A 111,880-nucleotide genomic window follows, 5' to 3' on the forward strand; every position below is an offset into this window, starting at 1 on the left:
ACGGCCCATTGCTCATCACATAGATCCCCACGCCCCACAGCAAAGATCATTGCGGCAGTAGGGCGCGGAGATCACCCGTTCTAAAACACGGCCTAACCGCCGTGTTGGAGCACTCGGTTCCTGATGGAACGGTCGCCGAGCGTGAGATGACAATCAAGCTTGACCCGCGCAACCGGCCGGAGCCTGACGTGGTGGTAGCCACCGCGGCGTACGACCCGGACCGGACCTGGTACGCCCCCGCTGACGTGGTGCTCGTCGTGGAGGTCGTCTCCCCTGAGTCCGCCCATCGCGACCGCACTGTAAAGGTCCGCAAGTACGCCGAAGCGGGTATCCCGCACTACTGGATCGTCGAGGAGGAGGACGGCTTGCCGGTCGTGCACGTCTATGAATTGGACGTCCCGACCTCCACGTACGTGGCTGCCGGGATCTTCCGGGGCACGCTGGAACGGCCGGTGCCGTTCCCCGTCGCCGTCGATCTCGCTGGGCTTGTGCCCCGGTCGAAGCGAGCGGGGGATTGAGGGTTCGGTGTAAGGACCTGCGAGACTGCGAGGCATGTCGGATGCACGGGTCGTCGTCGTCGGTGGTGGGATCGCGGGGCTGGCTGCGGCCGCTTTTCTGAGCGGAGCGGCCGGGGGTGCGCCGCGGGCGCGGGTGACGGTGCTGGAGGCGTCGGGGCGGGTCGGCGGGAAGCTGTGGGGCGGGGAGGTCGGCGGGGTCCGGGTGGACCTCGGGGCCGAGTCGGTGCTGGCCCGGCGGCCGGAGGCGGTGGAGCTGGCGCGGGCGGTCGGGCTGGGGGAGGAGCTGGAGCCGCCGACCACCGCGAAGGCGGCGATCTGGACGCGCGGGGCGCTGCGGCCGCTGCCGGGCGGGCAGGTGATGGGGGTGCCGGGCGACCTGGAGGCGCTGGCGGCGTCCGGGGTGCTCACCGCGGAGGGGCTGGAGCGGGCCCGGCACGAGGAGCCGACCGAGGTGGGGGAGGACGTCGCGATCGGCCGCTACGTCGCCGACCGGCTGGGCCGGGAGGTGGTGGACCGGCTGGTCGAGCCGCTGCTGGGCGGCGTCTACGCCGGTCGCGCCGACGAGATCTCGCTGCGCGCCGCCGTACCGCAGCTGCTGGCGATCGCCCGGGGCGGTGGTTCGCTGGTCGAGGGGGTGCACGAGCTGGCGTCCCGGCCGCAGGTGGTCGGTAGCCCGGTGTTCAACGGTCTGCGCGGGGGCCTCGGCACCCTGCCGGAGGCGGTCGCCGCGGCCTGCGTCAAGGCGGGTGTGGACCTGCGCACGGACGCCCCGGTGGACGAGCTGCGCCGCACCCCCGACGGCTGGCGGGTGGTGACCGGCGGCGAGGTGCTGCACGCGGACGCCGTGGTGCTGGCGGTCCCGGCCCCGGCCGCGGCCCGGCTGCTGCGCGCGGACGCCCCGGCGGCCGCCGTCGAGCTGGACACCGTCGAGTACGCGGGCATGGCGCTGGTGACGCTGGCGTTCCGGCGTTCCGATCTGGCCGAACTCCCCAGCGGCAGCGGGTTCCTGGTGCCGCCGGTGGACGGGCGGCGGATCAAGGCGTCGACCTTCTCCTCCAACAAGTGGGGCTGGCTGGAGCGCTCCGCGCCGGACGCGTTCCTGCTGCGCACCTCGCTGGGCCGGCACCGCGAGGAGGAGGCGCTGGGCCTGCCGGACGAGGAGCTGGTGGCCCGCTCGCTGGCGGACCTGCGGGAGGCGATCGGGCTGACCGCCCGGCCGTACGACACCTTCGTCTCACGCTTCACGGCCGGCCTGCCGCAGTACCCGGTGGGTCACCCGGACCGGGTGGCCAGGGTCCGGGCGGCGGCCGAGCGGGTGGGCGCGCTGGCGCTGTGCGGCGCCGCGTACGACGGGGTGGGCATTCCGGCGTGCATCGGATCGGCGGCCGCCGCGGTGGCCGCCGTCGACAGACTGTTGACCCCGGCGACCGGGGAAGGTTCCACGGAGAGGACAATGGGCGCATGACTGAGAGCGTTGAGCGGGAGCCGGAGCAGCGGCCCGAGAAGAAGAAGGCGCGCGACCTGAACCAGGTCATCCGCTACACGATGTGGTCGGTGTTCAAGCTCAAGGGCGCCCTGCCCGAGGACCGCGCCGCCCTGGCCGCCGAGGTGGACGAGCTGTTCGAGCAGCTGGCCGCGAAGGACGTGACCGTGCGCGGCACGTACGACGTCTCCGCTCTGCGCGCGGACGCCGACATCATGGTCTGGTGGCACGCCGAGGACTCGGACGACCTCCAGGAGGCGTACAACCGCTTCCGTCGCACCGGCCTGGGCCGCCACCTGGAGCCGGTCTGGTCGAACATGGCGCTGCACCGCCCGGCCGAGTTCAACAAGTCGCACATCCCGGCCTTCCTGGCCGACGAGCGCGCGCGCGACTACGTCTGCGTGTACCCGTTCGTGCGCTCCTACGAGTGGTACCTGCTGCCGGACGAGGAGCGGCGCGCGATGCTCGCCGAGCACGGCAAGATGGCGCGCGGCTACCCGGACGTGCGGGCCAACACGGTCGCCTCGTTCGCGCTCGGCGACTACGAGTGGCTGCTCGCCTTCGAGGCGGACGAGCTGCACCGGATCGTCGACCTGATGCGCGACCTGCGCCCGTCCCGGGCCCGGCTGCACGTCCGCGAGGAGGTGCCGTTCTTCACCGGCCGCCGCAAGCCGGTCAGCGAGCTGCTGAACGGCCTGGTCTGAGCGACCGCGGTTCCTTCGGAGGCCGGTTCCCCTACGTACGGGGAACCGGCCTCCGCCGTTGTGACGCCCGTTGTGACGCGCCGTGGTGACGCCCGGGCGGGCCCGGGCGGCGGGCTCAGGTGCGGTGGGGGCGCAGGGCGGCGCGCAGGCGGGCGTCGGGGAGGACGGCCGGGCCGTTCATGGCGACGGCGGTGAGCAGTTCGCGCTCCTCGTCGTCGGCGAGGCCGCGCTGGCGGGCCGGGCGGACCTCGCGCAGCACCTCCTGGCCGATCGGGGAGGCCCAGCGGGTGTAGGGGTAGACGTCGACCCGGGCCATCAGCAGGGTGCCCGAGGTGAGCACCAGCGGCAGCGAGAACCAGGCGAGCGGGGCGAGGGTGTCACCGCCGGTGAAGCCGCTGACGGCCAGCGAGACGGCCAGCAGGAGCAGCGACAGCAGCAGCGCGTGCCGGACCTGCCGGACCACCACGACGGTGTTGCGCTGCACCAGGGCCGGGGTGGCCAGGCCGGCCAGCGAGAGCCGGGCGCCGATCTCCAGCACGGTGGGGTGCTCGGCCATCGCCCGGCGCAGCTCGTCCGTGCGGCACTGGCCCTCGGGGCCGACGGTGGCGATGACGGCCCGTTCCAGGCGGCTGCGGCCCCTGGGGTCGACCACGGTGGTCCAGCCGGTGTGCGCCAGGTGCAGCCGGCCCCGGCCGGCCATCAGGACGAGGGCCAGTTCGACCACCCGGTCCGGGCCGCCGGCCAGGTAGGCGGTCTCGTAGAGCCCGATGCCGACGGCTTCCGGTGGGCGCAGCCCGTCCTGTTCGGCCAGGGCGTCGGCGGTGGCGGTCATTCGGACCAGCCGGAGGCAGGAGAGCACCGCCGCGACACAGGCCGGTATCAGGAACAGCAACCACATGGCCTTGTTCTATGCCTGGCCCGATGGTGCGGGGAACGCCTTCCCGGTCCGCGATACCGAACTGTGACGTCGGCCGTGGGACGAACCGCGACGGTACGACGAGCCGAAACCGTGCGATTTCCCCTCGGCGCGGGCCGGGCGGGCGTCAGGAGCCGCCGCAGCCGCCGCCGCAGCTCGAGCCGCAGCTGGATCCGCAGCTGGAGGACGAGGAGCCGCAGCTGGACGACGACCCGCAGCTGCTGGAGCCGGAGCTGCAGCTGGACGAGCCGCAGCTGGACGACCCGGAGCCGGAGGAACCACACCAGGAGCTCGAGGAGCACGAGGTGGAGGACGACGAACACGAGGAGGAGGACGAGGACGACGAGGCGAACCAGGACGAGCTCGCGGAAGCCTGCCGCATCGCCTCCTCCTCGGCTGTCGCGGCCAGCATCGCGGCCTCCAGCTCCTGGTTCTCCAGCCCGGCGGCGGCCAGCCCGCCCAGCGCGAGCGCGCCCAGCAGCGCGCCGCCCACCAGCTTGGGCGACACACCGGAGCTGGGCGTCCACGGCGAGCCGTCCATCAGGGTCAGCTGGCGCGTCCCGGCCGGGGTGATCCGGCCCTTGACCGGCCTCGTGGCGAGTAGCGAGACGGCGCCCGCGAACAGCAGGAAGCCCGGGATCCAGAGGTTGGGGTGGACAGGCCCGTAGACGCCGTCGATCAGCTCGGAGGCCACGGCGAAGGCCACGACGACGAGCATCGCGAGCCAGAGCAGCCGACGGGCGGTCCGGGCCCGGTGCATCCGTTCGGGGCGGCGCATCAACCCGCGGTCGGCGAGCCGGTCGCCGATCTCCTGGACGGCCGCGGAGCGCATCACCATGCGGCGCAGCGGGGCGAGTTCACGGCTGCCGGTGGGCCCGGCGGCCTCCTGGATCGCCTGGTCGACGGCGTCGTACGGCTTGCCGCCGGTGAGCGTGACCAGGCCGGAGCGGCTGATCACGACCTGTTCGCCCAGGTGCATCCGGACGAGGGCGGTGTCGAAGACCCGGCCCGGTCCGCCGGACAGGAACGCGGTGTCGAGCAGCGGCAGACCGCGGCCGGGCAGGCCCTTGGCGTACGGGACGTGGCCGATCCGCTGCCGGGTGTGGGCGGCGTACAGGGCGGCGGCCACCAGCAGGGCGGCCGGGATGATGAAGTAACTGTCGTGCCACATGGGCGGTTCCCCCGGAATGACGATGGGTCGCTAGCCGTGCAGGGCCCGGCGCAGACGCGCGAGCGGGCCGGACGGCCGTACGGGTGCCGGGTGGAGCCACTGCTCCAGGGCCCGGCGGTGGTCGGTGGCGGGCTGGCCGCCGTCGGTGAGCACCCACTGGGCGAAGGCCCGGGCGTCGGCGCGGTAGCCGCCGTTCTGCGGGTGGGTGCGGGCGTAGCGGAGGAAGAGCGGCCCGTACTGCTCCCCGAGCAGGCGGGGCAGCTCCGGGGCCACCTTGGCGGTGGTGTCGCGCCGCTTGGCGGCGAGGCCGGTGGCCTGGGCGCCGACCTGGGCCGGGTCGAAGCCGGGCGGGACGGGCCCGCCGGCCACCAGGGCGGCCAGCAGCTCCTCCTGGCGCCGGGCCAGGCGCTCCCGGGCGGCGGTGGCGTCCCGGGGCGCGGTCGGGCCGGCCGTCGTGGTCGGATCGGTCGCCCCGGTGGGGCCGGTGGCCGTGGTGAGGTTGCCCATCCGCCGGGTGCTCCCCTCCAGCACCCGGCGGATGGCGTCCAGTTCACCGGCCAGCTCGCTGGGCGGCGGGAAGTTGGCGTCCCGCTCCAGCAGGACGCCGGGCGGTGCGATCCGGGCGCAGAGCTCGGCCAGCACCTCCAGCACGGGTTCGGTGACGGGGTGGGCGTGCGTGTCGTGCCAGATCCCGTCGACCAGGGTGCCGCCCGCGACGTGGACGTAGGCGAGCGCCTCCAGCGGCAGGCGGTCGAGTTCTGCGGCCGGGTCGACGCCGAGGTTGACCCGGTTGGTGTGCAGGTTGGCGACGTCGATCAGCAGCCGGACGCCGGTGCGCTCGACCAGCTCGGCGAGGAACTGACCCTCGGTGAACTCGTCGTCCGGCCAGGCGAGCTGGGCGGCTATGTTCTCCAGGGCGAGCGGCACCGGGAGCTGGTCCTGGGCGATCCGGACGTTCTCGGCGATCACCCGCAGCGAGTCCCGGGTCCGGGGTACGGGCAGCAGGTGGCCGGCCTCCAGGCCGCCGGCCCGGACGAAGGCCAGGTGCTCGGTGACCAGCGGGGAGCCGAGTGCCAGGGCGGTGTCGGCGAGTTGGGCGAGGCGGCCGGGATCGGGCAGGTCGGCGCCGCCGAGGCCGAGGCCGACGCCGTGCGGGACGACGGTGACGCCGCGTTCGCGCAGCACCGTCAGCGAGTGGGGCAGGTGGTCGGCGCAGATGTTCTCGGCGACCACCTCGACCCAGTCCAGGCCGGGTTGGCGCTCGACCACGGTGTCGATCTCGCCGCGCCAGCCGAGGCCGACGCCCAGGCGGGTGGGGGCGGAGGGGTCGCCGGTGGTCCGTACGGGCAGGGCCAGGGCAGGGGAAGTCATCGGTTCGCCCCCTTCTGAGGGCCGGGGTGGGAAGGGCCGTCGGGTGGTGCGGGCGTCGTCGGCAGGACCACGCGGCCGTTGTTGCTGAGGATGTCCCCGAGCGGGGTGGCTGCCAAGCCTCACCCGGTCTTCTCAGAGCATTATTTGAGCTTGCCGTTCTGATGATAATGGACTTCGATCCCCGGCCGAGGCCGTCCCCGCAGGTGAGGCGCCGTTCCGGCGGTAAATCGGAGGCGGTGCGGGGGCGTGCCCGGCTAGCGTGGGAACCCATGATTTCTTTGACTTCTTCGACTTCCCTGACCATCCGTGAATTCCGCCCCGAAGACGCCGATGCGGTGGCGGCCGCCCACCGGGCCGGGCGCGAGCACCTGGTGATGTCCGCCGAGGCCCTGCTCTGGCTGAACGACCAGCCCAACCCCGACGAGCACTTCCGCACCTTCGTCGCCGAGTGCGACGGCCGGGTGGTCGGCGCGGTGCGCTGCGCGCTGGTGCTCGGGACGACGGCCGCCGGCGTCGGGTACGCCAACGGCAGTGTGCTGCCGGAGTTCCGGCGGCGCGGCGCGGCCACCGCGCTGCTGGCCGCGGCCGAACGGCACCTGGCCGAGCACGGGGTGACCGAACTGCACACCTGGCTGGACGACGAGCCCGCCTCGCTGGCCTTCGGCGCAGCCCGGGGCTACGAGATCGGGCGCGCGGCCCAGTTCGGCGGGCGGGACCTGGCGCTGCCGCTGCCGCAGGCGCCCGTACGGCCGGCCGGCGTCGAGCTGCGCCCGGCCACCGACTGGGCGGACGACCCGCGCCCGCTGTTCCTGGTCGATGCGGACGCCCTCCGGGACGAGCCCGGCGAGGTGCCGATGGACGCCCTGGAGTACGAGGACTGGCTGCGCAGCTTCTGGGCCCGACCGGACCTGGACCGGGCGCTGACCGTCGTCGCCGTGATGGACGGCGAACCGGCCGCGTTCACCATGGCGCAGACCGACGGCGTGGACCGCTACTGGTCCGCGTTCAGCGCCAGCCGCCGGGCCTTCCGCGGGCGCGGCCTGGTCAAGCTGGCCAAGCTGGAGTCGCTGCGCCTGGCGGCCGCGGCGGGCTACCGGCGCGCGTACACCTCCAACGACGAGACCAACGCGCCGATGCTCGCGATCAACGCATGGCTCGGGTACGAGCGCTGCGCGGGGGAGCGCAAGGGCATCAAGCGCCTGAAGTGACCCTCGGTGCGGTGATTCTGACGCTCGGAATTGCCGCGAGGGGGTATTTCGGCCACGGGCGGGGACTTAACCAGGGCACACAGTTCGTGGTCGAGTCTTCCTCCGAGGGGATGATATGGACCTTCTGCTCCAGGTGTTGGTCGCATCGGTTCCGGCCGTGATCGGCTTCCTCGCGGCCCACTCCCTCGCCCGGACCAGACTGTTCCTGCGCTACGGCTTCCTGCGGGCGCTGCTGGCGCCGTACAGCCGGGTGCAGATCATCACGCCGAGCATCGAGGTCGCGGAGTTCGCCTTCACCACGGACGGCTGCCAGCTGACCAGCCGCGGGCCTAAGAACGTGCTGTTCATGCCGATGGCCGAGGCGAGGGCCATAGCGGAACTCACCGACCTGCTGCGCAAGGTCAACCGGAAGGCGACGATCGAGCTGGTGGTGGCGGGCGCGCAGGACCCGCGGATGCCGACCTTCTCGATCGGTGGCCCGAGCGTCAACGCCTACTCCGGCGGCGTGCTGGACGCGGTGTTCCCCGACTTCGCGATCGAGTACCCGGAGGCGGCCCGCGCCCGGTGGGGCGGAATGACCTTCGAGGCGCTGTTCAACCCGACCGGGGAGCTGATCCGCGACCACGGCTTCATCTTCGTGACCCGCACGCCCCGGCACGCGCCCTGCGTGGTGCTCTGCGGGGTGTTCGCGTTCGGCTCGGCGATGGCGGTGGAGGCGCTGACCACGGCGAGCCGGACCTCCCCGCTGGCGGCGCTCTTCCGCTCGGGGGAGAAAGGATTCGTCGCGGTGGAGGGCCGGGTGATCGGGCTGGACACCGTGGACGTCACGGTCGAGGTCTGCCGCGTCCTGCCCGCGCCCCGGTCGGAGGTCCCGTCGGGCTTCCGGGGCGAGGTGCCCGTCAGTCGTCCCGAACAGTGAGATAATTGGTCTCGACCACGTGGTGCGAATCCGGACAGCACGGGCGAGACCGGGTCATGAACTCCTGGTGGACGTACAGGTTTTGCCCCACTCCTGGCGCATCATGGGCATAATCGCGCACATGACGATCAACCGTGCGAACGTGAGCGCGATTGCCGAGGACCTGTACGTGTGGCTCCCCCCGAAGCGGGGCTGGGGCCTGGCCAACTGCGGCCTGCTGGCCTCCGAGACGACCGCGCTCTGGATCGACACCCCCTACGACCCCTCGATGGCCGGGGAGTTCCTCGCCGCGAGCCGCCGGCTGCTGCCGGCCGGGGTCGAGGTCGACCGGGTGGTCGTCACCCACGCCAACGGCGACCACCTGTGGGGCGCCGGGGTGCTACCGGACGCCGAGGTGATCGCCACCCGCGAGGCGCTGGAGCACATCCACTGGGAGCCCACCCCGCAGCAGCAGCACGCCCTCGTCACCAACAGCGACCCGGACTCCCTGCTCGGCGGCTACCTCAGGGAGCACTTCGGGCGGTTCGACTGGTCCGGCACCGACCCGGTGCACCCGGACACCGTCTTCACCGGCGAGCTGGAGCTGCGGGTCGGCCGCTACCCCGTGCAGATCACCAGCCTGCCCGCCGCCCACACCGGCGGCGACCTGATGGTCCACCTCCCGCACCAGCGCGCGGTGTTCACCGGCGACGTGATCTTCGCCTCGACGCCCGAGCAGCCCGGCGACCACCCCTCGCACTGGGCCGGCCCACTGGAGAACATCGTCGGCGCCTGCGAGCAGGCCCTGGCCACCGGCGCGGAGATCTTCGTCCCCGGCCACGGCCCGGTGCTCGACCGCGAGGGCGTCCGGGAGCACATCGGCTACCTCGCGTACGTCCGCGAGCGCGCCCACACCCTGCACGCCGCCGGCATACCCGCGCTGGACGCCGCCCGGCGGGTGATCGCCGAGCAGCGCCACCCCGAACTCGGCCTGCCCGAGCGGCTGGTGCTCACCGTCGCGGCCGAGTACCGGCACCTGGACGGCTCGGCGGCGCCGGGCGCGCTGGACGCCATGGGACAGGTCGCCCTGGTCGCCCGGGAGCTGGCCGAGGACGCCGTCGCCCGGATCTCGCGCCCGCGCTCCGACCGGGGCTGAGCCCCCCGCCCGCCCAAGTCCGGCCCCGCCCCGTCCGGCCCGACCCGCAAGCACCCCCGAGGACTCCGATGACGCAGATCGCGCTGATCGCCCTGGCGCTGGTCGCCGCCGTGGCCGCGGCCGTGCTCGCCCGCGGCCGGGCCGGGGCCGTCGCCCGCGCGGCGGCCGCCGAGACCGCGCTCACCCGGGCCGAGGAGCGCGCCCGCGTCGCCGAGGGCCGGCTCGCCCGCGCCGAGCAGCAACTGCGCGAGGCGCAGGACACCGCCCGGCGCGCCACCGAGGAGGCCCGGCGGGCGGAGGGCCGCACCCGCGCCGCCGAGGACGCCGTCCACGAGGCGCAGGACACGGCCCGGGAAGCGCAGGAAGCCGTCCGGGACGCCGCCCAGCAGGGCGCCGCCGCGACCACCCGCGCCGAGGAGGCCGACCACCGCCGCGCCGCCGCCGAGGCCCGCGCCGCCGCGCTGCTCGCCGAGATCGGCCACCTCGCCCGCGAACGGGTCGCCGCCACCGCCGTACGGCTCACCCACGCCAACGCCCCGCTGGTCGGCCCGCTGGACCCGCAGGCCGCCGGCCCGGAGGCCGTCCGGGCCCTGCAGTCCGTCCTGGACGCCACCGCCGCCGCCCTCGCCGACGAGCGCGAACGGGTGGACGCCGCCGCCCGCGCCGCCATGCGCGGCGCCACCTCCCGGATCCAGACCCTGCTCTACCAGATCCAGAGCCTGGTCCAGCACCTCCAGCACGACAACGACGACCCCCGGCTGCTGGAGGTCGACTTCCGCAACGAGATCGCGCTGCGCCGGATCCAGACCGTCGGCGTGCTCTGCGAGGCCTGGCCGGGCCTGGCCCGCACCGACTCGCCGCTCGCCGAGGTCGTCGTCGGCGCGCTCTCCCGGGTGCCCGGCTACGGCCGGATCAAGGTCGCCAACCACCTGCGGGAGCACCGGCTCGCGGTGGTCGCCCGGGCCGCCGAGCCGATCGCCGTCACCATCGCCGAACTGCTCGCCAACGCCACCGCCTACTCCCACCCGGAGACCGACGTCCCGGTCACCGTCCAGCAGGTCGGCCGCGGCGCGCTGGTGATCATCGACGACAGCGGCATCGGCATGGACGAGGACCAGCTGCACCGCGCCCGCCGACTGCTCGCCGGCCCGCCGGACCTCCTGCTCACCGAACTCGGCAACCCGCCCAAGACCGGCTTCGCGGTGATCGGCAAACTGGCCCGCCAGTACGGCTTCTCCTGCCACATCGAGCCCTCGCCGTACGGCGGCATGCGGACCATCCTGCGCATCCCGGCCGGGCTGGTGACCGTCGTCGACGACGGGCGGCCGCTGTCGGTGCTCACCCCGCTGCCGCTGCGGGCCGGCGCCGGGCCCGCCCCCGCGCCCACCGTCGCCGCCGTCCCGCCGATGCGCGCCGCCGACGAGCAGGACGGCCCGCAGCTCGCCGACCGCCACCACCAGCCCGGGCCGCACCCGGCACCGGCCATCCACGTGGTACCCGACCCGGGCGCGAACGGCCCGGTGGCCGGCCCGGCTGCGGACGCGCCGGCTGCGGACTCCGGGGCCTCCCAGGGCTCTCCGGCCTCCCAGGGCTCTCCGGCCGCTCCGGAGTTCCCGACTTCTCCGGACTCTCCGGCCGCTCCGGAGTTCCCGACTTCTCCGGACTCTCCGGCCGATGACGGCACCGGCCTGCCCACCCGGCGCCGCCGCCGTCCGCTGGCCGCCGAGGAGGCCGGTACGCCCACCGCCACCGCCACCGCCACCGCCGCCCCCGGCCGGTCCCCCGAGCAGGCCGCCGCCCACTGGCAGGCGCTGCAGCAGGGCACCGACTCCGGCCGCGCCGCCGTGGCGCAGGCCGCCCGCGAGAGCGCCGCAGGGGAGCGTGCCGCCCGTGAGAGCGCCGCCCGCGAGAGCGCGCCGACCGAGGACAGCACGAGCACCGCCGGCAACCCCGCCACCCCCGGCGACCCCGTCGCCGCCCGCCCCACCGGTGACCACACCACCGGCCCGACGACCTTAGAAGGAGCCGAGCAGTGAGCAGCTCGCCGAGCCCGACCGCCACCGACGAGATCTCGTGGGTGCTGACCCCGCTGCTGGAGCTGCCGGGTGTGCTGCACGCGGTCATCGCCACCGGGGACGGCCTGGTCGAAGGCGCCTCGGGCGGCCTGGGGCGGGCCTCCGCCGAGCGGGTCGCCGCGATGACCGCCACGGTGCACGCCGCCGCCCGCGCGTTCACCACCGCGTTCACCGACACCGAGCGGCCGCGACTGGCCCAGACCGTGGTGGAGTCCGACCTCGGCTACGCCATCGTCGTCCCGGCCGGGGAGAACACCTCGCTCGCCGTGTTCACCGCCCCGGACGCTCAACTCGGCAACGTGTCATACCAGATGCAGGTGCAGGTCGCCGCCCTGGGCCGCGCGCTCGCGAGCCCGCCCCGGCGGCAGGACGACACCGCCCGGTCATGACCGCCGCCCCCCGCAGGCGGATGGTGCCCGCCTACCTGGCCACCGGCGGCCGCAGCCGTCCCGGCACCGAGGGCTTCGAGCGGCTCACCGTCCTGTTCGCCGACCGTGCCGACCCGCCGACCGGGCTCGAACCCGAACACCGCCGGCTCTGGGAACTGCTGCGCCCCGGCGCGCTGACCGTGGTGGAGGCCGCCGCGCACCTGCGCCTGCCGGTCAGCGCCACCGTCTTCCTCGCGGCCGATCTGGTCGCGGCGGGCTGTCTGCACGCCCGCGCGCCGATCCCGCGCGCCCAGCAGACCGACCGCTCCATCGTCGAGAGGCTCCTCGTTGGACTCCGTGCGCTCCGGTGACCGGGCCGGTGATTGGGCCGGTGACCCCGTAGGCCGGGCCGTCGGTGACCCGGTCGGGCAGCCGGCCGGTCGGCCGGCCGGGGTGGGCTACCTGCCCGACCGGGACCAGACGCTGATGAAGCTGGTGGTCGCCGGCCCGTTCGGGGTCGGCAAGACCACCCTCATCCGCACCCTCTCCGAGATCGCCACCCTGCACACCGAGGAGGCGATGACGGAGACCGGACGGCCGGTGGACGACCTGGCCGGCCTGCCCGAGAAGACCACCACCACCGTCGCCGTGGACTTCGGCCGGCTCACCCTGCCCGGCAACGTCGTGCTCTACATGTTCGGCACCCCCGGCCAGCGCCGCTTCTTCCCGCTCTGGCAGGACATCGCCCGCGGCGCCCTGGGCGCCCTGGTGCTCGCCGACACCCGTCGGCTGTCCGACTCCTTCGAGATCATGGACATGGTCGAGGAGCAGGGCCTGCCGTACGCCGTCGCCGTCAACTGCTTCCCGGACGCGCCGGTCCACCCGGTCGCGGTGCTCCGCGCCCACCTGGACCTGCACCCCGCCACCCCGCTGCTGCTCTGCGACGCCCGCGAGCGCGAGGCCAGCCTGGACGCGCTGATCGCGCTGGCCGAGCACGTGCTCGAGGCCCTGCCAGCCGCCTCCACCGCCTCCCAGGAGCGCCCGTGACCGTCGAGACCCGCCCGACCCCGATCCACGGCCCGGTCTTCGCCGCCGACCCCCAACTCGTGTACGAGCGGCTGCGCCGGCACGGCCCGGTCGCCCCGGTGGAGATCGCGCCCGGCGTGGAGGCCCTGCTGGTCACCGACTACCAGGCCGCCCTGGACCTGCTGCGCGACTCCGACACCTTCTCCAAGGACTCCCGCGCCTGGCAGCAGACCGTCCCGCCGGACTCCCCGCTGCTGCCGGTCCTCGGCTACCGCCCGACCGCCCTGTTCACCGACGGCGAGACGCACGCGCGCTACCGCGCGGCGATCACCGACGCCCTCGCGCTGTTCGAACCGCACCGGCTGCAGCGCCAGGTCGCCGAGACCGCCCACCGGCTGATCGACCGCTTCGCCGCGGTCGGCCGCGCCGACCTGATCGCCGAGTACGCCCGCCAGCTGCCCGCCTTCGTGCTCACCACCTGGTTCGGGGTGCCCGAGGAGCAGCACGCCGAGGTGGTCGCCGCGATCACCGGACTGATCGAGTCCACCGCGCAGGCCGGCGCCGCGTACGGGAAGCTCCTCGCGGTGGTCACCGCCATGGTCGCCGAGCGCCGCGAACGCCCCCGGCACGACCTCACCTCCTGGTTCGTCACCCACCCGGTCGGGCTGGACGACGACGAGGCGATCCGGCAGATCAGCCTGACCATGATCGCCGGGCACGAGCCGACCACCAACCTGATCGGCAACGCCCTGCTGCGCCTGCTCACCGACGCCCGCTACGCCGGCTCGCTGTTCGGCGGCGCGATGACCGCCTACCAGGCGATCGACGAGGTGCTCTGGCACGAACCGCCGCTGGCCAACCTCTCGGCCCACTACCCGCGCTACGACATCGTCTTCCACGGCCGCGAGATCAAGGCCGGCACCCTCCTGCTGGTCTCCTACGCGGCCGCCAACTCCCAGGCCGCGCCGCCCACCGACGGCGGCGAACTGCGCAGCGGTGAGAGCGCCCACCTGGCCTGGGCGGCCGGCCCGCACGCCTGCCCGGCCCGCGATCCGGCCCTGCTGATCGCGATCACCGCGATCGAGCAGCTGGGCAGCCGCCTCAGCGACCTCGAACTGGCCACCCCGGCCGAGGAGTTGCTTTGGCGCCCGGGCCCGTTCCACCGCGCCCTGGTGCACCTCCCGGTCCGCTTCGAGCCGACGGCGGGGTAGCGCCCGGACGGCACGAAAGCCGGGACGGCACGAAAGCCGGGACGGCACGGACCCGGACAGCACGGAGGCCCGGACACCGTGCGGTGTCCGGGCCTCCTGCCGCCCGTCCTACTCGGCGGGCCTGAGCGTCAGCGAGATGCTGTTGATGCAGTACCGCTGGTCCGTCGGCGTGCCGTAGCCCTCGCCGTCGAAGACGTGCCCAAGGTGCCCGCCGCAGCGCGCGCACCGCACCTCGACCCGGCGCATGCCGAGCGTGGTGTCCTCGATGTACTGGACCCGGTCCTCCGCCAGCGGCGCGTAGTACGACGGCCAGCCGCAGTGGCTGTCGAACTTGGTCTCGGAGCTGAACAGCTCCGCGCCGCAGGCCCGGCAGCCGTACACGCCGACCGTCTTGGTGTCGGTGTACTCACCGGCGAACGGGCGCTCGGTGCCCGCCTCGCGGAGCACGTGGTACTCCTCCGGGCTGAGCTGGGCGCGCCACTCGGCCTCGGACTTCTCGATCTCGTAGCTCATCACGGCTCCCGGTCGCGGTGGACGTACGTCAGACGTTGGAAGCAACGTTCGCGAGCTGCTCCAGAATTTCCGGCCCGAGGTTGGTGACGTCGCCCGCGCCCATGGTGAGCAGCAGGTCGCCGGGGCGGGCGAGGCCGGCCAGCAGGGCGGGGGCGGCGGCGAAGGAGTGCTCGGCGGTCACCTCGGCGCCGGCCCGGTGGGCCGCGTCGATGATCAGCTCGCTGGTCACGCCCGGGATCGGGTCCTCGCGGGCCGGGTAGATGTCCAGCACCACGGAGGCGTCGGCCAGCGCCAGGGCCTGGCCCATCTCCTCGGCGAGCTGCTGGGTGCGGCTGAACAGGTGCGGCTGGAAGACCACCAGCACCCGGCCCGCGCCGTCCAGGCCCTCGCGGATCGCCTCCAGGTCGGCGGCCATCTCGGTGGGGTGGTGGGCGTAGGAGTCGATCACCTGGACGCCGGCGGCCTCGCCCTTGAGCTGCAGGCGGCGGCGCACGCCGGTGTAGGCGCCGAGCGCCTTGGCCAGGTCGGCGGCCGGGACGCCCAGCGCGACGCCGGCGGCGAGCGCGGCGACGGCGTTGTGGGCGTAGTGGCGGCCGGGCACCGAGACGGTGAAGGTCAGCTCGGTGCCGTCCAGGACGACGGTGACCTCGCTGGTCATGCCGTGGGCGACCACCGAGAGGACCCGGACGTCGGCGTCCTCGGCGGCGCCGACGGTGACCACGTTCAGGCCCTCGCGGCCGGCCACCCGGGAGGTCAGCTCGCGGGCGCCGTCGTGGTCGGCCGAGACCACCAGGGTGCCGCCGGGGACGATCCGGCCGACGAAGGTCTCGAAGGACTCGTAGATCTCGTCGATCGAGGCGTAGTTGGCGTGGTGGTCCAGCTCCACGTTGAGCACGATCGCCACCTCGGGCGCGTACTTGTGGAAGCTGCGGTCGCTCTCGTCGGCCTCGGCGACGAAGATCTCGCCGGTGCCGTGGTGGGCGTTGGAGCCGGGCGCGTCGAGGTCGCCGCCGATCGCGTAGGACGGGTCGACGCCCAGCTCGCCGAGGGCGACGGCGAGCATGCTGGTGGTGGTGGTCTTGCCGTGGGTGCCGGCCACCGCGAGCGCGCGGCGGCCGCCCATCAGCGCGGCCAGCGCGTCGGAGCGGTGCACCACCGGGATGCCGCGCTCGCGGGCGGCGGCCAGCTCCGGGTTGTCGGTGCGGATCGCGCTGGAGACGACCACGCTGCTGGTGCCGTCCGGCACGTGCTCGGCGGCGTGGCCGACGTGCACGGTGGCACCGAGGGCGCGCAGCGCGAGGACGGTCTCGGACTCCTTGGAGTCGCTGCCGGAGACGCTGGCACCGCGCACTGCGAGGATCTTCGCCAGGCCGGACATCCCGGCGCCGCCGATGCCGATGAAGTGCGGGGCGTGCAGGTCGTGCGCGGCGTCGTTCAAGGCGTGGCTCCGTACGGGCGGGGGCAGACAGGTCAAGCGGACGGGTCGGTGCGTATCGACGTCACCCACGTCACCGACGTCGGAAACATCGGAAACGTCGGAAACGTCGCGGACGTCACAGGCGCCGGAACCGTCCTCGCGGGCGGACCGCAAGGACGATTCTGCACCACCGGCGCGCGGAGTCAGGAGTCGCTGGCGAACAGCCTCAGCACCGGCACCCCCACCTTGTGCCGGGCCTGGGAGGCCCAGTCGCGGTGGAAGAACTCCTCCACGAAGTGCGGGGAGGTGAGCACCACCACCTCGTCCGCCCGGTGCGCCTCGACGACCGCGCGCAGCCGTTCCAGGGGTTTCTCCTCGACCAGCTCGCCCACCGCCTCGGCTCCGGCCGAGCGCAGGTGGCGCAGGCTGTGCTCCAGCGACTCGGTGGCCACGGTGGGCCCGCTCTCGGACTCGTCGTGCTCGCGCACCACCTTGTCGAGGTGGCCGAGGGCGACGTCGTCCAGCGCCCGCAGCAGTTCGTCCTGCTTGCCGCGCGGCTGCATCAGGACGACGAAGGAGACCTTCTCGTCGCTGTGGAGCGTGGTGACGAGCTCCACGTCCGCGGCGGAGAGAGCCTTTTCGATCATCAGTACCGTCTTGAACACGTGAGTCCCTTCCAGTGGCCGGCCCCCGGGCCCCGGCATCGCATAACGGGATCACGATCGGGGGGTCACGGGGTCATTCCGAACCCAGGTGACGCAGGTAACGGGTGAAGAGGAATCCTTTCTGCTCGATCAATGAGACCAGCCGCATCCGCTGCACGTCAGGCATTTCCGCATCGTGGAGGATGCGCGGCGCGTCGCCGCCGGTGAGCAGCGGGGCCAGCGACAGGCACAGTTCGTCCACCAGGTCCGCCGCCGCGAGCTGCCCCAGCAGGCGCGGGCCGCCCTCGGCCAGCAGCCGGGTCCAGCCCCGCTCGGCCAGCGCCGCGACGCCCGCCCGCAGGTCCACCGAACCGGTGCCGGCGAGCACCAGGTCGGCCACCTCGGCGACCGCCCGGCGACGCTCCGCGGAGGCGTCCTCGGTGGTGATCACCACCGTTCTGACCAGCGGTTCCGTGAACAGTGGCGCGGTCAGGTCCAGCTGCAGCGAGCGGGTCACGACCGCGATCACCGGGGCCGGCGCCTGCCCCGCCGCGGTCCGGGCCGCCGCGAACTCCTTGCGGGCCCGGGCCGGCCGGTAGCCCTCGGCGCGGACCGTCTCCGCGCCCACCAGCACCACGTCCGACAGCGCCCGCAGCACCCCGAAGATCCGCTTGTCGGCGTCGCCGGAGAGCCCCTCGGACAGGCCGTCGAGCCGTGCCCCGCCGTCCAGGCCGGCCACCATGTTGGCGCGCAGCCAGGGGCGACCCCGATTCACCTGTTCGGGGTACGCGTACACGGCGGCGAGCGACTCCAGAGCGGCCGGATCGGCGACCGGCCGACCCAGCGGGCTGATCAACTGTTGCATGTCCTCAGTGTTCCACCGCAGGCCGTCCCCGGGCGGTTCGGAGGCGGCCGGGACCAGGCGTACCCTCTACTACCGTGCCCGCAGCCTCCCGCCCCGACACCGCGACCGAGTCCATAGCCACCGCGAGCGCGGCCGGCTCCCCGATCGCGCTCACCGACCGCCGCCCCGTCGTGCCCGCCGAGCGGCTGGTCGCCGAGATGGTTCCGCCGCCCCGGTTCGCCGGCGTGAGCTTCGGGTCGTACATCCCGGACCAGAGCCAGCCGAGCCAGTACGAGGCCGTCCAGGTCCTGGAGCAGTTCGCGGCCACCCTCGCGGGAGGAAACGGTTCCGCGCCCAAGCGCAGCTGGTTCCGCCGCTCCGCCCCCGCGCCCACCGGCCCGGCCGGGGTCTACCTCGACGGCGGCTACGGCGTCGGCAAGACCCACCTGCTCGCCTCGCTGTGGCACGCCGCGCCCGGCCCCAAGGCCTTCGGCACCTTCGTCGAGCTGACCAACCTGGTCGGCGCGCTCGGCTTCCAGCAGGCCGTCCGGACCCTCTCCGGGCACACGCTGCTCTGCATCGACGAGTTCGAGCTCGACGACCCGGGCGACACCGTGCTGGTCTCCACCCTGCTCGGCCGCCTGGTCGACAACGGCGTCAAGCTGTGCGCCACCTCGAACACCCTGCCGGAGAAGCTTGGCGAGGGCCGCTTCGCCGCCGCCGACTTCCTGCGCGAGATCCAGGGCCTGTCCGCGCACTTCCGCCCGCTGCGGATCGACGGCCAGGACTACCGCCACCGCGGCCTGCCCGACGCCCCGCCGCCGTACTCCGACGAGGCCGTCGAGGCCACCGCCGCCCGCACCCCCGGCGCCTCCCTGGACGGCTTCGACGCCCTGCTCGCCCACCTCTCCGCCGTCCACCCCAGCCGCTACGGCGCGCTGCTGGACGACGTCACCGCCGTCTGCCTGCGCGGCGTGCACCGGGTCGACGACCAGTCCACCGCCCTGCGCCTGGTCGTCCTGGCCGACCGCATGTACGACCGCGAACTGCCCATCACCGCTTCCGGGATCCCCTTCGACCAGGTCTTCCCCGAGGAACTGCTCCGCGGCGGCTACCGCAAGAAGTACCTGCGCGCCGTCTCCCGCCTGGTCGCCCTCGCCCGCGACAGCGAGAAGCTGAACGACAGCGAGCAGCTGACCCGGGGGTGAACCTCTTCGAGGGCGGGGGCCACGAGCTCGACCTGCGCAACGGCGCCACCGAGGTGCTGGTCGAGGTCCTGATGCTCGCGGTCACCGCCCTGGCCCGCCAGGGCTGGGAGTACGGCTTCGCCGCCGAGCTCGCCCGCCAGGACCAGCACCTGATGGGCCGCGGCACGGTGGGACTGCGCCTGGAGGACCTCGACTGGGGCCCCGACCCGGAACAGGGCCGCGCCTTCGCCCTCGCCGTCGTCGACCTGGCCCTCACCCGGCACCGCTGGGACGAGCTCGGCTACCACCCCCCGTACACCGAGGGCCACCTGCGCACCCTCCGCCGGATGGTCGAGGACACCCGCCCCACCGCCGTGCCGGCCTCCGGAGCCGCGGCCGGCCCGGCCGAGGTCACCGCCGCCTGCTGCGTCCGCCACCGGGTCCTCACCCCGCTCGCCTGGTACCCGGCCTGCGTGTTCTGCGGCCGGGGCTGAGCGAAGCGGTCCCGCTTGTCAGTGGCGGGTCGTACGGTGGACTCGTGCGTCCCATCACGAGTATTGAGCGGTCCGTGGCGCCCTTCGAGGTCGTCAGCCCCTTCCAGCCGAACGGCGACCAGCCGGCGGCGATCGCCGAGCTGGAGCGGCGGATCAGGGGAGGGGAGAAGGACGTCGTGCTGCTCGGTGCCACCGGTACCGGCAAGTCGGCCACCACGGCCTGGATGATCGAGAAGCTGCAGCGGCCCACCCTGGTGATGGCGCCGAACAAGACGCTGGCCGCGCAGCTGGCGAACGAGTTCCGCGAGCTGCTGCCGAACAACGCGGTCGAGTACTTCGTCTCGTACTACGACTACTACCAGCCCGAGGCGTACGTCCCGCAGACGGACACCTACATCGAGAAGGACTCCTCGATCAACGAGGAGGTCGAGCGGCTGCGCCACTCGGCGACCAACTCGCTGCTCACCCGCCGGGACGTGATCGTGGTCGCGTCCGTCTCCTGCATCTACGGCCTCGGCACACCGCAGGAGTACGTGGACCGGATGGTGCCGCTCAAGGTCGGCCAGGAGATCGACCGTGACGTCCTGCTGCGCCGCTTCGTGGACATCCAGTACGCCCGCAACGACGTCGCCTTCTCCCGCGGCACCTTCCGGGTGCGCGGCGACACCATCGAGATCTTCCCGGTCTACGAGGAGCTCGCCGTCCGGATCGAGATGTTCGGCGACGAGATCGAGGCGCTCTACACCCTGCACCCCCTCACCGGCGAGATCATCAGCCAGGACGAGTCGGTCTACGTCTTCCCCGCCTCGCACTACGTGGCCGGCCCCGAGCGCATGGAGCGCGCGATCACCGGCATCGAGAAGGAGCTGGAGGGGACGCTCGCCAGGCTGGAGAAGCAGGGCAAGCTGCTGGAGGCCCAGCGGCTGCGGATGCGCACCACCTACGACATCGAGATGCTGCGCCAGATCGGCACCTGCTCGGGCGTCGAGAACTACTCGATGCACTTCGACGGCCGCGAGCCCGGCTCCCCGCCGAACACCCTGCTCGACTACTTCCCGGAGGACTTCCTCCTGGTCATCGACGAGTCGCACGTCACCGTCCCGCAGATCGGCGCGATGTACGAGGGCGACGCCTCGCGCAAGCGCACGCTGGTCGAGCACGGCTTCCGGCTGCCGTCCGCGATGGACAACCGCCCGCTGAAGTGGGAGGAGTTCCTGGGCCGGATCGGCCAGACGGTGTACCTGTCGGCGACGCCGGGCCCGTACGAGCTGTCGCGCGGCGACGGCCAGGTCGAGCAGATCATCCGCCCGACCGGCCTGATCGACCCCGAGGTGATCGTCAAGCCCACCGAGGGCCAGATCGACGACCTGGTGCACGAGGTCCGCACGCGGGTCGAGCGGGACGAGCGCGTGCTGGTCACCACGCTGACCAAGAAGATGGCCGAGGACCTCACCGACTACATGCTCGGCCTGGACATCCGGGTCCGGTACCTGCACAGCGACGTGGACACCCTGCGCCGGGTGGAGCTGCTGCGCGAGCTGCGGGCGGGCCGGTTCGACGTGCTGGTCGGCATCAACCTGCTGCGCGAGGGCCTGGACCTGCCCGAGGTGTCGCTGGTGGCGATCCTGGACGCGGACAAGGAGGGCTTCCTGCGCTCCGGCACCTCGCTGATCCAGACGATCGGCCGTGCCGCCCGCAACGTCTCCGGCCAGGTCCACATGTACGCGGACCGGATCACGCCGTCGATGGAGAAGGCGATCGACGAGACCAACCGCCGCCGGGAGGTGCAGCAGGCCTACAACAAGAAGCACGGGATCGACCCGCAGCCGCTGCGGAAGAAGATCGGCGACATCCTGGACACCCTCGCCCGCGAGGACGTGGACACCGACGAGCTGCTGTCCACCGGGTACCGGAACCAGGGGAAGGGCAAGGCCCCGGTGCCGTCGCTGGGCGCGGACCGCAAGCCCGCCAAGTCCCTGCCGGCCGCCGAACTCGCGGACCTGATCCAGGAGATGACCGACCGGATGCACACGGCCGCCGCCGACCTGCAGTTCGAGGTCGCGGCCCGGCTCCGCGACGAGGTCAAGGAACTGAAGAAGGAACTGCGGCAGATGCGCGAGGCCGGCGTGGCCTGACGGGACGGTCGGGGCTTGGCCGGAATGACACCGGTCAAGCTCCGAGGTGTCTCAGCCTTGCCACAAACGGGGAAACCCTGAGGAGACGGGGGCGCCGCAGGGCCTAGGCTGGCCTGCGGCATCGTGCTCAAGGGACGGGCGCGGGCCTACGCAGAGGGGGCCTCAGCCGGGGGACGGCGACGGGGTGTTCCACCGTGGTGCCGGGCGGCAGCGACCGCGCGGCCGGCAGAGAGGACAACGTCGTGTCGGTGAACCTGGCCAAGGGGCAGCGGGTCAGCCTCCAGAAGGGGCCGGGCAGCGCCCTGACCGTGGTCCGGATGGGCCTCGGCTGGCAGGCCGCCCCCAAGCGGGGCCTGTTCGGCAGCCGTACCCGGACGATCGACCTGGACGCCTCGGCGCTGCTGTACGCCGAGACGACCCCGTCCGACGTGGTGTTCTTCCAGCACCTGGAGAGCAACGACGGCTCCGTCCGGCACACCGGGGACAACCTTCAGGGCGGCTCCGGCGCCGAGGACGACGAGGCGATCCTGGTGGACCTGCTGCACGTGCCGGCGCACATCACCCAGGTGGTGTTCACGGTGAGCTCGTACACCGGGCAGACCTTCGCCGAGGTGCAGCGGGCGCACTGCCGGCTGGTGGACGAGACCACCGGGCTGGAGCTGGCCCGCTACGAGCTCGCGGGCGGCGGGCCGCACACCGGGCAGATCATGGCGAAGGTGGTCCGGGACGGCGACGGCGGTTGGGAGATGCAGGCGATCGGCGCGCCGGCCAAGGGGCGCACCTTCCAGGACCTGCTGCCGGCGATCGAGCCCTATCTCTGACGGTTCTTTACCTTCTTTACCTTTCTTTGTCTTCCCTGTTACTCTCGAGAGCAGCGGAGGGGAGTATTCCTCGACAGCCGACCCCGTCATCACGGGTGCCCATCGCGGCGCCCCGGGGCGGCCGGCCCGATGGGCGGAAGAGACCTCCGGCAGTGACGATGTCTGTCGCGCCTACCTGCCGGAGGAGCAGTAGTGGACGTTTCCGTAACCATGTGGGTCACCACGATCGGTGTGCTGATCGCCCTGATCGTGGCCGATTTCTTCATCGGTGGCCGCAAGCCGCACGAGGTCTCGATCAAGGAGGCCGGGATCTGGACGGCCGTCTGGGTCGTGCTGGCGCTGCTCTTCGGCGGTTTCCTCTGGTGGCACTCCGGCGGGCAGCCCGCGGGTGAGTTCTTCGCCGGCTACATCACCGAGAAGTCGCTCAGTGTCGACAACCTCTTCGTGTTCATCCTGATCATGGGCAAGTTCGCGGTGCCCAGGATCTACCAGCAGCGCGTGCTGATGTTCGGCGTGATCATCGCGCTGGTGCTCCGGGCGGCGTTCATCGCCGGCGGCGCGGCGCTGGTCTCCGAGTTCTCCTGGGTGTTCTTCATCTTCGGCGGCTTCCTGATCTGGACCGCCTGGAAGCTGGTCAAGGAGGCCCGGGCCGACGAGGAGGAGGACGAGGAGTTCGAGGAGAACCGCCTGCTCAAGTCGATCACGCGGCGCTTCCCGTCCACCGACGACTACCGTGGCACCAAGCTGTTCATCAGGGAGAACGGCCGCCGGCTGATCACCCCGATGCTGATCGTCATGCTGGCGATCGGGACGACGGACGTGCTGTTCGCCCTGGACTCGATCCCGGCCATCTTCGGCCTCACCCAGGACCCGTACATCGTCTTCACTGCCAACGCCTTCGCCCTGATGGGCCTGCGCCAGCTGTACTTCCTGATCGGCGGCCTGCTGAAGAAGCTGGTCCACCTGTCCTACGGCCTGTCGGTGATCCTCGGCTTCATCGGCGTGAAGCTGGTGCTGCACGCCGCCCACGAGGCCGGGGCGAACGTCCCGGAGATCGGCATCCCGTTCTCGCTCGGCTTCATCGTGGTCGTGCTGGCCGTCACGACGTTCACCAGCCTGCGAGCCTCGAAGAAGGCCGCCGAGGCCGAGCAGGCCGAGCCCGCGAAGCTGGACGCCTGAGGCTCGACGCCTGAGGCTCGACGCCCGGAACAGCCGAGGCCCCCGTGACCGCCATCCGGTCGCGGGGGCCTCGGCCGTGTGCGGGGCGCCCCGGCTACCAGCCGCGGTCGCGCCACTCGTCGAGGTGCGGGCGTTCGGCGCCGAGGGTGGTGTCGTTGCCGTGGCCGGGGTAGACCCAGGCCTCGTCCGGGAGGACGTCGAAGATCTTCTCGTTGACGTCCCGGAAGAGGCTCTTGAAGGCCTCCGGGTCGCCCCAGGTGTTGCCGACGCCGCCGGGGAAGAGGCAGTCGCCGGTGAAGACGTGCTGGTGGCCCTGGGGGTCGTCGTAGATCAGGACGATGGCGCCCGGGGTGTGCCCGACCAGGTGGCGGACGGTGAGCTCGACGTCGCCGACCCGCAGCTTGTCACCGTCGGCGAGTCGCAGCTCGGTGGGCACGTCGATGCCCTCGGCGTCGTGCTCGCCGGCGGCGGTGCGGGCACCGGTGGTGGCGACCACCTCGGCCAGCGCGCCCCAGTGGTCGTGGTGCCGGTGGGTGGTGACCACGGTTTCGAGGTCGTCGCCGACGGTCTCCAGCAGCACCGGGGCGTCGGCGGCGGCGTCGATCAGCAGCTGCTCGTCGGTGGCCCGGCAGCGCAGCAGGTAGGCGTTGTTGTCGTACGGGCCGACGGCCACCTTGGTGATGATCAGGTGCGCCAGCTCCCGCACGTCCGGCGGCCCGCCGACCTTGACCGCTCCGTGGTACGTCATCCGTCCGCTCCTCGTCCTAGTCCGGGCCCGGCAACAGGGTTCAGGATCATCCTCGCGCCGTCAGCCCATGGGGGGAAGCTGGGGGAGGGCGGTGTCGGGGGTGCGGCTCAGGCCGGCACCGGCGGAGCGGCCGGAGAGCCAGGCGGTGAGGGCGCGGACGGGGCCCTCGACGGCGAGCTGCGGGGCGCCCGAGCCGATCACGGCGCGGTCCTCGGTGTCGGCGGCGACCAGCTCGACGGCGGGCAGGTCGGCCTCGTCGGCCAGGTTTCCGGCGAGCTTGCGGAACTGGGCGACGGCGAAGTCCTGCGGCCACTGTGCGGGGGTGTGGCCGGCGTCGAGGTCGACGTGGTGGTACTCGAGCTCCAGCAGGCGCTTGTGCGGGATGTCGGAGGCCGGGAAGAGGTAGCCGGAGCGGTGCTTGACCGTCGCGGCCCAGGCCTCGGGGGTCATCAGCGCGGCAGCCTCGGCGAAGCGGGCGTGCGAGGCGCGCAGGTCGGCGAGGTGGACGTCGAGCGGGCGGGGCGCGTCGCGCTCGATGTCCTGGTCGCGGGCCTCGTTGCTCGCGTACTGCGGGATGTCGGTGCCGGTGCGGGCGCCGGTCAGCAGGTTGACCAGGGAGTCGGCGTTGCGGGCGAGGTGGGCCAGTACGTGGCCGCGGGTCCAGCCGGGGAGGGCGGAGGGTTCGGTGACGGCCTCGGGCTTCAGTGCGGAGACGGTCTGCAGCAGGCGCTGGGTGCTCTCCTCGACCTGGCTCAGCCAGGAGGCGGCGGAGGCGGCGGCGGACTGCGGGTCGGTCATCGAATCTGCCTTCGGTAGGGACGGCGCGTTGCCCGCGGGGGGCTTCGCTCGTTGACCAGGCGACGCTATCGCCGAATCCGGGCCCTGAGCAGGGCGTTTTTCGGTACGCGGACAGTGTGGGTACGGACGGTCCCGGGGTGGTCCTCACTCGTTCGGGTGGTCTCCACTGGACAGAGTCGAGATTCGAACGTCTGAGCTATAGGCTGGCTGCCGCATCCTGGAAGAAGTACCGAATCTCACCGCAAGCCATCTCGCCCCGGAGAAAGGCGCCAGAAGCAGTGGCCGACCGCCTCATCGTCCGCGGTGCTCGCGAGCACAACCTCAAGAACGTCTCGCTCGACCTGCCCCGCGACTCCCTCATCGTCTTCACGGGCCTCTCCGGCTCCGGCAAGTCCTCGCTCGCCTTCGACACGATCTTCGCCGAGGGCCAGCGCCGCTACGTCGAGTCGCTGTCCTCCTACGCCCGTCAGTTCCTCGGGCAGATGGACAAGCCCGACGTGGACTTCATCGAGGGCCTCTCCCCGGCCGTCTCGATCGACCAGAAGTCCACCAACCGCAACCCCCGTTCGACCGTCGGCACGATCACCGAGGTCTACGACTACCTGCGTCTGCTGTTCGCCCGGATCGGCAAGCCGCACTGTCCGCACTGCGGCCGCCCGATCGCCAAGCAGTCGCCGCAGGCGATCGTGGACAAGGTGCTGGAGCTCGCCGAGGGCACCCGCTTCCAGGTGCTGAGCCCGGTGGTGCGCGAGCGCAAGGGCGAGTTCGTCGACCTCTTCGCCGACCTGCAGTCCAAGGGCTACTCCCGCGCCCGGGTGGACGGCGGGACGATCCAGCTCGCCGAGCCGCCGAAGCTCAAGAAGCAGGAGAAGCACACCATCGAGGTGGTGATCGACCGCCTGACCGTCAAGGACAGCGCCAAGCGGCGGCTCACCGACTCGGTGGAGACGGCCCTGCGACTGTCCGGCGGCATGGTCGTGCTCGATTTCGTCGACCTCCCCGAGGACGACCCCGAGCGCGAGCGGATGTACTCCGAGCACCTCTACTGCCCGTACGACGACGTGTCGTTCGAGGAGCTGGAGCCGCGCTCGTTCTCCTTCAACTCGCCGTTCGGCGCCTGCCCGGACTGCTCGGGCCTGGGCAACCGGATGGAGGTCGACCCGGAGCTGGTGGTGCCGGACGTCGAGCGCTCGCTCGACGAGGGCGCGATCCACCCGTGGTCGGCCGGGCACGCCAAGGAGTACTTCCAGCGCCTGATCGACGCGCTCGCCGGGGAGCTCGGCTTCCGCACCGACATCCCCTGGGCCGGGCTGCCCGCCCGCGCCAAGAAGGCGCTGCTGTACGGGCACAAGCACCAGGTGGAGGTCCGCTACCGCAACCGCTTCGGCCGCGAGCGCTCGTACAGCACCGGCTTCGAGGGCGCCGTCCCGTTCATCCAGCGCCGGCACACCGAGGCGGAGAGCGACAGCAGCCGCGAGCGCTTCGAGGGCTACATGCGCGAGGTGCCCTGCCCGACCTGCCAGGGCACCCGGCTCAAGCCGGTGGTGCTCGCGGTCACCGTCCAGGACAAGTCGATCGCCGACGTCTCCTCGATGTCGATCAGCGACTGCTCCGAGTTCCTGGGCGCGATGAAGCTCAACGCCCGGGACAAGCAGATCGCCGAGCGGGTCCTCAAGGAGGTCAACGAGCGGCTGCGCTTCCTGGTCGACGTCGGCCTGGACTACCTCTCGCTCGACCGCGCGGCCGGCACCCTGTCCGGCGGCGAGGCCCAGCGCATCCGGCTGGCCACCCAGATCGGCTCCGGCCTGGTCGGCGTGCTCTACGTGCTGGACGAGCCGTCCATCGGCCTGCACCAGCGGGACAACCACCGGCTGATCGAGACGCTTGTGCGGCTGCGCGACATCGGCAACACCCTGATCGTGGTCGAGCACGACGAGGACACCATCAAGACCGCGGACTGGGTGGTCGACATCGGCCCGGGCGCCGGCGAGCACGGCGGCAAGGTGGTGCACTCCGGGTCGCTGAAGCAGCTGCTCACCAACAAGGAGTCGCTGACCGGGCAGTACCTCTCCGGCAAGCGGTCCATCCCGGTCCCGGCGGGCCGCCGCGAGCGGGACAAGAAGCGCCAGTTGACGGTCCACGGCGCCCGCGAGCACAACCTCAAGGACGTCACGGTCGGCTTCCCGCTCGGCACCTTCACCGCGATCACCGGTGTCTCCGGCTCCGGCAAGTCGACCCTGGTCAACGACATCCTCTACACCCACCTCGCGCGGGAGCTGAACGGCGCCCGCAGCGTGCCCGGCCGGCACACCCGGATCACCGGCACCGACCAGGTGGACAAGGTGGTGCACGTCGACCAGTCGCCGATCGGCCGCACCCCGCGCTCCAACCCGGCCACCTACACCGGGGTGTTCGACCACGTCCGCCGGCTCTTCGCGGAGACCCAGGAGGCCAAGGTCCGCGGCTACCTGCCCGGCCGGTTCTCGTTCAACGTCAAGGGCGGCCGCTGCGAGAACTGCTCGGGCGACGGCACCATCAAGATCGAGATGAACTTCCTGCCGGACGTCTACGTGCCGTGCGAGGTCTGCCACGGCGCCCGGTACAACCGGGAGACGCTGGAGGTGCACTACAAGGGCAAGTCCATCGCCGAGGTGCTGGACATGCCGATCGAGGAGGGGCTGGCCTTCTTCGAGGCCGTCCCGGCGATCGCCCGGCACCTCAGGACGCTCAACGACGTCGGCCTCGGCTACGTCCGGCTCGGCCAGTCCGCGCCCACGCTCTCCGGCGGCGAGGCGCAGCGCGTCAAGCTGGCCTCGGAGCTGCAGAAGCGCTCCACCGGGCGGACGGTGTACGTGCTGGACGAGCCGACCACCGGCCTGCACTTCGAGGACATCAGCAAGCTGATCAAGGTGCTCAGCGGGCTGGTCGACAAGGGCAACACGGTGATCGTCATCGAGCACAACCTCGATGTGATCAAGACCGCCGACTGGGTCGTCGACATGGGACCCGAGGGCGGCTCCGGCGGTGGCATGGTGGTCGCCGAGGGCACCCCCGAGCAGATCGCCGCCGTCGCGGAGAGCCACACCGGCAAGTTCCTGCGGGACATCCTGCCGAGCGACTTCGCGGACGCCCCGGCCGCCCCGGTGGCGAAGAAGGCGGCGCCGCGCAAGCGGGCCGCCGCGGCGAAGAAGTAGTCCTGTCCGCCCCGCCGTTCCCGGGACTCCCGGGAACGGCGGGGCGGGTGCGGCATAGACTTCCGTGGTCCCTCGCAGCAGCAGCAACCGTAGGAGCGCACCGATGTCCGAGGCCCTCGAGACCAGCCCCACCGCGACCCGCCGCACCCTGCTCTGCGGGGCCGCGGCCGTCCTCGCGGCCGGCGGCACCGTGGCGGTCAGCGGCTGCAGCTCCTCCTCCGGCTCCTCCGGCTCCTCCGGCTCCTCCGGTTCGAGCGGCGCCCCCAAGGGCCCGGTGGACCTCGGCCCGGCCTCGGACGTGCCGGAGGGCGGCGGCAAGGTGTTCCGCGAGCAGAAGATCGTGGTGACCCAGCCGGCTGCCGGCCAGTACAAGGCGTTCAGTGCCAAGTGCACCCACGCCGGCTGCATCGTGGACCAGGTGAAGAACCAGCAGATCCAGTGCCCCTGCCACGGCAGCCGGTTCGGCATCGCCGACGGCGCCGTGCAGGACGGCCCGGCCCCCTCCCCGCTGCCCGCCTACACCGTCACGGTCGAGGGCGGAAACCTCAAGGTGACCCCGAGCTGAAGCAGTTGAGCCCCGCCGAGTTGATCTCCCCTTCGCACCCCCACCCGCTGTCGGTACGGTGGACCCATGGCTGACCCGAGCACCTACCGCCCGGCGCCCGGCGCGATCCCGACCTCCCCGGGCGTCTACCGGTTCCGTGACGCCCACGGCCGGGTCATCTACGTCGGCAAGGCCAAGAGCCTGCGGCCGCGCCTGTCGTCCTACTTCCAGGACCTGGCCGGTCTGCACCCGCGCACCGCGACCATGGTCACCACCGCCGCCTCGGTGGAGTGGACCGTGGTCGGCACCGAGGTCGAGGCGCTCCAGCTGGAGTACTCCTGGATCAAGGAGTACGACCCGCGGTTCAACGTCAAGTACCGCGACGACAAGAGCTATCCGGAACTCGCCGTCACCCTCAACGAGGAGTACCCGCGGGTCCAGGTGATGCGCGGGGCGCACAAGAAGGGCGTGCGCTACTTCGGCCCGTACGGGCACGCCTGGGCGATCCGCGAGACGGTCGACCTGCTGCTGCGCGTCTTCCCCGTCCGCACCTGCTCCAACGGCGTCTTCAAGCGCGCCCGGCAGGTCGGCCGGCCCTGTCTGCTCGGCTACATCGGCAAGTGCGCCGCGCCCTGCGTCGGCAAGGTCTCGGCGGACGAACACCGGGCGCTGGCCGAGGACTTCTGCGACTTCATGGCCGGGCGCACCGGCAACTACCTGCGCCGGCTGGAAGAGCAGATGCAGGAGGCCGCGGACGAGCTGGAGTACGAGAAGGCGGCCCGGCTGCGGGACGACATCGGCGCCCTGAAGCGCGCGATGGAGAAGAACGCCATCGTGCTCGCGGACGCCACCGACGCCGACCTGCTGGCCGTCGCCGAGGACGAACTCGAGGCCGCCGTGCAGATCTTCCACGTCCGCGGCGGCCGGGTGCGCGGCCAGCGCGGCTGGGTCACCGACAAGGTCGAGGACGTCGACACGGCCGGGCTGGTCGAGCACGCCCTCCAGCAGCTCTACGGCGGCGCCACCGCGGACGAACGGAACGAGTCCGTCCCGCGCGAGGTGCTGGTCCCCGCCCTGCCCGACCCGGTCGAGCCGGTGCGGGAGTGGCTGAGCGGCCTGCGCGGCAGCCAGGTCGATCTGCGCATCCCGCAGCGCGGCGACAAGAAGGACCTGATGGCCACCGTGCAGCGCAACGCCCAGCAGGCGCTCGCGCTGCACAAGACCAAGCGCGCCTCCGACCTCACCACCCGCAGTCGCGCCCTGCAGGAGATCGCCGACGCGCTGGAGCTGGACTCCGTCCCGCTGCGGATCGAGTGCTACGACATCTCCCACCTGCAGGGCGAGGACGTGGTCGCCTCCATGGTCGTCTTCGAGGACGGCCTGGCCCGCAAGAGCGAGTACCGGCGCTTCCAGATCAAGGGGTTCGAGGGCCAGGACGACGTCCGCTCGATGCACGAGGTGATCAGCCGCCGCTTCCGCCGCTACCTCCGGGAGCGCGAGCAGACCGGCGAGTGGGCCGTCCCCGAGGAGGACGAGCCCGGCGCCACCGAACCCGGCAACGGCGAACCCGGCAGCGCCGTCCGGGACGAGGAGGGCCGCCCCAAGCGGTTCGCCTACCCGCCCCAGCTGCTGGTGGTCGACGGCGGCCAGCCGCAGGTCGCCGCCGCCAGGCGCGCCCTGGACGAACTCGGCATCGACGACGTCGCGCTGTGCGGCCTGGCCAAGCGCCTGGAGGAGGTCTGGCTGCCCGGCGAGGACGACCCGGTGGTGCTGCCCCGCTCCAGCGAGGGCCTCTACCTGCTCCAGCGGGTGCGCGACGAGGCCCACCGCTTCGCGATCGGCTACCAGCGCACCAAGCGTTCCAAGCGACTCACCGCAGGGGAACTGGACTCCGTCCCGGGCCTCGGCGAGACTCGCCGCCAGGCGCTGCTCAAGCACTTCGGCTCGCTGAAGAAGCTCCGGGCCGCCACCGTGGACGAGCTCTGCGCGGTACCCGGCATCGGACGCCGCACCGCGGAGACTGTTGCGGCGGCGTTGTCGTCCCGTACACCCGCCGCACCCGCGGTCAACACCGCGACCGGCGAGATCATCGAGGACGGGGCCGACCACGCCACCGAGCCGGTGGCAGCAGCACCCCAGACCGCACCATCCCAGGAGACGCCATGACGGCCGACGCCGCCCGTCAGCCGGTGTGCCCCGACCCCGCCCGCCTGCCCGGGTCGGGGAAGGGCGGCCGCGCCGTGCGCGTTCTCCCCAGCAGAAAGACCGAGAACGGGGAACCGAAGTGACCGTGTCAGACGTGGCCGAGAACGCGCCGGAGCTGGTGATCATCTCCGGCATGTCCGGAGCCGGCCGCTCCACCGCCGCCAAGTGCCTGGAGGACCTCGGCTGGTTCGTGGTGGACAACCTGCCGCCGGCCCTGATCCCGACCATGGTCGACCTGGGCGCCCGGTCCCAGGGCAACGTCGCCCGGATCGGCGTGGTCGTGGACGTCCGCGGCCGCCAGTTCTTCGACGACCTGCTGACCTCGCTGGACGAGCTGGAGAAGCGCGGCGTCCGGCTCCGGGTCGTCTTCCTGGACTCCTCCGACGACGCGCTGGTGCGCCGCTTCGAGAGCGTCCGCCGCCCGCACCCGCTGCAGGCCGACGGCCGGATCGTGGACGGCATCGCCCAGGAACGCGACCTGCTGCGCGACCTGCGCGGCGAGGCCGACCTGGTGATCGACACCTCCAACCTCAACGTGCACCAGCTGCGCGCCAAGCTGGACGCCCAGTTCGCCGACCACGACGAGCCCGAGCTGCGCGCCACCGTGATGTCCTTCGGCTTCAAGTACGGCCTGCCGGTCGACGCCGACCTCGTGGTGGACTGCCGCTTCCTGCCCAACCCGCACTGGGTGCCCGAGCTTCGTGCCCGTACCGGCACCGACCCGGACGTCGCCGACTACGTGTTCCAGCAGCCCGGCGCCAACGAGTTCCTGGACGGTTACACCGAGCTGCTGCGCATCGTGACCGAGGGGTACCGACGCGAGGGGAAGCGCTACATGACGCTTGCCGTAGGCTGCACCGGTGGCAAGCACCGCAGCGTCGCCATGTCCGAGCGACTGACCAAGCGTCTCATCGCCGACGGAGTCGAGACGGTGCTCGTTCACCGTGACATGGGACGGGAGTAACCGCCGCTTTCCCTGCCGGGCCGCCGGCGGAACCGGTGGCGGGGCAGAGGAACGCGAGGTGATGTGTGGCGGGATACGTGCCCGGGCGGCAGCCGCAGAGCAGGACCGGTGACCGGGCGGGCAGCCCGGCCCGGCTCCCGGCGCCGAGCCGTCCGCGCAGCGGTCCCGCCCGGACCAACCCGGCCCCGCGGATCACCGCGCTCGGCGGCGGCCAGGGCCTGTCCGCCTCGCTGTCCGCGCTGCGCCGCCTCACCAGCGACCTCACCGCCGTGGTCACCGTCGCCGACGACGGCGGCTCCAGCGGACGGCTGCGCACCGAGCTGGGCGTGCTGCCCCCGGGCGACCTGCGCAAGGCGCTGGCCGCGCTGTGCGGGGACGACGACTGGGGCCGCACCTGGTCCGAGGTGATCCAGCAGCGCTTCACCGGCAACGGCGAGCTCGGCGGCCACGCCGTCGGAAACCTGCTGATCGTCGCGCTCTGGGAGAAGCTGGGCGACCCGGTGGCGGCCCTGGACTGGGTCGGCCGACTGCTCAACGTCCAGGGCCGGGTGCTGCCGATGTCGGCGGTGCCGCTGGACATCGAGGCGACCGTCCGCGGCCACGACCCGGCGCTGCCCGGCGAGGTGTCGGCGGTCCGGGGCCAGGCGAACGTCGCGGTCACCCCCGGCACCGTGCAGTCGATCCGGCTGCTGCCGGACGGGCCGCCGGCCGTCCCGGAGGCGGTCACCGCCGTGCGCGAGGCGGACTGGGTGGTGCTCGGCCCCGGCTCCTGGTTCACCAGCGTGCTGCCGCACCTGCTGGTGCCCGAGCTGGCCAAGGCGCTCACCGAGACCCGCGCCCGCCGCCTGCTCACCCTGAACCTGGCCCCCCAGCCCGGCGAGACCGAGGGCTTCACCCCGCAGCGTCACCTGGAGGTCATCGCCGACCACGCCCCGGAGCTCGCGGTGGATGCGATCCTGGTGGACGAGCGCGCCGTCACCGGCGGCGCCTTCGGCCAGGCTGACCTCGACGGTCTGGAGAAGGCCGCCGAGCGGATGGGCGCCGCCCTGGTGCTCGGTTCGGTGGCCCGCACCGACGGTACGCCGCGACACGACCCGGAGCTGTTGGCGGCAGCGTACGACCGGATTTTCCGGACACATGGAAGGATCGGGCCATGGCGATGACTCCAGCGGTGAAGGACGAGATCAGCCGGCTCCCGGTCACCCGGGCCTGCTGTCGCAAGGCGGAGGTGTCGGCGATCCTGCGGTTCGCGGGCGGGCTGCACATCGTGAGCGGCCGCATCGTGATCGAGGCGGAGCTGGACACCGGAGCGGCGGCACGGCGGCTGCGCAAGGACCTGCTGGAGATCTTCGGGCACTCCTCCGACCTCGTGGTGATGGCCCCCGGCGGGCTGCGCCGCGGCAGCCGCTTCGTGGTGCGCGTGGTCAAGGACGGCGAGCTGCTCGCGCGCCAGACCGGTCTGGTGGACGGGCGCGGGCGCCCGATCCGGGGCCTGCCCCCGGCGGTCGTCTCCGGCGCCACCTGCGATGCCGAGGCGGCCTGGCGCGGCGCCTTCCTCGCGCACGGGTCGCTCACCGAGCCGGGCCGCTCCTCCTCGCTGGAGATCACCTGCCCCGGCTCCGAGGCGGCGCTGGCCCTGGTCGGCGCCGCCCGCCGGCTCGGCATCCCGGCCAAGGCCCGCGAGGTCCGCGGCGTGGACCGGGTGGTCATCCGCGACGGTGACGCGATCGGCGCGCTGCTGACGCGGCTGGGCGCGCACGAGTCGGTGCTCGCCTGGGAGGAGCGCCGGATGCGGCGCGAGGTGCGGGCCACCGCCAACCGCCTCGCCAACTTCGACGACGCCAACCTGCGCCGCTCGGCCCGCGCCGCGGTGGCGGCCGGCGCCCGGGTGCAGCGCGCGCTGGAGATCCTCGGCGAGGAGGTGCCCGAGCACCTGGCCGCGGCCGGCCAGCTGCGGATGCAGCACAAGCAGGCCTCGCTGGAGGAACTGGGCGCGCTCGCCGATCCGCCGCTGACCAAGGACGCGGTGGCCGGCCGGATCCGCCGTCTGCTGGCGATGGCCGACAAGCGCGCCTCCGAGCTCGGCCTGCCGAGCACCGAGGCCAGCCTGACCGACGAGATGGCGATGAACTGACCCTCGCGGTCCGTGATCGCGACACGGCCGGTGCCCGGAATTCCGGGCACCGGCCGTCGGCGTTTCCGGGCGTCCGCGAGACTCCCCAATTGGTAGAGACCATTGGCCCGAGAGCAACTGCCCGCCGGACCAAGGCCGGACGGCCTGAAATGGGGTTTGAGGGGCGCCACGCCCAGTCTCACCAGGCGGCGCGATGTGCCCTCCCGCGCCCCGGAGGGGTAGGGTCATAGGCGGTCGGGGACTTCCCAAATCTCACCCCCGTCGGGCTCCGGCCCGGCGTACCTAACGAGGAGATCGGTTCGTGACGATCCGGGTAGGCATCAACGGCTTCGGCCGCATCGGCCGCAACTTCTTCCGGGCGGTCAAGGCCCAGGGCGCGGACATCGAGATCGTCGGTGTCAACGACCTCACCGACACGAAGACCCTGGCTCACCTGCTCAAGTACGACACCACGCTGGGCACTTTCCCGGGTACGGTCTCGCACACCGAGGACAGCATCACCGTCGACGGCAAGACCTTCCAGGTGACTGCCGAGCGTGACCCCGCGAACCTGCCGTGGGCCGCCCTGGGCGCCGACATCGTCGTCGAGTCCACCGGCATCTTCACCAAGGCCGAGGCCGCGAAGAAGCACCTCGCCGCCGGCGCGAAGAAGGTCATCATCTCGGCGCCCGCCACCGACGAGGACGTCACCATCGTCATGGGCGTCAACGACGACAAGTACGACGCCGCCAAGCACACCATCATCTCCAACGCCTCCTGCACCACCAACTGCGTGGCGCCGATGGCCAAGGTGCTGAACGAGAGCTTCGGCATCGTCAAGGGTCTGATGACCACCGTCCACGCGTTCACCAACGACCAGGTCACCCTGGACTTCCCGCACAAGGACCTGCGCCGCGCCCGCGCCGCGTCGCAGAACATCATCCCGACCTCGACCGGTGCCGCCAAGGCGACCGCCCTGGTCCTGCCGGAGCTGAAGGGCAAGCTGGACGGCACCTCGCTGCGCGTCCCGGTCCCGACCGGCTCGATCACGGACCTGGTCGTCACCCTGGAGCGCGAGGTCACCAAGGACGAGGTCAACGCCGCGTTCCAGAAGGCCGCGGAGGGCCCGCTCAAGGGCATCCTGGCCTACACCGAGGACCCGATCGTCTCCTCGGACATCGTCAACGACCCGGCCTCCTGCATCTTCGACAGCCAGCTCACCATGGTCCAGGGCAACCAGGTCAAGGTGCTCGGCTGGTACGACAACGAGTGGGGCTACTCGAACCGCCTCGTCAACCTGACCACCCTCGTCGGTGAGCAGCTCTGACCTTGCGGGAGCTGACGTGATGTAGGGGCGAGGGCCCGGACGGCGCACCATGCCGACCGGGCCCTCGTTCCGCGCTTCCAGTACTTCCCAGGCGGCCCCTGCGCCGTGCCGCCTCACTGCGCATCAACCATCTCCCCAGGAGAACCGAATCCCCGTGAAGACCATCGAAGAGCTCATCGAAGCCGGTGTCGAAGGAAAGCGCGTGTTCGTGCGCGCCGACCTGAACGTCCCGCTGGACGGCACGACGATCACCGACGACGGCCGGATCCGCGCCGTCGCCCCGACCATCGCCAAGCTGGCGGCGGCCGGCGCGAAGGTCGTCGTCGCCTCGCACCTCGGCCGCCCCAAGGGCGCGCCGGACCCGCAGTTCTCGCTCGCGCCGGCGGCCGAGCGGCTCGGCGAAATCATCGGCAAGGGCGTCGCCTTCGCCACCGACACCGTCGGTGACAGCGCCGCGGCCACCGTCGCCGCGCTCGGCGACGGCGAGGTCGCGCTGCTGGAGAACCTGCGCTTCAACGCGGGCGAGACCAGCAAGGACGACGCCGAGCGCAAGGCCTTCGCCGAGCAGCTCGCCGCGCTGGCCGACCTGTACGTCGGCGACGGCTTCGGCGCCGTGCACCGCAAGCACGCCTCGGTGTTCGACCTGCCCGGCCTGCTGCCGCACGCCGCGGGCGACCTGATCGCCACCGAGGTCGGCGTCCTGAAGAAGCTCACCGAGGACGTCAAGCGTCCGTACGTGGTGGTGCTCGGCGGCGCCAAGGTCTCCGACAAGCTCGCCGTGATCGACAACCTGCTGAAGAAGGCCGACCGGATCCTGATCGGCGGCGGCATGGCGTACACCTTCCTCAAGGCCAAGGGCCACGAGGTCGGCATCTCGCTGCTGCAGGAGGACCAGATCCCGACCGTCCTGGGCTACCTGGCCGAGGCCGAGCAGCGCGGCGTCGAGTTCGTGCTGCCGAAGGACGTCCTGGTCTCCGCCGAGTTCCCGGACCTCAAGACCAAGGCCCCGGCGAGCTTCGAGGTCGTCGCCTCGGACGCGATCCCGGCCGACAAGGAGGGCCTGGACATCGGCCCGAAGACCCGCGAGCTGTACGCGGCCAAGCTGGCCGACGCCGGCACGGTGTTCTGGAACGGCCCGATGGGCGTCTTCGAGCACCCGGACTACGCGAACGGCACCAAGGCCGTCGCGCAGGGCCTGCTGGACAGCGACGCGTTCACCGTGGTCGGCGGCGGGGACTCCGCCGCGGCCGTCCGCATCCTGGGCTTCGACGAGAACGCCTTTGGACACATCTCGACCGGCGGTGGCGCGAGCCTCGAGTACCTGGAGGGCAAGACCCTTCCCGGTCTCGCCGCCCTGGAAGGCTGACAGCATGACCGACCGTCTCCCGCTCATGGCGGGCAACTGGAAGATGAACCTCAACCACCTCGAGGCCATCCAGCACACCCAGAAGCTGGCCTTCGCGCTGGCCGACAAGGACTACGAGGCCGTCGAGGTCGCGGTCCTGGTGCCGTTCACCGACCTGCGCTCGGTGCAGACCCTGGTCGACGGCGACAAGCTGAAGATCAAGTACGGCTCGCAGGACATCTCGCGGCACGACTCCGGTGCCTACACCGGCGAGGTCTCCGGCCCGATGCTGGCCAAGCTCAAGTGCACCTACGCGGTGATCGGCCACTCCGAGCGCCGCCAGTACCACGGCGAGGACGAGGAGATCGTCAACGCCAAGGTGAAGGCCGCCTACCGCGCCGGGATCACCCCGATCCTGTGCATCGGCGAGCCGCTGGACATCCGCAAGGCCGGCACCCACGTCGAGTACACCCTGGCCCAGCTGGACGGTGCCCTCGCGGACGTCCCGGCCCACCAGGCCGAGACCGTCGTCGTCGCCTACGAGCCGGTCTGGGCGATCGGCACCGGCGAGGTGGCCACCCCGGAGGACGCGCAGGAGGTCTGCGCCGCCATCCGCAAGCGGATCGCCGAGCTGTACGACGCCGAGCTGGCCGGCAAGGTCCGCGTGCTGTACGGCGGTTCGGTCAAGTCGTCGAGCGCGGCCGGCCTGATGGCCAAGCCCGACATCGACGGCGGCCTGATCGGCGGTGCCTCGCTGGACGCCGAGGAGTTCGTCAAGATCGTGCGCTACCGTGAGCAGGCAGTAGGCTAACGCCGCCGCAGCAACGTAGGCTTTGGGGTCGGACCGCCGTACGCGGTCCGGCCCCTTCGCCGAAGATACGAGAGAGTTGGTCCCGCCGTGGTTCTCGGGTTCTCGATTGCCCTGATCATCTTCAGTCTGCTGATGATCCTCCTGGTGCTGCTGCACAAGGGGAAGGGCGGCGGCCTGTCGGACATGTTCGGCGGTGGCGCGATGTCCACCGGCGGCGGCTCGGCGGTGGCCGAGCGCAACCTGGACCGCATCACCGTCGTGGTCGGCCTGGGCTGGTTCGCGAGCATCATCGTGCTCGGCCTGCTGCTGAAGTACAAGGGCTGACACAACCCTGACGGCCCGTCGCCCGAGCGCCTATCCTGGGACGGTCGGGTGCGGAGGCAGTGGTGGCGGAGGCTTAACTCCTGCTTACACTAGGACGACTTTCGCCACCGACGCGCACCGCGGCGGGTCGGCGCACCAGTACGCAGGGAGTCAGACCGTGGCAAGTGGCAATGCCATCCGTGGCAGCAGGGTTGGGGCCGGCCCGATGGGCGAGGCGGAGCGCGGCGAGTCCGCCCCGCGCAACCGGATCTCCTTCTGGTGCGCCAACAAGCACGAGACCCGGCCCAGCTTCGCCGCCGAGGCGGCGATCCCGGACACCTGGGACTGCCCGCGCTGCGGCTTCCCGGCCGGGCAGGACCAGCACAACCCGCCCGCGCCCTCGCGCAACGAGCCCTACAAGACGCACCTCGCCTACGTCCGTGAGCGGCGCACCGACGCCGACGGCGAGGCGATCCTGGCCGAGGCGCTGGCGAAGCTCCGAGGCGAGATCTGAGGCGAGATCCGAGGCGAGATCCGAGGCGACCCGACCTCTGAGGCGACCCGAACGAGAAGGGCGCCACCGTCGAACGACGGTGGCGCCCTTCGGCGTTGCGGACCGCAGGGCCCGTCCGGCCGTTACGCCGAGGCCGGCGGGTAGAGCTGCGGCGGGATCCGCTCCGCGGCGGCGCGGTCCAGCAGCCACAGGGTGCGGCTGCGGCCGTACGCGCCGGACGCGGGCGCCTGGAGCTCGCCGGGACCGGACAGGGCCAGCGCGACCGCGCCCGCCTTGTCCTCGCCGGCGGCCAGCAGCCAGACCTCGCGGGCGGCCCGGATGGCCGGAAGGGTGAGCGAGATCCGGGTCGGCGGGGGCTTGGGGGCCCCGCGCACGCCGACCACGGTCCGCTCGGTCTCCCGCACGCCCGGGTGCTCGGGGAAGAGCGAGGCGACGTGGGTGTCCGGGCCGACGCCGAGCAGCAGCACGTCGAAGGCGGGGACGCCGAACCGGTCGCCCGGTCCGGCCGCCTTCGCCAGCTCCTGCGCGTAGCGGGCCGCGGCGGCCTCCACGTCCGAGCCGTCCACCCCGTCCGAGGCGGGCATCTCGTGCACCCGCGCCGGGTCGAGCGGGACGGAGTCCAGCAGCTCGGCGCGGGCCTGGACGGCGTTGCGGTCCGGATCGGCGGCGGCCACGAAGCGCTCGTCGCCCCACCAGAGGTCCAGCCGCCCCCAGTCGACCGCGTCGCGCGCCGGGGAGGCGGCGATCGCGGCCAGCAGGGCGTTCCCGTTGCGGCCGCCGGTGAGCACCACCGAGGCGGCGCCGCGGGCGGCCTGGGCGTCCACGATCCGGGTGATCAGCCGGGCCGCGGCCGCCTGGGCCATCAGCTCCTTGTCCCGGTGGACGACCAGCTGCGGGGTCGCGTTGGTCATGCGCCTTCCTTGGTGGTGCGCTTGCCGGCGGCCCTCTTCGCGGGCTTCCTCTCCGACGCGTCGGCCGTGACCGCCTCCGGGTCGGCCACGGCCTCCTCGGCGGCGTCCTCGACCGCGCGGGCGACCCGCTCGGCCGCCGCCGTCTCGGCGTTGGCCGGCTCGTGCAGCCGGTCGACGGGCGTGCGCACGGCCGTCGCGTAGATGTCGTCCGGGTCCAGGCGGCGCAGCTCCTCGGCGATCAGCTCCGAGGTCTCGCGCCGCTTGAGCGCCACCTGGCGGTCCGGCGAGCCGGGCATGGAGAGCGTGCCCAGCAGGCCGTCCGGGCGGTCCAGGGTGATGTCCCCGTCCTTGGTGCGCAGGTGCACCGCGGTGATGCCGGGGCCACCCGTGACGACCCGCTCGACCGGCACGTGCAGCCGGTTGGTCAGCCACAGGCCGAGCAGCTCGACGCTGGGGTTGTAGGACTCGCCCTCGACCACCGCGGAGACGATGGCGGACGGCCGCTGGTCCAGCGCGGCGGCCAGCATCGAGCGCCAGCCGGTGATCCGGCTCCAGGCCAGGTCGGTGTCGCCCGGGGTGTAGCTCTGGGCCCGCTGGGCGAGCTGGCCGACCGGGGACTCGGCGGTGACGGCGTCGGTGATCCGGCGCTGGGCGAGCGAGCCCAGCGGGTCCTGCGCCGGGTGCAGCGGCGCGTTGTCCGGCCACCAGACCACGACCGGGGCGTCCGGCAGCAGCAGCGGCAGGACCACCGACTGGGCGTGCGCGGCGAGCTCGCCGTGCATGCGCAGGACGACGGTCTCGCCGGAGCCGGCGTCCGAGCCGACCAGGATCTCGGCGTCCAGCCGGGTCTCCGCGCGGGCCCGTGGCGAGCGCCCGGCGCGCTTGATCACCGCGAGGGTGCGCATCGGGTGCTCGCGGGAGGCGTCGTTGGCGGCCTTGAGGGCGTCGTAGGCGCTGCCCTCGTCGGTCACGATCACCAGGGTGAGCACCATGCCGGCGGCGGTGGAGCCGCTGGCCCGGCGCGCCTCCATGAGCGCGGCGTTGATCTTGCTGGACGTCGTGTTGGTGAGGTCGATCTTCATGGTCGGCGCCAGCTCCTGCCGTCTCGTGCGAGCATCTCGTCCGCCTCGACCGGGCCCCAGGTCCCCGCCGCGTACTGGGCGGGCTTGCCGTGGGTGTCCCAGTACTTCTCGATCGGGTCGAGGATCTGCCAGGACAGCTCGACCTCCTGGTGGCGCGGGAACAGGTTGGCGTCGCCGAGCAGCACGTCGAGGATGAGCCGCTCGTACGCCTCCGGGCTGGACTCGGTGAAGGACTCGCCGTAGGCGAAGTCCATCGTGACGTCCCGGACCTCGAAGGAGGTGCCCGGCACCTTGGAGCCGAACCGCACCGTCACGCCCTCGTCCGGCTGGACCCGGATGACCAGGGCGTTCTGCCCCAGCTCCTCGGTCGCGTAGGAGTCGAAGGGCAGGTACGGGGCGCGCTGGAAGACGACCGCGATCTCGGTGACCCGGCGGCCCAGGCGCTTGCCGGTGCGCAGGTAGAACGGGACGCCCGCCCAGCGGCGGTTGTTGATCTCCAGCTTGATGGCCGCGTAGGTGTCGGTCTTGGAGTCCGGGTCGATGCCGTCCTCGTCGAGGTAGCCGACGACCTCCTCGCCGCCCTGCCAGCCGGAGGCGTACTGGCCGCGCACGGTGTGCCGGCCGAGGTCGGCCGGGAGCTTGACGGCGCTGAGCACCTTGAGCTTCTCGGCCACCAGCGCCTTCGGGTGGAAGGACGCCGGCTCCTCGATGGCGGTGAGCGCCATCAGCTGGAGCAGGTGGTTCTGGATGACGTCACGGGCGGAGCCGATGCCGTCGTAGTAGCCGGCCCGGCCGCCGATGCCGATGTCCTCGGCCATGGTGATCTGCACGTGGTCGACGTACGACCGGTTCCAGATCGGCTCGAACATCTGGTTGGCGAAGCGCAGCGCCAGGATGTTCTGGACCGTCTCCTTGCCCAGGTAGTGGTCGATCCGGAAGACCTCGTCCCGGGGGAAGACCTCGTGGACGACCTTGTTGAGCTCCTGCGCGCTCTCCAGGTCGTGGCCGAAGGGCTTCTCGATGACCGCGCGGCGCCAGGAGCCCTGCGGCGGGTCGGCCAGGCCGTGCTTCTTGAGCTGCTGGACGACCGTCGGGAAGAACTTCGGCGGGACGGACAGGTAGAAGGCGAAGTTGCCGCCGGTGCCCTGGGCCTTGTCCAGCTCCACGATGGTCTCGCGCAGCTTGTCGAAGGCCTCGTCGTCGTCGAAGGTGCCGTGGACGAAGCGCATGCCCTTGGCGAGCTGCTGCCAGACCTCCTCCCGGAAGGGGGTGCGGGCGTGGTCCCGGACGGCGTCGTGGACCTCCTTGGCGAAGTCCTCGTCGTCCCACTCGCGGCGGGCGAAGCCGACGAGGGAGAAGCCCGGCGGAAGCAGACCGCGGTTGGCCAGGTCGTAGATGGCCGGCATCAGCTTCTTGCGGGACAGGTCGCCGGTGACCCCGAAGATGACCAGACCGGACGGCCCCGCGATGCGCGGGAGCCGTCGGTCGGAGGGGTCACGAAGCGGGTTGACCGGGGCGGGCGGGAGGTCGTCCGCGTCCGATTCCGACGTCAACTCGGGGTAATCAGTGCTCACTTGATGGGCTCCGCTTTCGTGCGCTGGCTGTGAGCGGGGGTCACTTCTCGTCGGCGAAGGAAGCGAGCGAGGCGGTGACGGTGTCGAGCAGCTCGTTCCAGGACTGCTCGAACTTCTCGACGCCCTCGTCTTCCAGGACCTGGACCACGTCGTCGTAGTCCACGCCGGCTGCGGCGATCGCGTCCAGCACGGCCTTGGCGTCCGCGTAGTTGGGGACGATGGTGTTGCCGGTGACCACGCCGTGGTCGCCGGTGGCGTCCAGGGTCGCCTCGGGCATGGTGTTGACGGTGCCGGGGGCGACCAGCTCGGTGACGTACAGGGTGTCCGGCAGGGCCGGGTCCTTGACGCCGGTGGAGGCCCACAGCGGGCGCTGCGGCTTGGCGCCGGCGGCCTCCAGGGAGAGCCAACGGGCGTTGCCGGCGGTCTTGCCGTCGACGCTGCCGAAGACCTCCTCGTACGCCTGGTAGGCGAGGCGGGCGTTGGCCAGCGCGGCCTTGGAGCGCAGGTTCTTGGCGTCGCCGCCGACCTTGTCCAGGCGCTTGTCGATCTCGGTGTCCACGCGGGAGACGAAGAAGGAGGCGACCGACTCGATCTGGGAGAGGTCCAGGCCCTTGCCCTTGGCGGCCTCCAAGCCGCTCAGGTAGGCGTCGATGACGGCCTTGTAGCGCTCCAGCGAGAAGATCAGCGTGACGTTGACGCTGATGCCCTTGCCGATGACCTCGCTGATCGCGGGCAGGCCGGCCTTGGTGGCGGGGATCTTGATGAAGACGTTCGGGCGGTCCACCAGCCACCACAGCTGCTTGGCCTCGGCCACGGTGGGGGCGGTCTCGTGCGCCAGGCGCGGGTCGACCTCGATGGAGACCCGGCCGTCGCGGCCGTTGGAGGCGTCGTAGACCGGGCGCAGCACGTCGGCCGCGTCGCGCACGTCGGAGGTGGTGATCATGCGGATCGCCTCCTCGGTGGTGACCTTGCGGACGGCGAGGTCGCGCAGCTGGCTGTCGTAGGAGTCGTCGCCGCTGCCGGCGATGGCCTTCTGGAAGATGGTCGGGTTGGTGGTCACACCCACCACGTGCTTGTTCTGCACCAGCTCGGCCAGGTTGCCGGAGTTGAGCCGCTTGCGGCTGAGGTCGTCCAGCCAGATCGCAACGCCTTCGTCGCTGAGGCGCTTCAGTGCGTCAGTCATGGTGCTTCAGTCCCTTGTTCTTCTGCTTCGTGGGGTAGTCAGAGGGGCCGGGGCGCCGATGTGCGGTCGGCCGCCCCGGCCCGTTGTCCCGCACTCGCCGCCGGGAGCTCGTACCCGATGCCGACGTTCCTCGCTCCAGCGCTCGCTTGTCGCTCGTCGCTTTCGGCATCGGCGCTCCCTTCGGCTCGTGCTCGGGGCCGCTAGCGGTTGACGGCTTCGAGGGAGCGCAGGGCGTTGTGGGCCTCGGCCACCACGCGCTCGGCGGTGATGCCGAACTCCTCGAAGAGCACCTTGTAGTCGGCGGAGGCGCCGAAGTGCTCCAGCGAGACGATCCGGCCGTGGTCGCCGACCAGCTCGCGCCAGCCCTGGGCGATGCCGGCCTCGACCGAGACGCGGGCCTTCACCGACGGCGGCAGCACGCTGTCGCGGTAGGCCTGGTCCTGCTCCTGGAACCACTCGAAGGACGGCAGCGAGACCACGCGGGTCGCGATGCCCTCCGCCTCGAGCACCTCGCGGGCCTTGACGGCCAGCTGGACCTCGGAGCCGGTGCCGAGCAGGATCAGCTGCGGGTCGCCGTTCGAGGCCTCGGCCAGGATGTAGCCGCCCTTCGCGGTGCCCTCGGCGGAGCCGAAGACCTCACGGTCGAAGGTCGGGACGCCCTGGCGGGTGAGGGCCAGGCCGACCGGGCCGGGGTGGCTGGTCTGGCGCTCGATGATGGTGCGCCAGGCGACGGCGGTCTCGTTGGCGTCGGCCGGGCGGACCATGGCCAGGCCCGGGATGGCGCGCAGCGAGGCCATGTGCTCGACCGGCTGGTGGGTCGGGCCGTCCTCGCCCAGGCCGATCGAGTCGTGCGTCCAGACGTAGGTGACCGGCAGCTTCATCAGCGCGGCCAGGCGGACGGCCGGGCGCATGTAGTCGGCGAAGACCAGGAAGGTGCCGCCGTACACGCGGGTCCTGCCGTGCAGCGCGATGCCGTTCATGATCGAGCCCATGGCGTGCTCGCGGATGCCGAAGTGGATCGTCCGGCCGTACGGGCTCGCCGACTTCAGCGGGTTGCCCTCGGGGAGGAAGGAGCTGTCCTCGTCGATGGTGGTGAGGTTGGACTCCGCGAGGTCGGCCGAGCCGCCCCACAGCTCCGGGATCACCGCGCCGATCGCCTTGAGGGTGTCGCCGGAGGCCTTGCGGGTGGCGACGTCCTTGCCGGCCGGGAAGGAGGGGACGGCCTTCTTCCAGCCCTCGGGCAGCTCGCCGGCCTGGATCCGGTCGAAGTCGGCGGCGCGGTGCGGGTTGGCGGCGCGCCAGGCCTCGAAGGACTGCTGCCACTGGTCGCGGGCGGCCTTGCCGCGCTTGATGACCAGCCGGGCGTGCTCGATGACCTGGTCGCTGACCTCGAAGGTCTTCTCCGGGTCGAAGCCCAGGACCTTCTTGGTGGCGGCGATCTCGGCGGCGCCGAGCGCGGAGCCGTGCGCCTTGGCGGTGTTCTGGGCGTCCGGGGCCGGCCAGGCGATGATGGTGCGCATCGCGATGATCGACGGGCGGGAGGTCTCGGCCTTGGCCGCGGCCAGCGCGTCCGCGAGGACGGCCACGTCGATGTCGCCGTTGGACTTCGGGGTCACCCGCTGGACGTGCCAGCCGTACGCCTCGTAGCGCTTGAGGACGTCCTCGGAGAAGGCGGTCTCGGTGTCGCCCTCGATCGAGATGTGGTTGTCGTCGTACAGGGCGACCAGGTTGCCCAGCTTCTGGTGGCCGGCCAGCGAGGAGGCCTCGGCGGAGATGCCCTCCTCCAGGTCGCCGTCGGAGACGATGGCCCAGATGGTGTGGTCGAAGGGGGACTCGCCGGCCGGGGCCTCGGGGTCGAAGAGGCCGCGCTCGTAGCGGGCGGCCATCGCCATGCCGACCGCGTTGGCGATGCCCTGGCCGAGCGGGCCGGTGGTGGTCTCCACGCCAGCCGTGTGGCCGTGCTCGGGGTGGCCGGGGGTGCGGCTGCCCGCGACGCGGAAGGCCTTGAGGTCGTCCAGCTCCAGGCCGTAACCCGAGAGGTACAGCTGGGTGTAGAGGGTCAGGCTGGTGTGCCCGGGGGAGAGGACGAAGCGGTCGCGGCCGACCCAGGCCGGGTCGGTCGGGTCGTGGCGCAGGAACCGCTGGAAGATCAGGTACGCGGCCGGGGCCAGCGTCATGGCCGTCCCGGGGTGTCCGTTGCCGACCTTCTGGACAGCGTCCATGGCGAGGACTCGCGCGGTGTCAACCGTGCGCTCGTCCATATCGGTCCACTCGAATGCGTTCGTCGGCGCAGTGCTCACCCTGTCTCAGGGCTCCTTCCATTGAAGAGTGACCCCGTGAATGGGGACCGGGTCGGCCACGGCGCTGTGGTCCCGACGCTGGGTGGTGCCGGTCACGGAGGGTAGATCCCGCTTCTGCGTGCGAGCCTACCGTTTGGGCCGGGGCTCACCCTCCGTGCTGAGACAACCGGGATTTCCGCATGGTGATTCCCACTAGGCCGGTGTGAGTGCTTTTGTCCCAGGTTCTCCCGATTCGCGCCCGCCCGCCGCCGGGGTGGTCAGGACGGGCTAGGGGGACCCGCCGGAGGCGGTTCGTGGCATCACCCAGGCGGTTCACCCGGGGGTGTGCGGTTCCGCCTCGCCGGGGGACCCCGAAGCCGGATGGGATATATGGAGCGTCTATGGTGTCGTGGTACGCGCAGAGCGGACGATTCGGGACCCTTCGTTCCTGTGGACGCCTGCGAAGATTCATCTTCAGTTGGGGTGTTAGTGACCGCCGTCGAAACCCGTCCCGCCGGGGTCACCGGGGCGACTCCTGCGCACCGGCCGATCGGGGCCCGTGTCGGCGCGTTCGTCGCACTGACCAAGCCTCGGATCATCGAGCTGCTGCTGATGAGCACCGTGCCGGTGATGTTCCTGGCCCAGCAGGGCGTGCCGAACATGCTGCTGGTGCTGAAGGTCGTGGTCGGCGGCTACCTCTCGGCGGGCGGCGCCAACGCCCTCAACATGTACATCGACCGCGACATCGACGCGGTGATGTCCCGCACCGAGCGGCGGCCGATCGTCACCGGGATGGTGTCGCCGCGCGAGGCGCTGGTGTTCGGCATCGTGCTCGCCGTCGTGTCGACGCTGGTGCTGGGCTTCGGCGTCAACTGGCTCTCCTCCGGACTGGCGCTGGGCGCGCTGCTGTTCTACGTGTTCGTCTACACGCTGGGGCTCAAGCGGCGCACCTCGCAGAACATCGTCTGGGGCGGCATCGCCGGCTGCATGCCGGTGCTGGTCGGCTGGTCCTCGGTCACCAACTCGATGTCCTGGGCGGCCGTGGTGCTGTTCCTGGTGGTGTTCTTCTGGACGCCGCCGCACACCTGGGTGCTGTCGATGAAGGTGCGCGACGACTACCTGCGGGCCGGCGTGCCGATGCTGCCGGTCATCAAGGGCAACGTGGCGGTCGGCAAGCAGGTCGTCATCTACTCCTGGGTGATGGTCGCCGTCTCGCTGGCGCTCTGGCCGCTCGGGCACATGAGCTGGCTGTACCCGGTCGCCGCGGTGGTGCTGGGCGCCGCCTGGCTGCGCGAGGCGCACGCGCTGTACGCGCGGGCCAAGGCCGGCGTCGTGGGCGCGAAGCTCAAGGAGATGCGGCTGTTCCACTGGTCGATCACCTACCTGTCGCTGCTGATGGTGGTGTGCGCGGTCGACCCGTTCGTGAAGTAGGCAGACTCGCTGAGAGAGCCCCGGTCCGGTGGACCGGGGCTCTCCCGCATTCGGGGGCTTTTCGCGTTCGGGGCGGGCCGCTCGGCCGACCGCTCGGCCGGCGGCTCAGCGGGCGGGCAGCTCGGAGGGGCCGACGTGGCCGTCCAGCCAGTCCCGCAGCGGCCGGGAGGCGTGCAGGAAGCCGGTGATCCGGGTGTAGGCGGCGCGGGTGCCCAGCCACTTCGCGGGCTCCCACTCCTGCCAGGCCACCAGGCCCTTGTGGCGCAGCAGCTCGATCCTGGGGTGGTCCTTCGGGTAGCCGCGCGGGGCCGACTTCAGGGAGTCCCGGCCGACCACCTGCGGGCCGTCCTTCTCCACCCGGGTGATCACCCGCTCCAGCTCGGCGCCGGTGACGTCCTCGGCGACGGCGGCGCGGTAGCGCTCCAACTGGTCCGGGGCGAGCTGGTACATGCCGTTGCCGCAGGCCAGGCCGTCGGCGGAGAGCTGGATGTAGCCGCCGCTCTCCAGGTGCGCGCCGATGTGCGTCTTGTACGGGGACTTGTCGGCGCTGAAGCGGACGTCGCGGTTCGGGCGGAAGATCTTCCCCGGCCCGAACTCCGGTTCCAGATCGGCGAGGAGCTGCTCCATCGGCGCGCGCACGGCGTCCTCGTACCGCCCCTTGTGGGCCTGCCAGAAGGTCTTCGAGTTGTCGGCCTCCACGTGCTCGTAGAAGTCGAGCGCCTCGGTCGGCCAGCCGGAGAAGGTCACACGTCCAGTATGTGTCCCGGTGCACAGGGTGCTCCCGTCGCCAGCGCGCTTACCGGTGGGTAGCATGCGGGCATGAGCAGCGCAGAGACCGCCACCGCCGCGCCGGACGCCCGCACCGAGCGCCGCGCCAAGCGCATCGCCAAGAACCTCACCAGCTTCGCCCGGCAGCACGGGGGCAGCGCCGACGCGGTCGTCGAGTACGTCGGCGCCGTGGCCACCCGGATCGTCGTGGTCGGCGCGGACGGCGCCTGGGGCGACCAGGTGGCCCCCAGCTACGCCGTCGGCCGCCGGGCCGCCGAGCTGGCCGGGCTGACCCTGCACGACGACTTCGAGGGCGAGCTGGGCCTCCGGGTGAAGACCGGCCCGTACGAGTGGAAGCGGATGGCCGGGATCCAGCTCGGCGGCTGAGCACCCTCCGGACACCGCGAAGGCCCGGCTCCCCTCGTACGGGGGAGCCGGGCCTTTTCACCGGCCACCAGCGTTGCTACCGCGGTTGGGCGGGCCAGGGGATCGACGTCTCAGCCTCGATCGTGTAGTCGACGCCGGGGACGTCCCAGCCGTACAGCTGCCGGAACTGGCCGTAGAACCAGGCCGACGCGGCCGGGTCGGCGTCGAGCGCTGCCTCGGGGTCCGTCCACAGCTCCCGCACCAGGTCCTGCACGGCGGGGTCGAGTTCCCAGCCGTCCAGACGGATGCGACCCTGCCCGTCCAGCACGAGCGACTTCGCGCCGCTCAGTTGCTCCCACAGGTCCACGGCCTGGTCGGCGGTGGTACGCCAGCCGTCCTCTCCGAGGGCTTTGCGCAGCAGCGAGGTGTAGAGGGCGATGGACGGGATGGCGGTGGACGCCTGGGTGACGGCGGCGCCGGCGACGACGGTGAACGCCCGGCCCCGCCCGGCCAGTACCCCGCTCTGCAACTGGCCGGCGGTCGCCTCCAGGTGTTCCTTGGCGGCGCCGATGGTGCCCTGCCGGTAGACCGGCGCGGTGATCTCGGAGCCCACATAGGACAGCGCGGCAGTCGTGAAGTCGGGGCCCAGGAGGTTGCTGTCGGCCAGGGACTGCACCCACAGCCGCCAGTCCTCACCACCCATGACCTTGACGGTCGCGGCGCGCTCGGCCTCGTCGGCCGGGGTGAGGTCGACGCTGCCGATCTGCGGGACGCCGTCCTCGAAGACGAGGGACGGTGAGGTGTAGGGGCGGCCGATCGGCTTGATCACCGAGTGGTGGACCTCGCCGGTGGCCGGGTCGGTACGCCTGGGCGAGGCGAGGGAGTAGACGAGGTAGTCGACGGGGCCGTACCGGTCGGCGAGGAGTTTGAGCACCTCGGCACGGGTGGCGTCCGCGTAGGCGTCGGCGTTGACGAAGGTGAAGTCGCTTCCGGCCTCTTCGAGCAGGGCGGCGGTCGCGGCGGTTCGGTACCAGCCGGCGGTGGCGGTGCGCCGCTCGCCGGCCGGTGTCTCGTAGGCGACGCCGATGCCGCGGATGCCGTGGCGGCGCAGCCCGGCCAGCAGGATCGCCAGACCGTACCCCGCGCTGGAGCCCAGCACCAGGGCGACCGGGGCCCGCCCGGTGGGGGTGGCGGGGGTGATGGACTGCCACAGCTGGTGCACGGTGGCCTGGCTGCCCTTGGGGTGGGAGTTGACGATCAGGTAGCCCCGCTGCTTGGGGGTGATCTGCTGCGTGCTCACGCGGTGGTGCCCTCTCCGGTGGGGTGGCCGTGCCGGGCGAGCAGGTCGCTGAGGTCGCCGACGGTGTGCAGGCGGCCGACCTCCTCGTCCGGGATGACCATGTTCAGGCGCGTCTCCAGGGTGACGACGAGCTCGTGGAGGGCGAGGCTGTCGATCCCGAGATCGTGCTGCAGTCGTGCGTCGTTCGTGATCGTATCGGCGCCGGTGACCGCCGCCTGTGCCAGAGCGTGACGGAGGATGTGTGCTGCGGTTGTAGGGGTCGTCATTGCGGTAGGTGTCCTTCGTCGGCTACCCGGCGGTTCTCGGTGACGCCGGCGCGGCCTTGGAAGCTGCTCAACCCCTGATGCGGCGGCGCATCCCCGTTCCGGAGCGGCGGGCCGCACTGTGGGTGGATGCTGCACGGGCCTACAGCCAACAAGGCAGACTGGCTGAGGGGTACCAAGCACTCAGGATCGCGGAGAGCTGTGCTTCTGAGGACATTCGACGCCGCCCCAGCGTGCTGGAACTGGTCGGTGACATGGCCGCGCGGGACCGACGTGGCAGTGTCCCGGAACTCCGCCGTTTCTGCCATGAGTTGGGAGTTCGGATTTGACTGAGAACCACGAGCCGTTCCTTCACGTCATCGTCTGCGCTTCGGGAATCGCTGACGGCGTGGCTGAGCTGATCGCCGCAGCCCGTGCCGAGGGCTGGAAGGTCGGTGTGATTGCTACTCCCAGCGCTCTCGGCTTTATAGACCAGGAAGCCATCGAAGCCCAGACCGGCTATCCGCTCCGCTCCGCGTGGCGCACGCCGAGCATCCCGCAACCGCTGCCTCCGGCAGACGCCATTGCGGTCGCTCCCGCGACGTTCAACACCATCAACAAGTGGGCCGCCGGCATCTCCGACACGCTGGCGCTCGGCATCCTCTGCGAGGCCTACGGGCTCGGCATCCCCGTTGCGGTCCAGCCCTATGTCAACTCAGCCCAGGCTTCCCACCCGGCCTATTCGGACAGCTTGGCCCGACTGCGCTCGATGGGCGTTCTGATCGGCGACTACGTGCCCCACAAGCCCAAGTCCGGCGGAGGGCGCGACAAGTACAGCTGGACCCATGTCCTCGACCTGCTTCGGCCTGCCCGCACTAACCGTTCGGAGCCGGCAGCGTGAGAGGTGGTACGCCGCAGGAGGCAACGCTGCTGCCACTCCACTCCGTGTCCGTCGCGGGGGTGGTGGTGCGGGAGGACGGGCGGGTGCTGACGATTCGGCGGGCTGACAGCGGGGCTTGGGAGCCTCCGGGGGGCGTGCTGGAGCTGGGCGAGGGTGTCGAGGCCGGCGTGCGCCGGGAGGTCTACGAGGAGACCGGGATCGTGGTCGGCGTGGAGCGGCTGACCGGCGTCTACAAGAACATGAGCCGAGGGGTTGTCGCTCTTGTTTTCCGCTGTCGACCTGAGGGCGGGACCGGCCGGCTCTCTGACGAGTCGGTCGAAGTCGACTGGCTCACGCCGGCCGGGGTCTCCGACCGCATGGCTGAGGTCTATGCCGTACGTGTCCTGGACGCGCTTCAGGACGAAACGGTACCGAGCATCCGGACCCACGACGGCTGACAACTGCTGTGACCGCATAACGAAGGCCCCCATCGCGGGATGGGGGCCTTCGCCGTACGTTGGGCTTGCGCTCAGACGGTGGCGGTCTGCGGGGTCTGCGCGGGCAGGTGCTCGGAGGCCTGTGCGTCCTCGCGGGTACGGAGGGCGAGGGGGATGCGCAGGGCGGCGATCCAGGTCAGCGAGGCGCCGAGCATGTGGAGGCCGACCATCAGCTCGGGGGCGTCGGTGAAGTACTGGATGAAGCCGAGGACGCCCTGCAGCAGCAGCACCGCGAGGAGTTCCTTGGTGCGGGACCTGGCTGCCTGCGGGGCCTTGATCGCAGTGAAGACGAAGATCAGGGCGATGGTGAGGCCGACGGAGATGAAGGCGAAGTCGGCGTGGAACTGGGCCAACCTGTCGTAGTCGATCGGGATCCGCGGGACGATCTTGTTGTCCTTGGGCGTCCCCGGGTGGTGGCCGGCGCCGGTCACCAGGGTGCCGGCCGCGACGAGCAGCCCGATCACGGCGACGAGGACGTACGAGAGCTGGTGGATCGGGCGGGCCACGGACAGCTTCGCCGGGCCGTCGCCCTCCTTGCTGCGCTCCCACATCAGCAGGGCGACCCAGACCAGGGCCATCGCGGCGATCATGTGCAGCGCGACGGTGTACGGGTTGAGGCCGGTCAGCACGGTGATGCCGCCGAGCACGGCGTTGCTCATCACCAGCCAGAACTGCGCCCAGCCGAGCTTGGTCAGGCCGCGCCGCCAGGGCCGGTGGCAGCGGGCGGCCAGGATCGCCCAGCCCACCGCGGCGCTGAGCACGTAGGTGAGCATCCGGTTGGTGAACTCGATGACGCCGTGGAAGCCCATCTCGGCGGTGGGCGTCAGGCTCTCGTCGGTGCAGCGGGGCCAGGTCGTACAGCCGAGGCCGGAGGCGGTGAGCCGGACGGCGCCGCCGGTGACGACGATCACCACGCTCATCACCAGCGCGGCGAACGCGGCGCGCCGGACCATGACGGCGGAGGGCTGCCAGCGCTCGGCGAGCAGGGAGAAAGGGGTGGTCTTCAGCACGACGTCCATGGTAGGTGGCTTTACGGGCGATCTTGGGGCGGGGCTGGCTCGCCGCGCCTGGTGCGATCGTGGTGGCCGCCCGGCGCAAGGCGGCCGGGAAGGCCTGACGTCACGCGGTGAAGCGACGTGCTCGTCAGGTGATGGAAGCGGCGCCCCCGGCGATTGAACCCGATCGCCGGGGGCGCCGTTCTGTCTTGAAGGTGACGAAGTTCATTCAAGTTTGCCGAATCCGCGTTCTGCGAGGTGGCAGCTGTGATGGGCTGGTCATGCACATCAGAGAACGGACGCACAGACGAAATCCGGTCGTACGGCGGGGTGTGGCGGGATGCGGGAGTGCCGGTAGAGTCCCCCGGACAGTCGTAGCGGGCCACCGCGAACCACTCAACACGCCTGCTGCACAAGACCGTTCGGAGGGGAACAGCGTAATGGCGCGACAGCAGCGGCACATCGGGATCGGCGCGGCGGCACTGGCAGGCACGGCAGCGGCCGGTTTTCTACTGCCCTTGGCGCTGGCCACCAACGCCTCGGCGCACGTGCCGAGTTGGTCGGTGACCTGCGACAAGGTCGTGATCGACCTGATCAACTACAGCCCCAAGGCCGACGTGAAGAACACCGTCAGCCTCACCATCGACGGCGACAAGGTCCTGGATGCCAAGGCCTTTCCCGCCGAGTTCCACGGCACCTTCCCGGTGAAGGACCACACGGCCCCGATCAAGGCGAACCTGGTGGTCACCACCACGGAGAACCCGAACGACAAGGGCTGGAACATCAACGAGACCAAGACCATCGAGCCGTGCCACACGCCGACTCCGACCCCGACCCCGACTCCCACCAAGACCCCCACCCCCACGCCCACCCCCACCTCGACGCCGACGCCCATCCCGACGCCGACGAAGACCCCGACCCCCGTGCCGACGACGCCCACCGTGGCGCCGACCACGCCCCCGCCGACCACGCCGGCCCCGGTCAGCCCGCCCGCCCCGGCGCCCGCCACCAGCGCGCCGGCGCTCGCCCAGACCGGTAGCAACGACGCCACCCCGATGATCGCGGCGGCCGGCGGCGGCGTGCTGCTGGTCGGTGGCGCGCTCGTCCTGCTCGCCCGCAAGCGCCGTGGCGGCAGCGAGAGCTGACGCAGGGCGGTACGAACGCCGAACGCCCCCCGGCCGGTTGAGGCCGGGGGGCGTTCGACGTTCGTACGGGGGTGGCTGCTCGCAAGTGCGGCCACCTCGGCGGCTACTCCCAGCGGAAGAAGCGGGCGGCCGCGGCCAGGCCGAGCACGGCCCAGCCGGCCAGGATCCCGAGGTCAGCCCAGGGCACCCCGGCGCCGGTCTGCAGCACCGACCGCAGGCCGTCCGAGAGCGCCGAGATCGGCAGCAGTTCCAGCACCGACCGCACCGCGTCGGGGAACTTGCTCAGCGGCACGATCACCCCGCCCGCGAGCAGCAGCAGGATGAACACCAGGTTGGCGGCGGCCAGCGTGGCCTCGGCCTTCAGCGTGCCGGCCATCAGCAGGCCGAGCCCGGAGAAGGCGGCGGTGCCGAGGACCAGCAGCGCGACGACGGCCAGCGGGTTGCCGTGCGGCGACCAGCCGAGCGCCAGCGCGATCACCGACAGCAGCGCGACCTGCAGCGCCTCCGTCACCAGGACGCAGCCGGTCTTGGCCGTCAGCAGCGTCCAGCGCGGCAGCGGGCTGGCGCCGAGCCGTTTCAGCACGCCGTAGCGGCGCTCGAAGCCCGTGGCGATGGCCTGCCCGGTGAAGGCGGTGGACATCACGGCCAGCGCGAGCAGGCCGGGGGCGAGGAAGTCGACCCGCTTGCCGGGGCCCTCGACCGTGACGATGTCGACGGCGGAGAACAGCACCAGCAGCACGGTCGGGATGACGACGGTGAGCAGCAGCTGCTCACCGTTGCGCAGCAGCATCCGGGTCTCGAACGCGGTCTGGGCGAGCAGCATCCGGCCGACGGGGGCGGCACCGGGCTCGGGCGAGTAGTCCCGCTCGCTTCGCTCACTCATGCGCGGAGCTCCCGTCCGGTCAGGTCGAGGAAGACGTCTTCGAGGCTGCGGCGCTGCACGGACAGCCGTTCGGGCAGGACGCCGACGGCCGCGCACCAGCCGGTGACGGTGGCCGGCAGCTGCGGGTCCACCGGCGCCTCGACGCGGTAGCTGCCGGGGGCGGTCTCGACAGCGGTAGCGCCCTCGGGCAGCTCCTTGAGCAGCGGGCCGAGGTCGAGCCCGGGCGGGGCGTCGAAGCGCAGGGCGTTCTCGGCGCCGCCGCGGCACAGCTCCTCGGTGGTGCCGTCGGCGATCACCTTGCCGCGGTCCACGATGGCGACGCGGTCGGCGAGCTGCTCGGCCTCGTCCATGTGGTGGGTGGTGACGACCACGGTGACGCCGTCCCGGCGCAGGTCGCGGACCAGCTCCCAGGTGGCGCGGCGGGCCTGCGGGTCGAGGCCGGCGGTGGGCTCGTCCAGGAAGACCAGCTCGGGGCGGCCGACCACGGCCATGGCCAGGGCGAGCCGCTGCTGCTGGCCGCCGGACAGCCGCCGGTAGGTGGTGCGGCCGCAGGAGCCGAGGCCGAGGCGCTCGACCAGGGCGTCCACGTCCAGCGGGTGGGCGTGCAGCTTGGCGGTGTGCCGCAGCATCTCGACGGCGCGGGCGCCCGCGTACACGCCGCCGGACTGCAGCATGACGCCGATCCGGGGGCGCAGGGCGGCGCTCTGGGTGACCGGGTCGAGGCCGAGGACGCGGACGGTGCCGGCGTCGGGGCGGCGGTAGCCCTCGCAGGTCTCGATGGTGGTGGTCTTGCCGGCGCCGTTGGGGCCGAGGACGGCGGTGATCGCGCCGGTCGCGATGGTGAGGTCGAGACCGTCCACGGCCTGCTTGTCGCCGTAGCGCTTGACCAGCCCGGCGACCTGGACCGCGGGTTCGGAGTGCATACCGGCGAGTGTAAGAGGGCCTCACGTTTCGAGCGGACGGCGCCTCGGTGATCGTTTCCCCAGGTCAGGTAAGGCTTACCTGCGTGATCGATGACACCGGTGAGGCCTGGATCACGGGTTGTCCCAACGGAAGTAATTACGCAACACTGGTGTTGTGAAAAACATGCGCGAGCACGCCCAGCAGCAGGAGGCCGAGTCGGCCTCCCACTGCGACGTGCCCGTGACGGCGGCCGAGGTACTGCTGGACGGCCACCGTGCCACCCGGGACCGGGTCGCCCGCTCGATCCTGGACCACGGCCCCTCCTCCGCCGCCGACCTGGCGAACCGGCTCGGCCTCACCTCCGCCGCCGTCCGCCGCCACCTCGACGGCCTGGCCGCCGCCGGCCTGGTCGAGTCCCGCGAACAGCGGGTCTACGGCAGCCGCGGCCGGGGCCGTCCGGCCAAGGTCTTCGCCCTCACCGACGGCGGCCGGGACGCCTTCTACCAGGCGTACGACCAGCTCGCCGCCGACGCGCTGCGCTGGATCTCGGACGCGGTGGGCGGCGGCAAGGCGGGCGAGGAGGCGGTCGCCGCCTTCGCCCGGGCCCGTTTCGGCAAGCAGGGCGAGAAGTACCGGGAGGCGCTGCGCGAGGCTGGGGTGGAGGATCGCACCGAGGCACTCGCCCAGGCGCTCAGCGTGGACGGGTACGCTGCCACGGTGCGGCGTGTCCCGTCGGCCGCGGCCAAGGCCCCGGCGGGCGCCCAGCTCTGCCAGCACCACTGCCCGGTCGCGCACATCGCCGAGCAGTTCCCCCAGCTCTGCGAGGCGGAGACCGAGGTCTTCTCCCAGCTCCTGGGCACCCATGTGCAACGGCTGGCCACCATCGCCCACGGCGACGGGGTCTGCACCACCTATGTGCCGGCACCCGGTGCCGCATCGTCGTCCGCCCGTGGTTCCGCGGGCCGCGACTCCGATGCAGCGCCGACTGCCGGTACGTCCACCGAAGATTCTGCGTCCGCGCGTTAGGAAGCTCGCATGACTGACACCGTTTCGCACCCCGAGCTCGAAGGCCTGGGCAACTACGAGTACGGCTGGGCCGACCCGGACGCCGCTGGCGCCACGGCCAAGCGCGGGCTCAGCGAGGAGGTCGTGCGCGACATCTCCGCGAAGAAGAGCGAGTCCGAGTGGATGCTCAACCTGCGTCTCAAGGGCCTGAAGCTGTTCGGCAAGAAGCCCATGCCGACCTGGGGCTCCGACCTGACCGGCATCGACTTCGACAACATCAAGTACTTCGTCCGCTCCACCGAGAAGCAGGCCGAGTCCTGGGAGGACCTGCCGGCGGACATCAAGGCCACCTACGACAAGCTGGGCATCCCGGAGGCGGAGAAGCAGCGCCTGGTCGCCGGTGTCGCCGCCCAGTACGAGTCCGAGGTCGTCTACCACCAGATCCGTGAGGACCTGGAGGAGCAGGGCGTCATCTTCCTGGACACCGACACCGCGCTGCGCGAGCACCCGGAGCTGTTCAAGGAGTACTTCGGCACCGTCATCCCGGCCGGTGACAACAAGTTCGCCGCGCTGAACACCGCGGTGTGGTCCGGCGGCTCGTTCATCTACGTGCCGAAGGGCGTGCACGTCGACATCCCGCTGCAGGCCTACTTCCGGATCAACACCGAGAACATGGGCCAGTTCGAGCGGACGCTGATCATCGTCGACGAGGACGCCTACGTCCACTACGTCGAGGGCTGCACCGCGCCGATCTACTCCTCCGACTCGCTGCACTCCGCGGTCGTGGAGATCATCGTCAAGAAGGGCGGCCGCTGCCGCTACACGACCATCCAGAACTGGTCGAACAACGTCTACAACCTGGTCACCAAGCGCGCCGTGGCGTACGAGGGCGCGACCATGGAGTGGGTCGACGGCAACATCGGCTCCAAGGTCACCATGAAGTACCCGGCCGTCTACCTGATGGGCGAGCACGCCAAGGGCGAGACCCTGTCGATCGCCTTCGCGGGCGAGGGCCAGCACCAGGACGCCGGCGCCAAGATGGTGCACATGGCGCCGAACACCTCCTCCAACATCGTCTCCAAGTCGGTGGCGCGCGGCGGCGGCCGGACCTCCTACCGCGGTCTGATCGAGATCGGCGAGGGCTCGCACGGCGCCAAGTCGAACGTGCTGTGCGACGCGCTGCTGGTCGACACGATCTCCCGCTCGGACACCTACCCGTACGTGGACGTCCGCGAGGACGACGTGTCCATGGGCCACGAGGCGACCGTCTCCAAGGTCAGCGAGGACCAGCTGTTCTACCTGATGAGCCGCGGTCTGACCGAGTTCGAGGCCATGGCGATGATCGTCCGCGGCTTCGTCGAGCCGATCGCGCGCGAACTGCCGATGGAGTACGCGCTGGAGCTCAACCGGCTGATCGAGCTGCAGATGGAGGGCGCGGTCGGCTGACCCCGGCCACCGACCGCCCAACCGACTTTCGAGGAAGAGAGCTACACGACAGCCATGGCTGACGTTCAGAACACCACCGGCTCGACCACCGCCGGTTCGATCGAGGTCGGCACCGCCGGCGCGGGCGCGCAGCTCGCCGGCCCCGGCACCGGCCGCGCCACGGTCCAGCAGCCCATCGACGCGCGCGTCGCGGTCAAGCCGTCCTTCGACGTGAACGACTTCCCGGTGCCGCACGGCCGCGAGGAGGACTGGCGGTTCACCCCGCTGCACCGCCTCGGCGGGCTGCACGACGGGACCGCCGCCGCCGCCGAGCGGGGCGAGGACAAGGTCGAGTTCACGCTGCCGGAGGGCGTCACCGCCGAGACCGTCGGCCGCGACGACGCCCGCCTGGGCAAGGCCGGCACGCCGGTGGACCGGGTGGCCGCGCAGGCGTTCAGCGCCTTCGAGCAGGCCCTGGTGGTCACCGTCCCCAAGGACGCGGTGCTGACCGAGCCGGTCAGGATCGACGTGCGCGGCGAGGGCGGCGTCCGCTTCGCCCACGTGGTGATCGACGTCAAGCCGTTCGCCGAGGCCGTCGTGGTGCTCAACCACACGGGCACCGGCACCCGGGCCGCCAACGTCGAGCTGCTGGTCGGCGACGGTGCCAAGCTCACCTTCGTCTCCGTCCAGGACTGGGAGCGCGACGCCGTCCACGTCGCCCAGCACAACGCGCTGGTCGGCCGGGACGCCACGTACAAGTCCGTGGTCGTGACCTTCGGCGGCGACCTGGTCCGCCTGCACCCGCGGGTCAACTACGCGGGCCCCGGCGGCGAGGCCGAGCTGTTCGGCCTCTACTTCGCCGACGCCGGCCAGCACCTGGAGCACCGCCTGGTGATCGACCACGACACGCCGCACTGCCGGTCGAACGTGGCGTACAAGGGCGCGCTGCAGGGCCAGGACGCGCACGCCGTCTGGGTCGGCGACGTGCTGATCCGCGCCGCCGCACTCGGCACCGACACCTACGAGCTCAACCGGAACCTGGTGCTCACCGACGGCGCCCGGGTCGACTCGATCCCGAACCTGGAGATCGAGACCGGCGAGATCGTCGGCGCCGGCCACGCCTCGGCGACCGGCCGCTTCGACGACGAGCAGCTGTTCTACCTGCAGGCCCGCGGCATCCCGGCCGACGAGGCCCGCCGCCTGGTGGTGCGCGGCTTCTTCGCCGAGCTGCTCCAGCAGATCGGCGTGCCCGAGGTCCAGGAGCAGCTCATGGAGAAGATCGACGCCGAGCTGGAAGCGGCGGTCTGAACACGATGACCTTCCTCCGTGCCTGCGCGCTGAGCGACCTCCAGGAAGACGTGCCCAGGCGCGTGGACCTCAACGGCGTGCCGGTCTCCGTCGTCCGCACCGACGAGGGGGTGTTCGCGGTCAACGACATCTGCTCGCACGCGAACGTCTCGCTCTCGGAGGGCGAGGTCGAGGACTGCATGATCGAGTGCTGGCTGCACGGCTCCAGCTTCGACCTGCGCACCGGCAAGCCCTCGGGCCTGCCCGCCACCAAGCCGGTCGCTGTCTACCCCGTAAAGATCGAAGGGGACGATGTGCTCGTCTCCGTCAACCAGGAGTCCTGAGTACACATGGCAACCCTTGAAATCCGCGACCTGCACGTCTCCGTCGAGGCCGAGAACGGCCCGCGCGAGATCCTGAAGGGCGTCGACCTGACCGTGAAGCAGGGCGAGACCCACGCCATCATGGGTCCGAACGGCTCCGGCAAGTCCACCCTGGCCTACTCGCTGGCCGGCCACCCCAAGTACACCGTCACCGGCGGCTCGGTGCTGCTGGACGGCGAGGACGTCCTGGAGATGTCCGTCGACGAGCGCGCCAAGGCCGGTGTCTTCCTGGCCATGCAGTACCCGGTCGAGGTCCCGGGCGTCTCGGTCAGCAACTTCCTGCGCACCGCCGCCACCGCCGTCCGCGGCGAGGCCCCGAAGCTGCGGCTGTGGGTGAAGGAGGTCAAGGAGGCGATGGCCGCCCTCCAGATGGACCCGGCCTTCGCCGAGCGCAACGTCAACGAGGGCTTCTCCGGCGGCGAGAAGAAGCGCCACGAGATCCTCCAGCTCGAGCTGCTCAAGCCGAAGATCGCGATCCTCGACGAGACCGACTCCGGCCTGGACGTCGACGCGCTGCGGATCGTCTCCGAGGGCATCAACCGGGTCCGCTCGACCGGCGAGGTCGGCACCCTGCTGGTGACCCACTACACCCGCATCCTGCGGTACATCAAGCCCGACTACGTCCACGTCTTCGCGGGCGGCCGCATCGTCGAGTCCGGCGGTGCCGAGCTGGCCGACAAGCTGGAGAACGAGGGCTACGAGGCGTACGTGAAGGGGGGCGCTTCCGAGTGACCCATACGTTTACGGGACTGCTCGACACCGACGCGATCCGCAAGGACTTCCCGGTCCTGCAGCGGCTGCTGCACGACGACAAGCCCCTGGTCTACCTGGACAACGCGGCGACCTCGCAGAAGCCGCGCCAGGTGCTGGAGGCGCTGACCGCCTACTACGAGCGGCACAACGCCAACGTCCACCGCGGCGTGCACGTGCTCGCCGAGGAGGCCACCGCGCTGTACGAGGGCGCCCGGGACAAGGTCGCGGCCTTCGTCAACGCGCCGAGCCGCAACGAGGTGATCTTCACCAAGAACGCCTCCGAGTCGCTCAACCTCGTGGCCAACATGCTGGCCTGGGCGGATGAGCCGTACCGGGTGGACGCCGACTCCGAGATCGTCATCACGGAGATGGAACACCACTCCAACATCGTCCCGTGGCAGCTGCTGTCGCAGCGCAGCGGTGCGAAGCTCAAGTGGTTCGGGCTGAGCGACGAGGGTCGGCTGGACCTGTCGAACATCGACGAGCTGATCACCGAGAAGACCAAGGTGGTCTCCTTCACCCTGGTCTCCAACCTGCTCGGCACGGTGAACCCGGTCGAGACGATCGTCCGCAAGGCCCAGTCGGTCGGCGCGCTGGTCGTCATCGACGCCTCGCAGGCCGCCCCGCACATGGTGCTGGACGTGCAGGCGCTGGAGGCCGACTTCGTCGCCTTCACCGGCCACAAGATGCTGGCCCCGACCGGCATCGGCGTGCTCTGGGGCCGCCAGGAGCTGCTGGAGGACCTCCCGCCGTTCCTCGGCGGCGGCGAGATGATCGAGACCGTCACCATGGGCTCGTCCACCTACGCCCCGGCACCGCACAAGTTCGAGGCCGGCACCCCGCCGATCGCCCAGGCGGTCGGGCTCGGCGCGGCCATCGACTACCTGCAGGGCGTCGGCATGGAGAAGATCGCGGCGCACGAGCACGCGATCACCGAGTACGCCGTCGAGCGGCTGCTGGAGGTCCCGGACCTGCGGATCATCGGCCCGCGCACGGCCGTGGACCGCGGTGCGGCGATCTCCTTCACCCTCGGCGACATCCACCCGCACGACGTGGGTCAGGTGCTGGACGAGCAGGGCATCGCCGTGCGCGTCGGACACCACTGCGCGCGGCCGGTCTGCCTCCGGTACGGAATTCCGGCGACCACGCGGGCGTCTTTCTACCTGTACTCGACGCCGGGCGAGGTCGACGCGCTGATCGACGGCCTGCACCACGTCCGGAACTTCTTCGGCTGACGGGACAGGGCAGGACGACCATGAAGCTCGACTCGATGTACCAGGACATCATCCTGGACCACTACCGCAACCCGCACGGCAAGGGGCTGCGGGACGGCGACGCCGAGGTGCACCACGTCAACCCGACGTGCGGCGACGAGATCACCCTGCGGGTGAAGCTCGACGGCGCGACGGTCACCGACGTCTCGTACGAGTCCCAGGGCTGTTCGATCAGCCAGGCCAGCGCCTCGGTGCTCAACGACCTGGTGGTCGGCAAGACCGTCGGCGAGGCCCAGGCCGTCCAGGAGGCCTTCCTGGAGCTGATGCAGAGCAAGGGCCAGGGCGAGGGCGACGAGGAGGTGCTGGAGGACGCGGTCGCGTTCGCCGGCGTCTCCAAGTACCCGGCCCGGGTCAAGTGCGCCCTGCTCAGCTGGATGGCCTGGAAGGACGCGACCGCCCAGGCGCTCGCCCAGCACCCCGTCGTGAACGACTGATCCTGCAGAGGAGGAATGACCATGACTGACGAAACCCCCTCCGCTGCGGAGGAGCAGCCGACCGGCCTCATCGTCGGCACCACCGCCGGCACCGTCTCCGTCGAGGACCTGACCGAGGCCCTGATGGACGTCGTCGACCCCGAACTGGGCATCGACGTCGTCAACCTGGGCCTGATCTACGGCATCCACATCGACGAGTCCGACGTGGCCACCATCGACATGACGCTCACCTCGGCGGCCTGCCCGCTGACCGACGTCATCGAGGACCAGGCCAAGACCGCCACCGACGGCCTGGTGCAGGACCTGCGCATCAACTGGGTCTGGATGCCGCCGTGGGGCCCCGACAAGATCACCGACGACGGCCGCGAACAGTTGCGGGCGCTGGGCTTCAACGTCTGAGGTCCGTCCGTACGAACGCCGCTGCCCGGGACTTCTTCGGAAGTCCCGGGCAGCGGCGTTTACACCCGCGCGTCATCTGGTGCGTTGGGTAAGTCCACCGCCGTTCCCCACCGTCCACCCCCCACCCGCCTGCCGGCGGGTGCCCGCCCCGGGCGTGGCCGCGTGCTGCCCGGCCAACCGGGTGGCACGCGCGGCGAGATGGCAGAGCTACGTACTGGCCGGAGCGATGGGCAGGGCGACGTACCTGCCGGAAGCGACAGGGCCGCCACGGTGGTGGTGTTCGCGGCGGGCCGGCGGGCCGCACGCTGTCCGTGGCCCGGGTCGTCGCGGTCGTGGTGGCGGCGGCAGTCGTGGTAGGCCGCCGCAACGGCGAGGGCCCGCAAGCGGCTGGGGTCGATGCTGTTGTGGTGGGCGATGAACTGCACCAGGAGCGCGACCCGGACGCCGTGGATGCAGTCGACCGCCTCCCTGCGGGCGAACCAAGAGCCTTCGGGTACCAGCAGGAGCGGACGGTGTGGCAGGGTGGCCCGGACACCCGGACACCCGGACACCCGGACACCCGGACCGGTGGGACGGTTGCCGGCGATCCAGGCCAGCGTGGTCCGGTCCATGTACTGGTGGTCTGGGAGTCGGCCTGCGTCGGCCAGCACGCGCAGCGGCGTCTTCCCGGGCTGCGGTGTCGACGAGATCATGAACGATTCCTGATGAGGTCGGGTGCGATGGGCGTCACGCTGGGCGTGGTGGTGCTGACGATGGGGAACCGGCCTGCGGAGCTGATGGCCCTGCTGGACTCGGTGCGGGCCCAGGTCGGCGGCGACAACGGCGTTCGGACCGTGGTGCTTGGGCAAGGCGTGAAGCTGCCCGAGCTGCCGGACTGGGTGGACGCCGTGGAACTGCCGGAGAACCTCGGAATCCCCGGGGGCCGCAACGCCGGCGTCGAGCGGCTGCGCGAGCTGGGCGGCACGGACGTGCTGGTCGTCCTGGACGACGACGGCCTGCTGCCTCGCACCGACACCTTCCGGCTGATCCGGGAAGCCTTCGAGCAGGGCCCGCAGCTGGGGATCGTGTCCTTCCGGATCGCGGACGAGACCGGGTGCACCCAGCGCCGCCACGTGCCCCGCCTCGGCGCCAGCGACCCGATGCAGTCCGGACCGGTCACCACGTTCCTGGGCGGCGGCCACGCCATCCGCATGAACGTGATCGACCAGGTCGGGCTCTTCCCCGCCGAGTTCTTCTACGCGCACGAGGAGACCGACTTCGCCTGGCGCGCGCTGGACGCGGGCTGGCGCATCGACTACCGCGCTGACATGGTGCTGCAGCATCCTCGCACCGACCCGGCTCGTCACGCCGCCTACTACCGGATGACGGCGCGGAACCGGGTCTGGCTGGCCAAGCGCCACCTTCCTGCGGTCCTCGTGCCTGTCTACCTCACTTCCTGGGCCCTGTACACGCTGGTCCGCCGGCCGCCGCTGTCCGGTCTCAAGGCGTGGTGGTCCGGCTTCTTCGAGGGAGTTCGCACCGCGTGTCCTCCGCGTCGTCCGATGCGGTGGAGCACGGTGTGGCGGATGGCGAAGCTGGGCCGACCGCCCGTGTTCTGACGGCCGGTCCAGCGCGGTCAGGTCCGAACGGGTGGACGGCGTCGGTGACGCGTTGCACGTCCGTGCTGGTCCTGGCCGGGTAGCAGGGCAACCTGACGCGTCAACTGCTGCCGCGCAAACCTCTCCTTCGGGGGAAAGGTTTGTGCGGCAGTGGTATATCTGCGACTGGGCGGCCAGGCTGGTGCCGCGACCTCGGAGGGAGCGAAGTCATGTCGGTCATTGCGTTTGCGCAGTTGCTCCTGCCTGACTCGCCGTACGCCATGTGGGTCCGGGGAGAACTGGAGGAGTACCTCCGGCTCCCGGACGACGACACGCGGGCTGAGGTCATCGGAGGGGAGATCGTTGGGTCACCGGCGCCGGTGTACGCCCACGCAGGAATCCTCTCGGACATCCAGCGAGGCTACGAGCGTGCGTGGTTCGTCGATGCGAGCTTCCAGTGGCGAGCCGTGCAGGCCGTCAACCTGGATCTGTTGGAGATCGGCGACGGCTACGTCCCCGACCTGGTGGTCGTGCAGAAGGACATCGACGCGGAGAAGCGTGCAGACGACGTCCTGCACCTGCACCCGCACGATCTGGCGCTCGTCGTCGAGGTGACCTCCGCATCCAACGCCCGTCACGACCGTCGGCCCATGTTCGGTCGCCAGGTCAAGCCCACGAAGTGGGGCGGGTACGCGAGGACAGGAGTGCCGTACTACCTCCTGGTCGACCGTGACCCGCGGCAGCCCGGAGTCACCCTGTTCGGCGCGCCTGACAAGGCCAAGGGCACGTACGAATCCCTGGGCGAATGGAAGTTCGGTGAATCCGTCCGCCTGCCGGAGCCGTTCGGCGTCGAGATCGACACCGACGCCTGGAAGCCCTGGAGTCCGTAGGCGCCGAGCACTGCTCGGGCGGGTGGCCACCCGCGCTCGATCTGCTTCGTTGACTAGGTTCACCGTCGTTCCCCACCATCCGCCCCCCACCCCTGGGCCTGGCCGTGTGCCGCCGGGCCAGGCGGCACACGGCAGGGTGTCTCAGGCGGCGATGTGTGCGGGCCGGCTGCCGGTAAGTGCGGTGTGCAGGGCCGTTCGGACTCGGGCGGCGCCTGCGGTTGCCACGTCCGCGCCCTGGCCGGCCGTGGGGGGTCGGGTGGTCAGACCGGCGCAGGGGCGGCAGATGCCGGGCCGGGGCACGGGATCGTGGCACCTGGTGCACTCGGAGTACCTGGGTGCCGCTGCGCCCGGGACGGGAGGCATCTTGTGCTCCAGGCGGTAGCGCAGCACGGCCACCGCTGAGTGCATCGGGACGGGCAGGCCCGGCAGCAGGGCGTGGGCGAGGTCGGCCCGGGTCGCGCCGCGTTGCAGCCACTACGCGACGAGGGGCGCGAGTTCGCGCGCTTCGGCCTCGCCGAGACGCAGTCGGGGCTCGGGCTGGATCGCCCGGAACAGGGTGGTGACCGCTTCGCTCTCGGAATCCGGAGGTGCGGGGAGGGTGGGTTCTTGCTGCCGGTTCTTTACTACAGGGCCGTCAGCGTGACCGGTGGCCCCTCCGCCGGAGGCCGGAGGGGTGGCACTCGGTCGCGGGAGTTGCGGGGTGTCGTAGACGTGGGTCTCGGTGATGATCGTGCCGTCCGGCAACCGGATCTTCTCGACCCGGTAGTACCCGGCGTCGGTCAACTCCTTGAGCGCCTTACGGACCGCGCCGCGCCCCTGGGGGCTGGTATCGGCCATGTGCCGCCCGTCCTCGCGCCAGCCGTCGGGGCGGGAGAGGAGGTCGGCGAGCAGGCCGCGAGCGGTGTAGGACAGCCGCCGGTACTGGAGTAGGGCGTTGGGTAGCACGGTGAAGTTGCGCACGTGGGCGCTACGATGTACTCGCATCGGGAGGTGGACTCCTGTTGCCGGACCCCGGAGCGTTGGCGCGCTGCCGGGGTCACCTGTTTTTGGTTGGATTACGAAACGTACCACGGCATTTGACACAGTGTGAGCCGTTCGCGACATTCCGTGCGTGGCCAGTGCGGGGAAACCCGGCTGGGCCGGCCCCGGGATTCGAGCCTGCTGCCTCCATTCCTCCCGGGCTGGGCTCACAGGTCGTCGAGGTCGTCGGCGAAGGTCACATCCAGCTCGGCGACCAGGGCTTCGGCGAGTTCGGCCTGCTGGGTGCGGTCGATGAGGACCTTGCCGAGGTTGGCGACGCCCCGCAGTGTGGTGAGGTCGTTGCCCCGCAGATCCAGGTCCTGGTACTTACCCCGGCCGAACTCGGTCAGCCGCAGGTTGCAGGTGTCGAGGACTGCGCCGCCGAGGTCGCAACCGGTGAACGACGCCTCAGTGAGCGCGCACTTGGAGAAGGCGACCGGGCCGGTGGCGCGGGTCTGCTCGAAGGTCGCGTAGTCGAGCCTGCAGTTGTCGAAGAGGACGTTGTCCAGCGTCACGTCGATGAGCCCGGCGCCCATGATCTTGCAGTTACGGAAGACGACCCGGGAGAGTTTGCTGTCGGTGATGCGGGCGGCAGCGAGGTCGCAGGTGTCGAACTCGACAGAGTCGAGGCGGACTTGGTCGATCTGCATGCGGTTGACCCGCAGGTTGGAGACGCGGCCGGTGATGAGACGGGTCTCGGCGAGATCCAGGTCCCGCAGGTCGGCGTCGCCGTACTGGAAGTCTTGGACGATACCGCGGGCGGAGTCGAGGGTAGTGACGTTGGACAGGTACAGGCCGGGCTCGTCCAGGTGGGGCAGGGTCACGGTGATACGGCCGAAGGTGATGCTGTCCATGAGGGGCTCCGCTCTCTCGATGGTCGGGCCGGGCCTGCACCGCTGGTGCAGGCCCAGGGTGTTCGGGGGTGGCGCTACTTGCCCTTGTTCGACCAGTTGTCCCAGGCAGGCCGTTTGTCGAACGGCCCGGCGGTGGGGCCGGTCACGGTGGCGACGCCGGTGAGATGGGCGACGACGGCCGTGTTGCTGGCGGCCAGCAGTTCGCCCAGGGCCATGCGGCTTTTCCTCGCGGACGGTATCGGACAGGGCGGTGGCCAGGGCCTGTTGGGATGGGCGCGGTCCAGCATCGAGCCGATGTTCCACTCCAGGACGTTCCCCGCCCGGAAGTCCTCGTAGGCCGGGTCGGTCGACCTCGCGGGTGGTCAGGTCGCGGTTGCAACGTGACCAGGCGATGGTGCGGCGTCAGAATTCGCGGGCCTGCTGGGGTGGGGGCCGCCCGCTCGGTGTTGACGCCTTCCCTACTGCCGCTCCCGTGGTTACCGGGCCGGGAGGAGTTCCCCGTACTCGACGGCCGCGCGCAGGACGGTGGCGAAGCCCTGGGGCAGGAGGTTGACCGCGTCGAGGGCGTCGGCGGTCAGGGGGATCTCTTCGAGGAGGTACTCGCCTCGGCCCTCCTGGGTGAACTCGGGCCCGGTGCGGTCCTCGAAGCTCCACTTCTCGATGGTGGCGAGGTAGAAGTCCTGGCGCTCGTCGGCGGTCTCGATGGTGTGGAGGAGGCTGACGATCTCGGCCTCGCCCGCGATCTCCTCGCGGACCTCGCGCAGCAGGGCCTCCTTGGGGCTGGCGTCGGTCGGTTCGGTCTTGCCGCCGACGATCACCCAGTACGGGTCGAGGCCGGGGCGGATGCGCTTGATCAGCAGCATGGTGTCGTTCGGGGTGAGGAGGACGGCGCGGACGCGGTGCTGCATGGTGGCCTGCTTCCTGTTCGGTAGGATGGGCGGGTCAGTGGAGGAGCCAGCCGCCGTCGACGTGCAACGACTGGCCGGTGATGAAGGACGCGCTGGGGCCGGCCAGGAAGGCGACCGCTGCGGCGACGTTCTCGGGTCGGCCTCGGCGCTGGACGCACTGGCGACGGATCTGGTCCTCGGGCCGGGCGCGGTGGTGGGTGGGCAGGTCGTTCTCCGCCTCGACCTGGATGGCCCCGGGTACGACAGTGTTCACGCAGATCCCGGCCGGTCCAAGTTCCCTGGCCAGCGACCTGGTGAGGCCGAGGAGTCCGGCCTTGGCGGTGCTGTAGGCGGTGAGTCCGGCGCGGCCGGCGCGGGCGTTGACACTGCCGATGTTGACGATCCGGCCCCATTGACGGGAGCTCATACCGGGGCTGATTGCCCGGCAAGTGCGGTAGTGAATGGTCAGGTTGGACTCGATGGCGCGCGCCCACTCGTCCTCGCCGAGCTTGCCCCATGGGATGCGCGGGTAGGCGCCCGCGTTGTTGACGAGAACGTCGACCGGCCCGAGTTCGGACTCGACCTGGCTGGCCAGCGCGGCGACGGCGTTCGTCGGTGAGGTCGGCGCTGACCTCGATGCCGTTGCGGCCCTCGCGTCGTACGTCGGCGAGCACGGTGCGGGCCTGGTGGATCTGTGCGAGGTGGTTGACGGCGACGGCAGCTCCGGCGGCGGCCAGGGCTCGGCTGATCGCGGCTCCGATCCCGGTGGCGCCGCCGGTGACCAGGGCCACCCGGCCTTGGAGCAGCAGGGCGGCGATGGGCAGTTCAAGCGGCGTGGGTGTGGTCATCGTCGGTCCGATCGTCGGGGCTGGTGGCCGGCACAGGCTGGGCGCGGGTGAAGGTCTCGCAGACGGTCTCGGGCTGCTGGGTTTCGGCGAGTTTGGCCAGGAGCAGGAGGAGGTCGTGGCCGCTGAGGCGGTCGGGCGGAATCACACCGAGGATTCGTAGGGTGAGGAAGTGGCGGATCTGGGTGAGGAACCGGTCCGGGTCCAGCCCGGCGGCGGGGGCGAGGTCAGCACGAACACGTTTCAACAGGCGGGTGATTGCGGCCTGGCGTCCGGCGCCTACGGGCCAGGTGTAGCGGACTTCCAGTCGGCGGTGGCGCTCGTCGTGGTCGACCTGTTCGAGGTGCGGGGTGGTGACCGGTGGCAGGTGGAGCGGCAGGGTGCGGGTGTACACGTCGGGCTGGTAGGTCGGTACGAGCCAGCCGCCCATGCCCAGCAAGTACCAGAGGAGGATGGCGATTTCCCCGGCGAGCGTGTTGCGGCCGGCGTACTGGAAGTCGAGCCAGCACAGCGGGTCGGCGATGTTCGGTTCGGTCGGGTCGCCCTGGGTGAGCGCGGTGATCCAGGTGCAGGCGGAGCAGAGTGCTTCGCGGACTTCCCAGATGATGGCGGGCAGGTCGAGGCGCATCGGGATGCCGTTGACGACGAAGAGGTGGCCGGTGAGGGCGTGCACGGGGATCGGCCGGTCAGTGCGTGGGGCAGGGACGGCGGGGTCGCCGGACAGGTACCAGTTGTCGATCCGTCCGCCGGGGCGGATGCGGTCCAGGTAGAGGCCGGGCACGCAGGACGAGAGCGGCTCGGTTCGGCCGCTGTCGGCGACTGCGGCCAGCAGGCTGTCGCGGACAGCGTCGATCAGCGCGGTGACCCGGGGCAGGGCGCTCGGGTGCCGGTCGGCGGTGGCGATGACGTCGCCGAGCAGCATGCTGCACCGGCCGGTGGCGAACACGTCCTCGTAGGCCACGACGTGCTTTCCTGCCGCCTGGCTGCGGCCCAGTAGTCGGGGCACCGGCAGTGTGCGGGCGGCGACCTGCCAGCCCTGGACCTCGGCCTCCGCTGCGGCGGGGGAGAGGATCTTGCGGAAGACCGGACCCGGGGCGGCGGGGCCGTTCATGCGCGGCTCGTCGGCAGGGAGATGGTGGCCAGCCAGTGGCCCAGGACGGTGTTGGCCAGCTCCACCGCCTTCTCGCGGTCCTCGCGGGCCCGGGGGCGTAGGTCGGCGTCGATGTCGGGCTCGCGGTCGAGGAAGACGCCCAGCGCGTCGTCGTCGGAAGCGCGTTCGGTGTCCTCGAAGCGCAGCATCACCTTGGCCAACAGGGCGGTGACTTTGAACAGGGCACGGAGGTCGGGAGCGCCCTTGAGGAGCTGGCGACGGATCTCGATGGCGGCCTGCACTCCGGCCTCGACACTGGCCGCGACGTCGTCGGCCGCGTCCGGAGCAGGCAGGCCCAGGCCGGGGCGGCACCACAGCGGCGCGAGGGCACCGGAGCCGATCAGCATGAGGACGTGCAGCAGGCGGGAGGTGACCGCCCCGGTGCAGCACTCCTCCTGTGTCAGCACGGTCAGGCCGAGCTTGACGCCACCGAGTTCGGCTTCGAGGTCGGCGAGGGCCCGTCGGAGCTCGGGAAGGCTGTCCTGCTCGGCGATGACGAAGACGTCCAGGTCGGACCAGCCGTGCTGGTACTTGCCTCGGGCTCCGCTGCCTGTCACGGCGAGGAGGTCGATGACGGGCGGCACCTGGAGGGTGGTGCGGTCCAGCAACTCGGACAGGTAGGACTCCAGGTGGACGGGCAGGCCCAGGGTGTTCACCGGCGTCGTGGACGGCCTGCGCAGCGGCCATCGGCAAGCCAGGGCAATCCCGTCGAGGCGACGTTCAAGGTGCGAGCGGCTGTGGTTGTTGTCGATGACCTCCTGCGCGAGCGAGGCGATCCCGGCCGCGCCACGGCGGGCCTTCACGGCGTCGCGCTCGACCACGTCCTCGTGCCCGGCGGTGCCGCGTTCGGCGCGGACCTCAGGCGTCGCGTCGACATACACGACGGTCAGCTGCTCGCCGAGCATCCGTCGCAACTCGGCGGCCGCGTCCTGGTCGTGCAGCGACTCGATGGTGACGTGTTCGAGGAACTGGTGGGCCGCGCAGAACCGGTCGAGGCCGTCGACCAGCAGCTCGGCCCGCACCACGGCCGGGATCGCGTACGGGTCGGCGATGCCCGCGCGCTGGGCGGCATCGTCGATCAGGTAGCCGATCTTGAGGCGGGCGTATCCGTGCCTGACCCGCAGGTACTCGCCCGCCGTGCTCTTGCCGCTCTCCGACATGCCCCCGAGCGCGACCACCCGAACCCCCGGCAGGGCTCGGGGCGGCACGAGCGGGGCGATCGGGTGCAGGTGTTGGCGGATGGCGTCCTGGACGGCCATGACCCGGTGCTCGCCGACCACGACGGTCTCCGCCCACCTGCCCTCGGCAACGAGCTGGTGCATCTGTAGGTGGAGGTGCCGCTGGTAGTCGGCGTAGGCCGGGGTGACGTGCCGCTCGTGGGAGAGGCTTCGGGAAGTGCCGATCACCGGGTCGTCGTCGTGAAGGAGCACGATGCCGTGCTCGGCCGCCTCGGCGGCCCGGACGTCGGAGGCGTACGTGGGGTCGTGCTCAGGGGAGACGGACACGATTTCCTCCGGGTGGTGCACAACGACGGTGGGGCACTTGGCGGCTCTCGGCCGGACGCCGCGGGGCGCCCGGCCGAGAGCCGGATCGGGCTAACGGCCCGGGTACGGCGGCTGCGGGGTCGGCGGGGCCGGGGGCGGAGGCGGCGGGGTCGGCGGAGGCTGGGGAGCCTCCAGGATCGGAGCGGCGGTTCGCGGCACGGCGAATCTCCCTTTGGCGTGACGGGTTTCCGGCCTGGCGGGTCGCCGAGGCCGGCGAAATGTGGGCGGCTCCAGCTGCGGGGGTTCACCCGGAGCCGCCGGTCCCGCCTCGGGCCGGCGTGCGGTGGTTGCCGAGGCGGGGGTACTGGGGTCATGCGGTCACGCCGCCGGTATTCGCTCCAGCGCCACCGGGCCCTGCAACGGCGCCGACACCGCCCGCCGGCGCCGGTCCGCCCGCGTGGCAGCCGCAGTGGCCACAGTGAACGGCGTGGCCCGGGTCGGGGCGGACAGGTCGAATTCCGCCCACACCGACTTCCCGCCCCCGGCAAGGGAGTCGACGCCGGACCGGTCCGTCAGAGCGAGGACGAGCGCGAGCCCACGCCCGCCGACGGCTTCCCCGTCCGCCGCCCGCAATTCGGGCCGCCCGGGCCCGGGGTCGCTGACGCACGCCCGCAGCGCACCGTCCTCGGTGAGCCCCAGTGCCGCACTCAGCGCCAGACCCGGCCGTCCGCCCCCGCAGCCGTGAACGACCGCATTGGTGGCGAGCTCGGACAGCACGACCTTCACATCGCCCACGAAGTCACCCAACTCATCGTCACCCAGGCCGAGTTCATCGATCACTTGCTGCGCCCAGCGGCGGAGGGAGCCGATACTCGCCCGGTCGGCCGGAAACCTCATCGTGATGGTTCGTGGTTCCATGGGGCGCCTCACTTGCTCGGGGGCGGAAAAGGGTCCTGGGGCCTCGTGCGACGAGGAGCCGTATGTCGGCGTCGGCCAGGCACCTGAGTCGGCGGTCGGCGTCGGCGTGGCTGCCCAGGTGCGCGATCGTGGGCAGGACCACGGCGTACAGGTCGGCTCGCGCCTCGATGCGGGCGAGGAGGGCATCAGGCCCGGTGCCGTCATCCGTGATCACCTCGGCGAGACGAAGCTCCCGCCGCTCACAGAAGTCGCCGAGGACCCCGGCCAGCGCCCGCCGACGCGGCAGTCCCGCAGCGACGGCTTCACGTAGGAGCCCGACCACCACGGGCTGAGGGACGGAGAGTTGCTCGGTCAGCATCCGCTTCCTTCCGGGTCACTGAGGGTGTCTGCTTTGAGGCTGCCCGAACCCGGGACGTCACGGAATCGCGTGCCGTGGCAGTTCCGTGGCAGTTCTGGCGCACAGTCACCGCTTCTGGTGCTTCCATGACTTCCGGAGCAGGAGGTGGCGATGGCAGCAGTGATCGTGTGGACCGGGCTCGAAGCGAAGGCTCTGCGGGTGGCATGCCGCAAGTCCGTGCGGGACTTCGCTGCACTCCTCGGCATGTCGGTGCGGGCGGTGACGAACTGGGAGAGGCTGGGGGCGGGAACCCAGCCCCGGCCGGACACTCAGGCGATTTTTGACACCGTGCTGCGGCAGTGCGATCCGGGAGCCCGGATACGCTTCGAAACTCTCGTAGCACAGCAGACCGGTGCTCCGATGCATGCGGAGATGCAGGCAGGGCCTCGGGCATGGGAGTACGAATCGTGGACGGAGGACATCGAGCGAGCGGTCCTTGCTGCGGCTCGGCAGGACTTCGTGTTCGCCGGAAGCCTGCTGGAACGTTGGCGATCGCGCTGGGCCGTGCGGGAGCTCGACGAGCGAGGTCTCTATCTGCTGGCCCGTTCGAGCGCGCTCGTGGGTGACCTGCGCCGCGACCAAGGGGTGCTGCTCGGCCCGTTGTCGGCCTCGACGTCGTACAGCCAGGCGCGGTCGTTGTTCACTCAACTCGATATTCCGAGGCGGATCGCGCAGCTGGACTTATCGCTGGCAGTCGTCACGGAAATGTCGGGGAAGCTCGATGCGGCGGCGTCCCGGTACTCGGAATTGGCCGGCGATTTCCGGCTCAGTCCGCGGGACCGGGCGAGGGCGGCACTTTGGGTCGGCACCGCGTTGGACAAGCAAGGGCGGCACGAGCAGGCCGTCGGCATCACGGAGTCGGCGATCCTGGCGTTCGAGAACCTCGGCGAAGTGGAGGACTGGGCGACAGCGCACCAGAAACTTGCGCTTGCGCACCGGGGGACGGGGAACCTGGGGGAGGCGGTGCGACAGATAGAGATCGCGCGGCTGAACGCGACCGCTGCGGTTCCGATGCAGGACGTTCGGCTGACCACTGCTCACGGGCACATCCTGCTCAGCGACCGTGCGACGGCCGGGGAGGGGCTCGCCCTGCTGGACCGGGCCGAGGCATTGGCGGCCAAGTACGGTATGACCCACCAGCAGAGGAGCATCCAAGGCATTCGGACCGGCTTCCAGCGGGCACCGTGCCTCCATTGAGCAGGAGAACGACGTGGCGGACACTCGGCAGCGCGAGATCACCGACCGGCAGTGGGCGGACGCCACGCTGATCTGGGAGTACCACCAGATGGGGCACCGGCGGCAACCGTGCGATGTGGCGATCGGCCTCGGCTGCCACGACCTCGGGGTCGCCGCCGAGACGGCCGCGCTGTACCTGGACGGTCTGGTGTCCAGGATCGTGTTCACCGGCGGGCCGAACCCCTCCCGGCCTGATCACTTCCCCCGGGGGGAGGCCGCGCACTTCACCGAGCACGCCCTCGCGCTCGGCGTGCCCGGTCACGCGATCCTCCAGGAGCCGCGGGCCCGCAACACCGGGCAGAACATCCAGTTCTCCCGGGAGGTTCTGGAGGTTGCTGGTCTCGACGTGCGTTCGGTACTGCTGGTGAGCATGCCGTACATGGAGCGCCGAGCGTACGCCACGTGCCGCCAAGTGTGGCCGCAGGTCGAGGCGGTGTGCGCCTCGACCCCGATGAACTTGAACGACTACGTGAAGACGATCGGCGACGACGCCCTCGTGATCGACGGCCTCGTGGGCGACCTCCAGCGGGTGATCGAGTACCCGGGGCTCGGGTTCGCCGTCGCCCAGGATGTTCCGGAGACAGTCCGTGGCGCGTATCAGCGGCTTCTGGCCGACGGATTCGACAGCAAGTTGCTCACCTGAGGCTGAATCATCTGACGGGCTGGTGTGTGCCGTCCATCAGCCGAACCTGTTTCCCCGCCTGTCCACGTTCGCCAAGCTGTTCACGGCGGACGTGTGGATCGTCCTGGACGACGTGCAGTTCGCCCGCCGCGACTACCAGCACCGCGCCCGCCTCGCACGGGCCGTAGGCGTGCCGGGCCCGACCCGGTGGCTGAGTGTCCCCACTCACCTTCCGGCAGGGCGGGCGACCCTGATCCGGGACGCCCGGATGACCGAACCGGTGCGCAGCCGCCGTCGAACCGCGGACCTGCTGCGCGAGCACTACCGGACCGCTCCGTACTGGGCGGGGTTCAAGGAACGGCTGGATCGATTCTTCGACGTCTTCGAACGCACCGACCGGACGGGGATCGTGGCGCAGGAATCCACACTTCTGCTCCTGTCGATGGTCGGCTGGACCGGCCGGGTAGTGGTCAGCAGCGACCTTGACGCGAGTGCCGGCCGCTCCCAGCGCCTGGCAGAACTCTGCTCGGCGGTCGGTGCCGGCACCTATCTCTGCGGGACGGGCGGAATGCGCTACATCGAGCCTGCTGCTTTCGACCGCGCCGCCATCGAGCTTCGGCCTTTCGCAGTCCCGAACGGCGGCTTGTGGGTCGGCGCGTCCCGAATGAGCGCGGTCGCCGCGCTCACCGCCTACGGGCCGCAGCAACTGGCCGAACTCCTGTGCCGACCTCTTCTCGGCACTGGCCGGACTCTTGCGGGCACTCCCGGAATAAGCGGCCCTCGCGGTGTTCGGGGCTGACGAACGCGAAGCCGTAGCTGTAGCCGAAGTTGAGGAGGTACGGAGCGCCGTCGTCGCGCATGCTCCGCTGGTGGGCCGCTTCCTCGTCGATCGAGCGGTGGACGTCGGGCGGGACCGGTTACAGCCGACGCGCCGTTCGACTCGGTGTCGTCGGGGCCCCGGCGCCACAGGGTCCGCCCGTGTGTCCCGGGCGGTCCGAGGGCGGCGAATGAGGGGGTACGGCCGTCCGGCTGCACCGGGAGCACGGCGTGCTACCTCTACGGCAGTGGAGGCAGAGCTCGCCCTGATTGGGTAGAGGCCGTCAACCTGCTGCCGAGCGAACCTCTCCATCGGTCGAAGGAGTTGTGTGGTGGCGCCTGTCGCACCGAGGGCGGGGGCGGGCACCCGCCGGCAGGCGGGTGGGGGGTGGATGGTGGGGAACGGTGGGGGACGTGCGCAGTGGACGGGATGACGCGCGGGTGTTCGCCTGGGACGGCGCTGCCCGGGACTCCTTCGTGAGGAGGCCCGGGCAGCGCCGTCCCAGGGGCTGGTCAGGCCGTCTTGGGCTTGCGGGCCACGGCGACGGCCAGGGCGGCGCAGGCGAGGGCTGCGACGGCGGCGAAGCCGCTGACGGCGGGGAGGAGGCCGTAGCTCTGGACGAGGGCGCCCACGGCGACGATGGGGAGGGAGCTGCCGAGGTAGACGATGATCCAGAGGGCGCTCATCTCCGAGCCCCGGCGTTCCGGGTTCATCGCGGCGACGGCGGTGGTGAACAGGGAGCGGAAGGCGACGCCCTGGCAGGCGCCGCCGAGGACGCTGCCGATGAAGAGCAGCGCGGGCGTGCCGGTGTACCCGGCGGCGACGACGAGTCCCAGGCCTGCGGCGAGGCCGGTCATGCCGAGGGCGATCACCACGCGGTCCGAGGTCGGCGGCACGATCAGCTGGGCGGCCGCCGAGGAGCCGAGCAGCAGGGCGGCCACGATCGCGCCGGTCAGGTGCGAGGGGGTGTGCAGCAGCTTGGCGGCGAAGGACGGGGCCAGGCTGAGGTAGACGCCGAAGACCGCGTAGGAGATGAAGCCGGCCGAGGCGGCGAGCAGGAACTCGCGGCGGCCGGTGCGCGGCAGCCGCAGTCGCTGGGGGCGCAGGTGGGCCGGGGTGGTGATGCGGGGCGGGGACGCGGGCGCGCGGTTGCGGCCGGGCATCCGGGGGTGCACGAGCGCCAGCGGCACGCAGAGCGTGAGCAGGGCGATGGCGTGCAGCAGGAAGGGTGTCAGCAGCGGGTCGGAGCCGCCGGACAGCAGGGCGCCGACGACCGGGCCGAGCGCCACGCCACCTGCTGAGCAGGCCAGGGTGAGCTTGGCGGCGAGCGTCGGGTGGTCGGGCAGCAGGTCGCCGAGGGCGGCTCCGGCGGCGCCGGTGGACAGGCCGACGGCGATGCCCTGGACGGCCCGGCCGATCGCCAGCTGCCAGAAGCTGCCGGCGGTCGCGAACACGACGTCACCGGCGGCGGCCAGCGCGACGGCGGGCAGGATCAGGGCACGGCGGCCGAGGTGGTCGGACCAGTGGCCGACGATGGCCAGCACCGGGACCAGCGCGAACACGTAGATCGTGAAGAGGATCGTGGTGTCGAGCGCGGTCAGGCCGAGGCGCTGCTGGATCATCGGGTAGATCGGCGTCGCCAGGTTGGCACCGATCAGCATCAGCAGCAGGGCGGCGGCCACTAGGCCGACGCGGACTCCGCGCAGTGCGTTCCAACGGCTGATCGCGGAGAGCTGGAGCTGGGGCCGGGGCGCGAGTTCCAGGGGAAGCAGGGCCTCCGACAGTCGGCGTCCGTCGAGCTGCGCGGTGCGCAGGCCGGAGCCGGCGGGGGAGAGGTCCGCCATGTAAGGGATCTCCTGTGGCAGGGCACCACCGGGTCGGCGGGGTAGGCCGGCGCGCCCGTCCTGAGGCGCTGTGGTGGTGGCCGCGGTGCGGGGCTCCCTGGTGGAGCGGATGAGCTGAGGATTGTGGGCTTCGTTGCCCGGCGGGCCCGCGCGGGGTGTGCGCGGGTACCAGGTCGAAGGATAAGGGGTGGGAGCGCATTCGCGGCGCGCGCCCCTGCGTGCGCCCCTTGCGGCCGGGCATCGGGGGTGCCACACCTATACGCTGAGGTGGTGAAACGGTACGCGGCGCTGTTGGGCTGACCGCTGGCTGAGGGAGAGCGCACAACGATGGCCGGACGACGTCGCAAGAACACCGGGGGCTCGGCGGGAGAGGGCGCGGCCGAGGCGGTGCTGCCCGCCGACCTGGAGCTCCAGGACCTCTACGGGGCGTTCGCCGCCCACGGACTGGACGACGAGGACCTGGACGACGCGGCCGTGCTGGTGCCGCCGGTGAAGCTGCCCCCCGAGCAGGAACTGGCCGGGCAGGCGAAGGCCGTCCCGATGTTCGGGTACGCGCTGGCGCTGGCCCGCTGGGCCGCCCCGCACCTGGCGGTCGACGAGTTCGGCGACCTCGTCGAGGCGGACCGGGCGCCCGCGGCGCGGCTGCTGGGCCTGGCCCCGGCCGAGGGCGAGGTGCCGGAGGAGGCCGAGATCGAGGCGCTGCGGGCCTGGTCGCTCGCCTGTGACCTGGACCTGGTGGAGCTGGGCACGACCGCGGAGGGCGAGCACGTCGCCGTCCCGGGCCCGGACCTGGAGCCCGCCGAGCAGGGCGATCCGGAGACCGTCCTGGAGCTGTGGCTGACCGCCGCCGGGATCGTCCGGGAGCTGGCCGTGGAGGCCGACTCGCTGCCGGAGGAGACGGCGGAGGGGGCCGAGGCGCAGGCCGAGCCCGGCGAGGAGGACGAGGACGGGCTCTCCGAGGTCGAGGAGGCCCGGGACGAGGCCGCCGAGCTGCTCGACGAGGCGCTGCAGGTGCTCTACGAGACCACCGCCTTCGCCGAGCCGGGCAACGAGACCGTGCCGCTGGGCGTGCTGGCCGCGCTGCTGGTGGTGCCGGAGGGCGAGGAGCCGAGCGAGGAGCTGCTGGGCGACATCACCGATGTGATGGTCGCGCTGGACCCGATGCTGGGCGACCTGGCCGAGCTGGGCCTGCTGGACTACCGCCCGATCGACCCGGAGCTGTTCGACGAGGAGGAGGGCGCGGAGCCCGCCGTCGTCGGCGAGGAGCCGCTGGACGAGGAGGAGTCGGCCCGCTTCGGCCTGGTCCGGCTCACCCCGCTCGGCCAGTACGGCATCCGGCAGTGGCTGCTGGAGGACGGCTACGACGCGCCGCTGGTCGGCGACCTGGCCCAGGGCGACGCCGCTGAGCTGCTGCGCGGGTTGTGCGAGTCGGCCAACGTGCTGCCGGAGGAGGAGCTGCGGGTGTGGACCGCCGACCGGGAGCCGGTCGCGGCGGCGCGCGAACTGCTCGTGGCGGCGCGCGGCGACGACGCGTACGGCCCGCTGCGGCGGATGCTCTGCGTCTCCGCGCTCGACCTGCTGGGGCCGGGCGCCGAACCGGCCGTCCGGGAGGTGCTGGACGACCCGGAGCTGGGCGGCGCGGGGCGGGCCTGGTTGACCGCGCAGGGCGCGACGGACGTGCCGGTGCCGACCCGGACGATGACGCTGTGGACGGTGGTCGACACCTTCGCCGCCCAGCTGCTGGACAACGGCGGCGACGCCGCGCTGCTGCGCGAACTGGTCACCGACCTGCCGGTGAAGGGCGATCCGGCGGCCTGGTTCGGTGAGCTGTGGCGGGTCGACCACCCGTACACGGCGGACGTCCTGGAGGCGATCGGGGAGCTGCACCTGGACCGGGCGGTCGCCAAGGAGGCCCGCAAGGCGGCCTTCAAGGCGCGCTCCAAGAAGTAGGCGGCTCAGGGCAGGTCCAGCGAGCCGTCCTCGGTGAAGGGGAAGAACGGGTTGTGGGCCAGCTCCCAGAGGTGGCCGTCCGGGTCCTCGAAGTAGCCGGAGTAGCCGCCCCAGCTCGTCGGCACCGGCGGCTTGACCAGCACGGCGCCGGCCTCGACGGCCGTCTTCATCGCGGCGTCCACCAGCGCGGGGGACTCCAGGTTCACCGCGAGGGTGACGCCGCGGAAGGACGGCTCGCCGGTGGCGGGCACGCCCGCGTCGGCGGCCAGCTCGTCGCTCGGGAAGAGGCCGAGCGCCGAGTCGGCGGTGCGGAACCAGACGATCTCCGGGCTGGAGGCGGTGGAGCGCCGCCAGCCGAGGTCCTCGTAGAAGCGGGCGCTGCGGTCGAGGTCGGAGACGCCGAGGGTGACGATGCTGATCCTGGCGGGGACACCGGTCGGTGCCGCGGTGCCGCCTGCGGTGGTGCTGCTCTGTGCTGTCATGCCGCCAGGGTAGGGAGGGCGGCTGACAACCGGGCGTCCTGACACGGCCACCGCCTCCGTCCGGCAGAGGAGCTGATGACCCGGCAGCGGCGGGCACGTAAGGTGGCGTCAGCGGTGCGGGCGCGAGGAGTCGGGGGTGCGGCACAGGATGATGCGGGAGAGCGGCGGCAGGCACCAGGAGTGGAACACCGGGCCTTCGGGCCGCGCCCCGGTCCCGGAGCGGCCGGGCCAGGAGGATCGTTTCGCCGACCAGGTGGAGTTCTCCCGCCGGACCCTCGCCGCGGTCGACTTCCCCGTGTACGGCGTGGCCGCCGGCCCGGCCCGCACCGGTGAGGCGCTGGCCGCCTTCGAAACCTCCGGCGGCGAACTGCGCTGGGTCGAGGTGCAGTGCGGCGACTGGCGCTCGGCGGCGGGCCCGTACGTGACCGTGCGCACCTACCGTCCGGGCGCCGAGCGCGCCGAGCCGCTGCCCGAGCTGGAGGACGTGGTCGAGGACGAACGGGACCGCGTCTACGAGCAGTTGGGTGTCGACGAGGGCGACGGGCCGGGCCGGGTGCGGGCACTGCGCGAGTGGATCACGGTGGACGGCGAGCCGTGCGCCGTGGAGGTGTACGAGGACCGGCGGGTGCTGCGCCCCGGAGCCACGGTGGCCGGCGGGCCCGGGTCGGTGTGGGCCGTGCGGCTGCGGATCGACGGCCTGACCGTGACGGTCTGCGGCCGCGGGGTGAACCCGGGCGGGGTGGAACTCGGCGGGATCGGCGACTTCGAGCGGTACCTGCGCGGACGCACCGACCTGCTGCGCGACCTCGCCTCCCGGCAGGCCCGGTACGTCCCGGTCGAGGAACGCGAACTGCCGCCCGTCGTCGGGCTGGAGGCGCACCGGTCGCTGATCGCGCAGAGCGTCGCGGAGACCGCCGCGATCGAGGCGCAGGTCCGGGCCGGGCGCACGCCGCGGTTGCCGCGCGGGCTGCGCGGGGACGCCTGCGCGGTGCGCTGGGAGGCGGCGGTGCGCCAGCAGATGAGGCTGGCCACCGAGACCCGGGAGGAGGCCGCGGCGGCGGTGACCTCGATGGTCAACCACCTCAACCGGCTGTCCCAGCAGACGCACTGGCTGGTCGGCACGGCGGAGGGGGAGGCGGCCGTCGAGGAGGTCGTCCGGTACACGGTGTTCGCGAGCGAGGTGGCGAGCCTGCCGGCCCAGCGGGCCTGGGAGCAGCTGTGGCGGGAACGGCCGGGCGGCGGCGGGGCCGGGGTCTGGGAGCAGCACCGGCTGGCCGAGCAGCTGTGGCTGGCGGCCTGGGAGCAGTGGCGGGCGGCCCGGCGCTGACGGTCCGACGTTGACACTCTGCCGCTGACGGTCCGGCGTTGACACTCCGCCGCTGACGGTCCGGCGGTGGCGGCGGTGTGCCGGATTGTGGCAGGGCTGACGACGCCTTGGCAAAGTGGAGGTCATGTGTCAGTCATCAGTCGGCAAATGGACGCCCGGGCGTGAGGTGGGCGTCATGCCGGGTTCACCCGTCCGGCGGAGCCTGCTGGCGTCGGCATCCCGCCCCGACGCCCCGCTCATCCCCTCAGGAGTTGCTGCCATGTCGCTGTCCCGCCGGGACTTCGTCAACCGTTCCACCCTCGTCGGGGCCGGCGTGCTGATTGCCGGCAGCGCCGAGGCCCTGGCCAGCGCCCCCGGTGCGATCGCCGCCCCGGTCGGCGGCGAGGCCCCGGCCGCCGCGGCCGCCGGCACCAACGCGGCCGGTGGCACCGCCGTCGGCTACGGCACGCTGGTGCAGGACCCGGCCGGGCTGCTGTCCCTGCCGAAGGGCTTCTCGTACAAGGTCCTGAACCGGGCCGGCGTCACCAGGCTGCGCACCGGCGAGTTCACCCCGAGCAACCACGACGGCACCTCCGCCTTCGAGGACGAGCGCGGCGGCAACTACATGGTCGTCAACCACGAGCTGTCCGGCGCCCGCGCGAACTGGCCGCACCCGGTGCCGCTGACCGAGGGCCACGTCTACGACCCGGGCGCGGCCGGCGGCTGCACCATCGTGCACGCCAAGCGGGACGGCTCGGTCGAGCAGTGGGTCGGCATCGCCGGCACCTCCACCAACTGCGCGGGCGGCGTGACCCCGTGGGGCACCTGGCTGTCCGGCGAGGAGACCGAGGACAAGGCCGGCAAGAACGGCTTCACCAAGGACCACGGCTACATCTTCGAGGTCGACCCGCTCGACGACGACTACAACCGCGACCCGCAGCCGGTCAAGGCCTTCGGCCGCTACGCGCACGAGGCCGTGGTCGTCGACCCGAAGCGCGGCCAGGTCTACCTCACCGAGGACGCCTCGAACCCCAACGGCCTGCTGTTCCGCTGGACCCCGCCGGCCGGCTTCCAGCACGGCCGCTACCAGCTGCGGGGGCTCGCCGCCGACGCCGGCGTGCTGGAGGCCTTCAAGGTCTTCGACGGGCAGGGCAAGTTCGTCGACGACCTCTCCCGCGCCACCAAGGTCGGCACCACCTACGGCGTGGACTGGGTCAAGGTCCAGGACCGCGACGCCAGGACCGTCTCCGTCCGCAAGCAGTTCAAGGACGGCGAGGTCACCCGCGCCCGCAAGCTGGAGGGCATGTGGTGGGGTGACGGCGGCTTCTACTTCGTCTCCAGCTTCGCCCGCTCGGAGAGCCCGCTGCAGCACGACGGCCAGGTGTGGTTCTACAGCCCGGCCCGCCGCACCATCACCCTGAAGGTCCTGCTGGGCGTCAACACCGACGTCTGGGGCGACCACGACAACTTCGACGGCCCGGACAACATCACCGTCTCGCCGTACGGCGGCATCGTGATCTGCGAGGACGGCGAGGGCATCTCGCACCTGTTCGGCGCCACCGAGGACGGGCTGGTCTACCCGATCGCCCGCAACGAGCTGAACATCGGCACCGCCGAGAAGCCCGAGTTCAGCGAGTTCACCGGGGTGACTTTCTCGGACGACGGCAAGACCCTGTTCGCCAACATCCAGACCCCGGGCATCCAGCTGGCCATCAGCGGCCCGTGGCGCCGGCTGAACGAGCACAAGCGCGGCCAGGGCTACGGCGAGTGACGGTTCACCAGGTGTGACCGGTGGGGCTGTTCGGCTGCCCGTGGACTACTCGTCCGCGGGCAGCCGCAGTTGCAGCATCGCCAGCAGCCGCTGCTGCGGCTGGGCCAGGTCGATGCCGGTCAACTGCTCGGCGCGGCGCACCCGGTAGCGCAGGGTGTTGGGATGGATGTGCAGGGCGTCCGCGGCCACCCTGACCTCGCCGAGCGCGTCCAGCCAGGCCAGCACCGACTCCGCCAGCCGGGTGCCGTGCCGGCGGTCGTACTCGGTGAGCGCGGTGAGCCGCGGATCGCGCAGGCCGGAGCGCTCCTGCAGCAGCGCGACCATCTCGCTGACCAGCACCTCCGCCTGGACGTCGATCAGCGCCGCGACGTCGAGGTCCACTCCGCCGCGGCCCATCGCGTCCAGGATGCGGTCCGCCTGCGCGCGGGAGTCGGGCACCTGGGCCAGGGCGTCGACGGTCGAGCCGATCGCGGCGCGCAGCGGGACGCCGAGGTGCTCCCGGGCGGCCGTCACCACCTCGGAGGCCCAGTCGCGCACGGTGGTCATCGGCAGGCCCGGCGGCAGCTCGGGCAGCAGCACGTACACCCGGGACTCGATCGGGGCGAGCAGCGCGGTGCGGTGCCGGGCGGCGGTGTGCACCGAGATCAGGCCGGTGACGTCGGAGCGGTGCAGCGCCTCGGTGGTGTGCGCGCTGTATGCCAGCACGGTGGCCGGGCGGCGCAGGTCCAGGCCGAGATGGGTGGCGAGCGACTGGGGGCCGGTGGAGCCCTCCAGCAGTCCGGTGAGCAGCGTCCGGGTGAGCCGGACGTCGGCGGACAGCTCCCGGCGGCGGCGCACCAGCTGGGCGGCCGCGACGCGGGCGGCACCGACCAGCGCCTGCTCGGCCAGCGGCGCCAGCGGCTGCGCGCCCTCCTGTACCCAGATGGTGCCGAGCGGCTGCGCCCCGGCCCGGATGCCGATGGCCAGGCGGCGGCGCAGGCCGAGCTCGGGGTGCGGCTCGACCGCGATCGGGGTGTCCGAGCTGCGCAGGTGCTGGAAGATGCCCCACTCGCGGAGCTTGGACAGGTACGGCTCCGGGCCCTGCCAGCCGAGGATGGAGAGCCGGCGCAGGTCGTCGACCTCGTCGGAGTCGGAGGAGCGGGAGTACGCCAGCACCCGGCTGGAGGTGTCCTCGATCGAGACGATGCCGTTGGTGAGCACGGCGACGGTCTGGGCGAGGGAGAAGAGGTCACCCGCGTTGGAGTCGGGGGCGGCGGGCGCGTCCGGGGCGTCCGGGCCGGCGATGATCGCCCGGGCCAGCGAGTCGAGGTGCTCCCAGCGGGTCTCCCGGCGCACCGAGAGCAGGGCGACGCCCGCCTCGGTGGCGGCCTCGCGCAGCGCGTCGGCCTGGCCGGGGCCGTCCAGCTTGACCGCGACGGCGGCCGCGCCGGCCCGGCCGGCCGCGCGCAGGGCGGGGAGGGCGGCGCGGCCGCGGGCGCCGATCGCGAGGACGAGTTCGCCGGGGGCGGCGGTCGGCGGGTCCTCCGGGTCGAGGATCGCCACGTCGCGGACCGCGACGTCCAGGCCCAGCGGGGCGGCCTGCAGTTCGACCAGCGGTTCGCCGAGGGACATCAGCAGTTGACGGAGCGGGAGGCCGGGGGTGGGCACTCAGGCCTCCTTCATCCGCGCGGACAATACCGTGTGGTTGATTTTAGCCGGACGGACAGAGTTTCGGTTCGTCATCCCTGAATAGTTGATTCTGACTAGTCGATGCCGGATAGTCAGTACTGACCAAGTGATGAGGAATGTTCTCATGGCGAAGCGACGCAAGGTGTCGAACCCGCTGGCCCTCGCGGTCCTGGCCGAACTCGGAGCCGAGCCGATGCACCCGTACGAGATGGGGCGCCGGCTCAAGGAGCACGGCAAGGACCGCAACATCAAGTACAACCGCAGCTCGCTCTACATGGTCGTCGAGCAACTGCGGAAGGCCGGGTTCGTCGCCGAGCAGGAGACCGTCCGCGACACCCAGCGACCGGAGCGCACCGTCTACGCCCTCACACCCGAGGGCCAGGCGGAGCTCCTCGACTGGATGCGCGAATGGATCGCCGAACCGCAGGAGGAGTACCCGGCCTTCGGGGTCGCCCTCTGCCTGCTGGTGGTGCTCCCGACCGAGGAATCGGCCGACCTGCTCGGCCGGCGGCTGGAGGCGTTGGACGCGCGGATCGACGCCTCGCGCGCCCAGCTGCACAAGGCCGCCGGGATGGACGTCCACCCGATGTTCGTCGTCGAGGAGGAGTACGCCCTCGCATTGCTGGAGGCCGAGCGCCGCTACACCGAGAACCTCATCGGACAGATCGGGGAGCCGGAGTTCAACCGGACCCTGCAGGAATTCATGAGGAGCCTGGAATGAGCACCACCAGCACCAATGGCATCGCCAGCACCAACGGCACCAATGGCACGACCCGTAAGGCGCTGGTCATCGGCGGCGGCATCGCCGGACCGGTGATGGCGCTGGCACTGCGCAAGGCCGGCCTCGAACCGGTCGTGTTCGAGGCGTACCGGACCTCCGCCGAGGGCATCGGCGGGACCTTCATGATCGCCCCCAACGGCCTCGGCGCCCTGGCTGTCGTCGGGCTGGAAGCGGAGGTCGGCCGGATCGGGCAACCGGTCGGGCCGATGGTGATCGAGGACGGCAAGGGCGGCGTGCTGGCCGAGTTCACCGGCCTCGCCGACCTGCCGCCCGGCCGGCTGATGCGCCGCGCCGAACTGTACGAGGTACTGCAGCGGCGGTTGCGGGAGACCGGCATCGAGGTGCGGTGGGGCAAGCGGCTGGTCGGTGTCGAGGAGCGCGCCGACGGGATCACCGCCCGGTTCGCCGACGGCAGCAGCGCCACCGGCGACCTGCTGATCGGCACCGACGGCACCGGCTCCACCGTCCGCACCCTGATCGACCCGGCCGCGCCCGCCGCCCAGTACACCGGACTGCTCGGCGTCGGCGGCTACAGCTCCCACCGGCTGCCCGGCCGGGCCGGCCGCGGCGAGTCCGTGCACTTCGCCAACGGCGCCCGCGCCTTCTTCGGCTACTGGGGCCTGGCCGACGGCAGCGGCACCGCCTGGTTCAGCAACATCCCGCAGCCCGAGCCGCTCGCCCCGGAGGAGGCCCGCGCCGTCGGCACGGCGGAGTGGCTGCGCCGCTGCCGCGAGCTGCACTCCGACGACCTGCCCGCCCGCGACGTGCTGCGGACGGCCGACGTCGAGACCATCGAGACCTTCCCGCGGCTGGAGATCATGCCGTCCGTGCCGCGCTGGTACCGCGGCCGGATGGTCCTGGTCGGCGACTCGGTGCACGCCCCGTCCAACAGCTCGGGCCAGGGCGTCTCACTGGCCGTCGAGAGCGCCGTCGAACTCGCCCGCTGCCTGCGCGACCTGCCCGACCACACCGCCGCCTTCGCCGCGTACGAGGCGCTGCGTCGGCCCCGGGTCGAGAAGATCGCCGCCGACGCGGCGCGCACCAACAGCCAGAAGTCCTCCGGGCCGATCGGGCGGATGATGTTCCGGCTGGTCGCGCCGATCGCGATGCGGACCTTCCTGAGCCCGGAGCGGACGCTGCGGCCGGTGCACGGCTACCGGATCGACTGGGACCGGCGGGTTGCCCCGGTCACGCCGGTCGCCCCGGGCGCGGGCGCGCCGGGCGCGACGGGCGCGGGGACGACGGGCCGTCACGGGCGGGACAAGCGCGCGGCCTGACGGTCGGCGTGCCGGTGGGTCCGGTGGGGCGGGGGTGACGCCGGGGACGGTGGGGGCCGCTGTGAAGGTCGGCCGTGACCGCGGCGTGATCCCCTTCGTCGGGCCGGACAACGCCGTACGGGGGAATTTAGCCGCGCGGCCAATCAAGTGGCCCGGTCGCCAGGAATAGCGTTCGTGCTGTGGCCGGCGTGCGACCCGCGCCGGCAATCCCCCCGCATTGAACGAAGGAGAGCGTGCGCTCTATGGACGCTGTGACCCAGGTCCCCGCGCCGGTGAACGAGCCGGTCCACAGCTACGCCCCCGGGAGCCCGGAACGGGCCCGTCTGGAGGCCAAGCTGAAGGAGCTGGGCGGCCAGGAGCCGGTCCAGCTGACCATGACGATCAACGGTGAGCGCCGGATGGGCGGCGGCACCGAGTTCCACGTCGTCCAGCCGCACAACCACGCGGCTCGGCTCGGCACCCTGCGCAACGCCACCCAGGCCGACGCGCAGGAGGCCATCGACACTGCCCTGGCCGCAGCCCCGGCCTGGCAGGCGCTCTCCTTCGACTCCCGCGCCGCGATCTTCCTCAAGGCCGCCGACCTGCTGGCCGGCCCCTGGCGCGAGACCCTGGCCGCCGCCACCATGCTCGGCCAGTCCAAGACCGCCCAGCAGGCCGAGATCGACACCCCCTGCGAGCTGGTCGACTTCCTGCGCTTCAACGTGCACTTCGCCCGCCAGATCATGGCCGAGCAGCCGATCTCCTCGGACGGCGTGTGGAACCGCAGCGACCACCGCCCGCTGGAAGGCTTCGTCTACGCCATCACCCCGTTCAACTTCACCGCGATCGCCGGCAACCTGCCGACCGCGCCCGCGCTGATGGGCAACGTGGTGCTCTGGAAGCCGTCCCCGACCCAGCAGTTCTCCGCGCACCTGCTGATGCAGCTGCTCGAGGAGGCCGGCCTCCCCAAGGGCGTCATCAACATGGTGACCGGCGACGGCCTGGCCGTCTCCGAGGTCGCGCTGAAGCACCCGGCGCTGGCCGGCATCCACTTCACCGGCTCCACCGCCACCTTCCAGCACCTGTGGCGCGAGGTCGGCACCAACATCGCCGGCTACCGCACCTACCCGCGGATCGTCGGCGAGACCGGTGGCAAGGACTTCCTGGTCGCCCACCCGTCCGCCGACCCGAAGGTCCTGAAGACCGCGATGACCCGCGGCGCCTTCGAGTTCCAGGGCCAGAAGTGCTCGGCGCTCTCCCGTGCCTACGTCCCCGCCTCGCTGTGGGCCGGTCTCAAGGACGAGTTCGCGGCCGAGGTCGACGGCCTCACCATGGGCGACGTCACCGACCTGTCCAACTTCATGTCGGCCGTCATCGACGAGCGCGCCTTCGCCAAGAACAAGGCCGCCATCGACCGCGCCCAGGCCGACCCCTCCGTGGAGGTCCTGGCCGGCGGCACCTACGACGACTCGGTCGGCTACTTCGTCCGCCCGACCGTGCTCGTGTGCCAGGACCCGGCCTCGGAGTACTTCCGCGACGAGTACTTCGGCCCGATCCTCGCCGTGTACGTCTACGAGGACGAGAAGTACGACGAGATGCTGGCGCAGATGGAGTCGGCGTCGGCCTACGGCCTGACCGGCGCGATCATCGCCCAGGACCGCGCCGCCGCCCAGGACGCCATGCACAAGCTGCGCTTCGCGGCCGGCAACTTCTACATCAACGACAAGCCCACCGGCGCCGTCGTCGGCCAGCAGCCCTTCGGCGGCGGCCGGGCCTCCGGCACCAACGACAAGGCCGGTGCCAAGCAGAACCTCACGCGGTGGACCTCGACCCGCTCGGTCAAGGAGACCTTCGTCCCGCCGACGGACTACCGCTACCCGCACATGGGCTGACCAGCCCTGACGTGCTGACCACACGGCTCGTCCAGTAGCCATCGGTCACCCGCGACGCCCGGCCCCGCAGCCGGGCGTCGCCCGCCGGGGCGGCGTGCTCCACCCCCGTGCCCGCCGCCCCGGCCCCCCTTCTGCCACCCTTGGAAACACCAGCTCCAGGAGTCACGATGCTCCGTTCCGCCCTTCTCGCGGCCTCCCGGTCCCCGCAGGTCCGCACCGTGGTCGAGAAGTTCCCCCCGACCCACGCGATAGTCGAGCGCTTCGTCGCGGGCGAAGCCCTCGACGACGCGGTCACCGCCTGCGACGACCTGGTCGCCACCGGCCGCAAGGTCACCCTGGACCACCTCGGTGAGGACACCCAGGACGCCTCCCAGGCCGCCGGTACCGCCGAGGCCTACGAGCACCTGCTCAAGGCCCTCAAGGAGACCGGCCTGGCGGCCGGCGCCGAGGTGTCGGTCAAGCTGTCGGCCGTCGGCCAGTTCCTCCCGGTGGACGGCGAGAAGATCGCGCTGGAGAACGCCCGCCGCATCTGCGAGGCCGCCGCCGACGCGGGCACCACGGTGACCCTCGACATGGAGGACCACACCACCACCGACTCCACCCTCGCCATCGCGCGCGAGCTGCGGGCGGACTTCCCCTGGCTGGGCGTCGTGCTCCAGGCCTACCTGCGCCGCACCGAGGCCGACTGCCGCGAGTTCTCCGGCGCCGGCTCCCGCGTGCGCCTGTGCAAGGGCGCCTACAAGGAGCCCGAGTCGGTCGCCTTCCAGGGCAAGCACGAGGTCGACCTCGCGTACGTCCGCGCGCTGAAGGTCCTGATGGCGGGCGAGGGTTACCCGATGATCGCCTCGCACGACCCCAACATGATCAAGATCGCCGGCCAGCTGGCCCAGTGGAACGGCCGCAAGCGGGACTCCTTCGAGTACCAGATGCTGTACGGCATCCGCCCCGAGGAGCAGCTGCGCCTCGCCGGCGAGGGCAACACGATGCGCGTGTACCTCCCGTACGGCCAGGAGTGGTACGGCTACTTCATGCGCCGCCTCGCCGAGCGCCCGGCCAACCTGACCTTCTTCCTGCGGGCCATGGCCACCCGCAGCTGACGCTGCCGGCCCGGTGGAACGGCTCGTACCCCCTGTGTGGGAGGGGGTACGAGCCGTTTCGCGTTCCTAGAGGAAGTCCTTGGTGTCCAGCTCGAACTCGAAGGGAGCCGGGAGCAGCAGCGGTTCACCGAACGCGGACAGGTGGACCTCGGTGTACTCCTCGCGGTGCGGCTCGCCGAACAGGCTGATCTGGGACCTCTCGCGGTCGACGAGGAGGTAGAGCGGGATTCCGGCCCGGGCGTAGCCGTGCCGCTTGGTGATGCGGTCCTGGTCGGGCTTGCTCGACGTGACCTCGGCGACCATGGCCACACCGTCCGGTTCCATCCACGGCGGGGCGCCGCGGAAGAGGCGGAGTTCCCGTGGAGCGAACGTTGCGTCCGGGACGACGTGGTTCTTCGGGCAGGGTCCGCCGCTGATCAGACGGAGGCCCTTGCCGCCGGACACCTGCATGCGGACCCTGGACCGCGCTTTCACCTGGTCGATCAGCAGATCGATGTGGTCCTCGTGATCGCCGTCCGACGGTGGTGCCACGATGATCTCTCCCTCGATGAGCTCGGCTCGGAAGCCTTCGGGGGAGTGCAGGCTCAGGAAGCCCTCCAGCAGGATGTCTGCCTGCGATGGGGAGTCCGTGATCGGTTGCTCATGCGCCACAGCACTCATGGTGCCCCTCCTTCAGATGGGCGTCACGCTATGCACGGTCGGGGCGGGAAGCGCAGTCCACGGTGAGCTTTCACCCGATGGTGTGAGTTTGGGGCGGGCGTAGGATCCCGGTGCTGTGAACTGGGGTCTTGGCGGAAGGAGTTGGGGATGCTGAAGGAGTTCGCGGGGCTGTCGACGCCGGTGGTGGCGGATGCGTGTGTGCGGCTCGGGGTGGGGGTGCGGGCGGCGCCGGTGGGAGTCGGTCCGGTGGGGGCCGGGGCGCGGGTGACGGGGCGGGTGCTGCCGGTGCGGCACTACGGGAGTGTGGACGTGTTCCTGGAGGCGTACGGGGCCGCCCGGGACGGGGACGTGCTGGTGATCGACAACGGCGGGCGGACGGACGAGGCCTGCGTCGGGGACCTCGCGGTGCTGGAGGCACGGGCCGCCGGGGTGGCCGGGATCGTGGTGTGGGGGCTGCACCGGGACACCCCCGAGCTGCTGGAGATCGGGCTGCCGGTGTTCAGCTACGGCGCGCTGCCGCTCGGGCCGATGCGGCTGGACGACCGGGAGCCGGAGGCGCTGCGGACGGCGCGGGTCGGGCCGCACACGGTCACGGCCGGGGACGTGGTGTTCGCCGACCCGGACGGGGTGCTGTTCGTCCCGGCCGACCGGGTCGGGGAGGTGCTGGAGGCGGCCGGCGCGATCGCCCGGACCGAGCGCGCGCAGGCCGGGCGGATCGCCGACGGTGACACGCTGCGCGCGCAGACCGCCTTCGACGCGTACCTGGAGCGCCGCGCCGCCGACCCGTCGTACAGCTTCCGGCAGCATCTGCGGCGGGTCGGCGGGGCGATCGAGGAGCAGCGCGGGGAGTGAAGTCCCTTACAGAGGGCGGTACATGACGTGCAGGCCGACGTAGCCGTCGACCGGGTGGTGGAAGGCCTCGGGGACGGTGCCGACGATCTCGAAGCCGAGCGACTCGTAGAGCTTCACGGCGTGGTGGTTGTTGGCGACCACCGCGTTGAACTGCATGGCGCGGAAGCCCGCCCGGCGGGCCCAGTCGAGGGTGTACTCGACCAGGGCCCGCCCGATGCCCTTGCCGTGGTGGGCCGGGTCGACCATGTAGCTGGCGCTGGCGACGTGCGAGCCGTTGCCGGGCCGGTTGCGGTTCATGTTGGCGGTGCCGACGATCCGCCCGTCCTCGTCCACCGCGACCACCGTGCGGTTGGGGGCGGCGAGCAGCCACCACTCCTGGCCGAGCTCGGAGGGCATGTCGAGGGGGTAGGGGAAGGTCTCGCCGGCGGTGACGATCGCCTGGAAGAAGGGCCAGATGGCCGGCCAGTCCTCGGGGGTGGCTTCGCGGATGATCATCCGCTCAGCATGATCGTCGGCGGGCCGGCGGGCCACCGGTTTTCCGTTCAGCCGCCGAGGACGGCGTCCTCGACGACGGCGGCGGCGTTGGCCTGGCCCCGGGCGTTCGGGTGCACCACCGCGTACTTCAGCGGGATCACGCTGGTCAGCACGCCGTCCAGCCAGTGGTCGGGGTCGCAGACGCTGTGGCCGGCGGTGGAGGGGTAGAGGTCGACGAAGGTGTCGCCGTGGGCGGCGGTGTTCTGCGCGATGACCGCGTTGAGCGGCTCCAGGATCGCGGTCCGGGCCCAGGCGAGGTCGCCGGTGGTGAAGGTGGCGAACTGCAGCAGGTCGCCGTACGTGCAGAGGTTGACGTTCTCCGGGACGAGGTGCGGGTAGCCGACGGTGAGGACCTTGGCGAACGGGGCCCTGACGTGCAGCGCGGTGAGCATGGTGTCGTAGCCGCTGCGCAGCGCGGCCAGGCGGTCGGGCAGGCCGGCGTCGTATTTGTCCTTGCAGGGGGTGCCCTGGCCGAGGTGGGTGGCGCCGAGTTCGATGCAGTTCTTGAGGATCTCGGCGAAGCCGAGGTCGTTGCCGCCGATGCCGACGGTGACCAGGTCGGTGGCCGGGCCCACGGCGTCGACCTGCGGCGGGACGGGCGGGTAGGGGGCGCCGGGGTCGGTGCCGAGCGGCGGGAGGGGGCGGCCGAGCGGGGAGAGCTTGGTCGCGTGGATGTTCTCGGTGGTGGCGCCGCTGCAGCTGACGTTGCGCTGGTCGACCAGGAAGCCGAGGTCGCGGCGGATGATCTCGGGGTAGGACCCGACGGTCCGGGCGCAGCCGTCGCGGGGCTCGGTCAGGTCGCCGGTGGCCTCGATGACGCCCGCGGTGTAGGAGTCGCCCATGGCCACCCAGGTCAGCGCCCGGGCGCGGGCGGACGGCTCGGCGGCGGCCTGCACGGTGGTGGGGGTGGTCAGTCCGGCGGCGAGGACGGCGGCGGTGCCGGCGACGGCGAGGCGGGACAGGAAGCGTGGCACGGTCTCTCCTCAGCGAGTGCGGGGGAGAGTGCGATTCACCCCCCTGAGAGTCAATCGAGTCGGTGTGTGTGCGACTTGATGCCTCAGGAGGGTGAATTCGTGGGCGTTGGCGTGATGAGGGCGGTGGGCTAGAGCAGCGCGGCGGCGGGCTCGATCATCGCCCGGGCGGTCTTGCCGTCCACGTACTCGCCGAGCGCGGTCATCTCCCACTCGCCGCCCGGTCGGCGGACCAGCTTGCACATCACCACGCCGGTGCGCGACTCGGAGTGGGTCAGGTCGAAGCGGACCAGCTCCTCGTTGGTGCCGGCGTCCAGCAGGCGGCAGTAGGCGTTCTTCACGTCGGTGAACTTCTGGCCGGAGAAGGAGTTGACGACGAAGACCAGTCCGTGGACCTCGGCCGGCAGGCCCTCCAGGTGGACGGTGATCAGCTCGTCGTCACCGTCGCCGCCGCCGGTGAGGCTGTCGCCGGAGTGGGCGATGGCGCCGTTGAAGATGTTCAGCTTCATGAACCAGGCCGTCTCCAGCCGCTTGTGGCGGGCGTCGAAGGCGAGGCAGGAGGCGTCCAGGTCGATGCTGCGGCCACGGGCGGCGGGCTCCCAGCCGAGGGCCATCCGGACGGAGGAGAGGAAGGGGCGGCCGTTCTTGACCAGGGAGACGGAGCTGCCCTTGACCAGGCTGACCCGGCCCTTGTCCAGGGTGATCTTCGCGGGCGCGCCCGGGGTCGCGGGAACGGAGGGCGGCGCGGGCGGGGCCGGCGGCAGCGGGTGGGAGCCGGTGGCGAGGGCGATCCGGGGGTCGACCGCGGCGGCGGCGGGCGGGGTCGCGGGGGCCGGGGGAGCCGCCGGGGGAGCGGGCGGGGCGGGCGGTGCGACGGGCGGGGTGGGGAGCTGGAGGGTCGGGTCGGCCGGAGCGGCCGTGGCCTGCGGGGTGCTCGGGGCGGGGGCGGCCTGGGCGGCCGGGGCCGGGGTGTCGTCGACGCTGACGCCGAAGTCGGTGGCGATGCCCGCGAGGCCGTTGGCGTAGCCCTGGCCGACCGCGCGCACCTTCCAGGCGCCGTTGCGCAGGTAGACCTCGACCACGACCAGCGCGGTCTCCAGGCCCAGCCGGGGCGGGGTGAAGGTGACCAGGACCTCGCCGGTGTCGGCGTCGCGGACGGTGGCGGTGGGCTCGGTCCCGGCGAAGGTGGAGACCTGGTCGGCGGGGCTGGCGGTGACCGCGATCTTGGTGATGTCCGCCGGGACGGCCCGGGTGTCGACGGTGATCGCGTCGGGAGTACCGGCGGCGGCCGGGCGGTGGCTCACCCCCGGGCCGTTCGGGGCGTTGAAGAAGACGAAGTCGTCGTCCGAGCGCACCTTTCCGGCGTCGGTCAGCAGCAGGCCGGAGACGTCCAGCGCCTTGGGCGCGGTGACCTCGACGGTCACTCGCGCGGCGGTCAGCGGTGCGTTGCCGCCTTGGGTCAGGACGGTGGGCACGGACTCCTCCTCGGGTGCGGAACGACGGCCCCGGTCGGGGGCCTTTGGGGGCGCCCGGCCGGGTGCTGCCCACAGTAACGAACGAGGGTGCGGGGATGCGCCCGTCCGAGCAGCTCAGCTGTCGGATCGTCGGACTGTCGGAATGTTGTGACGATGGGCCGTCGGAGGAGCGTGGCCGTTGGAGAAGCGTGGCCACCGGACGGCCTGCACCGCCGGACGGCCTGGACCGCCCGGGCCGTCAGCGGGGCGCGGGGGCCGCCGGGACACCGGGGGCCTGGGGCGCGAAGGGCGGCGGCGCGGCCGGCAGTGACGGGGTCGGCGGTGCCGGGGTGGGCAGTGGCGGGATGGGGTCGAAGCCGCCGAGCGCGGCGACCGCGCGGGGGTGGTCGAGGGCGAAGGCGGAGGCGCTCCAGCTCTCCGCCGGGGCCGACTTGCGGACCGCGGACGGGTCGGCGGCGGCCGGACGGGCGCCGCGCGCGCCGAAGGTGTAGTGGCCGGGCCGGACGTCGGTGCCGGGCGGTGTGGTGAAGCGGTAGACCAGGGTGCCGCGCTCCTGCTGGACGGTGACCACGGCGCCGGGCAGGTCGGTCCAGGCGGTGCCGGTGCCGGCGGCGGACTCGCCCGGGGCGAGCCGGAATTCGGCCTGCAGGGCGGTGACCGGCTCGGTCACGGTGAGGCCGAGCTCGTGCCGCAGGCCGTCGCGGCCGAGCGGGGCGACCAGGGAGGTGCCGGACAGGGCGTGGTCGGTGCTCGGGTCCGGCGTACCGGGGCCGGGCGCGGTGGGGCCGGGCGCGGTGGGAGCGGGTGCGGTGGGGCCGGGTGTGTCCGTCGGTGTGCCGCCGTCGCCGCCCGGGTCCGTCGGGGCCTGGCCGTCCGGGGACCCGCCGGTGCCGGGGGCGGTCTCGGTGGGCGGCGGCACGGGGCGGGTGGGCGCGGTGGGCCTGATACCGGGCAGTTTCGGTGGCACGCCGTCGGTGGGCTGGCCGTCGGGCTGTCCGGCGGGCGGGGTCGGGGCGGCGGGCGAGGGCCCGGCCGGAGCCGGTACGCCCGGCTGGGTGCCCGCGAGCTGGGTGCCGGGGGGCTGCGAATCCTGCCCGGTGGCGGTCTGACCCCCGGTCGGGGCCGAGGAGCCCGGGTGCGCCGAGCGGTCGCCGGGCGGGGTGGCCAGGACCGGTGCCGCTCCCGAGGGGTGGGCCGCGGGGCGCGTGGACGGGTGTGCCGGTTGCCGGGTGGCGGACGGTCCGCCGGCCGGGGTGGCGGTCGGGGTCTGCGCGGAGGCCGCCTCGGCCTGGTCGGTGGCGCCCGGGGTGGGCGGCGGGGTGGAGCCGACCCGGGCCACGCCGGCCCGACGGCCGATCCCCTGCTGCTCGTTGAGCAGGAGGGTGGTGGCGATGCTGATGCCGACGACGGTGGACATCGCCATCGCAGCGCCGGAGAAGCGCAGGGTGGGCAGTCGGAGTCGGCCGCCGAAGGGGCGCGGTCGGCCGTGCCGGCCGTGCCGCTCGGGCTCGTGCCGCACGTCCCGCGCGGTGTCCTCGCGCACAGCCACCGGACCCCCTCCCTCCCCGAAGTCGCGTCGCCGTATTCTCCCACGCGCTGCCGCCGGGCCTGGTTCCGGCCGTCGCGGGCCGGTCCGCCGCGGGCCCGCGCCGGGGAGGGGGAGAGCGTACCAGCGGGCGGTCATACCGTGGACGGGTTCCATCCATTTCGTGGACACCCGTTCGATGTCCGGAAGTTGACGCTCCGTCCGACAGGGAAGTAGGGGGCGGTTGGCCTGGATGGTGGCGGTTGTTGCAACCCCCTTGCAACCCTTGCCGCCCGGCACGGGGTGGCGCAGGCTGGGTCCATCCCACGCCGCCCCGGAGAGACCGTCATGCCGCCCGACCCGCTGTCCGCAGCCTCCAGTGCACCCATCGCCGCCACCCCCACGGGCGGCGATGGGGACGGCTCCACCGCCGCTCCGGCGGCGGTGGAGGAGGTGCTGACGCTCCGGATCTCGCTGGGCGAGGAGGTGGTCGGCGAGGTGCGCACCCGGTTCCGGTTCGACGCCGCCCGCCCGTACGAGGTGCTGTTGACGTTCCACCTGGGGCGGCCGGACGAGGCCGACTGGGTGTTCTCGCGCGAGCTGCTGCGCGACGGCCTGGGCATGTTGAGCGGCCAGGGTGACGTCAAGCTGTGGCCGGCGTACTGCCCGTGCCACGGCTCGACGCTGCACCTGGCGCTCGAATCCCCGCACGGCAGCGCCCTGCTGGAGGCTCCCAAGCCCCGGGTGCAGGCCTGGCTGGACCGGACGTACGCGCTGGTCTCCGAGGCGCGGGAGTGCGACTGCGGCCCCACCGACGACGACCTGGCCGCGCTGCTCGCGGGCGGCTGACGGGCGGCTGACGGGCGGCGGGCAAGCGGCTGAGGGTCGGCGGTCGGCGGTCGGCGGTCGGCGGTCGGTGAGCGGTTGGCGGTTGGCGGTTGGCGGTCGGCCGCGGCCTCAGCGGCCGAGCGGCTGGTCGCCGGGTGCGCGCGGCGGCGGGACGGGTACCGCTCCGGGCAGCCGCACCGCCCCCGTCGCCAGCGCGGCCCGCAGTCTCCGGACGGCCGGGGCCGTGGAGGCGGGCAGCAGGTCGTACGGGTCGTCCGGCCCCTCCACGGTGACCAGCACCGACTCGGCGATCCGGTACGGCCGGTGGGCCAGCAGCCCGCCCAGGTAGCGGCGCAGCCGGGACAGCTCCGCGCGGACCGTCACCGTCCGGCCCGCGTCGCCGAACAGCGCCTCGGCGAGCTGGGCGGCGGTGCTGCCCTGGCGTCCGGTGGCGAGCAGGAGCAGCAGTTCGGCGTGGCGCGGGCTGAGCGGGTGGGACCAGCTGCCGACCGCGCCCCGGACGGACAGTTCGGGCCGGTCCGCCCGGCGCAGGTCGAGTCGGAGCCGGGCCCCCTCGGCCTGTTCGGCGCTCACCGTGCCGGAGCCGTCCTCCCCGGGCGGCCGGATCGGGCGCACCAGCCAGCCGTCGGCGAGCGGTTCCAGTACGCACTCGCCGAGGCCGGGCACCCAGTGCACGGCGGCCGGGGCCCAGCCCTCGCTGGGCACCCGCAGCCGGTTGGGCGGCGGCAGCCCGGCCGCGGCGGCGGTCCAGCCGGCCGCGTCCACCACCAGGGCCGGGCCGCCGACCCGGGCGAGCAGCGGGGCGGCCAGGGTGCGCAGCTGGTGCAGGGCCTCCAGCCGGTGGGCGCGCAGCTCGGTCTCGGCGAGCCGGGCGGCGGTGGCGGTGAGCTGGAGCAGGTACGGGCGGATGCTGTGCGCGGGGCCGCTCAGGTTGATGGCGCCGACCAGCTGCCCGGTGCCGGGGTCGTGCACGGGCGCGGCCACGCAGGTCCAGGAGTGGTGGCTGCGCAGGTAGTGCTCGGCGGAGTGGACGTGCATCGGGCGGCGGGCGCGCAGGGCGACGGCGATGCCGTTGGTGCCGACGCTCTCCTCGATCCAGCGGGCGCCGGTGATGAAGCCGATCCGGTCGGCGCTGCGGCGCAGGCCGCGCTCGCCCTCCTGCCAGAGCACGTGGCCCTCGGCGTCGGCGATGGCGAGGATCAGCGGGAGTGCGTCGGTCGGTTCCAGCAGGGTCTGCCGCAGGACTGGCATGACTGCGTCAAGCCCACTGGCGCGGCGGCGCTGTTCGATTTCGGCCGGGCCGAGCAGGGCGGCGGCGGCACCGGTGTCGGGGTCGAGGCCGAGCCGGCGCAGCCGGGCCCAGGAGTCGCCGATCTCGGGGCGGGGTTCGAGCAGGCCGGGGACGCCGCCCTCCTCGGGGGAGGCGGGACCGGTCAGCTCCCGGGCGGCGGCGTCGGCGAGGGTGCGCTCGTGGACCTTGGCCAGCTCCGTCGCGGTCGGCGGGGTGCGGCGCTCTGGTCGTCGGGACTGCCGTCCGGTCTGCCGCACTCGGTCCGCTCCTCGCCGCCGTTCGAGGTCGCGCCGGGGCCGACGCGCTGACGAAAGCGTACGGGTGAGCTGGGCCCGTGGGGATGGGGTCTGCCAACTCGGCATACCGGACGGTACGCGGGAGCGGCCCCGGGCCCGGGCGACCCCCGGGCCCGGGTGGGTCTCAGCGCTGCGCGCCCACGCCCTGCTGGGCCGCCTCGACGGTGTGGTGCAGGTCGGCGGTGGCCTCCAGCGTGGCGCCGGTGCTCAGCGCCAGGCAGGCGGCCAGGGCCAGCGCGACCGCCCGCAGCCGGGTGCCGGGGGTGGCCGCCGGGCGGGGCTGGAGCAGGGCGGCGACCCGGCGCGGGACCGGCCCGGAGTGCGCGGCGGGGGCCAGCCTGGGCCGGTCCGGCCAGGGGGAGCGGCTCGCGGCGAGGGCGGCCCGGCCGACCGCGCGGGCGGTCACGGTGCGGTCGCCGACCCGGGCCGCCGCCACCTCGTCGGCCCAGCGCTCCAGGTGGTACCCGAGCGGCGCGCGCAGCGGGCGGAGCGCCGGGTGGACGTCGGCGGCGTGCTCGGCGAGGGCGAGGAAGACGTGGTGGCGGGCGGCCAGGTGGGCGCGCTCGTGGGCGAGCAGGGCGGAGCGCTCGGGGCCGCTGAGGGCCCGCAGCATCCCCGAGGTGACCACGATCCGGCCGGGCTCGCCCGGTCGGCCGGGGCGGCGCAGACGGCCGGGCAGGGCGAAGGCGTCGGCGCGCTCGTCGTCCAGGACGGCGAGCGGGGGCTCGGCGGGCCGCAGAAGCGCCGTGAGCACTGATCCGGCGGGCCGCAGGAGGGCGGAGAACGCGGGCTCGGCGGGCCTCGGCGGGGCGGTGCGGCGATCCGGGGTGCGAGCCCGGCGCACGGTGGCGCGCGGGAGGCGCGTATCCGGATGCCGGTCATCGGCCGGGAGGGAGGCCCAAGCCGTGCGCAGCTCCAGCCGTCGGCGGCGGGCCGTGCGCACCGCCAGCGCGGCGAGCGCGACGAGCGCCAGGGCCGCCGCCGCGGCGGCGAGCGGGGCGGCCGGCGCGGCCGCGGTGAGCCACGGCAGCGAGAGGTGGCCGAGGGCGGCGACCGGCGGCAGCTGGAGCAGCCCGGCAGCGGCGAGCAGGCCGAGCGAGCAGAGGGTGCCGCCGGCCAGGACGGCGGCGCTGCCGGCCAGCATCCAGGCGGCGGCTCGCGGCGACAGCAGTTCGGCGAGGCGGCGGGCCAGCGGGGCGGCCAGGAACGGCAGCAGCAGCGGGGCCCAGACGGCGATCATCATCGGCCGGCCGCTCCCCTGCTGCCCGGCCACGGGTGGTCGTCGCCGACGGTTCTGGTGAGGGCTCCGGCGTCGGCGGCTCCGGTGCCGGGGCCGGCGGGGCCGTCACCGAGCAGGTCGCGCAGCAGCTGCTCGTCCTCGGCGGAGAGGTCGGAGATGAAGCGGGCCAGCACGGTGGAGCGGTCGGCCTCGCGGCCCAGCTCGGTGTGCATCCGGCGGGCCGCCAGTCCGGCGGTGTCCTGGACGGTCGGGGTGTAGGCGTAGGCGCGGCCGGCCCGGGTGCGCTCGACCGTCCCCTTGTCGTGCAGCCGGGCCAGGATCGTCGCGATCGTGGTGCGGGCGAGGTCCCCGCCGAGCGCCGCCTGGACGTCCTGCGGCGTCATCGGCTGCCGGGCCGACCAGAGGGCGGCCAGCACCTCGGCCTCCAGCTCCCCGGCGGGCCGGCGGGCGGACGGTACGTCGGACATGGCGGCGATTCCTCCAAGTTTCGTCTACAGTCATGTAGACCGTCTACGTGACTGTAGACGGTCGGGCGGGTCCGGCTGAAGAGCCCGGCAGTGAAGTCCGGCTGTGAACCTCCCCGGTCCGGGCGGTCCCTGTGAACCTCCCGGTCCGGGCGGGTCCCTGTGAACCGCTGTCCCGGCGAGTTCGCCGTGAACAGCCGGCCTGAGCGGATCCGCTGTGAACCGGTCGGTTCCGGCGGAATGCGCCGTGAACCGCCCTCCAACGTACGGGAGGTCCGCCAGCCTTGCTCCAGTTCCCCGGCGATCCGGCCGTTCACCTCGCGGTGAACCCGCTGGACGCGTCCTCACTGCTCGCCGCCTTCGGCGCGCTCGGCATCGCCGTGGTGCTGTTCGCCGAGACCGGCCTGCTGATCGGCTTCTTCCTGCCCGGCGACTCGCTGCTGTTCACCGCCGGACTGCTCTGCGTGCCCGGCGCGACCAAGGGGCCCCAGCTGGAACTGTGGCAGGTGCTGCCCGCCGCCCTGGTCGGAGCACTGGGCGGGGCCCAGGTCGGCTACCTGATCGGCCGGCGCGGCGGCCGGTCGCTGCTGCGCCGCACCAGGCGGAAGAGCCTGCTGAAGGGCGCCGCGCGGGCCGAGGAACTGCTGGCGAAGTACGGCCACGGCAAGGCGATCATGCTCGCCCGGTTCATCCCGGTGGTCCGAACGGTGTTGAATCCGCTGTGCGGCGTGCTCGAAGTGCCGGTCCGCTCGTTCACCCTCTGGCAGGTCGTCGGCGGTGCGGTCTGGACGGTCGGCGTGGTGCTCGCCGGGTACGCGCTCGGATCGTCGGTACCCGGGATCGACCAGTATCTGCTGCCCATCATCGGTCTGGTAGTAGTTGTCTCCGTGTTCCCCATTGTTCTCGAACTGTTCCGCGCCCGTAAGGCGCCACGTCACGGAGGTGACGCGTGATGTCCTCACGGGCCCTCGCCGTCTATGACGGCAGCGGCATCGACGGCAGCCTCTACACCCGCGTCAACGGGTGGGCGCAGTCGGCCCCGCACTGGCTGGACGAGCTGATCAAGGTCTGGTCGGCGATCGGTCTCGGCCTGTTCGCGATCTTTATGCTCTGGGCGTGGTGGCGGGCGCGCGGCGCGGACTCCGCGGTGATGGCCAAGGTGCTGGCCTCGCCGGTGATCGTGGTCATCGCCTACGTCGTCAACTCGGGGCTCAAGGGCATCGTCGAGGAGGTCCGGCCCTGCGCGCAGATCCTCGGCAGCGTCTCGCTGGAGACCTGCCCGGGCACCGGGGACTGGTCCTTCCCGAGCAACCACTCGGTGATCGCCGTCGCCGCCGCGGCCTCGCTCTGGTTCGTCAACCGGCGGCTCGGCTGGGTGGCCGGCCTGTTCGCGGTGCTGATGGCCGCCTCCCGGGTCTGGGTCGGCGTGCACTACCCGCACGACGTGGCGGTGGGCGCGCTGGTCGGCCTGCTGGTCGCGGTGGTGCTGGCACCGGTCGCCGGGCGCTGCGGGCCACTGGTGGACCGGATGCGGACCGGCGCGCTGCGGCCGCTGCTCGGCCCGGGGGAGCCGCCGCTGGTGAGCCACGGGCACTCGGCGTACGGGGCGCAGCGGCACTGAGACGGTCGGGTGCGGCGGCGCCGATCGCGCTCGTTCCACCCGTTCCGCGACCCTTGTTCGGCAGGGGTGGCGGGTAGAGCATGTGAGCCGGGCGTGGGGCCTCCTCAGGGGGCGCCCGCCCGGCTCAGTCGTGCTCGGGGCGCGAGGGCGCCGGGCGTGCCAGCGGAGGGAGTGCCGAATGCCGTACAGACTCGACATCACACAGGGGGACTGGCCGGGCGACTTGCTGCACAAGGGCGTCGAGGGCCTGCTCGCGGAGGCCATGGTGCTCACCCTCGCCACCGCCGGCCACGAACACGGACCGCACGCCAACCTCGCCTTCTTCGCCCACGACGACGACCTCGTCCTCTACTTCGTCAGCGAGCGCTCCACCCGGCACAGCCACCATCTCGCCGAGGAGGCCCGGGCCGCCGCCACCGTGTTCCTGCCGCCGCCCGCCTTCGGCGAGCAGCTGCGCGGACTGCAGCTGACCGGCAGCGCGGGCGAGGCCTGGGGGCGGCAGGCGCAGGCGGCGCTGGCCGCGTACCAGGGGCGCTACCCGTCCTTCGCGCAGGACGAGGAGGTCCGGCGCCAGTTCCTCACCGGCGGCGGGGCGGCGGCGCTGTACCGGTTCCAGGTGGAGGAGCTGACGGCGGTGGACGAACCGAACTTCGGCCGGCGCAACTACCTGCGGGCGCGGGTGGTGCGGTCGTAGGCCCCGCGGGCCTTCGTCGGCGGCTCCGGCCGGGCCGAGCCGCCGACGGCACTGCCGCTCAGGTCGCGTCCAGCGCGTCGAGCGTGGCCGGATCGAGGTCGACGACCGGGACGCGAGACAGATGGTCCGACAACTGGCCCAGAGGGACGGAGATGCCGTCGAGGTCGATGTGCTCCTCGACGTAGAAACCGCCTCCGCGCCCGTAGAGGAGCAGGAGCGGGTCGTAGGGGTCGGGCAGCTCGGGGAGGACGACCTTCGTCTCGCGGCGGAACGTGGGCCAGTGCACGGCGCCTCGGCAGGTCTCCCGGATGGTGCGACGCCGGACGGCGCCGGAGAGGTAGGCCTCCAGGTCGGCGGCAACGTCGGAATCGGCGCGGACGGTGGGGTCGATGTGCAGGGCGATGTCGAAGAACGGCCAGAGGCCTGCGGCGTCGAAGGCGTCGGCCCAGAGGGCGGACCGCCGCAGGTACTCGCGCATCAGAGCGGCCCGGGAGCGGAGGTGGGGCTGTGCGCCGTCCCAGTCGCTCCACTCGACCGCACGCAGGCGATCCAGAATGAGACGCGACGGATTCGTCACTTGACGTTCACCCCGTTCCTGCGCAGCTCCTGCTTGATCTCGGAGACCACGGTATCAATGTTCGAAAGGTCGTCCGCGAGCGGCGTCTTGGGCGGCGTCAGCCCCAAGCGGGTCTCCCAGGGGCGGAAATGGCCCTCCACGGAATGCGGCGCCAGATCATGGGCGCCGGCCTTGCTCACGTCCTGCGGGAACAGCTTGTCGTGCGCCTCGTTCCAGACGTCCGGATGCTCCGATACGTAGGGAAGCCCTCCCCTCATCAGCTCGCTCTCGATGTACTCATGGGCCATCAGGGAGCGGAACTCCTTCAGGCCGGCGGCGTCGAGTTTGCCCGCGTGAGCGTCCTGCCAGATCTCCGCGATGTCGTCGCGTGGAGTGAAGAGCCCCCGCTTCGTGTCCAGCGGGCCGACCGCCACCGTGTGCTGCTCCCGGAACAGGTGGGACTTGACTTGGCGGAGGACGGACGGGTCGATGCCGGTGTTCTCGGAGATCTTCGGGAGGTCGACCTTGTTGGGGGTCGCGCGGACCTTCTCGTACACCCCGCCGGCGAACTCCGACGGCTCATGAACCCATCCGGCGCCGCCCCAACCCTCGGTGTCGGGGAACGGAGTCTTGCTCCGGCCGGGTGCGGCGGCGCCGCCGACGGCGCCGAGGACGAGGTCCAAGGGCATGACGGGGCCGGTCTTGAAGGCGGTGTCGTAGCCGTAGGTGAGGCCGGCGCCGGTGACCATGCGGCCGGGGAGGGTGTCGGCGGCGTTGGCGACCTTGGCCAGGCCGGCGAGGGCGACGGAGGCACTCTCCGCGCGCTCGGCGGCGTTGGCGACGACGCGGGCGCCGGCGCCGAGGCCGGCACCGGCGCCGCCCATGATGCCGCCGGTCTTCTCGGCGTCGACGGCCTCCTTGAGGCTGTAGCCGCCGTCGTCGTAGAACTCGACCCGGATGGGCTGGGCGACGGCGACGTCGACGGCGATCGCTTCGACGGCGCCGAACACGACGCCGGTGAGGACGGTGGCGGCGATCATGGCGATGGTCTCGGAGACGGCGACGCCGAGGCCGGCGGCGGTGGCGACGATGCCCGCGGCGGCGGTGACGGCGACGCCTTCGGAGATTCCGACGGTGAAGAAGGCGAGGGCGGTGCCGGCGACCAGGGTCGCGCCGACGATCGCGGCCTCCTCCTCCAGTTTCTTGATCGCCTTGTCCACCTCGGCGGCGAAGTCGCGCAGGGCTTTGGCGAGGCTGCGGCAGGCGGTGGCGGTGTCGGGGAGCCAGCCCTTGCCCTGGCCCGCGCTGTCCTTGCCCCCGTAGTACTGGCCCCAGAACGTGCCGAAGGCGTCGATCGCCGGGCCGTGGTTGTTGGCGACGATCGCGGCGGCGGCCTGGTTGGTGGGCGCGGTGACGTTGTCGATGGCGGTGGCCATCGCCTCCCACGCGTCGGCGACCTTGCGGAGCTTGTCCGGGTCCGCGTCGGGCCACCACATCCCGGTGAGCTTGCGGACGGCCTTCGCCGCCGTGGACTCACCCACCCGCCGCCCCCGTCCGGAAGGGAGCGCCGGTCATGGCGTCATGTTCTTGCGAGCGTGGTTGTCGGCGTCGGTGTGGTTGTCGGCGTGGGCGACCAGGCCGTCGTGGATGCTGGTGAGCCCCTTGACCAGGACGTCGAGCGCGGAGAGCACCTTGTCGTGCGGGCCGTTGTAGGCCTGGGCGAACTCGTTGCCCTGCTTGTCGCCGCCCCACGGGCTGCCGGCCTCGGTGAGGCTCTGCTTGAGCTTGTCGAGCGCTTCCTTGAGCGCCTTGCTCTGGTTCTCGAACGTCGGCGCGGCGTCCTTCAGGTCCCCCGGCCGGATCTTGAACTCCGGCCCGCCGGCTTTCGCCCCGTCGTCCGCCACGGTCTCTCCCCCCGTCCGTCGTCCATCTGACGTGCGATGGGGAAGAAGACTCGGCGGGGCGGGCGGGTTCCAGATGGTTCGTGTGACGAGCAACACTTTGCCGTAGCTGGGCATTTGCTTGACCGGGCCATGGGGTGGGCTGGATGTCAGCGGCGCCAGAAGCCGCGCTTCTTCGGGGTGACGAGCTGCACGACCGACGCGACGAAGAGTTCGGCGACGGGGGAGGGCCCCGGGCCGTGGTTGAGGTGGCTCTCGGTGGTCCACTCGCCGAGGACGGTGCCGGGGCTGCCGTCGAAGGGGTTGAGTGCGTGCTCCAGGGTCACGTAGCGGACGGTCCGGCTGCCCTGGGGGTGGACGGCGGCGACGAAGTGGGCCTCGGTGGCGCCGACCGGGCTGGGCAGGGTGACCAGCAGCATGTGGTGGCCGTCGACCGACAGGTGGCGGCAGTCGAGGCCGTGGGTGGGTAGGCGGTCCTCGGGCGGAAGGGTCCCGCCGAGGTCGTCCCAGATCTTGGTGACGACGGGCAGCAGGCTGCCGCCGTCCGGGGCCGGGGTGGCCACGCGCGGGCCGAACTCCAGTACCTGGCGGGCGAGCTCGCGGTGGACGAAGCGGTAGTGGTGGGGCCGGGGGTTCGTCATGGGCAACACCGTAGCGAACGGCTCGGAGCGGGAAGTCGGCCCGTCCGACTTCCCGCTCCGGTCGGCGAGTTGACCAGCTGTCTTGTGACATGACGATCCGTCAGAGTCCGTCAGAGTCCGTCAGGGTCCGTCGGGATCTGTTCGGAAATCGACGGTCACTGGCTGCCCTTGAGGTTGAGCACGACCACCCCGACGATCACCAGCGCGATCCCCAGCCACTGCAGCCGCCCGAGCGACTCGCCGAAGGCGAGCACGCCGATCCCGGCGACCGCCGCCGTCCCGGCCCCCGACCAGACCGCGTAGGCGACCGAGACCGGGATGTGCTTGAGCGCGCGGCCGAGCAGCAGGAAGGAGAGCGCGTAGCCGATGCCGACCGCCAGGCTCGGCCAGAGGCGGGTGAACCCGTCGGTGAGTTTGAGGCAGCTGGTGGCGCAGACCTCGCTCAGGATGGCGAGGGCGAGCAGGACGTAGGGCATGTCGGTGTCAAACCGCCGGGGCGGCGGTGAGCTTCCCGAGCAGCGCGAGGTCGGCCTGCTCCAGGCTGGCGAGCAGCGTGATCCGCTTCCCGTCCGGTATCGGCGTCGCGGTGGACGGCACGGCGAGCACGGCGCAGCCGGCCGCGCTCGCGGAGGCGACCCCGGTCGGGGTGTCCTCGACGGCGAGGCAGACGGCCGGGTCCAGGCCCAGCCGCTCGGCGGCGGCGAGGTACGGGTCGGGGGCGGGCTTGGTGCGCTCGGTGTCCTCGGCGGCCAGGGTGACGGCGAACCAGTCCCGGCCGATGGCGGACAGCACGAGGTCGACCACCCGGCGCGGGGAGGCGGAGACCAGCGCGGTGGGCACCCGGGCGTCCCGCAGCGAGGCGAGCAGGGTGAGCGCGCCGGGGCGCGGCACCGTCTCGACGGCGACCTTGCCGGCGAAGGACTCGCCCAGCCGGGCGGCGAGTTCGGCCTCGTCGAGGGTGGTGCCGCTGACCCGGTGGAGGTGGGCGGCAGTGTGCTCGACGGCCTGGCCGAGCACCTCGGGGGCGTCCTCGTCGGTGAGCGGGTGGCCGAGTTCCTCGGCGATCTCGGCGGCGGTCTGCCACCACAACTGCTCGGTGTCGACCAGGGTGCCGTCCATGTCGAAGAGGACGGCGGCGGGCAGGGCGGCCTCGGACGAGGCGGCGGATTCGGGCAGGACGGATTCAGGCATGGCGGTACCTTCGGTGGTTCTCAACGTCGGAGCAGGGACGTGCAAGGCTCTCAGGCCGGGCGGCGGTCCACCAGCACGGGGCGCTCGGGCAGGGTGAGCTCGGCGCGCGAGCCGGCCGGCAGCGCGGCGGTGGCCTCGGTGGGCAGGTCGGCCTTGACCTCGGTGCCGTCGTCGAGGCGGACGGTGAGCCGGGTGACGGCGCCCAGGAAGGACGCGGAGACCACCAGCGCGGGGCCGTTCTCGGCGGGTGTCAGGGTGACGTTCTCCGGGCGGACCAGCACCTGCAGCTCGCCGTCGGCCGGGATCTCGCCGTCCACCGTGTGGCGGCGGCCGAGCACCTCGACGCCGTCCGAGGTGCGGGTGCACGGGATGCGGCTCATGGTGCCGACGAACTCGGCGACGAAGGCGGTGGCCGGCCGGCCGTACAGCTCGGACGGGGTGGCGCACTGCTCCAGCCTGCCCGCGCGCAGCACCGCGACCCGGTCGGCCATCGACAGCGCCTCCTCCTGGTCGTGGGTGACGAACAGGGTGGTGATGCCCAACTCCTGTTGCAGGCGCCGGATCTCCTCGCGCAGCTGCAGCCGGACCTTGGCGTCCAGCGCGGACAGCGGCTCGTCGAGCAGCAGCACACGCGGCTGCAGGGCGAGCGCGCGGGCGAGCGCGATGCGCTGCTGCTGGCCGCCGGACATCTGGTGCGGGTAGTGCTCGGCGCGGTGCGGCAGGCCGACCAGCTCCAGCAGCTCCTGGGCGCGCTTGCGGCGGTCGGCCTTGCCGGCGCCGCGCATCCGCAGCCCGAAGGCGACGTTGTCCAGCGCGGTCAGGTGCGGGAAGAGGCTGTACGACTGGAACACCATGCCCGCGTCGCGCTTGTGCGCGGGGATCGCGGTGATGTCCTGGCCGTCGACCAGGACCTCGCCCGAGTCGTGCTGCTCGAAGCCGGCCAGGATGCGCAGCGCGGTGGTCTTGCCGCAGCCGGACGGGCCGAGCAGGGCGAGCAGTTCGCCGGGGTGGACGGTGAGGTCCAGGCCGTCGAGGGCGGTGGTGGCGCCGAACGAGCGGCGCAGCGAGCGGAACTCGACGGTGGCGCTGCCGGGGGCGAGCGCGACGCCGGTGACGGGGGCGGGGGCCGTGGTCATGGCTGGTGACTCCTGGAAAACGTGGGGCGGTTCAGGACCGTAAGGGCGGTGCGCTCAGGAGCGCGCGGCCTTGCGGCCGCGGCCGACGGCGGACATCAGCAGCAGGACGACCCAGACGATCAGCAGGCTGAGCATCGAGACCGCGACGGACATCTGGCCGTCGCTCTTGCCGTTGGAGTTGATCCACACCGAGAAGGGGGCGAAGCCGAGGATGGAGGCGGTGGTGAACTCGCCGAGCACCAGGGCGACGGTGAGCACGGCCGCGTTCAGCAGGGCGCTGCGCAGGTTCGGCAGGACGACGGTGAACACCGCGCGCAGCCAGCCGGCGCCGCAGTTGCGGGCGGCCTCGACCAGGGTGACGACGTCCACGCCGCGCAGCCCGGCGTCGATCGCCCGGTAGGCGAAGGGCAGCGCCATCAGCACGTACGCGATGACCAGGACGATCGGGAAGTCCGGGTTCTGGATCGCCACGATGGTCTGGAACAGCGGGGTGTCCTGCAGGTAGTCCGGGCCCCAGCGCAGTACACCGATGATGCCGGTGGTGAGCGCCACCACCGGGACGACCAGCGGCATCGAGCACATCACCTCGATGACCGGGCGCAGTCTGGGCGCGCCGAGCCGGGCGGCGAGCATCGCCGGGACGAGCAGGAGCAGCAGCACCGCGACGGTGACGCCGGCCAGTTCGAGGCTGAGCACCAGGCTGTCGGTGAAGCCGGGGGCGTTCAGCAGCTCGGTGTAGGCGCGGAAGGTGGTGCCGCCCTTGTTGTCGTCGATGCTGAACCACAGCGAGGCGGCCATCGGCACGGCGAAGTAGACGGCGCAGACCAGCAGGACCAGGCCGCGGCCGAAACGGATGCGATCGATCAGGCGAGCCACTTGGCACTCCGGCGCTGAAGGGGCAGGTACACGGCCATCACCAGGCAGGCGACCACGATCATGTCGAGGCCGAGGGCGAGGGCGAGGTTGCCCTGGCCGACCAGGACGTTGCCGGACAGTGCGTCGCCGATCTGCATCGAGATCAGCGGCACCGAACTGCCCACCATGGCCTCGGCGGTGGCGTACGCGGCGAAGGAGGCGCCGAACAGCAGCACGAAGCCGCCGAGCAGCGAGGGCAGCAGGACGGGCAGCGCCACGTGCCGCCAGTACTGCAGGGAGGTGGCGCCGTTGTTGTAGGCGGCCTCGCGCCACTGGACGCGCAGGCCCTCCAGGGCCGGGGTGATGGTGATGACCATCAGCGGGACCAGGAAGTAGAGGTAGACCACCGAGAGGCCGGAGAAGGTGTAGAGGCTCCAGCCGTGCTTGGTCAGGCCGAGCTTCTTGGTGACCTCGCCGGAGTTGCCGAGGGTGGCGACGAACATGAAGGCGAGCGGCACGCCGCCGAAGTTGGCGAGCACGCCGGAGGCCGACATCACCGCCTCGCGGAACATCCGGAACCGGGAGGTCGCCACGGCCTGGGCCAGCGGCAGGCCGACCACGGTGGCGATCAGCGCGGTCAGCAGCGAGAGCTTCACGCTGCCCCACAGGGCGGTCCAGTAGGCGCCCTGGAGGGAGCCGGTCAGGTTGGCGGCGGTGAAGGTGCCGCCGCCGTCGGGCGCGTCCGAGGAGGTGGTGAACGCGCCGATGGCGATCGCCACGGCCGGCAGGCCGAAGCCGATCACGAAGAACAGCAGGAGGGGGAGGGCGGCGAGCCAGGCTCGGCTGCCGCCGGCCCGGCGCTTGCCGGGGCGGGGGGCCTTGGCGGCCGTGGTGACGGGGGTGACGGAGCCGGCGATGGCGCCTCCGCCGCTCTGGGCGGCGGAGGCGGAGGCCGGCACCGGGGTGGGTGCCGTGGTCATCTCAGGTCAGCCCGCGATCGCCTTGGCCCAGTTCTCGGTCACGACCTTCTTGGCCGCGTCCGTCTGGTCCTGGGTCGGGAAGGTGGTGAAGGGCTTCTCGACCGGCGGGAGCTTGGCCGAGGCGGCCGCGTCCAGGGTGCCGGCGGCCTTCATGGCGTCGAACAGCGCCGGGGTGGCGTAGCCGCCGAGGAAACCGTTCTGGCCCTGGGCGCTGTAGAGGTACTCCTCCCACAGGCGGGCGGCCGCCGGGTGCGGGGCGTCCTTGTTGATCGCCTGGTTGTAGTACTGGGCGTAGGAGCCGTCCGACGGGATGGCCACCTGCCAGTCGATGCCCTTGTCCTTGAACTTGTCGGCGTAGCCGGCGTTCAGGTACGACCAGTCGATGCTGATCGGGGTCTCGCCCTTCTCGATGGTCGCCGGGGTGACCTCGACCGGGTTGAAGTTGCCGGTCTGCTTGACCTTGCCGAAGAAGTCGATGCCCGGCTGGATGTTGTCCAGCGAGCCGCCGTTGGCGAGCGCGGCCGCGTACACGGCGCCGAAGGCGGCACCGGCCTTGGTCGGGTTGCCGTTCAGGGCGACCATGCCCTTGTAGTCGGGCTTCAGCAGCTCGGCGAAGGTCTTCGGGCAGACGGACACCTTCTTGGCGTCGCAGCCGATCGACATGTAGCCGCCGTAGTCGTTGTAGCTCAGGCCGTTGGCGTCCTTCATGGTGGCCGGGATCTTGTCGAAGTCGGTCACCTTGTAGGGGGCCAGCAGGCCCTGCTTGCCGGCGCTGATCGCGAAGGCGGAGCCGAGGTCGACGACGTCGGGGGCGCGGTCCTGGCCCTTGCGGGAGGTGACCGCGTTGATCTCGTCCTGGCTGGAGCCGTCCGGGTTCTCGTCCTCGATCTCGATGCCGTACTTGGCCTTGAAGTCGTCCATCAGCTTGCCGTAGTTCGCCCAGTCGCGCGGCAGCGTGATGACGTGCAGCTTGCCCTCCTTCTTGGCGGCGGCGACCAGGCCGTCCATGCCGCCGAAGTCGGCGACCGAGGTGGCGGTCTTGGCGTTCTTGCCGCCCGCGGCGTCGCCGGACTTCGCGGAGGAGCCGGCGGAGCCGCAGGCGGTGAGGGAGAGCGCGGCAGCGGTCAGGACGGCCGCGAAGGCGGCGGAGCGGGCGCGGTGCACGGACACGGGTCAGTCTCCTGAGAAGGGGGAACTGCGAGTGGGCGTCTCGATCGGGGGATCTGGCGAGTGGCGGTCCGGAGTGATTTCCGGAGTCGTTTCCGGAGTCGTCCGGGCTACGGGGGCTGTTCGGAACCGTCCGAGTTGACTAGCCAACTTCGCTGACGGGGGTAAGTACGCCGCAGTCCGGTGACGGGAAGGTGAACAGACGGCCCAGAACCGGGGTCGGCTGCGGGAACGGTGGAATCCGGCCACCGGAGCGTGATCCGTTCGGTGCCATGCTTCGAAAGCGCAGCGGGATAAGGTCGGGCTGTCCGCGCCGGTACGGCTGCGCAGGACACTGCCCCAGGAGGGACATTGACTGACGTGGCAACCGAGCCCCAGCGCCCCGCCGCGACCGAGCCCCAGCGCCCCGCCGCGACCGAGGAGCGAACCTCCGGAGCCCTGTACCGGAAGGTGGCCGCCGACCTGCGCGAGGCCATCACCACCGGCGCGTACGGCGAGGCCGGCCGGCTGCCCGCCGAAGGCGCGCTGGCCGAGCAGTACGGCGTCTCCCGAGGCACCGTCCGCCAGGCGCTCGCCGTACTGCGCTCCGACGGACTGGTCACCTCCCGCCGCGGCACCCGCCGGGTCGTGCTCGGCGGCGCCCGGGTACAGAGCTTCTCCGAACTGCTCAGCTTCACGCACTGGGCCTACTCGATGGGCGAGGAGCCCGGCGGCATCCTCGACTCGCTGGTGCGCCGCCCGGCCGACGCCGCCGAACGCGAGCAACTGCGCCTGGAACCGGGCGCCGAGGTGTACGTGACGGTCCGACTGCGCACGCTCTCCGGCACGCCCGTGATGGTCGAGCGCACCGTCTACCCGCCGAGGGTCGGCGAGATCGTCGCCGAACTGCCCCCGGACGTGGTCTCCCACACCGAAGTCCTGCGCGAGCACGGCATCCTGTTCACCGACGCCGACCACACCATCGACATCGTCGCCGCCAACGCCGAGGACGCCCGACTGCTCGGCTGCCGCCGGGGCAGCCCGCTGCTGCGCGAACGGCGCCGGACCACCGACCCGACGGGCACGCCCGTGGAATGGTCCCAGGACCGCTACCTGCCCGGGACGGTGGCCTTCAGCGTGCACAACTCCCTGGCCACCTCGGCGCTTTCGCGGCACGCGCGGGAGATGGACTGAGCCACCTCCCGTGCGCTCCGCGTGCTTCGTGCGCTCTGCGGGGTCAGCGCATGAGGGAGGCGAGCAGCGGGCGGTAGTGGTCGAAGCCGGGGGTCGCGGCGCCGGCCACCTTCGCCTGCTCGTCCCAGCGCCGCACCGCCACCGCGTCCGTGGCGCCCGGGAGTTCGGCGAACTCGGTGGCCTGCCGGTCGGACATCGGGCCGCCCTGGACGGCCAGCGTGTACTCGGAGGCCTCGGACAGCCGCTCCCGGTATCCGGGCTCGACCGCGCACAGGTAGCGCTTGGCGGCCACGTGCAGCCGGACCGGCTCGGTGACCTCCGGGCCGAACCAGCGGGCCAGCCAGTCGGCGCCGGTGTGGCTGTGCCGATTGTCCTGACCCCGCATCAGATCCTGTCCGTGCAGGGAACCTTGGCCGTGTTCGTCAAAGAAGTGGCCGACGTCGTGCAGCAGGGCGGCGGCGACCAGGTGGTCCGGCGCGCCGACGGCCTCGGCGGCAGCGGCGGCCTGCAGCATGTGCTCGGCCATGGTGACCTCCTCGCCCAGGTACTCCCCGGCGCTCTCGCCCGCGAACAGCCCGGCGATCGCGTCCAGGGCGGCGGTGCGGCGGTGCAGCACGGCGAGGGTGGAGGACAGCGAGTCCAGGTCGGCGTAGCAGCCCTGGAGGTGTCGGCGACCGTCCTGTCGGAACGCCGTACGGGCGTGCAGGAGACGGGTGTTGTCGAAGATCAGGCAGTCGCCGGGGCCGAGGCGGAAGGCGAGCTGCAACTCGGGGCGCAGGGTGATCGCGGCGAAGCGGCGGTAGGCGGCGTAGAAGGCTTCCCGGTCGCCTCCCCGGAGGGTGCCGATCGAGCGGTTGTTGAACCTGACCTCGCGGATCCGGCCGAGGGGGTCCACGTCGATCAGCGGACGGTCGGCACGCAGCTCGGTGCGGCGGTCGCGGAAGACGAAGGGGACGGGCGTACGGGTCAGCGTCGCGAAGTCCGCCGGTGACTCCGCCCGGAGCACCGCCGCCGCCTTGAACCCGTCCACCAGCCCGGAGTCCCCGCCGGTCGCCGCGTTCTCCAGGCAGTGCAGCAGCTGCAGCGTCGGCACCGGGTCGCGGTACGGGTTGTCGGTGTGCGGTGCGATCGCGGCGCTGGTGAAGGCGAGGTTGTTCGGGTCCGGCTCGACCCGGACGTCGAACAGCTCCCCGTAGTTGGTGACCCGGACGTACCCGAAGCTCTCCGCCACCCGCAGCACCTGCCCCGTCACGACCGGCACCCCGCGCAGCACCGCGAACCCGCTGCGGCGGACGGCGCTCAGGACGGCGGCCTGCTCGGCGGGGTCGGCGAGGTACGCCGCCCACTCCGCCTCGGGGATGCCGCGGGCGAAGTCCGCCGCCGCCCAGAGCCGCTTGCCGTCCTCGGTGCGCCCGTCTCCCTCGTCCGCCTCGTCGAGCCATTCCGGCGCGTACCGGGAC

General features: G+C 72.0%; 107 protein-coding genes and 3 pseudogenes (1 of these 110 cut by a window edge). 59 read left to right on the top strand and 51 right to left on the bottom strand.

Features of this window, described 5'->3' with window-relative positions; translation table 11 throughout:
- Positions 1-92: 92 nt before the first annotated feature.
- The 3 genes and pseudogenes from ACZ52J_RS21695 to hemQ all read left to right on the top strand — a co-directional run.
- Positions 93-518 (top strand): annotated as a pseudogene (locus ACZ52J_RS21695) (Uma2 family endonuclease); the annotation flags it as partial.
- Positions 519-552: 34 nt separating this feature from the next.
- A complete protein-coding gene (hemG, locus tag ACZ52J_RS21700; protein WP_465620908.1) occupies positions 553-1,983 on the top strand; it encodes a protoporphyrinogen oxidase in 1,431 nt (476 codons plus the stop codon).
- A complete protein-coding gene (hemQ, locus tag ACZ52J_RS21705) occupies positions 1,980-2,705 on the top strand; it encodes a hydrogen peroxide-dependent heme synthase (protein ID WP_465620909.1) in 726 nt (241 codons plus the stop codon). The genes hemG and hemQ overlap by 4 nt, the downstream gene beginning before the upstream one ends.
- Before the next feature lie 115 nt (positions 2,706-2,820).
- On the opposite strand, the gene ACZ52J_RS21710 is transcribed toward hemQ, so the two are convergent.
- The 3 genes from ACZ52J_RS21710 to ACZ52J_RS21720 all read right to left on the bottom strand — a co-directional run bounded on the left by ACZ52J_RS21710 (position 2,821) and on the right by ACZ52J_RS21720 (position 6,163).
- Positions 2,821-3,603 carry a TIGR04222 domain-containing membrane protein gene (locus tag ACZ52J_RS21710; RefSeq protein ID WP_360506145.1) on the bottom strand — a complete coding sequence of 261 codons (783 nt, stop codon included), beginning with the start codon at positions 3,601-3,603 and terminating at the stop codon, positions 2,821-2,823.
- A 145-nt stretch (positions 3,604-3,748) separates the two neighbouring features.
- Positions 3,749-4,792 carry a TIGR04222 domain-containing membrane protein gene (locus ACZ52J_RS21715; protein ID WP_465620911.1) on the bottom strand — a complete coding sequence of 348 codons (1,044 nt, stop codon included), beginning with the start codon at positions 4,790-4,792 and terminating at the stop codon, positions 3,749-3,751.
- Positions 4,793-4,822: 30 nt separating this feature from the next.
- Complete coding sequence (locus ACZ52J_RS21720; RefSeq protein WP_465620913.1) at positions 4,823-6,163, bottom strand: MbnB/TglH/ChrH family RiPP precursor modification enzyme; 1,341 nt, start codon at positions 6,161-6,163, stop codon at positions 4,823-4,825.
- Between the two features lie 269 nt (positions 6,164-6,432).
- On the opposite strand from ACZ52J_RS21720, the gene ACZ52J_RS21725 reads away from it, so the two are divergent.
- From ACZ52J_RS21725 to ACZ52J_RS21760, 8 genes are all read left to right on the top strand, one after another.
- Positions 6,433-7,371: a GNAT family N-acetyltransferase gene (locus ACZ52J_RS21725; RefSeq protein WP_465620915.1), complete on the top strand. Its 939-nt coding sequence runs from the start codon at positions 6,433-6,435 to the stop codon at positions 7,369-7,371.
- Positions 7,372-7,486: 115 nt separating this feature from the next.
- The gene (locus ACZ52J_RS21730; RefSeq protein ID WP_360506135.1) at positions 7,487-8,290 is read left to right on the top strand and encodes a hypothetical protein; all 804 of its coding nucleotides are present in this window, start codon (positions 7,487-7,489) and stop codon (positions 8,288-8,290) included.
- A 121-nt stretch (positions 8,291-8,411) separates the two neighbouring features.
- Positions 8,412-9,425: an MBL fold metallo-hydrolase gene (locus ACZ52J_RS21735; protein WP_360506132.1), complete on the top strand. Its 1,014-nt coding sequence runs from the start codon at positions 8,412-8,414 to the stop codon at positions 9,423-9,425.
- A gap of 68 nt (positions 9,426-9,493) precedes the next feature.
- The gene (locus ACZ52J_RS21740) at positions 9,494-11,461 is read left to right on the top strand and encodes an ATP-binding protein (RefSeq protein WP_465620918.1); all 1,968 of its coding nucleotides are present in this window, start codon (positions 9,494-9,496) and stop codon (positions 11,459-11,461) included.
- Complete coding sequence (locus ACZ52J_RS21745) at positions 11,458-11,889, top strand: roadblock/LC7 domain-containing protein (RefSeq protein ID WP_465620920.1); 432 nt, start codon at positions 11,458-11,460, stop codon at positions 11,887-11,889. The genes ACZ52J_RS21740 and ACZ52J_RS21745 overlap by 4 nt, the downstream gene beginning before the upstream one ends.
- Positions 11,886-12,239 (top strand): DUF742 domain-containing protein, encoded by a 354-nt coding sequence (locus ACZ52J_RS21750; protein WP_360506124.1) that lies wholly within the window; start codon positions 11,886-11,888, stop codon positions 12,237-12,239. The genes ACZ52J_RS21745 and ACZ52J_RS21750 overlap by 4 nt, the downstream gene beginning before the upstream one ends.
- A gap of 115 nt (positions 12,240-12,354) precedes the next feature.
- The gene (locus ACZ52J_RS21755; RefSeq protein ID WP_465621171.1) at positions 12,355-12,915 is read left to right on the top strand and encodes a GTP-binding protein; all 561 of its coding nucleotides are present in this window, start codon (positions 12,355-12,357) and stop codon (positions 12,913-12,915) included.
- Positions 12,912-14,105, top strand: a complete 1,194-nt coding sequence (locus ACZ52J_RS21760; RefSeq protein ID WP_360506121.1) for a cytochrome P450 — start codon at positions 12,912-12,914, stop codon at positions 14,103-14,105. The genes ACZ52J_RS21755 and ACZ52J_RS21760 overlap by 4 nt, the downstream gene beginning before the upstream one ends.
- A 108-nt stretch (positions 14,106-14,213) precedes the next feature.
- On the opposite strand, the gene msrB is transcribed toward ACZ52J_RS21760, so the two are convergent.
- From msrB to ACZ52J_RS21780, 4 genes are all read right to left on the bottom strand, one after another.
- On the bottom strand, positions 14,214-14,618 hold the full coding sequence (gene msrB / locus ACZ52J_RS21765; protein WP_465620923.1) for a peptide-methionine (R)-S-oxide reductase MsrB: 405 nt from the start codon (positions 14,616-14,618) through the stop codon (positions 14,214-14,216).
- A gap of 28 nt (positions 14,619-14,646) precedes the next feature.
- Positions 14,647-16,035: a UDP-N-acetylmuramate--L-alanine ligase gene (gene murC / locus ACZ52J_RS21770; RefSeq protein WP_465621173.1), complete on the bottom strand. Its 1,389-nt coding sequence runs from the start codon at positions 16,033-16,035 to the stop codon at positions 14,647-14,649.
- Positions 16,036-16,238: 203 nt separating this feature from the next.
- Positions 16,239-16,700 carry an indole-3-glycerol phosphate synthase gene (locus ACZ52J_RS21775; RefSeq protein WP_360506116.1) on the bottom strand — a complete coding sequence of 154 codons (462 nt, stop codon included), beginning with the start codon at positions 16,698-16,700 and terminating at the stop codon, positions 16,239-16,241.
- 73 nt (positions 16,701-16,773) lie between these two features.
- Entirely contained in the window at positions 16,774-17,544 is a 771-nt protein-coding gene (locus ACZ52J_RS21780) for a pyrimidine reductase family protein (protein WP_360506113.1), read from the bottom strand.
- Between the two features lie 113 nt (positions 17,545-17,657).
- On the opposite strand from ACZ52J_RS21780, the gene zapE reads away from it, so the two are divergent.
- The 5 genes from zapE to ACZ52J_RS21805 all read left to right on the top strand — a co-directional run bounded on the left by zapE (position 17,658) and on the right by ACZ52J_RS21805 (position 23,339).
- The gene (gene zapE, locus ACZ52J_RS21785) at positions 17,658-18,731 is read left to right on the top strand and encodes a cell division protein ZapE (RefSeq protein ID WP_360506225.1); all 1,074 of its coding nucleotides are present in this window, start codon (positions 17,658-17,660) and stop codon (positions 18,729-18,731) included.
- Positions 18,728-19,204, top strand: coding sequence for a hypothetical protein (locus tag ACZ52J_RS21790; RefSeq protein ID WP_465620925.1), 477 nt, complete (start codon positions 18,728-18,730; stop codon positions 19,202-19,204). Before zapE ends, ACZ52J_RS21790 begins: the two co-directional genes overlap by 4 nt.
- 44 nt (positions 19,205-19,248) lie before the next feature.
- Complete coding sequence (gene uvrB, locus ACZ52J_RS21795) at positions 19,249-21,339, top strand: excinuclease ABC subunit UvrB (protein ID WP_360506108.1); 2,091 nt, start codon at positions 19,249-19,251, stop codon at positions 21,337-21,339.
- A 242-nt stretch (positions 21,340-21,581) separates the two neighbouring features.
- The gene (locus tag ACZ52J_RS21800) at positions 21,582-22,160 is read left to right on the top strand and encodes a TerD family protein (protein WP_360506105.1); all 579 of its coding nucleotides are present in this window, start codon (positions 21,582-21,584) and stop codon (positions 22,158-22,160) included.
- Positions 22,161-22,352: 192 nt separating this feature from the next.
- Positions 22,353-23,339, top strand: a complete 987-nt coding sequence (locus ACZ52J_RS21805) for a TerC family protein (RefSeq protein WP_465620928.1) — start codon at positions 22,353-22,355, stop codon at positions 23,337-23,339.
- A 94-nt stretch (positions 23,340-23,433) separates the two neighbouring features.
- Here the strand turns inward: ACZ52J_RS21805 and ACZ52J_RS21810 are convergent, their stop codons facing one another.
- Together ACZ52J_RS21810 and ACZ52J_RS21815 are read right to left on the bottom strand one after the other, a co-directional pair.
- Positions 23,434-24,087 carry an MBL fold metallo-hydrolase gene (locus ACZ52J_RS21810; protein ID WP_465620930.1) on the bottom strand — a complete coding sequence of 218 codons (654 nt, stop codon included), beginning with the start codon at positions 24,085-24,087 and terminating at the stop codon, positions 23,434-23,436.
- A 60-nt stretch (positions 24,088-24,147) separates the two neighbouring features.
- The gene (locus ACZ52J_RS21815) at positions 24,148-24,885 is read right to left on the bottom strand and encodes a maleylpyruvate isomerase family mycothiol-dependent enzyme (protein WP_465620931.1); all 738 of its coding nucleotides are present in this window, start codon (positions 24,883-24,885) and stop codon (positions 24,148-24,150) included.
- A gap of 278 nt (positions 24,886-25,163) precedes the next feature.
- Here ACZ52J_RS21815 and uvrA point away from each other — a divergent pair, with 278 nt between their 5' ends.
- The 11 genes from uvrA (at position 25,164) to ACZ52J_RS21870 (ending at position 38,205) form a co-directional block, all read left to right on the top strand.
- Complete coding sequence (uvrA, locus tag ACZ52J_RS21820) at positions 25,164-28,079, top strand: excinuclease ABC subunit UvrA (RefSeq protein ID WP_465620933.1); 2,916 nt, start codon at positions 25,164-25,166, stop codon at positions 28,077-28,079.
- Positions 28,080-28,182: 103 nt separating this feature from the next.
- Positions 28,183-28,644 (top strand): Rieske (2Fe-2S) protein, encoded by a 462-nt coding sequence (locus tag ACZ52J_RS21825; RefSeq protein WP_465620935.1) that lies wholly within the window; start codon positions 28,183-28,185, stop codon positions 28,642-28,644.
- A gap of 66 nt (positions 28,645-28,710) precedes the next feature.
- Complete coding sequence (uvrC, locus tag ACZ52J_RS21830) at positions 28,711-30,789, top strand: excinuclease ABC subunit UvrC (protein ID WP_465620936.1); 2,079 nt, start codon at positions 28,711-28,713, stop codon at positions 30,787-30,789.
- Positions 30,790-30,907: 118 nt separating this feature from the next.
- Entirely contained in the window at positions 30,908-31,792 is an 885-nt protein-coding gene (gene rapZ / locus ACZ52J_RS21835; protein WP_360509973.1) for an RNase adapter RapZ, read from the top strand.
- Positions 31,793-31,857: 65 nt separating this feature from the next.
- Positions 31,858-32,955, top strand: a complete 1,098-nt coding sequence (locus ACZ52J_RS21840; protein WP_360509974.1) for a gluconeogenesis factor YvcK family protein — start codon at positions 31,858-31,860, stop codon at positions 32,953-32,955.
- A complete protein-coding gene (gene whiA, locus ACZ52J_RS21845) occupies positions 32,946-33,926 on the top strand; it encodes a DNA-binding protein WhiA (RefSeq protein WP_030238424.1) in 981 nt (326 codons plus the stop codon). The genes ACZ52J_RS21840 and whiA overlap by 10 nt, the downstream gene beginning before the upstream one ends.
- Before the next feature lie 301 nt (positions 33,927-34,227).
- Complete coding sequence (gene gap / locus ACZ52J_RS21850) at positions 34,228-35,232, top strand: type I glyceraldehyde-3-phosphate dehydrogenase (protein WP_360499413.1); 1,005 nt, start codon at positions 34,228-34,230, stop codon at positions 35,230-35,232.
- A 154-nt stretch (positions 35,233-35,386) separates the two neighbouring features.
- Positions 35,387-36,598 (top strand): phosphoglycerate kinase, encoded by a 1,212-nt coding sequence (locus tag ACZ52J_RS21855; RefSeq protein WP_465620939.1) that lies wholly within the window; start codon positions 35,387-35,389, stop codon positions 36,596-36,598.
- 4 nt (positions 36,599-36,602) lie between these two features.
- Positions 36,603-37,388, top strand: coding sequence for a triose-phosphate isomerase (gene tpiA, locus ACZ52J_RS21860; protein ID WP_360499417.1), 786 nt, complete (start codon positions 36,603-36,605; stop codon positions 37,386-37,388).
- Positions 37,389-37,475: 87 nt separating this feature from the next.
- Positions 37,476-37,712: a preprotein translocase subunit SecG gene (secG, locus tag ACZ52J_RS21865; RefSeq protein WP_360499419.1), complete on the top strand. Its 237-nt coding sequence runs from the start codon at positions 37,476-37,478 to the stop codon at positions 37,710-37,712.
- A 205-nt stretch (positions 37,713-37,917) separates the two neighbouring features.
- The gene (locus tag ACZ52J_RS21870; protein ID WP_030238413.1) at positions 37,918-38,205 is read left to right on the top strand and encodes an RNA polymerase-binding protein RbpA; all 288 of its coding nucleotides are present in this window, start codon (positions 37,918-37,920) and stop codon (positions 38,203-38,205) included.
- A 122-nt stretch (positions 38,206-38,327) separates the two neighbouring features.
- Here ACZ52J_RS21870 and pgl read toward each other — a convergent pair whose 3' ends face one another.
- From pgl to tkt, 5 genes are all read right to left on the bottom strand, one after another.
- Positions 38,328-39,116 carry a 6-phosphogluconolactonase gene (gene pgl / locus ACZ52J_RS21875; RefSeq protein WP_360499421.1) on the bottom strand — a complete coding sequence of 263 codons (789 nt, stop codon included), beginning with the start codon at positions 39,114-39,116 and terminating at the stop codon, positions 38,328-38,330.
- Positions 39,113-40,198: a glucose-6-phosphate dehydrogenase assembly protein OpcA gene (gene opcA / locus ACZ52J_RS21880; protein WP_465620941.1), complete on the bottom strand. Its 1,086-nt coding sequence runs from the start codon at positions 40,196-40,198 to the stop codon at positions 39,113-39,115. The genes pgl and opcA overlap by 4 nt, the downstream gene beginning before the upstream one ends.
- Entirely contained in the window at positions 40,195-41,751 is a 1,557-nt protein-coding gene (gene zwf, locus ACZ52J_RS21885; RefSeq protein ID WP_465621175.1) for a glucose-6-phosphate dehydrogenase, read from the bottom strand. Before zwf ends, opcA begins: the two co-directional genes overlap by 4 nt.
- Before the next feature lie 61 nt (positions 41,752-41,812).
- Entirely contained in the window at positions 41,813-42,955 is a 1,143-nt protein-coding gene (tal, locus tag ACZ52J_RS21890; RefSeq protein ID WP_360499425.1) for a transaldolase, read from the bottom strand.
- Between the two features lie 200 nt (positions 42,956-43,155).
- Entirely contained in the window at positions 43,156-45,255 is a 2,100-nt protein-coding gene (gene tkt / locus ACZ52J_RS21895) for a transketolase (RefSeq protein WP_465620943.1), read from the bottom strand.
- A 462-nt stretch (positions 45,256-45,717) separates the two neighbouring features.
- Between tkt and ACZ52J_RS21900 the strand changes: the two genes are divergently transcribed.
- On the top strand, positions 45,718-46,665 hold the full coding sequence (locus ACZ52J_RS21900) for a heme o synthase (RefSeq protein ID WP_360499429.1): 948 nt from the start codon (positions 45,718-45,720) through the stop codon (positions 46,663-46,665).
- Between the two features lie 105 nt (positions 46,666-46,770).
- On the opposite strand, the gene ACZ52J_RS21905 is transcribed toward ACZ52J_RS21900, so the two are convergent.
- On the bottom strand, positions 46,771-47,412 hold the full coding sequence (locus ACZ52J_RS21905; RefSeq protein WP_465620945.1) for a DUF2461 domain-containing protein: 642 nt from the start codon (positions 47,410-47,412) through the stop codon (positions 46,771-46,773).
- A 72-nt stretch (positions 47,413-47,484) separates the two neighbouring features.
- On the opposite strand from ACZ52J_RS21905, the gene ACZ52J_RS21910 reads away from it, so the two are divergent.
- The gene (locus ACZ52J_RS21910) at positions 47,485-47,820 is read left to right on the top strand and encodes a hypothetical protein (RefSeq protein ID WP_465620947.1); all 336 of its coding nucleotides are present in this window, start codon (positions 47,485-47,487) and stop codon (positions 47,818-47,820) included.
- 76 nt (positions 47,821-47,896) lie between these two features.
- Here ACZ52J_RS21910 and ACZ52J_RS21915 read toward each other — a convergent pair whose 3' ends face one another.
- Together ACZ52J_RS21915 and ACZ52J_RS21920 are read right to left on the bottom strand one after the other, a co-directional pair.
- Positions 47,897-49,099: an enoyl-[acyl-carrier-protein] reductase FabV gene (locus tag ACZ52J_RS21915; RefSeq protein ID WP_465620949.1), complete on the bottom strand. Its 1,203-nt coding sequence runs from the start codon at positions 49,097-49,099 to the stop codon at positions 47,897-47,899.
- Positions 49,096-49,365, bottom strand: a complete 270-nt coding sequence (locus tag ACZ52J_RS21920; protein ID WP_465620950.1) for an acyl carrier protein — start codon at positions 49,363-49,365, stop codon at positions 49,096-49,098. Before ACZ52J_RS21920 ends, ACZ52J_RS21915 begins: the two co-directional genes overlap by 4 nt.
- A 38-nt stretch (positions 49,366-49,403) precedes the next feature.
- Between ACZ52J_RS21920 and ACZ52J_RS21925 the strand changes: the two are divergent.
- The 3 genes and pseudogenes from ACZ52J_RS21925 to ACZ52J_RS21935 all read left to right on the top strand — a co-directional run.
- Positions 49,404-49,691: pseudogene (locus tag ACZ52J_RS21925) on the top strand (helix-turn-helix domain-containing protein); the annotation flags it as partial.
- Positions 49,688-50,242, top strand: coding sequence for a flavoprotein (locus ACZ52J_RS21930; protein ID WP_465620952.1), 555 nt, complete (start codon positions 49,688-49,690; stop codon positions 50,240-50,242). The pseudogene ACZ52J_RS21925 and the gene ACZ52J_RS21930, both read left to right, overlap by 4 nt.
- 44 nt (positions 50,243-50,286) lie before the next feature.
- Positions 50,287-50,679 carry an NUDIX hydrolase gene (locus tag ACZ52J_RS21935; protein WP_465620954.1) on the top strand — a complete coding sequence of 131 codons (393 nt, stop codon included), beginning with the start codon at positions 50,287-50,289 and terminating at the stop codon, positions 50,677-50,679.
- Between the two features lie 71 nt (positions 50,680-50,750).
- Here the strand turns inward: ACZ52J_RS21935 and ACZ52J_RS21940 are convergent, their stop codons facing one another.
- Entirely contained in the window at positions 50,751-51,737 is a 987-nt protein-coding gene (locus ACZ52J_RS21940; protein WP_465620955.1) for a COX15/CtaA family protein, read from the bottom strand.
- A 416-nt stretch (positions 51,738-52,153) separates the two neighbouring features.
- Here ACZ52J_RS21940 and ACZ52J_RS21945 point away from each other — a divergent pair, with 416 nt between their 5' ends.
- On the top strand, positions 52,154-52,858 hold the full coding sequence (locus ACZ52J_RS21945) for an LAETG motif-containing sortase-dependent surface protein (RefSeq protein ID WP_465620957.1): 705 nt from the start codon (positions 52,154-52,156) through the stop codon (positions 52,856-52,858).
- A gap of 103 nt (positions 52,859-52,961) precedes the next feature.
- On the opposite strand, the gene ACZ52J_RS21950 is transcribed toward ACZ52J_RS21945, so the two are convergent.
- Both ACZ52J_RS21950 and ACZ52J_RS21955 read right to left on the bottom strand, forming a co-directional pair.
- Positions 52,962-53,741: an ABC transporter permease gene (locus ACZ52J_RS21950; RefSeq protein ID WP_360499437.1), complete on the bottom strand. Its 780-nt coding sequence runs from the start codon at positions 53,739-53,741 to the stop codon at positions 52,962-52,964.
- Entirely contained in the window at positions 53,738-54,664 is a 927-nt protein-coding gene (locus ACZ52J_RS21955) for an ABC transporter ATP-binding protein (RefSeq protein ID WP_360499439.1), read from the bottom strand. Before ACZ52J_RS21955 ends, ACZ52J_RS21950 begins: the two co-directional genes overlap by 4 nt.
- 163 nt (positions 54,665-54,827) lie before the next feature.
- Here ACZ52J_RS21955 and ACZ52J_RS21960 point away from each other — a divergent pair, with 163 nt between their 5' ends.
- From ACZ52J_RS21960 to ACZ52J_RS22005, 10 genes are all read left to right on the top strand, one after another.
- The gene (locus ACZ52J_RS21960; RefSeq protein ID WP_396288889.1) at positions 54,828-55,670 is read left to right on the top strand and encodes a helix-turn-helix transcriptional regulator; all 843 of its coding nucleotides are present in this window, start codon (positions 54,828-54,830) and stop codon (positions 55,668-55,670) included.
- A 9-nt stretch (positions 55,671-55,679) separates the two neighbouring features.
- Positions 55,680-57,095 (top strand): Fe-S cluster assembly protein SufB, encoded by a 1,416-nt coding sequence (sufB, locus tag ACZ52J_RS21965; protein WP_465620960.1) that lies wholly within the window; start codon positions 55,680-55,682, stop codon positions 57,093-57,095.
- Between the two features lie 54 nt (positions 57,096-57,149).
- Positions 57,150-58,382 (top strand): Fe-S cluster assembly protein SufD, encoded by a 1,233-nt coding sequence (gene sufD / locus ACZ52J_RS21970; RefSeq protein WP_465620962.1) that lies wholly within the window; start codon positions 57,150-57,152, stop codon positions 58,380-58,382.
- 5 nt (positions 58,383-58,387) lie between these two features.
- A complete protein-coding gene (locus tag ACZ52J_RS21975; protein ID WP_360499447.1) occupies positions 58,388-58,705 on the top strand; it encodes a bifunctional 3-phenylpropionate/cinnamic acid dioxygenase ferredoxin subunit in 318 nt (105 codons plus the stop codon).
- 6 nt (positions 58,706-58,711) lie between these two features.
- A complete protein-coding gene (gene sufC / locus ACZ52J_RS21980; RefSeq protein WP_030290237.1) occupies positions 58,712-59,476 on the top strand; it encodes a Fe-S cluster assembly ATPase SufC in 765 nt (254 codons plus the stop codon).
- The gene (locus tag ACZ52J_RS21985) at positions 59,473-60,732 is read left to right on the top strand and encodes a cysteine desulfurase (RefSeq protein WP_360499449.1); all 1,260 of its coding nucleotides are present in this window, start codon (positions 59,473-59,475) and stop codon (positions 60,730-60,732) included. Before sufC ends, ACZ52J_RS21985 begins: the two co-directional genes overlap by 4 nt.
- Before the next feature lie 20 nt (positions 60,733-60,752).
- Positions 60,753-61,205, top strand: coding sequence for a Fe-S cluster assembly sulfur transfer protein SufU (gene sufU / locus ACZ52J_RS21990; protein WP_350511661.1), 453 nt, complete (start codon positions 60,753-60,755; stop codon positions 61,203-61,205).
- A 21-nt stretch (positions 61,206-61,226) separates the two neighbouring features.
- Positions 61,227-61,604 carry a metal-sulfur cluster assembly factor gene (locus ACZ52J_RS21995; RefSeq protein ID WP_360499451.1) on the top strand — a complete coding sequence of 126 codons (378 nt, stop codon included), beginning with the start codon at positions 61,227-61,229 and terminating at the stop codon, positions 61,602-61,604.
- Between the two features lie 719 nt (positions 61,605-62,323).
- Positions 62,324-63,202 (top strand): glycosyltransferase family 2 protein, encoded by an 879-nt coding sequence (locus tag ACZ52J_RS22000; RefSeq protein WP_465620964.1) that lies wholly within the window; start codon positions 62,324-62,326, stop codon positions 63,200-63,202.
- 209 nt (positions 63,203-63,411) lie between these two features.
- Complete coding sequence (locus ACZ52J_RS22005; RefSeq protein ID WP_465620966.1) at positions 63,412-64,071, top strand: Uma2 family endonuclease; 660 nt, start codon at positions 63,412-63,414, stop codon at positions 64,069-64,071.
- 474 nt (positions 64,072-64,545) lie between these two features.
- Here ACZ52J_RS22005 and ACZ52J_RS22010 read toward each other — a convergent pair whose 3' ends face one another.
- The 9 genes and pseudogenes from ACZ52J_RS22010 to ACZ52J_RS22050 all read right to left on the bottom strand — a co-directional run bounded on the left by ACZ52J_RS22010 (position 64,546) and on the right by ACZ52J_RS22050 (position 71,587).
- On the bottom strand, positions 64,546-65,055 hold the full coding sequence (locus tag ACZ52J_RS22010) for a hypothetical protein (protein WP_465620968.1): 510 nt from the start codon (positions 65,053-65,055) through the stop codon (positions 64,546-64,548).
- Between the two features lie 203 nt (positions 65,056-65,258).
- Positions 65,259-65,945: a pentapeptide repeat-containing protein gene (locus ACZ52J_RS22015; RefSeq protein ID WP_465620970.1), complete on the bottom strand. Its 687-nt coding sequence runs from the start codon at positions 65,943-65,945 to the stop codon at positions 65,259-65,261.
- A gap of 74 nt (positions 65,946-66,019) precedes the next feature.
- Complete coding sequence (locus ACZ52J_RS22020; RefSeq protein WP_360499461.1) at positions 66,020-66,160, bottom strand: hypothetical protein; 141 nt, start codon at positions 66,158-66,160, stop codon at positions 66,020-66,022.
- A gap of 261 nt (positions 66,161-66,421) precedes the next feature.
- Positions 66,422-66,853 carry an NUDIX hydrolase gene (locus ACZ52J_RS22025; protein WP_360499722.1) on the bottom strand — a complete coding sequence of 144 codons (432 nt, stop codon included), beginning with the start codon at positions 66,851-66,853 and terminating at the stop codon, positions 66,422-66,424.
- 34 nt (positions 66,854-66,887) lie between these two features.
- Positions 66,888-67,680 (bottom strand): annotated as a pseudogene (locus ACZ52J_RS22030) (SDR family NAD(P)-dependent oxidoreductase).
- The gene (locus tag ACZ52J_RS22035; protein WP_465620973.1) at positions 67,658-68,788 is read right to left on the bottom strand and encodes a hypothetical protein; all 1,131 of its coding nucleotides are present in this window, start codon (positions 68,786-68,788) and stop codon (positions 67,658-67,660) included. Before ACZ52J_RS22035 ends, ACZ52J_RS22030 begins: the two are co-directional and overlap by 23 nt.
- Positions 68,785-70,332: a nucleotidyltransferase domain-containing protein gene (locus ACZ52J_RS22040; RefSeq protein ID WP_465620975.1), complete on the bottom strand. Its 1,548-nt coding sequence runs from the start codon at positions 70,330-70,332 to the stop codon at positions 68,785-68,787. Before ACZ52J_RS22040 ends, ACZ52J_RS22035 begins: the two co-directional genes overlap by 4 nt.
- A gap of 357 nt (positions 70,333-70,689) precedes the next feature.
- Positions 70,690-71,151 carry an ATP-binding protein gene (locus ACZ52J_RS22045; protein ID WP_465620977.1) on the bottom strand — a complete coding sequence of 154 codons (462 nt, stop codon included), beginning with the start codon at positions 71,149-71,151 and terminating at the stop codon, positions 70,690-70,692.
- The gene (locus tag ACZ52J_RS22050; RefSeq protein WP_465620978.1) at positions 71,141-71,587 is read right to left on the bottom strand and encodes a hypothetical protein; all 447 of its coding nucleotides are present in this window, start codon (positions 71,585-71,587) and stop codon (positions 71,141-71,143) included. The genes ACZ52J_RS22045 and ACZ52J_RS22050 overlap by 11 nt, the downstream gene beginning before the upstream one ends.
- Before the next feature lie 150 nt (positions 71,588-71,737).
- Here ACZ52J_RS22050 and ACZ52J_RS22055 point away from each other — a divergent pair, with 150 nt between their 5' ends.
- The 3 genes from ACZ52J_RS22055 to ACZ52J_RS22065 are packed head-to-tail and all read left to right on the top strand — an operon-like array spanning position 71,738 to position 74,283.
- Positions 71,738-72,823, top strand: coding sequence for a helix-turn-helix domain-containing protein (locus tag ACZ52J_RS22055; protein WP_465620980.1), 1,086 nt, complete (start codon positions 71,738-71,740; stop codon positions 72,821-72,823).
- Between the two features lie 13 nt (positions 72,824-72,836).
- Positions 72,837-73,505, top strand: coding sequence for a YdcF family protein (locus tag ACZ52J_RS22060; protein WP_465620982.1), 669 nt, complete (start codon positions 72,837-72,839; stop codon positions 73,503-73,505).
- A complete protein-coding gene (locus tag ACZ52J_RS22065; protein ID WP_465620983.1) occupies positions 73,450-74,283 on the top strand; it encodes a WbqC family protein in 834 nt (277 codons plus the stop codon). The genes ACZ52J_RS22060 and ACZ52J_RS22065 overlap by 56 nt, the downstream gene beginning before the upstream one ends.
- 530 nt (positions 74,284-74,813) lie before the next feature.
- On the opposite strand, the gene ACZ52J_RS22070 is transcribed toward ACZ52J_RS22065, so the two are convergent.
- Positions 74,814-76,145: an MFS transporter gene (locus tag ACZ52J_RS22070; RefSeq protein ID WP_465620985.1), complete on the bottom strand. Its 1,332-nt coding sequence runs from the start codon at positions 76,143-76,145 to the stop codon at positions 74,814-74,816.
- Positions 76,146-76,472: 327 nt separating this feature from the next.
- Here ACZ52J_RS22070 and ACZ52J_RS22075 point away from each other — a divergent pair, with 327 nt between their 5' ends.
- Entirely contained in the window at positions 76,473-78,095 is a 1,623-nt protein-coding gene (locus ACZ52J_RS22075; protein WP_465620987.1) for a hypothetical protein, read from the top strand.
- Between the two features lie 5 nt (positions 78,096-78,100).
- Here the strand turns inward: ACZ52J_RS22075 and ACZ52J_RS22080 are convergent, their stop codons facing one another.
- On the bottom strand, positions 78,101-78,577 hold the full coding sequence (locus ACZ52J_RS22080) for a VOC family protein (protein WP_465620989.1): 477 nt from the start codon (positions 78,575-78,577) through the stop codon (positions 78,101-78,103).
- 136 nt (positions 78,578-78,713) lie between these two features.
- Here ACZ52J_RS22080 and ACZ52J_RS22085 point away from each other — a divergent pair, with 136 nt between their 5' ends.
- Complete coding sequence (locus ACZ52J_RS22085) at positions 78,714-79,904, top strand: hypothetical protein (RefSeq protein WP_465620991.1); 1,191 nt, start codon at positions 78,714-78,716, stop codon at positions 79,902-79,904.
- Positions 79,905-80,163: 259 nt separating this feature from the next.
- A complete protein-coding gene (locus tag ACZ52J_RS22090; protein WP_465620992.1) occupies positions 80,164-81,654 on the top strand; it encodes an alkaline phosphatase PhoX in 1,491 nt (496 codons plus the stop codon).
- Positions 81,655-81,699: 45 nt separating this feature from the next.
- Here ACZ52J_RS22090 and ACZ52J_RS22095 read toward each other — a convergent pair whose 3' ends face one another.
- Positions 81,700-83,301 (bottom strand): PucR family transcriptional regulator, encoded by a 1,602-nt coding sequence (locus ACZ52J_RS22095; RefSeq protein ID WP_465620994.1) that lies wholly within the window; start codon positions 83,299-83,301, stop codon positions 81,700-81,702.
- 145 nt (positions 83,302-83,446) lie between these two features.
- Between ACZ52J_RS22095 and ACZ52J_RS22100 the strand changes: the two genes are divergently transcribed.
- The 4 genes from ACZ52J_RS22100 to ACZ52J_RS22115 all read left to right on the top strand — a co-directional run bounded on the left by ACZ52J_RS22100 (position 83,447) and on the right by ACZ52J_RS22115 (position 88,348).
- Positions 83,447-84,043, top strand: a complete 597-nt coding sequence (locus ACZ52J_RS22100; protein WP_360499475.1) for a PadR family transcriptional regulator — start codon at positions 83,447-83,449, stop codon at positions 84,041-84,043.
- Positions 84,040-85,380, top strand: coding sequence for an FAD-dependent oxidoreductase (locus ACZ52J_RS22105; protein WP_465620997.1), 1,341 nt, complete (start codon positions 84,040-84,042; stop codon positions 85,378-85,380). The genes ACZ52J_RS22100 and ACZ52J_RS22105 overlap by 4 nt, the downstream gene beginning before the upstream one ends.
- 242 nt (positions 85,381-85,622) lie before the next feature.
- Positions 85,623-87,251, top strand: a complete 1,629-nt coding sequence (gene pruA / locus ACZ52J_RS22110; RefSeq protein ID WP_465620999.1) for an L-glutamate gamma-semialdehyde dehydrogenase — start codon at positions 85,623-85,625, stop codon at positions 87,249-87,251.
- Positions 87,252-87,418: 167 nt separating this feature from the next.
- A complete protein-coding gene (locus ACZ52J_RS22115; protein WP_360499481.1) occupies positions 87,419-88,348 on the top strand; it encodes a proline dehydrogenase family protein in 930 nt (309 codons plus the stop codon).
- Between the two features lie 66 nt (positions 88,349-88,414).
- Here ACZ52J_RS22115 and ACZ52J_RS22120 read toward each other — a convergent pair whose 3' ends face one another.
- Positions 88,415-89,008 (bottom strand): Uma2 family endonuclease, encoded by a 594-nt coding sequence (locus tag ACZ52J_RS22120; RefSeq protein WP_465621000.1) that lies wholly within the window; start codon positions 89,006-89,008, stop codon positions 88,415-88,417.
- 147 nt (positions 89,009-89,155) lie between these two features.
- Between ACZ52J_RS22120 and ACZ52J_RS22125 the strand changes: the two genes are divergently transcribed.
- Positions 89,156-89,860, top strand: coding sequence for an RraA family protein (locus ACZ52J_RS22125; RefSeq protein WP_465621002.1), 705 nt, complete (start codon positions 89,156-89,158; stop codon positions 89,858-89,860).
- 6 nt (positions 89,861-89,866) lie between these two features.
- Here the strand turns inward: ACZ52J_RS22125 and ACZ52J_RS22130 are convergent, their stop codons facing one another.
- The 4 genes from ACZ52J_RS22130 to ACZ52J_RS22145 form a co-directional block, all read right to left on the bottom strand.
- The gene (locus ACZ52J_RS22130) at positions 89,867-90,355 is read right to left on the bottom strand and encodes a GNAT family N-acetyltransferase (RefSeq protein WP_465621004.1); all 489 of its coding nucleotides are present in this window, start codon (positions 90,353-90,355) and stop codon (positions 89,867-89,869) included.
- Positions 90,356-90,402: 47 nt separating this feature from the next.
- Entirely contained in the window at positions 90,403-91,368 is a 966-nt protein-coding gene (locus tag ACZ52J_RS22135) for an SGNH/GDSL hydrolase family protein (protein WP_465621006.1), read from the bottom strand.
- A 128-nt stretch (positions 91,369-91,496) separates the two neighbouring features.
- A complete protein-coding gene (locus tag ACZ52J_RS22140) occupies positions 91,497-92,828 on the bottom strand; it encodes a TerD family protein (protein WP_465621177.1) in 1,332 nt (443 codons plus the stop codon).
- A gap of 250 nt (positions 92,829-93,078) precedes the next feature.
- Positions 93,079-94,389 carry a hypothetical protein gene (locus tag ACZ52J_RS22145; RefSeq protein ID WP_465621008.1) on the bottom strand — a complete coding sequence of 437 codons (1,311 nt, stop codon included), beginning with the start codon at positions 94,387-94,389 and terminating at the stop codon, positions 93,079-93,081.
- A gap of 324 nt (positions 94,390-94,713) precedes the next feature.
- Here ACZ52J_RS22145 and ACZ52J_RS22150 point away from each other — a divergent pair, with 324 nt between their 5' ends.
- The gene (locus ACZ52J_RS22150; protein ID WP_465621010.1) at positions 94,714-95,214 is read left to right on the top strand and encodes an SsgA family sporulation/cell division regulator; all 501 of its coding nucleotides are present in this window, start codon (positions 94,714-94,716) and stop codon (positions 95,212-95,214) included.
- A gap of 108 nt (positions 95,215-95,322) precedes the next feature.
- Here ACZ52J_RS22150 and ACZ52J_RS22155 read toward each other — a convergent pair whose 3' ends face one another.
- The 3 genes from ACZ52J_RS22155 to ACZ52J_RS22165 all read right to left on the bottom strand — a co-directional run bounded on the left by ACZ52J_RS22155 (position 95,323) and on the right by ACZ52J_RS22165 (position 98,508).
- Positions 95,323-96,762, bottom strand: a complete 1,440-nt coding sequence (locus ACZ52J_RS22155; protein WP_360499495.1) for a GAF domain-containing protein — start codon at positions 96,760-96,762, stop codon at positions 95,323-95,325.
- A 163-nt stretch (positions 96,763-96,925) separates the two neighbouring features.
- A complete protein-coding gene (locus ACZ52J_RS22160; protein ID WP_465621012.1) occupies positions 96,926-98,044 on the bottom strand; it encodes a M56 family metallopeptidase in 1,119 nt (372 codons plus the stop codon).
- On the bottom strand, positions 98,041-98,508 hold the full coding sequence (locus ACZ52J_RS22165; RefSeq protein ID WP_465621014.1) for a BlaI/MecI/CopY family transcriptional regulator: 468 nt from the start codon (positions 98,506-98,508) through the stop codon (positions 98,041-98,043). Before ACZ52J_RS22165 ends, ACZ52J_RS22160 begins: the two co-directional genes overlap by 4 nt.
- Positions 98,509-98,789: 281 nt before the next feature.
- On the opposite strand from ACZ52J_RS22165, the gene ACZ52J_RS22170 reads away from it, so the two are divergent.
- The 3 genes from ACZ52J_RS22170 (at position 98,790) to ACZ52J_RS22180 (ending at position 100,820) form a co-directional block, all read left to right on the top strand.
- On the top strand, positions 98,790-99,458 hold the full coding sequence (locus tag ACZ52J_RS22170) for a DedA family protein (RefSeq protein WP_360499501.1): 669 nt from the start codon (positions 98,790-98,792) through the stop codon (positions 99,456-99,458).
- Complete coding sequence (locus tag ACZ52J_RS22175) at positions 99,458-100,126, top strand: phosphatase PAP2 family protein (RefSeq protein WP_465621016.1); 669 nt, start codon at positions 99,458-99,460, stop codon at positions 100,124-100,126. Before ACZ52J_RS22170 ends, ACZ52J_RS22175 begins: the two co-directional genes overlap by 1 nt.
- A gap of 178 nt (positions 100,127-100,304) precedes the next feature.
- Complete coding sequence (locus tag ACZ52J_RS22180; RefSeq protein ID WP_360499505.1) at positions 100,305-100,820, top strand: pyridoxamine 5'-phosphate oxidase family protein; 516 nt, start codon at positions 100,305-100,307, stop codon at positions 100,818-100,820.
- A gap of 58 nt (positions 100,821-100,878) precedes the next feature.
- Here the strand turns inward: ACZ52J_RS22180 and ACZ52J_RS22185 are convergent, their stop codons facing one another.
- The 10 genes from ACZ52J_RS22185 to ACZ52J_RS22230 all read right to left on the bottom strand — a co-directional run bounded on the left by ACZ52J_RS22185 (position 100,879) and on the right by ACZ52J_RS22230 (position 109,250).
- On the bottom strand, positions 100,879-101,397 hold the full coding sequence (locus ACZ52J_RS22185; protein ID WP_465621018.1) for a hypothetical protein: 519 nt from the start codon (positions 101,395-101,397) through the stop codon (positions 100,879-100,881).
- Positions 101,394-102,917, bottom strand: a complete 1,524-nt coding sequence (locus ACZ52J_RS22190) for a WXG100-like domain-containing protein (RefSeq protein ID WP_465621020.1) — start codon at positions 102,915-102,917, stop codon at positions 101,394-101,396. Before ACZ52J_RS22190 ends, ACZ52J_RS22185 begins: the two co-directional genes overlap by 4 nt.
- A gap of 30 nt (positions 102,918-102,947) precedes the next feature.
- Complete coding sequence (locus tag ACZ52J_RS22195; protein ID WP_465621022.1) at positions 102,948-103,280, bottom strand: WXG100 family type VII secretion target; 333 nt, start codon at positions 103,278-103,280, stop codon at positions 102,948-102,950.
- 146 nt (positions 103,281-103,426) lie between these two features.
- Entirely contained in the window at positions 103,427-103,918 is a 492-nt protein-coding gene (locus ACZ52J_RS22200) for a hypothetical protein (RefSeq protein WP_465621024.1), read from the bottom strand.
- Between the two features lie 155 nt (positions 103,919-104,073).
- Positions 104,074-104,394 carry a DMT family transporter gene (locus ACZ52J_RS22205; protein ID WP_465621026.1) on the bottom strand — a complete coding sequence of 107 codons (321 nt, stop codon included), beginning with the start codon at positions 104,392-104,394 and terminating at the stop codon, positions 104,074-104,076.
- A 7-nt stretch (positions 104,395-104,401) separates the two neighbouring features.
- Complete coding sequence (locus tag ACZ52J_RS22210; RefSeq protein ID WP_465621028.1) at positions 104,402-105,109, bottom strand: HAD family hydrolase; 708 nt, start codon at positions 105,107-105,109, stop codon at positions 104,402-104,404.
- Positions 105,110-105,159: 50 nt separating this feature from the next.
- Positions 105,160-106,245: an ABC transporter ATP-binding protein gene (locus ACZ52J_RS22215; RefSeq protein ID WP_465621029.1), complete on the bottom strand. Its 1,086-nt coding sequence runs from the start codon at positions 106,243-106,245 to the stop codon at positions 105,160-105,162.
- A gap of 54 nt (positions 106,246-106,299) precedes the next feature.
- The gene (locus ACZ52J_RS22220) at positions 106,300-107,109 is read right to left on the bottom strand and encodes an ABC transporter permease (protein ID WP_396289799.1); all 810 of its coding nucleotides are present in this window, start codon (positions 107,107-107,109) and stop codon (positions 106,300-106,302) included.
- Positions 107,109-108,080, bottom strand: coding sequence for an ABC transporter permease (locus tag ACZ52J_RS22225; RefSeq protein ID WP_465621031.1), 972 nt, complete (start codon positions 108,078-108,080; stop codon positions 107,109-107,111). Before ACZ52J_RS22225 ends, ACZ52J_RS22220 begins: the two co-directional genes overlap by 1 nt.
- Positions 108,081-108,086: 6 nt before the next feature.
- On the bottom strand, positions 108,087-109,250 hold the full coding sequence (locus tag ACZ52J_RS22230) for an ABC transporter substrate-binding protein (RefSeq protein ID WP_465621033.1): 1,164 nt from the start codon (positions 109,248-109,250) through the stop codon (positions 108,087-108,089).
- 435 nt (positions 109,251-109,685) lie between these two features.
- Here ACZ52J_RS22230 and ACZ52J_RS22235 point away from each other — a divergent pair, with 435 nt between their 5' ends.
- Positions 109,686-110,420, top strand: coding sequence for a GntR family transcriptional regulator (locus ACZ52J_RS22235; RefSeq protein WP_465621179.1), 735 nt, complete (start codon positions 109,686-109,688; stop codon positions 110,418-110,420).
- A 43-nt stretch (positions 110,421-110,463) separates the two neighbouring features.
- On the opposite strand, the gene tmpA is transcribed toward ACZ52J_RS22235, so the two are convergent.
- A protein-coding gene (gene tmpA, locus ACZ52J_RS22240; RefSeq protein WP_465621035.1) for a 2-trimethylaminoethylphosphonate dioxygenase crosses the window boundary here: on the bottom strand, positions 110,464-111,880 show its 3' portion. 173 nt of this gene lie beyond the right edge of the window; 1,417 of the gene's 1,590 nt are visible here — the last part of the coding sequence; its start codon lies beyond the right edge, outside the window; the stop codon is at positions 110,464-110,466.

It is taken from the genome of Kitasatospora sp. NPDC034035 (assembly GCF_055575755.1).

Excerpts from the sequence above, each read along its gene's own strand:
- sufU (WP_350511661.1), top strand. The coding sequence starts at position 60,753 with ATGAAGCTCGACTCGATGTACCAGGACATCATCCTGGACCACTACCGC.
- ACZ52J_RS22160 (WP_465621012.1), bottom strand. The coding sequence starts at position 98,044 with ATGATGATCGCCGTCTGGGCCCCGCTGCTGCTGCCGTTCCTGGCCGCC.
- ACZ52J_RS21825 (WP_465620935.1), top strand. The coding sequence starts at position 28,183 with ATGTCCGAGGCCCTCGAGACCAGCCCCACCGCGACCCGCCGCACCCTG.
- ACZ52J_RS22210 (WP_465621028.1), bottom strand. The coding sequence starts at position 105,109 with ATGCCTGAATCCGTCCTGCCCGAATCCGCCGCCTCGTCCGAGGCCGCC.
- ACZ52J_RS22055 (WP_465620980.1), top strand. The coding sequence starts at position 71,738 with ATGGCAGCAGTGATCGTGTGGACCGGGCTCGAAGCGAAGGCTCTGCGG.
- ACZ52J_RS21950 (WP_360499437.1), bottom strand. The coding sequence starts at position 53,741 with ATGAGTGAGCGAAGCGAGCGGGACTACTCGCCCGAGCCCGGTGCCGCC.
- ACZ52J_RS21780 (WP_360506113.1), bottom strand. The coding sequence starts at position 17,544 with ATGCAACAGTTGATCAGCCCGCTGGGTCGGCCGGTCGCCGATCCGGCC.
- ACZ52J_RS22215 (WP_465621029.1), bottom strand. The coding sequence starts at position 106,245 with ATGACCACGGCCCCCGCCCCCGTCACCGGCGTCGCGCTCGCCCCCGGC.
- ACZ52J_RS21720 (WP_465620913.1), bottom strand. The coding sequence starts at position 6,163 with ATGACTTCCCCTGCCCTGGCCCTGCCCGTACGGACCACCGGCGACCCC.
- pruA (WP_465620999.1), top strand. The coding sequence starts at position 85,623 with ATGGACGCTGTGACCCAGGTCCCCGCGCCGGTGAACGAGCCGGTCCAC.
- msrB (WP_465620923.1), bottom strand. The coding sequence starts at position 14,618 with ATGAGCTACGAGATCGAGAAGTCCGAGGCCGAGTGGCGCGCCCAGCTC.
- ACZ52J_RS22050 (WP_465620978.1), bottom strand. The coding sequence starts at position 71,587 with ATGCTGACCGAGCAACTCTCCGTCCCTCAGCCCGTGGTGGTCGGGCTC.
- ACZ52J_RS22150 (WP_465621010.1), top strand. The coding sequence starts at position 94,714 with ATGCCGCCCGACCCGCTGTCCGCAGCCTCCAGTGCACCCATCGCCGCC.
- tal (WP_360499425.1), bottom strand. The coding sequence starts at position 42,955 with ATGACTGACGCACTGAAGCGCCTCAGCGACGAAGGCGTTGCGATCTGG.
- ACZ52J_RS21730 (WP_360506135.1), top strand. The coding sequence starts at position 7,487 with ATGGACCTTCTGCTCCAGGTGTTGGTCGCATCGGTTCCGGCCGTGATC.
- ACZ52J_RS22125 (WP_465621002.1), top strand. The coding sequence starts at position 89,156 with ATGCTGAAGGAGTTCGCGGGGCTGTCGACGCCGGTGGTGGCGGATGCG.
- sufC (WP_030290237.1), top strand. The coding sequence starts at position 58,712 with ATGGCAACCCTTGAAATCCGCGACCTGCACGTCTCCGTCGAGGCCGAG.
- ACZ52J_RS21960 (WP_396288889.1), top strand. The coding sequence starts at position 54,828 with ATGCGCGAGCACGCCCAGCAGCAGGAGGCCGAGTCGGCCTCCCACTGC.
- ACZ52J_RS22105 (WP_465620997.1), top strand. The coding sequence starts at position 84,040 with ATGAGCACCACCAGCACCAATGGCATCGCCAGCACCAACGGCACCAAT.
- ACZ52J_RS22175 (WP_465621016.1), top strand. The coding sequence starts at position 99,458 with ATGTCCTCACGGGCCCTCGCCGTCTATGACGGCAGCGGCATCGACGGC.
- ACZ52J_RS22020 (WP_360499461.1), bottom strand. The coding sequence starts at position 66,160 with ATGGCCCTGGGCGAACTGCTGGCCGCCAGCAACACGGCCGTCGTCGCC.
- opcA (WP_465620941.1), bottom strand. The coding sequence starts at position 40,198 with ATGAAGATCGACCTCACCAACACGACGTCCAGCAAGATCAACGCCGCG.
- ACZ52J_RS21715 (WP_465620911.1), bottom strand. The coding sequence starts at position 4,792 with ATGTGGCACGACAGTTACTTCATCATCCCGGCCGCCCTGCTGGTGGCC.
- ACZ52J_RS22130 (WP_465621004.1), bottom strand. The coding sequence starts at position 90,355 with ATGATCATCCGCGAAGCCACCCCCGAGGACTGGCCGGCCATCTGGCCC.
- ACZ52J_RS22180 (WP_360499505.1), top strand. The coding sequence starts at position 100,305 with ATGCCGTACAGACTCGACATCACACAGGGGGACTGGCCGGGCGACTTG.
- ACZ52J_RS21755 (WP_465621171.1), top strand. The coding sequence starts at position 12,355 with ATGAAGCTGGTGGTCGCCGGCCCGTTCGGGGTCGGCAAGACCACCCTC.
- whiA (WP_030238424.1), top strand. The coding sequence starts at position 32,946 with ATGGCGATGACTCCAGCGGTGAAGGACGAGATCAGCCGGCTCCCGGTC.
- ACZ52J_RS21975 (WP_360499447.1), top strand. The coding sequence starts at position 58,388 with ATGACCTTCCTCCGTGCCTGCGCGCTGAGCGACCTCCAGGAAGACGTG.
- ACZ52J_RS21945 (WP_465620957.1), top strand. The coding sequence starts at position 52,154 with ATGGCGCGACAGCAGCGGCACATCGGGATCGGCGCGGCGGCACTGGCA.
- ACZ52J_RS21810 (WP_465620930.1), bottom strand. The coding sequence starts at position 24,087 with ATGACGTACCACGGAGCGGTCAAGGTCGGCGGGCCGCCGGACGTGCGG.
- tpiA (WP_360499417.1), top strand. The coding sequence starts at position 36,603 with ATGACCGACCGTCTCCCGCTCATGGCGGGCAACTGGAAGATGAACCTC.
- ACZ52J_RS21940 (WP_465620955.1), bottom strand. The coding sequence starts at position 51,737 with ATGGACGTCGTGCTGAAGACCACCCCTTTCTCCCTGCTCGCCGAGCGC.
- ACZ52J_RS22070 (WP_465620985.1), bottom strand. The coding sequence starts at position 76,145 with ATGGCGGACCTCTCCCCCGCCGGCTCCGGCCTGCGCACCGCGCAGCTC.
- hemQ (WP_465620909.1), top strand. The coding sequence starts at position 1,980 with ATGACTGAGAGCGTTGAGCGGGAGCCGGAGCAGCGGCCCGAGAAGAAG.
- ACZ52J_RS22115 (WP_360499481.1), top strand. The coding sequence starts at position 87,419 with ATGCTCCGTTCCGCCCTTCTCGCGGCCTCCCGGTCCCCGCAGGTCCGC.
- ACZ52J_RS22010 (WP_465620968.1), bottom strand. The coding sequence starts at position 65,055 with ATGCGAGTACATCGTAGCGCCCACGTGCGCAACTTCACCGTGCTACCC.
- ACZ52J_RS22165 (WP_465621014.1), bottom strand. The coding sequence starts at position 98,508 with ATGTCCGACGTACCGTCCGCCCGCCGGCCCGCCGGGGAGCTGGAGGCC.
- ACZ52J_RS21920 (WP_465620950.1), bottom strand. The coding sequence starts at position 49,365 with ATGACGACCCCTACAACCGCAGCACACATCCTCCGTCACGCTCTGGCA.
- ACZ52J_RS22015 (WP_465620970.1), bottom strand. The coding sequence starts at position 65,945 with ATGGACAGCATCACCTTCGGCCGTATCACCGTGACCCTGCCCCACCTG.
- ACZ52J_RS22090 (WP_465620992.1), top strand. The coding sequence starts at position 80,164 with ATGTCGCTGTCCCGCCGGGACTTCGTCAACCGTTCCACCCTCGTCGGG.
- ACZ52J_RS21870 (WP_030238413.1), top strand. The coding sequence starts at position 37,918 with ATGGGCGAGGCGGAGCGCGGCGAGTCCGCCCCGCGCAACCGGATCTCC.
- sufB (WP_465620960.1), top strand. The coding sequence starts at position 55,680 with ATGACTGACACCGTTTCGCACCCCGAGCTCGAAGGCCTGGGCAACTAC.
- ACZ52J_RS22200 (WP_465621024.1), bottom strand. The coding sequence starts at position 103,918 with ATGACGAACCCCCGGCCCCACCACTACCGCTTCGTCCACCGCGAGCTC.
- ACZ52J_RS22005 (WP_465620966.1), top strand. The coding sequence starts at position 63,412 with ATGTCGGTCATTGCGTTTGCGCAGTTGCTCCTGCCTGACTCGCCGTAC.
- ACZ52J_RS22100 (WP_360499475.1), top strand. The coding sequence starts at position 83,447 with ATGGCGAAGCGACGCAAGGTGTCGAACCCGCTGGCCCTCGCGGTCCTG.
- sufD (WP_465620962.1), top strand. The coding sequence starts at position 57,150 with ATGGCTGACGTTCAGAACACCACCGGCTCGACCACCGCCGGTTCGATC.
- ACZ52J_RS22025 (WP_360499722.1), bottom strand. The coding sequence starts at position 66,853 with ATGCAGCACCGCGTCCGCGCCGTCCTCCTCACCCCGAACGACACCATG.
- ACZ52J_RS21815 (WP_465620931.1), bottom strand. The coding sequence starts at position 24,885 with ATGACCGACCCGCAGTCCGCCGCCGCCTCCGCCGCCTCCTGGCTGAGC.
- ACZ52J_RS21750 (WP_360506124.1), top strand. The coding sequence starts at position 11,886 with ATGACCGCCGCCCCCCGCAGGCGGATGGTGCCCGCCTACCTGGCCACC.
- ACZ52J_RS21910 (WP_465620947.1), top strand. The coding sequence starts at position 47,485 with ATGAGCAGCGCAGAGACCGCCACCGCCGCGCCGGACGCCCGCACCGAG.
- ACZ52J_RS21735 (WP_360506132.1), top strand. The coding sequence starts at position 8,412 with ATGACGATCAACCGTGCGAACGTGAGCGCGATTGCCGAGGACCTGTAC.
- ACZ52J_RS22225 (WP_465621031.1), bottom strand. The coding sequence starts at position 108,080 with ATGACCACGGCACCCACCCCGGTGCCGGCCTCCGCCTCCGCCGCCCAG.
- ACZ52J_RS22080 (WP_465620989.1), bottom strand. The coding sequence starts at position 78,577 with ATGACAGCACAGAGCAGCACCACCGCAGGCGGCACCGCGGCACCGACC.
- ACZ52J_RS22205 (WP_465621026.1), bottom strand. The coding sequence starts at position 104,394 with ATGCCCTACGTCCTGCTCGCCCTCGCCATCCTGAGCGAGGTCTGCGCC.
- ACZ52J_RS21725 (WP_465620915.1), top strand. The coding sequence starts at position 6,433 with ATGATTTCTTTGACTTCTTCGACTTCCCTGACCATCCGTGAATTCCGC.
- hemG (WP_465620908.1), top strand. The coding sequence starts at position 553 with ATGTCGGATGCACGGGTCGTCGTCGTCGGTGGTGGGATCGCGGGGCTG.
- pgl (WP_360499421.1), bottom strand. The coding sequence starts at position 39,116 with ATGACCAACGCGACCCCGCAGCTGGTCGTCCACCGGGACAAGGAGCTG.
- ACZ52J_RS22075 (WP_465620987.1), top strand. The coding sequence starts at position 76,473 with ATGGCCGGACGACGTCGCAAGAACACCGGGGGCTCGGCGGGAGAGGGC.
- ACZ52J_RS21995 (WP_360499451.1), top strand. The coding sequence starts at position 61,227 with ATGACTGACGAAACCCCCTCCGCTGCGGAGGAGCAGCCGACCGGCCTC.
- ACZ52J_RS22000 (WP_465620964.1), top strand. The coding sequence starts at position 62,324 with ATGGGCGTCACGCTGGGCGTGGTGGTGCTGACGATGGGGAACCGGCCT.
- ACZ52J_RS22035 (WP_465620973.1), bottom strand. The coding sequence starts at position 68,788 with ATGAACGGCCCCGCCGCCCCGGGTCCGGTCTTCCGCAAGATCCTCTCC.
- ACZ52J_RS21955 (WP_360499439.1), bottom strand. The coding sequence starts at position 54,664 with ATGCACTCCGAACCCGCGGTCCAGGTCGCCGGGCTGGTCAAGCGCTAC.
- ACZ52J_RS21710 (WP_360506145.1), bottom strand. The coding sequence starts at position 3,603 with ATGTGGTTGCTGTTCCTGATACCGGCCTGTGTCGCGGCGGTGCTCTCC.
- uvrC (WP_465620936.1), top strand. The coding sequence starts at position 28,711 with ATGGCTGACCCGAGCACCTACCGCCCGGCGCCCGGCGCGATCCCGACC.
- ACZ52J_RS21740 (WP_465620918.1), top strand. The coding sequence starts at position 9,494 with ATGACGCAGATCGCGCTGATCGCCCTGGCGCTGGTCGCCGCCGTGGCC.
- ACZ52J_RS22120 (WP_465621000.1), bottom strand. The coding sequence starts at position 89,008 with ATGAGTGCTGTGGCGCATGAGCAACCGATCACGGACTCCCCATCGCAG.